Source organism: Streptomyces luomodiensis, assembly GCF_031679605.1.
In the GTDB taxonomy this organism is placed as follows: Bacteria; Actinomycetota; Actinomycetes; order Streptomycetales; family Streptomycetaceae; genus Streptomyces; species Streptomyces luomodiensis.
Window position 1 is genome coordinate 229,908 of sequence record NZ_CP117522.1, and the last position, 113,520, is coordinate 343,427.

The 113,520-nt window shown below is 70.8% G+C and carries 104 protein-coding genes and 5 pseudogenes (2 of these 109 running past the window's edge); 64 read left to right on the plus strand and 45 right to left on the minus strand.

The window, feature by feature from the left end; translation table 11 throughout:
• The 4 genes in view from PS467_RS01075 to PS467_RS01090 are tightly spaced (at most 55 nt apart) and all read left to right on the plus strand, a layout consistent with a single transcriptional unit that may run on beyond the window.
• Window positions 1-986: the 3' portion of a bifunctional 3-(3-hydroxy-phenyl)propionate/3-hydroxycinnamic acid hydroxylase gene (locus PS467_RS01075; protein WP_311033502.1), read on the plus strand. The gene continues 502 nt to the left of window position 1, outside the view; the window shows 986 of its 1,488 coding nt (coding positions 503-1,488); its start codon lies off the left edge, out of view; its stop codon occupies window positions 984-986.
• On the plus strand, window positions 983-1,825 hold the full coding sequence (locus PS467_RS01080; protein WP_311033503.1) for an SMP-30/gluconolactonase/LRE family protein: 843 nt from the start codon (window positions 983-985) through the stop codon (window positions 1,823-1,825). The genes PS467_RS01075 and PS467_RS01080 overlap by 4 nt, the downstream gene beginning before the upstream one ends.
• Window positions 1,822-3,819 carry an acetoacetate--CoA ligase gene (locus PS467_RS01085; RefSeq protein ID WP_311033504.1) on the plus strand — a complete coding sequence of 666 codons (1,998 nt, stop codon included), beginning with the start codon at window positions 1,822-1,824 and terminating at the stop codon, window positions 3,817-3,819. Before PS467_RS01080 ends, PS467_RS01085 begins: the two co-directional genes overlap by 4 nt.
• A 55-nt stretch (window positions 3,820-3,874) precedes the next feature.
• A complete protein-coding gene (locus tag PS467_RS01090; RefSeq protein ID WP_311033505.1) occupies window positions 3,875-4,834 on the plus strand; it encodes an amidohydrolase family protein in 960 nt (319 codons plus the stop codon).
• Between the two features lie 150 nt (window positions 4,835-4,984).
• On the opposite strand, the gene PS467_RS01095 is transcribed toward PS467_RS01090, so the two are convergent.
• Window positions 4,985-5,650 carry a TetR/AcrR family transcriptional regulator gene (locus PS467_RS01095; RefSeq protein WP_311033506.1) on the minus strand — a complete coding sequence of 222 codons (666 nt, stop codon included), beginning with the start codon at window positions 5,648-5,650 and terminating at the stop codon, window positions 4,985-4,987.
• 135 nt (window positions 5,651-5,785) lie between these two features.
• Between PS467_RS01095 and PS467_RS01100 the strand changes: the two genes are divergently transcribed.
• Together PS467_RS01100 and PS467_RS41990 are read left to right on the plus strand one after the other, a co-directional pair.
• Window positions 5,786-6,397 (plus strand): NAD(P)-dependent oxidoreductase, encoded by a 612-nt coding sequence (locus PS467_RS01100; RefSeq protein ID WP_311033507.1) that lies wholly within the window; start codon window positions 5,786-5,788, stop codon window positions 6,395-6,397.
• A gap of 52 nt (window positions 6,398-6,449) precedes the next feature.
• A pseudogene (locus PS467_RS41990) lies at window positions 6,450-6,527 on the plus strand (SDR family NAD(P)-dependent oxidoreductase); the annotation flags it as partial.
• Window positions 6,528-6,574: 47 nt separating this feature from the next.
• Here the strand turns inward: PS467_RS41990 and PS467_RS01105 are convergent.
• Window positions 6,575-7,222 (minus strand): class I SAM-dependent DNA methyltransferase, encoded by a 648-nt coding sequence (locus tag PS467_RS01105; RefSeq protein ID WP_311033508.1) that lies wholly within the window; start codon window positions 7,220-7,222, stop codon window positions 6,575-6,577.
• A gap of 335 nt (window positions 7,223-7,557) precedes the next feature.
• Here PS467_RS01105 and PS467_RS01110 point away from each other — a divergent pair, with 335 nt between their 5' ends.
• Complete coding sequence (locus PS467_RS01110) at window positions 7,558-8,064, plus strand: DinB family protein (protein WP_311033509.1); 507 nt, start codon at window positions 7,558-7,560, stop codon at window positions 8,062-8,064.
• A 51-nt stretch (window positions 8,065-8,115) separates the two neighbouring features.
• Here PS467_RS01110 and PS467_RS01115 read toward each other — a convergent pair.
• Window positions 8,116-8,331: pseudogene (locus tag PS467_RS01115) on the minus strand (IS5/IS1182 family transposase); the annotation flags it as partial.
• 121 nt (window positions 8,332-8,452) lie between these two features.
• Here PS467_RS01115 and PS467_RS01120 point away from each other — a divergent pair.
• Window positions 8,453-9,535, plus strand: a complete 1,083-nt coding sequence (locus PS467_RS01120) for a hypothetical protein (RefSeq protein ID WP_311033510.1) — start codon at window positions 8,453-8,455, stop codon at window positions 9,533-9,535.
• 205 nt (window positions 9,536-9,740) lie between these two features.
• On the opposite strand, the gene PS467_RS01125 is transcribed toward PS467_RS01120, so the two are convergent.
• Window positions 9,741-10,718: an alpha/beta fold hydrolase gene (locus tag PS467_RS01125; RefSeq protein ID WP_311033511.1), complete on the minus strand. Its 978-nt coding sequence runs from the start codon at window positions 10,716-10,718 to the stop codon at window positions 9,741-9,743.
• Here PS467_RS01125 and PS467_RS01130 point away from each other — a divergent pair.
• The 3 genes from PS467_RS01130 (at window position 10,717) to PS467_RS01140 (ending at window position 12,260) form a co-directional block, all read left to right on the plus strand.
• Entirely contained in the window at window positions 10,717-11,196 is a 480-nt protein-coding gene (locus PS467_RS01130) for a MarR family winged helix-turn-helix transcriptional regulator (protein WP_268969514.1), read from the plus strand. The two genes, PS467_RS01125 and PS467_RS01130, sit on opposite strands and share 2 nt — an antisense overlap.
• A 14-nt stretch (window positions 11,197-11,210) precedes the next feature.
• Window positions 11,211-11,438, plus strand: a complete 228-nt coding sequence (locus PS467_RS01135; protein ID WP_311033512.1) for a hypothetical protein — start codon at window positions 11,211-11,213, stop codon at window positions 11,436-11,438.
• A gap of 201 nt (window positions 11,439-11,639) precedes the next feature.
• Window positions 11,640-12,260: an L-threonylcarbamoyladenylate synthase gene (locus PS467_RS01140; protein WP_311033513.1), complete on the plus strand. Its 621-nt coding sequence runs from the start codon at window positions 11,640-11,642 to the stop codon at window positions 12,258-12,260.
• A 468-nt stretch (window positions 12,261-12,728) separates the two neighbouring features.
• Here the strand turns inward: PS467_RS01140 and PS467_RS01145 are convergent, their stop codons facing one another.
• Window positions 12,729-13,541, minus strand: a complete 813-nt coding sequence (locus PS467_RS01145; protein WP_311033514.1) for a transthyretin-like family protein — start codon at window positions 13,539-13,541, stop codon at window positions 12,729-12,731.
• Window positions 13,542-14,031: 490 nt separating this feature from the next.
• On the opposite strand from PS467_RS01145, the gene PS467_RS01150 reads away from it, so the two are divergent.
• From PS467_RS01150 to PS467_RS01160, 3 genes are all read left to right on the plus strand, one after another.
• Window positions 14,032-14,610 (plus strand): TetR/AcrR family transcriptional regulator, encoded by a 579-nt coding sequence (locus tag PS467_RS01150; protein WP_311033515.1) that lies wholly within the window; start codon window positions 14,032-14,034, stop codon window positions 14,608-14,610.
• Between the two features lie 79 nt (window positions 14,611-14,689).
• Window positions 14,690-15,571, plus strand: coding sequence for an alpha/beta fold hydrolase (locus tag PS467_RS01155; RefSeq protein WP_311039738.1), 882 nt, complete (start codon window positions 14,690-14,692; stop codon window positions 15,569-15,571).
• A 224-nt stretch (window positions 15,572-15,795) separates the two neighbouring features.
• Window positions 15,796-16,398: an ALF repeat-containing protein gene (locus PS467_RS01160; protein ID WP_311033516.1), complete on the plus strand. Its 603-nt coding sequence runs from the start codon at window positions 15,796-15,798 to the stop codon at window positions 16,396-16,398.
• Window positions 16,399-16,856: 458 nt separating this feature from the next.
• On the opposite strand, the gene PS467_RS01165 is transcribed toward PS467_RS01160, so the two are convergent.
• Window positions 16,857-17,288, minus strand: a complete 432-nt coding sequence (locus tag PS467_RS01165; RefSeq protein ID WP_432280523.1) for a winged helix-turn-helix transcriptional regulator — start codon at window positions 17,286-17,288, stop codon at window positions 16,857-16,859.
• Window positions 17,289-17,407: 119 nt separating this feature from the next.
• On the opposite strand from PS467_RS01165, the gene PS467_RS01170 reads away from it, so the two are divergent.
• From PS467_RS01170 to PS467_RS01205, 8 genes are all read left to right on the plus strand, one after another.
• On the plus strand, window positions 17,408-18,265 hold the full coding sequence (locus PS467_RS01170; protein WP_311033517.1) for an SDR family oxidoreductase: 858 nt from the start codon (window positions 17,408-17,410) through the stop codon (window positions 18,263-18,265).
• A gap of 78 nt (window positions 18,266-18,343) precedes the next feature.
• A complete protein-coding gene (locus tag PS467_RS01175) occupies window positions 18,344-19,330 on the plus strand; it encodes an SMP-30/gluconolactonase/LRE family protein (RefSeq protein WP_311033518.1) in 987 nt (328 codons plus the stop codon).
• Window positions 19,331-19,717: 387 nt separating this feature from the next.
• A complete protein-coding gene (locus tag PS467_RS01180; protein ID WP_311033519.1) occupies window positions 19,718-26,260 on the plus strand; it encodes a polyketide synthase in 6,543 nt (2,180 codons plus the stop codon).
• Window positions 26,253-31,622, plus strand: coding sequence for a type I polyketide synthase (locus PS467_RS01185; RefSeq protein WP_311033520.1), 5,370 nt, complete (start codon window positions 26,253-26,255; stop codon window positions 31,620-31,622). The genes PS467_RS01180 and PS467_RS01185 overlap by 8 nt, the downstream gene beginning before the upstream one ends.
• A gap of 3 nt (window positions 31,623-31,625) precedes the next feature.
• Complete coding sequence (locus PS467_RS01190; protein ID WP_311033521.1) at window positions 31,626-34,985, plus strand: type I polyketide synthase; 3,360 nt, start codon at window positions 31,626-31,628, stop codon at window positions 34,983-34,985.
• The gene (locus PS467_RS01195; protein ID WP_311033522.1) at window positions 34,982-35,644 is read left to right on the plus strand and encodes a glutathione S-transferase family protein; all 663 of its coding nucleotides are present in this window, start codon (window positions 34,982-34,984) and stop codon (window positions 35,642-35,644) included. The genes PS467_RS01190 and PS467_RS01195 overlap by 4 nt, the downstream gene beginning before the upstream one ends.
• The gene (locus tag PS467_RS01200) at window positions 35,641-36,840 is read left to right on the plus strand and encodes a cytochrome P450 family protein (RefSeq protein ID WP_311033523.1); all 1,200 of its coding nucleotides are present in this window, start codon (window positions 35,641-35,643) and stop codon (window positions 36,838-36,840) included. Before PS467_RS01195 ends, PS467_RS01200 begins: the two co-directional genes overlap by 4 nt.
• Window positions 36,841-36,952: 112 nt before the next feature.
• Window positions 36,953-37,534, plus strand: a complete 582-nt coding sequence (locus PS467_RS01205) for a hypothetical protein (protein ID WP_311033524.1) — start codon at window positions 36,953-36,955, stop codon at window positions 37,532-37,534.
• 128 nt (window positions 37,535-37,662) lie between these two features.
• Here PS467_RS01205 and PS467_RS01210 read toward each other — a convergent pair whose 3' ends face one another.
• From PS467_RS01210 to PS467_RS01225, 4 genes are all read right to left on the minus strand, one after another.
• The gene (locus PS467_RS01210) at window positions 37,663-38,010 is read right to left on the minus strand and encodes a cupin domain-containing protein (RefSeq protein WP_311033525.1); all 348 of its coding nucleotides are present in this window, start codon (window positions 38,008-38,010) and stop codon (window positions 37,663-37,665) included.
• A complete protein-coding gene (locus tag PS467_RS01215) occupies window positions 38,007-38,945 on the minus strand; it encodes an NADP-dependent oxidoreductase (protein WP_311033526.1) in 939 nt (312 codons plus the stop codon). The genes PS467_RS01210 and PS467_RS01215 overlap by 4 nt, the downstream gene beginning before the upstream one ends.
• A 25-nt stretch (window positions 38,946-38,970) precedes the next feature.
• Window positions 38,971-39,612, minus strand: a complete 642-nt coding sequence (locus PS467_RS01220; RefSeq protein ID WP_432280524.1) for a sigma factor-like helix-turn-helix DNA-binding protein — start codon at window positions 39,610-39,612, stop codon at window positions 38,971-38,973.
• A 93-nt stretch (window positions 39,613-39,705) separates the two neighbouring features.
• Window positions 39,706-40,599, minus strand: coding sequence for a LysR family transcriptional regulator (locus tag PS467_RS01225; protein ID WP_311033527.1), 894 nt, complete (start codon window positions 40,597-40,599; stop codon window positions 39,706-39,708).
• A gap of 100 nt (window positions 40,600-40,699) precedes the next feature.
• On the opposite strand from PS467_RS01225, the gene PS467_RS01230 reads away from it, so the two are divergent.
• Window positions 40,700-41,788: an alcohol dehydrogenase catalytic domain-containing protein gene (locus PS467_RS01230; protein WP_311033528.1), complete on the plus strand. Its 1,089-nt coding sequence runs from the start codon at window positions 40,700-40,702 to the stop codon at window positions 41,786-41,788.
• 217 nt (window positions 41,789-42,005) lie between these two features.
• Here the strand turns inward: PS467_RS01230 and PS467_RS01235 are convergent, their stop codons facing one another.
• Window positions 42,006-42,755 carry an IclR family transcriptional regulator gene (locus PS467_RS01235; RefSeq protein ID WP_311033529.1) on the minus strand — a complete coding sequence of 250 codons (750 nt, stop codon included), beginning with the start codon at window positions 42,753-42,755 and terminating at the stop codon, window positions 42,006-42,008.
• A gap of 173 nt (window positions 42,756-42,928) precedes the next feature.
• On the opposite strand from PS467_RS01235, the gene PS467_RS01240 reads away from it, so the two are divergent.
• The 9 genes from PS467_RS01240 to PS467_RS01280 all read left to right on the plus strand — a co-directional run bounded on the left by PS467_RS01240 (window position 42,929) and on the right by PS467_RS01280 (window position 50,840).
• Window positions 42,929-44,191, plus strand: coding sequence for an MFS transporter (locus PS467_RS01240; RefSeq protein ID WP_311033530.1), 1,263 nt, complete (start codon window positions 42,929-42,931; stop codon window positions 44,189-44,191).
• Window positions 44,188-44,934, plus strand: a complete 747-nt coding sequence (locus PS467_RS01245; protein ID WP_311033531.1) for an alpha/beta fold hydrolase — start codon at window positions 44,188-44,190, stop codon at window positions 44,932-44,934. Before PS467_RS01240 ends, PS467_RS01245 begins: the two co-directional genes overlap by 4 nt.
• Window positions 44,931-45,683 (plus strand): SDR family NAD(P)-dependent oxidoreductase, encoded by a 753-nt coding sequence (locus PS467_RS01250; RefSeq protein WP_311033532.1) that lies wholly within the window; start codon window positions 44,931-44,933, stop codon window positions 45,681-45,683. The genes PS467_RS01245 and PS467_RS01250 overlap by 4 nt, the downstream gene beginning before the upstream one ends.
• 20 nt (window positions 45,684-45,703) lie before the next feature.
• Window positions 45,704-46,327 (plus strand): nuclear transport factor 2 family protein, encoded by a 624-nt coding sequence (locus tag PS467_RS01255; RefSeq protein WP_311033533.1) that lies wholly within the window; start codon window positions 45,704-45,706, stop codon window positions 46,325-46,327.
• A 10-nt stretch (window positions 46,328-46,337) separates the two neighbouring features.
• Window positions 46,338-47,168 carry a sugar phosphate isomerase/epimerase family protein gene (locus PS467_RS01260; RefSeq protein ID WP_311033534.1) on the plus strand — a complete coding sequence of 277 codons (831 nt, stop codon included), beginning with the start codon at window positions 46,338-46,340 and terminating at the stop codon, window positions 47,166-47,168.
• Window positions 47,165-48,046: an intradiol ring-cleavage dioxygenase gene (locus PS467_RS01265; protein WP_311033535.1), complete on the plus strand. Its 882-nt coding sequence runs from the start codon at window positions 47,165-47,167 to the stop codon at window positions 48,044-48,046. Before PS467_RS01260 ends, PS467_RS01265 begins: the two co-directional genes overlap by 4 nt.
• The gene (locus PS467_RS01270; RefSeq protein ID WP_311033536.1) at window positions 48,043-49,104 is read left to right on the plus strand and encodes a maleylacetate reductase; all 1,062 of its coding nucleotides are present in this window, start codon (window positions 48,043-48,045) and stop codon (window positions 49,102-49,104) included. Before PS467_RS01265 ends, PS467_RS01270 begins: the two co-directional genes overlap by 4 nt.
• 76 nt (window positions 49,105-49,180) lie before the next feature.
• Window positions 49,181-49,933 (plus strand): SDR family NAD(P)-dependent oxidoreductase, encoded by a 753-nt coding sequence (locus PS467_RS01275; RefSeq protein ID WP_311033537.1) that lies wholly within the window; start codon window positions 49,181-49,183, stop codon window positions 49,931-49,933.
• Window positions 49,934-50,150: 217 nt separating this feature from the next.
• Window positions 50,151-50,840, plus strand: a complete 690-nt coding sequence (locus PS467_RS01280; RefSeq protein WP_311033538.1) for a rhodanese-like domain-containing protein — start codon at window positions 50,151-50,153, stop codon at window positions 50,838-50,840.
• A 126-nt stretch (window positions 50,841-50,966) separates the two neighbouring features.
• On the opposite strand, the gene PS467_RS01285 is transcribed toward PS467_RS01280, so the two are convergent.
• Together PS467_RS01285 and PS467_RS01290 are read right to left on the minus strand one after the other, a co-directional pair.
• Window positions 50,967-51,170, minus strand: a complete 204-nt coding sequence (locus tag PS467_RS01285) for a hypothetical protein (protein ID WP_311033539.1) — start codon at window positions 51,168-51,170, stop codon at window positions 50,967-50,969.
• A gap of 297 nt (window positions 51,171-51,467) precedes the next feature.
• Window positions 51,468-51,752: pseudogene (locus PS467_RS01290) on the minus strand (DUF302 domain-containing protein); the annotation flags it as partial.
• 172 nt (window positions 51,753-51,924) lie between these two features.
• Here PS467_RS01290 and PS467_RS01295 point away from each other — a divergent pair.
• From PS467_RS01295 to PS467_RS01305, 3 genes are read left to right on the plus strand one after another with little or no spacing between them, the layout of a single operon-like run.
• Complete coding sequence (locus tag PS467_RS01295) at window positions 51,925-53,289, plus strand: MBL fold metallo-hydrolase (protein ID WP_311033540.1); 1,365 nt, start codon at window positions 51,925-51,927, stop codon at window positions 53,287-53,289.
• A 32-nt stretch (window positions 53,290-53,321) separates the two neighbouring features.
• Window positions 53,322-53,687, plus strand: coding sequence for a rhodanese-like domain-containing protein (locus tag PS467_RS01300; protein WP_311033541.1), 366 nt, complete (start codon window positions 53,322-53,324; stop codon window positions 53,685-53,687).
• Window positions 53,684-54,427 carry a sulfite exporter TauE/SafE family protein gene (locus PS467_RS01305; protein ID WP_311033542.1) on the plus strand — a complete coding sequence of 248 codons (744 nt, stop codon included), beginning with the start codon at window positions 53,684-53,686 and terminating at the stop codon, window positions 54,425-54,427. Before PS467_RS01300 ends, PS467_RS01305 begins: the two co-directional genes overlap by 4 nt.
• Before the next feature lie 62 nt (window positions 54,428-54,489).
• Here PS467_RS01305 and PS467_RS01310 read toward each other — a convergent pair.
• Both PS467_RS01310 and PS467_RS01315 read right to left on the minus strand, forming a co-directional pair.
• Window positions 54,490-54,688, minus strand: a pseudogene (locus PS467_RS01310) (hypothetical protein); the annotation flags it as partial.
• 1 nt (window position 54,689) lies between these two features.
• A complete protein-coding gene (locus PS467_RS01315) occupies window positions 54,690-54,971 on the minus strand; it encodes a metal-sensitive transcriptional regulator (RefSeq protein WP_010358257.1) in 282 nt (93 codons plus the stop codon).
• A 77-nt stretch (window positions 54,972-55,048) separates the two neighbouring features.
• On the opposite strand from PS467_RS01315, the gene PS467_RS01320 reads away from it, so the two are divergent.
• Complete coding sequence (locus PS467_RS01320) at window positions 55,049-55,618, plus strand: rhodanese-like domain-containing protein (protein WP_311033543.1); 570 nt, start codon at window positions 55,049-55,051, stop codon at window positions 55,616-55,618.
• Here the strand turns inward: PS467_RS01320 and PS467_RS41995 are convergent.
• The 4 genes and pseudogenes from PS467_RS41995 to PS467_RS01335 form a co-directional block, all read right to left on the minus strand.
• Window positions 55,518-55,838: a Tn3 family transposase gene (locus PS467_RS41995; RefSeq protein WP_432280525.1), complete on the minus strand. Its 321-nt coding sequence runs from the start codon at window positions 55,836-55,838 to the stop codon at window positions 55,518-55,520. The genes PS467_RS01320 and PS467_RS41995 overlap by 101 nt on opposite strands.
• 61 nt (window positions 55,839-55,899) lie before the next feature.
• Window positions 55,900-56,061: pseudogene (locus PS467_RS42000) on the minus strand (Tn3 family transposase); the annotation flags it as partial.
• Between the two features lie 20 nt (window positions 56,062-56,081).
• Window positions 56,082-56,699 (minus strand): Tn3 family transposase, encoded by a 618-nt coding sequence (locus tag PS467_RS01330; RefSeq protein WP_432280714.1) that lies wholly within the window; start codon window positions 56,697-56,699, stop codon window positions 56,082-56,084.
• A 302-nt stretch (window positions 56,700-57,001) separates the two neighbouring features.
• On the minus strand, window positions 57,002-57,856 hold the full coding sequence (locus PS467_RS01335) for an enoyl-CoA hydratase/isomerase family protein (protein ID WP_311033545.1): 855 nt from the start codon (window positions 57,854-57,856) through the stop codon (window positions 57,002-57,004).
• Window positions 57,857-58,024: 168 nt separating this feature from the next.
• Here PS467_RS01335 and PS467_RS01340 point away from each other — a divergent pair, with 168 nt between their 5' ends.
• Window positions 58,025-58,393 (plus strand): winged helix-turn-helix transcriptional regulator, encoded by a 369-nt coding sequence (locus tag PS467_RS01340; RefSeq protein ID WP_311033546.1) that lies wholly within the window; start codon window positions 58,025-58,027, stop codon window positions 58,391-58,393.
• 22 nt (window positions 58,394-58,415) lie between these two features.
• On the opposite strand, the gene PS467_RS01345 is transcribed toward PS467_RS01340, so the two are convergent.
• From PS467_RS01345 to PS467_RS01380, 8 genes are all read right to left on the minus strand, one after another.
• On the minus strand, window positions 58,416-59,342 hold the full coding sequence (locus PS467_RS01345) for a LysR substrate-binding domain-containing protein (protein WP_311033547.1): 927 nt from the start codon (window positions 59,340-59,342) through the stop codon (window positions 58,416-58,418).
• Window positions 59,343-59,402: 60 nt separating this feature from the next.
• Window positions 59,403-60,755, minus strand: coding sequence for an MFS transporter (locus PS467_RS01350; RefSeq protein WP_311033548.1), 1,353 nt, complete (start codon window positions 60,753-60,755; stop codon window positions 59,403-59,405).
• A gap of 67 nt (window positions 60,756-60,822) precedes the next feature.
• Window positions 60,823-62,265 carry an aspartate ammonia-lyase gene (locus PS467_RS01355; protein WP_311033549.1) on the minus strand — a complete coding sequence of 481 codons (1,443 nt, stop codon included), beginning with the start codon at window positions 62,263-62,265 and terminating at the stop codon, window positions 60,823-60,825.
• Window positions 62,256-62,927, minus strand: a complete 672-nt coding sequence (locus PS467_RS01360) for a hypothetical protein (protein WP_311033550.1) — start codon at window positions 62,925-62,927, stop codon at window positions 62,256-62,258. Before PS467_RS01360 ends, PS467_RS01355 begins: the two co-directional genes overlap by 10 nt.
• Window positions 62,924-64,087, minus strand: coding sequence for a M20 family metallopeptidase (locus PS467_RS01365; RefSeq protein ID WP_311033551.1), 1,164 nt, complete (start codon window positions 64,085-64,087; stop codon window positions 62,924-62,926). Before PS467_RS01365 ends, PS467_RS01360 begins: the two co-directional genes overlap by 4 nt.
• Window positions 64,087-64,761 carry a DUF1028 domain-containing protein gene (locus PS467_RS01370; RefSeq protein ID WP_311033552.1) on the minus strand — a complete coding sequence of 225 codons (675 nt, stop codon included), beginning with the start codon at window positions 64,759-64,761 and terminating at the stop codon, window positions 64,087-64,089. Before PS467_RS01370 ends, PS467_RS01365 begins: the two co-directional genes overlap by 1 nt.
• Window positions 64,758-65,228 (minus strand): RidA family protein, encoded by a 471-nt coding sequence (locus PS467_RS01375; protein WP_311033553.1) that lies wholly within the window; start codon window positions 65,226-65,228, stop codon window positions 64,758-64,760. The genes PS467_RS01370 and PS467_RS01375 overlap by 4 nt, the downstream gene beginning before the upstream one ends.
• An 11-nt stretch (window positions 65,229-65,239) precedes the next feature.
• Window positions 65,240-66,523 carry a flavin-containing monooxygenase gene (locus PS467_RS01380; protein WP_311033554.1) on the minus strand — a complete coding sequence of 428 codons (1,284 nt, stop codon included), beginning with the start codon at window positions 66,521-66,523 and terminating at the stop codon, window positions 65,240-65,242.
• 155 nt (window positions 66,524-66,678) lie between these two features.
• On the opposite strand from PS467_RS01380, the gene PS467_RS01385 reads away from it, so the two are divergent.
• Window positions 66,679-67,242 carry a GNAT family N-acetyltransferase gene (locus tag PS467_RS01385; protein WP_311033555.1) on the plus strand — a complete coding sequence of 188 codons (564 nt, stop codon included), beginning with the start codon at window positions 66,679-66,681 and terminating at the stop codon, window positions 67,240-67,242.
• Window positions 67,243-67,362: 120 nt separating this feature from the next.
• The gene (locus tag PS467_RS01390; protein ID WP_311033556.1) at window positions 67,363-69,336 is read left to right on the plus strand and encodes an alpha-glucuronidase family glycosyl hydrolase; all 1,974 of its coding nucleotides are present in this window, start codon (window positions 67,363-67,365) and stop codon (window positions 69,334-69,336) included.
• Here the strand turns inward: PS467_RS01390 and PS467_RS01395 are convergent.
• Complete coding sequence (locus PS467_RS01395; RefSeq protein WP_311033557.1) at window positions 69,242-70,366, minus strand: M20 family metallopeptidase; 1,125 nt, start codon at window positions 70,364-70,366, stop codon at window positions 69,242-69,244. The two genes, PS467_RS01390 and PS467_RS01395, sit on opposite strands and share 95 nt — an antisense overlap.
• A 32-nt stretch (window positions 70,367-70,398) precedes the next feature.
• Entirely contained in the window at window positions 70,399-71,436 is a 1,038-nt protein-coding gene (locus tag PS467_RS01400; protein ID WP_311033558.1) for a LacI family DNA-binding transcriptional regulator, read from the minus strand.
• 155 nt (window positions 71,437-71,591) lie between these two features.
• Between PS467_RS01400 and PS467_RS01405 the strand changes: the two genes are divergently transcribed.
• Genes PS467_RS01405 through PS467_RS01440 form a run of 8 tightly spaced genes read left to right on the plus strand, consistent with a single transcriptional unit; the run spans window position 71,592 to window position 78,697 of the window.
• Window positions 71,592-72,476, plus strand: a complete 885-nt coding sequence (locus PS467_RS01405) for a BtpA/SgcQ family protein (protein WP_311033559.1) — start codon at window positions 71,592-71,594, stop codon at window positions 72,474-72,476.
• Window positions 72,473-73,408: a carbohydrate kinase family protein gene (locus PS467_RS01410; RefSeq protein WP_311033560.1), complete on the plus strand. Its 936-nt coding sequence runs from the start codon at window positions 72,473-72,475 to the stop codon at window positions 73,406-73,408. Before PS467_RS01405 ends, PS467_RS01410 begins: the two co-directional genes overlap by 4 nt.
• Window positions 73,409-73,421: 13 nt before the next feature.
• Window positions 73,422-74,432 (plus strand): substrate-binding domain-containing protein, encoded by a 1,011-nt coding sequence (locus tag PS467_RS01415; protein WP_311033561.1) that lies wholly within the window; start codon window positions 73,422-73,424, stop codon window positions 74,430-74,432.
• The gene (locus PS467_RS01420; protein ID WP_311033562.1) at window positions 74,432-75,199 is read left to right on the plus strand and encodes an ATP-binding cassette domain-containing protein; all 768 of its coding nucleotides are present in this window, start codon (window positions 74,432-74,434) and stop codon (window positions 75,197-75,199) included. Before PS467_RS01415 ends, PS467_RS01420 begins: the two co-directional genes overlap by 1 nt.
• A gap of 1 nt (window position 75,200) precedes the next feature.
• Window positions 75,201-76,220 carry an ABC transporter permease gene (locus PS467_RS01425; RefSeq protein ID WP_311033563.1) on the plus strand — a complete coding sequence of 340 codons (1,020 nt, stop codon included), beginning with the start codon at window positions 75,201-75,203 and terminating at the stop codon, window positions 76,218-76,220.
• Between the two features lie 32 nt (window positions 76,221-76,252).
• Entirely contained in the window at window positions 76,253-77,275 is a 1,023-nt protein-coding gene (locus PS467_RS01430; RefSeq protein ID WP_311033564.1) for a phosphotriesterase family protein, read from the plus strand.
• 46 nt (window positions 77,276-77,321) lie between these two features.
• Window positions 77,322-78,068 carry a glutamine amidotransferase gene (locus PS467_RS01435; protein ID WP_311033565.1) on the plus strand — a complete coding sequence of 249 codons (747 nt, stop codon included), beginning with the start codon at window positions 77,322-77,324 and terminating at the stop codon, window positions 78,066-78,068.
• Window positions 78,065-78,697 (plus strand): TenA family protein, encoded by a 633-nt coding sequence (locus tag PS467_RS01440; RefSeq protein ID WP_311033566.1) that lies wholly within the window; start codon window positions 78,065-78,067, stop codon window positions 78,695-78,697. Before PS467_RS01435 ends, PS467_RS01440 begins: the two co-directional genes overlap by 4 nt.
• Window positions 78,698-78,711: 14 nt before the next feature.
• Here PS467_RS01440 and PS467_RS01445 read toward each other — a convergent pair whose 3' ends face one another.
• A complete protein-coding gene (locus PS467_RS01445) occupies window positions 78,712-79,419 on the minus strand; it encodes a hypothetical protein (protein ID WP_311033567.1) in 708 nt (235 codons plus the stop codon).
• Between the two features lie 113 nt (window positions 79,420-79,532).
• On the opposite strand from PS467_RS01445, the gene PS467_RS01450 reads away from it, so the two are divergent.
• Window positions 79,533-80,129 (plus strand): TetR/AcrR family transcriptional regulator, encoded by a 597-nt coding sequence (locus tag PS467_RS01450; protein WP_311033568.1) that lies wholly within the window; start codon window positions 79,533-79,535, stop codon window positions 80,127-80,129.
• 264 nt (window positions 80,130-80,393) lie between these two features.
• Here the strand turns inward: PS467_RS01450 and PS467_RS01455 are convergent, their stop codons facing one another.
• Window positions 80,394-81,572, minus strand: a complete 1,179-nt coding sequence (locus PS467_RS01455) for an MFS transporter (protein WP_311033569.1) — start codon at window positions 81,570-81,572, stop codon at window positions 80,394-80,396.
• Window positions 81,573-81,658: 86 nt separating this feature from the next.
• On the opposite strand from PS467_RS01455, the gene PS467_RS01460 reads away from it, so the two are divergent.
• The gene (locus PS467_RS01460; RefSeq protein WP_311033570.1) at window positions 81,659-82,240 is read left to right on the plus strand and encodes a TetR/AcrR family transcriptional regulator; all 582 of its coding nucleotides are present in this window, start codon (window positions 81,659-81,661) and stop codon (window positions 82,238-82,240) included.
• Between the two features lie 23 nt (window positions 82,241-82,263).
• Here the strand turns inward: PS467_RS01460 and PS467_RS01465 are convergent, their stop codons facing one another.
• Window positions 82,264-83,136: a LysR family transcriptional regulator gene (locus PS467_RS01465; RefSeq protein ID WP_311033571.1), complete on the minus strand. Its 873-nt coding sequence runs from the start codon at window positions 83,134-83,136 to the stop codon at window positions 82,264-82,266.
• A gap of 117 nt (window positions 83,137-83,253) precedes the next feature.
• On the opposite strand from PS467_RS01465, the gene PS467_RS01470 reads away from it, so the two are divergent.
• The 4 genes from PS467_RS01470 (at window position 83,254) to tpg (ending at window position 88,896) form a co-directional block, all read left to right on the plus strand.
• The gene (locus tag PS467_RS01470; RefSeq protein ID WP_311033572.1) at window positions 83,254-84,456 is read left to right on the plus strand and encodes a YbfB/YjiJ family MFS transporter; all 1,203 of its coding nucleotides are present in this window, start codon (window positions 83,254-83,256) and stop codon (window positions 84,454-84,456) included.
• Window positions 84,457-84,473: 17 nt separating this feature from the next.
• Entirely contained in the window at window positions 84,474-85,505 is a 1,032-nt protein-coding gene (locus PS467_RS01475) for a nitronate monooxygenase (protein ID WP_311033573.1), read from the plus strand.
• A gap of 591 nt (window positions 85,506-86,096) precedes the next feature.
• Window positions 86,097-88,331 carry a telomere-associated protein Tap gene (gene tap / locus PS467_RS01485; protein WP_311033574.1) on the plus strand — a complete coding sequence of 745 codons (2,235 nt, stop codon included), beginning with the start codon at window positions 86,097-86,099 and terminating at the stop codon, window positions 88,329-88,331.
• A gap of 7 nt (window positions 88,332-88,338) precedes the next feature.
• Entirely contained in the window at window positions 88,339-88,896 is a 558-nt protein-coding gene (tpg, locus tag PS467_RS01490) for a telomere-protecting terminal protein Tpg (protein ID WP_311033575.1), read from the plus strand.
• Between the two features lie 147 nt (window positions 88,897-89,043).
• Here tpg and PS467_RS01495 read toward each other — a convergent pair whose 3' ends face one another.
• A complete protein-coding gene (locus tag PS467_RS01495) occupies window positions 89,044-89,991 on the minus strand; it encodes a helix-turn-helix transcriptional regulator (protein ID WP_311033576.1) in 948 nt (315 codons plus the stop codon).
• A gap of 90 nt (window positions 89,992-90,081) precedes the next feature.
• Between PS467_RS01495 and PS467_RS01500 the strand changes: the two genes are divergently transcribed.
• The gene (locus tag PS467_RS01500; RefSeq protein WP_311033577.1) at window positions 90,082-90,993 is read left to right on the plus strand and encodes an NmrA family NAD(P)-binding protein; all 912 of its coding nucleotides are present in this window, start codon (window positions 90,082-90,084) and stop codon (window positions 90,991-90,993) included.
• Window positions 90,994-91,176: 183 nt separating this feature from the next.
• Here PS467_RS01500 and PS467_RS01505 read toward each other — a convergent pair whose 3' ends face one another.
• The gene (locus tag PS467_RS01505) at window positions 91,177-91,914 is read right to left on the minus strand and encodes an SDR family NAD(P)-dependent oxidoreductase (protein WP_311033578.1); all 738 of its coding nucleotides are present in this window, start codon (window positions 91,912-91,914) and stop codon (window positions 91,177-91,179) included.
• A 150-nt stretch (window positions 91,915-92,064) separates the two neighbouring features.
• On the opposite strand from PS467_RS01505, the gene PS467_RS01510 reads away from it, so the two are divergent.
• The 3 genes from PS467_RS01510 to PS467_RS01520 all read left to right on the plus strand — a co-directional run bounded on the left by PS467_RS01510 (window position 92,065) and on the right by PS467_RS01520 (window position 95,843).
• Window positions 92,065-92,697 (plus strand): TetR/AcrR family transcriptional regulator, encoded by a 633-nt coding sequence (locus PS467_RS01510; protein ID WP_311033579.1) that lies wholly within the window; start codon window positions 92,065-92,067, stop codon window positions 92,695-92,697.
• A gap of 691 nt (window positions 92,698-93,388) precedes the next feature.
• Window positions 93,389-94,690 carry a cytochrome P450 gene (locus tag PS467_RS01515; protein WP_311033580.1) on the plus strand — a complete coding sequence of 434 codons (1,302 nt, stop codon included), beginning with the start codon at window positions 93,389-93,391 and terminating at the stop codon, window positions 94,688-94,690.
• Between the two features lie 112 nt (window positions 94,691-94,802).
• Window positions 94,803-95,843: a vWA domain-containing protein gene (locus tag PS467_RS01520; protein ID WP_311033581.1), complete on the plus strand. Its 1,041-nt coding sequence runs from the start codon at window positions 94,803-94,805 to the stop codon at window positions 95,841-95,843.
• Window positions 95,844-96,006: 163 nt separating this feature from the next.
• On the opposite strand, the gene PS467_RS01525 is transcribed toward PS467_RS01520, so the two are convergent.
• Window positions 96,007-97,653: an alpha/beta hydrolase gene (locus PS467_RS01525; protein ID WP_311033582.1), complete on the minus strand. Its 1,647-nt coding sequence runs from the start codon at window positions 97,651-97,653 to the stop codon at window positions 96,007-96,009.
• A 433-nt stretch (window positions 97,654-98,086) separates the two neighbouring features.
• Between PS467_RS01525 and PS467_RS01530 the strand changes: the two genes are divergently transcribed.
• Window positions 98,087-98,980 (plus strand): serine hydrolase, encoded by an 894-nt coding sequence (locus PS467_RS01530; RefSeq protein ID WP_311033583.1) that lies wholly within the window; start codon window positions 98,087-98,089, stop codon window positions 98,978-98,980.
• 239 nt (window positions 98,981-99,219) lie between these two features.
• Here the strand turns inward: PS467_RS01530 and PS467_RS01535 are convergent, their stop codons facing one another.
• Window positions 99,220-99,735 carry a hypothetical protein gene (locus PS467_RS01535; protein ID WP_311033584.1) on the minus strand — a complete coding sequence of 172 codons (516 nt, stop codon included), beginning with the start codon at window positions 99,733-99,735 and terminating at the stop codon, window positions 99,220-99,222.
• Window positions 99,736-99,993: 258 nt separating this feature from the next.
• On the opposite strand from PS467_RS01535, the gene PS467_RS01540 reads away from it, so the two are divergent.
• Window positions 99,994-100,365 carry an OsmC family protein gene (locus tag PS467_RS01540; protein ID WP_311033585.1) on the plus strand — a complete coding sequence of 124 codons (372 nt, stop codon included), beginning with the start codon at window positions 99,994-99,996 and terminating at the stop codon, window positions 100,363-100,365.
• A gap of 126 nt (window positions 100,366-100,491) precedes the next feature.
• On the opposite strand, the gene PS467_RS01545 is transcribed toward PS467_RS01540, so the two are convergent.
• Window positions 100,492-100,791 (minus strand): hypothetical protein, encoded by a 300-nt coding sequence (locus PS467_RS01545; protein ID WP_311033586.1) that lies wholly within the window; start codon window positions 100,789-100,791, stop codon window positions 100,492-100,494.
• Window positions 100,788-101,072 carry a hypothetical protein gene (locus tag PS467_RS01550; RefSeq protein WP_311033587.1) on the minus strand — a complete coding sequence of 95 codons (285 nt, stop codon included), beginning with the start codon at window positions 101,070-101,072 and terminating at the stop codon, window positions 100,788-100,790. The genes PS467_RS01545 and PS467_RS01550 overlap by 4 nt, the downstream gene beginning before the upstream one ends.
• A gap of 245 nt (window positions 101,073-101,317) precedes the next feature.
• Here PS467_RS01550 and panD point away from each other — a divergent pair, with 245 nt between their 5' ends.
• Complete coding sequence (panD, locus tag PS467_RS01555) at window positions 101,318-101,740, plus strand: aspartate 1-decarboxylase (protein ID WP_311033588.1); 423 nt, start codon at window positions 101,318-101,320, stop codon at window positions 101,738-101,740.
• Window positions 101,741-101,909: 169 nt separating this feature from the next.
• On the opposite strand, the gene PS467_RS01560 is transcribed toward panD, so the two are convergent.
• From PS467_RS01560 to PS467_RS01570, 3 genes are all read right to left on the minus strand, one after another.
• The gene (locus PS467_RS01560; RefSeq protein WP_311033589.1) at window positions 101,910-102,371 is read right to left on the minus strand and encodes a MarR family winged helix-turn-helix transcriptional regulator; all 462 of its coding nucleotides are present in this window, start codon (window positions 102,369-102,371) and stop codon (window positions 101,910-101,912) included.
• Between the two features lie 14 nt (window positions 102,372-102,385).
• Window positions 102,386-103,459, minus strand: a complete 1,074-nt coding sequence (locus PS467_RS01565) for an alkene reductase (RefSeq protein WP_311033590.1) — start codon at window positions 103,457-103,459, stop codon at window positions 102,386-102,388.
• 101 nt (window positions 103,460-103,560) lie between these two features.
• Window positions 103,561-104,475: an NADP-dependent oxidoreductase gene (locus PS467_RS01570; protein WP_311033591.1), complete on the minus strand. Its 915-nt coding sequence runs from the start codon at window positions 104,473-104,475 to the stop codon at window positions 103,561-103,563.
• Between the two features lie 287 nt (window positions 104,476-104,762).
• Here PS467_RS01570 and PS467_RS01575 point away from each other — a divergent pair, with 287 nt between their 5' ends.
• Complete coding sequence (locus PS467_RS01575; protein WP_311033592.1) at window positions 104,763-106,004, plus strand: PP2C family protein-serine/threonine phosphatase; 1,242 nt, start codon at window positions 104,763-104,765, stop codon at window positions 106,002-106,004.
• A gap of 103 nt (window positions 106,005-106,107) precedes the next feature.
• Here PS467_RS01575 and PS467_RS01580 read toward each other — a convergent pair whose 3' ends face one another.
• Window positions 106,108-107,148, minus strand: a complete 1,041-nt coding sequence (locus tag PS467_RS01580) for a DMT family transporter (protein WP_311033593.1) — start codon at window positions 107,146-107,148, stop codon at window positions 106,108-106,110.
• Between the two features lie 390 nt (window positions 107,149-107,538).
• On the opposite strand from PS467_RS01580, the gene PS467_RS01585 reads away from it, so the two are divergent.
• Both PS467_RS01585 and PS467_RS01590 read left to right on the plus strand, forming a co-directional pair.
• Window positions 107,539-107,895, plus strand: a complete 357-nt coding sequence (locus PS467_RS01585) for a deoxyxylulose-5-phosphate synthase (protein ID WP_311033594.1) — start codon at window positions 107,539-107,541, stop codon at window positions 107,893-107,895.
• 675 nt (window positions 107,896-108,570) lie between these two features.
• On the plus strand, window positions 108,571-110,577 hold the full coding sequence (locus PS467_RS01590) for an ABC transporter ATP-binding protein (protein ID WP_311033595.1): 2,007 nt from the start codon (window positions 108,571-108,573) through the stop codon (window positions 110,575-110,577).
• Between the two features lie 19 nt (window positions 110,578-110,596).
• On the opposite strand, the gene PS467_RS01595 is transcribed toward PS467_RS01590, so the two are convergent.
• From PS467_RS01595 to PS467_RS01605, 3 genes are all read right to left on the minus strand, one after another.
• Window positions 110,597-111,526 (minus strand): alpha/beta hydrolase fold domain-containing protein, encoded by a 930-nt coding sequence (locus PS467_RS01595; RefSeq protein WP_311033596.1) that lies wholly within the window; start codon window positions 111,524-111,526, stop codon window positions 110,597-110,599.
• Window positions 111,523-112,509, minus strand: coding sequence for an amidohydrolase family protein (locus tag PS467_RS01600; protein WP_311033597.1), 987 nt, complete (start codon window positions 112,507-112,509; stop codon window positions 111,523-111,525). The genes PS467_RS01595 and PS467_RS01600 overlap by 4 nt, the downstream gene beginning before the upstream one ends.
• Window positions 112,510-112,632: 123 nt before the next feature.
• Window positions 112,633-113,193, minus strand: coding sequence for a quercetin 2,3-dioxygenase (locus PS467_RS01605; RefSeq protein ID WP_311033598.1), 561 nt, complete (start codon window positions 113,191-113,193; stop codon window positions 112,633-112,635).
• A 106-nt stretch (window positions 113,194-113,299) separates the two neighbouring features.
• On the opposite strand from PS467_RS01605, the gene PS467_RS01610 reads away from it, so the two are divergent.
• Window positions 113,300-113,520: the 5' portion of a helix-turn-helix transcriptional regulator gene (locus PS467_RS01610; RefSeq protein ID WP_311033599.1), read on the plus strand. 685 nt of this gene lie beyond the right edge of the window; the window shows 221 of its 906 coding nt (coding positions 1-221); the start codon lies at window positions 113,300-113,302; the stop codon falls past the right edge of the window.

Genomic DNA, 113,520 nt, shown 5'->3' on the forward strand with positions numbered 1-113,520 from the left:
CCTTCGTCCGGCAGGCGATGAACGCCGAGGTCGAGGACCTCCACGGCACTCAGCGCTCCCTCATCATCGACGTCCACCCCTTCGAACACCCCGCACAGCTCCCAGCGGACAGCGGATTCATCCTGTGCCGGGGGAAGCGGCCGGTGACCTACCTGCCGATCTTCCCGCCGATGCTCCGCTTCGAGTTCATGCTGCTCGACGAGGACGACGCCGCACAGCTGGAACAACCGCGGTCGGTGTACGGCCTGCTGGGCCGCTGGCTGGAACCGGGCAGCTACCGGATCATGCGCACCGACACCTACCAGTGGCACGCCCGGCTCGTGCACGGCTGGCGGTCCGGCCGCCTGCTGCTCGCCGGCGACGCCGCCCACCAGATGCCGCCCATGCTCGGCCAGGGCATGTGCTCCGGGATGCGCGACGCCGCGAACCTGGCGTGGAAGCTCGCCGCCGTCGTGAAGGGCGAGAGCCCCTCAGCGCTGCTCGATACCTACGAAAGTGAGCGCGCCCCGCACGTGCGCCCCTACATCGAGGAATCCGCCCGGCAGTCCAATCTGATCGAAGCGCTCGGTACGGGCGCGGTTCCCGAGCCGAACGGAACGCAGACGGTCAAGAGGTTCCGGCCGCCGCTGGCACCGGGCCTGGTCGCCCAGCCCGGCGCCGCCACCGGACAGCTGAGCCCGCAGCCGCGCGGTGTGAACGGGGAGCGGCTGGACGATGTGAGCGGTTACGGCTTCACCGTTGTGGGGAGCCCGGAGGTGACCTCCGCCGTGTCCGAGGAGGTGCGGCAGATGTGGCATCGGCTCGGCGTGGTGGTCGTCCCGGAGACCGGACCGGCCGTCGACCGCTGGCTGGCCGCCCACTCGGCGGCCGCGGCGATCATCCGTCCGGACCGTTACACCTTCGCGCTGGCCGCCGACACCGCGGAACTGGAGCAGGCCACCCGCGACCTGGCGCGGACGGCATCGATACAGGAGGTGGGCGTGTGAAGACGTACGCGGCCGGGATGAGGTGGGGGGAAGGTCCCCGCTGGCAGCGCGGTGCGCTGTGGCTGTCCGACACGCAGGGCGGGAAGCTGTGGACCGACCACGACGGTCCCTGGCGGGGCATCCCGCTGGACGCGGTCCCCAACGGCCTGTGGTTCCTGCCGGACGGGCGGCTGGTCGGCGCCATGATGCATGAGCGGCGCATCGGCGTGTGGACCGGTGAGCGGTTCGCCCCCTACGCGGACCTGAGCGCGGTGGCCACCGGTCCGCTCGGCGACATGGTCGGCGACCCGCACGGCAACCTGTACGTGGACGATGTCGGCTTCGCCGCGCACGCCGGTGAGCCGCCGAGGCCGGGCCGGCTGGTGCGCGTCGCCGCGGACGGATCGGTAGGCGTGGCCGCCGAAGACGTCGAGTTCCCCAATGGCCTGGCCTTCGTCGACGACGGCCGCACCCTGCTCGTCGCCGAGACCACCCGGCAACGGCTGACCGCCTTCACCGTCGCCGACGACGGGACGCTGACCAACCGGCGCACCTACGCCGACCTCGCCCACCTGGTCGGCGGTGATGCCCGGCCGGACGGGATCTGGGCGACACGGGACGGCGTCTGGGTGGCCACCACGACCGGGCACACCCTCGCCCTGGTCCGGGAGAACGAGCTGGTCACCTCGGTGGACACCGGGAGGCTGCTGCCGATCGCGTGCTGCGGCGACGGCGGGAACCGGCTGTTCGTCACCCTCGCCGACACCCAGGGCCTCCCGCTGGGCGAGGCCATGGCCGCGAAGGCGGTGCGCACGACGGTCGCGCTGCTGGAGACCACGAAGGCGGGGAACGCCGGGTGAGCACACAGCGGCCGGACTGGACCCCGACACCACAGGCCGTCGAGCGCGCCCGGATCACCGACTTCGCGCGGTTCGCCGCGCGGCGCGCCGGATCGGACCTGAGCGGTGACTACCACGCGCTGTGGGCGTGGTCGGTCGACGACGTGAACGGCTTCTGGGCCGCGGTGTGGGACTACTTCCGCCTGCCCGAGCGCCCGGCGGGGCCCGCGCTCGCGGCCGAGGCGCTGCCGGGAAGCGTGTGGTTTCCCGGCAGCACGCTGAACTACACGGCCGAAGTCTTCCGCGACCGGACCGGCACCGACACCGCCGTCATCACGGTGACCGAGGACACCGGCCCGGTGGCCATCACCTGGGATGAACTGCGCCGTGACGTCGCCTCACTCGCGCAGGCGCTCACCGAACTCGGCGTGCGCAGGGGTGACCGGGTGGTGGGATACCTGCCCAACGGCGCGCAGGCCATCGTGGCCTTCCTCGCCACCGCGAGCCTGGGCGCGACCTGGGCGGTGTGCGGGCAGGACTACACCGCCGCCGCGGCCGAGGCGCGGTTCGCCCAGCTCCGCCCGACCGTGCTGATCGCCGCGACCGACTGCCGCCACGGCGGGAAGCACATCGACCGCCGCGCCGATGTGCAGGCCCTGCGCGACGCACTGCCGACCCTCACGGCGACCATCGTGGTGGGAGACGGGACACCGGCGGTGCCCGGTGCCCTCCCGTGGTCCGCGCTCACCGCGCACGACGCCGAACTGGCCCCCGTACCCGTCCCGTTCGACCATCCGCTGTGGGTCGTGTTCTCCTCGGGCACGACGGGACGGCCGAAGGGCATCGTGCACGGGCACGGCGGAGTCGTGCTCGAGCAGCTCAAGAACCTGGGCCTGCACCTGGGCCTGCGCGCCGGGGACCGCTTGCTGTGGCACACCACACCGAGCTGGATGATGTGGAACGTCCTGGTGGCCGGCCTGCTGCTGGGCGCCACAGCCGTCTGTTACGAGGGCAGCCCGACGTATCCCGCCACCGACGCGCTCTGGCGGCTCGCGGCCCGCCTGGAGGTGAACGTCCTGGGCACCAGCCCCGGCTACCTGGCGGCCTGCCGCACGGCCGGTGTGCGGCTCGCCGACCACCACCCGGCCTCGCTCGAGCGCCTGGGGGTCACCGGCTCGGCGTTCCCCGCCGACCTGCAGCACTGGGTCGCCGGCGAGCTCGGGCCCCGGACGCAGGTGGTGTGCACCAGCGGCGGCACCGACGTGGTCACCGCGTTCCTCGGCGCCGCACCCACCACACCGGTCCGGGCCGGTGAGCTGTCCGCCCCCTGCCTGGGCGTGGCCGTGGAAGCGTTCGGCCCGGACGGCAGGCCGGTGCGGGGCGAGGTGGGAGAGCTGGTGGTGCTCCGGCCGATGCCGTCGATGCCGCTGTACTTCTGGGACGATCCGGACGGCTCGCGCTACCGCGGCGCCTACTTCGACGTCTACCCCGGGGTATGGCGGCACGGTGACTGGATCACCATCACCGGCCACGGCTCGGTGATCATGCACGGCCGGTCCGACGCGACGCTGAACCGCCACGGCGTACGCATGGGAAGCAGCGACATCTACGGCCCGGTGGAGCGGCTCGAGGAGATCGCGGAAGCCCTCGTCGTCGGGGTCGAGCAGGACGGCGGCGGCTACTGGATGCCGCTGTTCGTCACCACCACCGACGGCACCGACCTCGATGACGCGCTGCGCGAGAAGATCCGCGACGCCATACGCCACGGCGCTTCCCCCCGCCACGTCCCCGACGAGATCATCCAGGCCCCCGGCATACCGCACACCCGCACCGGCAAGAAACTCGAAGTTCCCGTGAAACGTCTGCTGCGCGGAGACCCCCCGCACACCGTGGCCGACCCCGGCAGCGTCGACCGACCCGAGCTCATCGACTGGTACGCCCGTACCGGCGCCGCCCACCGCATGCGCAACGGCCCCGCTGCCGGCTCCGTTACGCCCCGGTCGCCGAACGGCTGACCGCGCGGCGCCGCCCCCGCCAACACACAAGGACACCTGCCGAAGGAGCCCTGCCATGACCTACATCGCGCTGGAAGAAGCGTTCATCATCCCGGAGCTGTTCGCGCGCCAGCCCTCGACACCCCAGAAGATCCGGGTCAGCGACCAGTACGCCAAGGACTGCTGGCGCCGCCTGGCCGACTTCGAGGAGCACCGTCTTCCCGAGATGGACGCGCACGGCATCGACATCCAGGTCCTGTCGCTGAGCGTCCCCGGCATCCAGGCCGACACCGACGCCGGCGCCGTCGACAACGCCCGGTTCGCCAACGACCACCTGGCCCGGACCATCGCCCGCCACCCGACCCGCTTCATGGGGTTCGCCGCCCTGCCCCTACAGGACCCCGCCGCCGCCGTGACCGAGCTCGAACGCTGCGTGGAGCAGCTCGGCTTCCGGGGAGCGCTGGTCAACGACCACACGCAGGGCCGGTACCTGGACGATCGCGCGTACGGGGAGCTGTGGAGCGCACTGGAGGAGCTGCGTGTGCCGTTGTACCTCCACCCCGGCTCACTGCCCCAGGACGACTGGCACGTGATGCGCGGGCGGCCCGAGATGTACGGGGCCAGCTGGAGTTGGCAGGCGGAAACCGGCGGCCACGCCATGCGGCTGATCTATGGCGGAGTGTTCGACCGGCACCCCGGTGCGACCCTGATCCTCGGGCACCTCGGCGAATTCCTGCCGTTCCAGCGCTCCCGCTTCGACTCGCGCTACCGCTCGCTCCAGGTCGACGCGCCGCTTGAGCGGATGCCGTCACAGTATTTCGGGAGCAACATCCTGATCACCACGAGCGGGGTACTGGCCCCGGAGGCCGTGCAGGCCGCCGTGCTGACCATCGGGGCCGACGCGGTCATGTTCGCGATCGACTACCCGTACGAGTCCACCGCCGAAGCGGTGGCCTCGATCGAGAAGTGCGACCTTTCGCCCGAGGTGAAGGAGAAGATCGCCCATCTCAACGCCCGGCGCGTGCTGGGCATCTGACCAGCGCGAAACGGTCGCGCCAGGGCCGGGTGGGACGCATGGCCGCCCCACCGGTCACCGGTGCGGCGCCAGGTCCGCCCTCAGAGGCGGAAACCGGCTGGGCAGGCCCGTGCCGCAGCCCTGCGCGCCTCGAAGACCGGCAGGCTCGCATCACCCCTGGCACTGGGTCAGCAGGGCCGCGATCTCGGCCGCCGGCCGGCCGGTGTGCACACTGATCAGATCGGTGATCAGGTCGTCCAAGGGCGGCCAGGCGATGGCGCCGTGGTCGTTGTAGAGGCTGACCAGACCGTGCAGGGCGGTCCAGAGCATGAGTCCGGCCTGCCACCGCTGATCCGCCGCGGACCGCTTCCGCTCCCCGGTGGCCGCGGCCGCCAAGGAGGCGACGACGGCGCCGAGCAGCTCGGCCCCGGCACCGTGGGCCGCGCCAGGGACGAGGTCGGCAGGCATCCGGCCGCCGAAGAGGGTGCGGTAGTGGCCGGGCTGGTCGACTCCCCAGCGCACGTAGGCCGCGCACCGGGCGACGAGGTCGGCCAGTGGGCTCGCGGTGGGCTGCGCGGCCTCGTCCATCAGCCGGGCCAGTTCCTCATAGCGCAGCCGCAGCACGTGCTGGATCAGTGCGCTCAGGTCGGGGAAGTGGCTGTAGATACTGGCCGGCGCCACGCCGACCTCACGCGCGACCTGCCGGAGCGTCAGCGTCTCCGGTTGATCGAGGGTGGCCAGCAGCTTGGCCGCGGCGTCCACGAGCTGGGCCTTGAGCACCTGTCCCTGCCCGCGCGGATTACGGCGCCGGGGAGCGGACCGCTCCTGAGGCGACACCTTCGCCCCCCTTCCGACCAGTGTGAATGGCTCAGCGACAGATGTTCACCCTACAGGTAGCTCGCCCTTTGACATTGCTAACCAACGGTTGTTTACTCAAGTCACCAACAGTTGTTCAGTTAAGGAACGATGATCATGCGCATCGCAGTACTCGGAGCCTCGGGCCGCACCGGCGGCACGCTCGTCGACCAGGCGCTGGAGCGCGGACACGAGGTCGTGGCCCTGGTCCGCACACCGGCCAAGGTCACCGTGCCCGCGCCGCGTCAGGTCGAGATCCGGCAGACCGACGTCACCGCCCCGCAGAGCTTTCCCGACCTGACCGACGTCGACGTGGCCATCTCGGCCATCGGCATCGGCAAGGGCGACGGCCCAGGCGCGCTGGTCGCCGGGGCCAGGAGGCTCGCCGCGGCGAACGTCCGCACAGTGTGGCTCGGAGCACTGGGCTCGGGCGTGTCGAGCCGGTCCGGCGGGCTGATCTACGCGGGGGTGATGCGGATGTTCGTCGGCTCGGAACTGGCCGAGAAGGCCGAGGCCGACGACATCGCCCTGAACGCCGGCGCCACGGTGTTCCACGCCCCGGACGTCACGGACGGCCCCCTCAGCCCCACCCGCCGCACCGTGCCGCTGGCGGAGCTGCGGCGACCGCTGCTGCCGCCCAGGATCTCCCGCACCACGCTGGCCGCGCTGCTGCTGGACGAGGCGGAGACGGGCAAGCACGGCAACGGCATCGTCGTACCCCTCAGCTGACCGCCGGCCGGCGGGGAGGCATGAGTTCGAGCGCGTGGTCCACGTCAACCTGGCCGGGGCCTTGCTCTGCTCGGACGCCGCGTCCTACGTCACCGGGATCGCCCTGTCGGTCGACGGCGGGCGGCGGGCATGGGGGTTGTCACGGTCGAGGAGCACCGGCGACCTCGGGACCGAGGTCTACGCCTTGCGGGCGAGGAGCTGGACCTCTTGGAACTGCCGCTGGTCGGTGGGCTTCGGCTCGATCACCGTACGGGCTGCCTCAGCCAATCCGTGCTCACGCAGGAGCGCGGCGAGACGGTCGGGGCACCAGCGGTAGGCCGTTGTCACCGCATGGTCGTAGGCCTGCGTCTCCTGGTGGGGGCCGTCGGTGGCGGGGAAGCCGATCAACAGGTGCCCGCCGGGAGCCAGGACCCGGGCGATCTCGGCCAGGACGACGGGAACGTCCTGCGGCGGGGTGTGGATGACGGACCACCGCGAGAGCACCCCGCCCAGCGTGCCGTCCTCGATGTCCAGCGCGGCCATCGAGCCGACCTCGAACCGCAGTCCGGGGTTCGCCTCGCGAGCGAGTTCGACCATCACCGGGGAGGCGTCGACGCCGAAGGCGTTCAGGCCCAGCCCGCGCAAGTGAGCTGTGACGTACCCCGGCCCGCAGCCGAGGTCCGCGACCTCGCCGTCGCCGTCCGCCCGCACCAGCTCCGCGAAGGCGCTCAGCAGGGCCCGCTCCAGGGGACGGTCGCGCAAGGAGTCGTTGAACAGCTGGGCGTAGGTGTGTGCGATGGCGTCGTAGGACTCACGGGTGGCACGCAAGGTCTGAAGTTCGGTCACCCGGAGACCGTAGCGGGTGGAGGGCGCATGCGCTTCAAGAACGTCTGCCGGAGGGCCTGCCGGCCGGTCACACCGGAGCCAGTTGGCGAGGGAAGCCGCGGTGACGGTATCGGGGACCGCGACCGCATCGCCGGGGCCACATCGGGTGCCGCCGACGCCCGAGTCCCCCCTGATCGCCGCGCCGCCAGTTCCGGCGCTCCTCCGAGGTCCGGTCAGCCAAAGGTTGTCCCGCGACCGACCTCCGGGTCTCAACAGCACCGGGGATAGCTGGGCGTTGGTACCAGGCTCTTGGCACGAGGGTGGCCTGCGGGAGGGGCCCTTGCCATCATCGTTTGGTGACCAATGACCAGCGCATACCCCCCTCGAAGGTGGCCGACGACCGTGCGTCGCTCACCTCGTTCCTCGACTACCAGCGGGCCACCCTGGCCATGAAGTGCCAGGGGCTGACCGGCGAGCAGCTGAAACAGAAGGCGATCCCGACCTCAGAGCTCACACTTTTGGGCCTGGTACGCCACGCGGCCTCCGTCGAGCGAAGCTGGTTCCGCTTCGCTCTGAACGCCGAGGACGTCAGGTCGCTTTGGCCTGGCGAGGTCGACGGCACGTTCGCCGATTTCCACGTCGAGGACGCCGACGTGGACGAGGCGTTCGGAGTCTGGCGCGAGGAGTGCGTCCGTGCCCGCGCAGTCGCTTCTTCCTTCGCTTCCCTCGACGACACCGTCAACTGCGGCGGCGTGACCATCTCGCTCCGCTACGTCCTCACCCACATGATCGAGGAGTATGCGCGGCACAACGGCCACGCCGACCTACTGCGCGAAGCGATAGACGGAGCCGTCGGCGAGTAAGCGCTGTCCAGTAAATGATCACTTGCGTGCTGGATGACCTGCGCGGTAGTTCGTTCCGCCGACGATGTCCTTCGGGCCGGACAGTTTCCACGCCTTGCAGTCGTTGCGGTTGCCGGACAGTGGCCGGCCCACAGCAACAACGAGCCGGGTGTCGGCCTCGATGACGACCCGGTGGTGGGTGGAGTACCGGTAGTTCTTCGACTGCTCGGCGACGGTGTGTTCACGGGTGGGGACCAGGGCGCCGTCCACGACCAGCACGGCAGCCTTACGAACCATTTTGCGTGCGGCCGCTCACGATCACGAGTCCCGTGGCTTCGTTAGTGGTCGCTAACCGCTCCCGATAGGCTCTGCTGTCATCACAAGCGCGGATCTCGGGGGATGGACGTTGATGAAGGCGGAGCGGCACCACATCGGCCTGTTCAAAGCCATCGAGCACCTGTTCGCGCTGTGGCTACCGCGATGGCGCCTGGCGGTCGTCTGCGGCGAAGCCCCGCCGTCCTGCGAGGAAGAGTGGACCGCCGCGCCCTCCCTGGCCAAGGTGTCGGACTACGGGGCGTTCCCGTTGACGTTCGGTGGCCCTGACGGGCGGCGCCATCCGGTGGCTGTCGAGCGGTTCGACATCGAAGACCCGGACGAGACGTCCGCCGGCCCCCTGCACGCCTCTTGGGGCCTGCCGGACGCCGGTGCGGAGCAGGCGTTCGCGTTGCTCATCGAGGCATTGGAGTCGGGATCCGACGGCCTGGACCGGCGAGGCCGGGCGCTCGCCGGATACCTGGCCGGTTGCCTGGCGGCAGACGGTACGGACCTGCTGCGGATCACGGTGGCCGCCGAGCCGTGCGGCCCCGCGCTGGACGATGAGCTGCACCTGCTGGTGCGCTCTGGCAAGAGGACAACGCGTCTGGCACTGGCCCCCGCTGCGGTCGCCCCGGCCGCGAACGATGCGTCCGAGTACCAGATCGCCTGCGTCACGGCACTGCTCAGCGAATTCCTGTGGATCAACAACACCGACGCGGTGACCTTCGAGGTGACCTTCGGAACCCATGACATCGACCTCGACGTCGTCGACCCCGACACCGCCTTCCGCGCGGGCTGGGCCGGAGACGAACACTGGCTCATCGCAGAGGAGAGCGACCAGGAAACCGATGACGTCCTGTGGGCGCTGGACGCCGCCTCCCTGAAAGCCGCGCTGACAGAGTCCGAGCTGAACATGGTCGCAGTGGCTCGGGCCCAGACCCTGGTGTGGGAGTTCGATTCCACAACGCCCGAGATCCCCGGCGATGAGCTCGTCTCCTGGCTCGCTCGCGAGCTCTTCGAGACGATCGTCACCGAGATCACCGGGTCGCCCGGAGTCCCACCCGTTCTCGCCTACGCCAAGAACTTTCCCCTGGAATCGGTCCTGGACGGCGAGGGGCATTCCTGCCTCCTCCTGGTCGGGGCACAACGCACCGCCCTCATCCACATCAGCGGCTAGTACGGCGACTGCATCGGTTTGCCGGGTTGGCCAGGCTGCGGCTGCGAGGAGGCGTCCGCCCCAGCGGAGGGCTTCCTCGCTGCGGATGCGGACGCGTTCCTTGCGCTGGGAGGTGGGGTCAGGGCCGACCGGTCCGAGACCGGCAGATCGAGCAGCTGACCGGCAGAAGCCTGCGGGACCCGCGGGGCAGCAGGGCGTCGGACGGTCAGGCTGTGTCGATGCGTCCGGTGAAGTCGAGGATGGCCTTCGCCAGTTCGGCTGGAGCCTCCATGGCGGCGTAATGGCCGACGCCGTCGAGGGTCACCGAGCTGACCTGGCTCGCCGCGGCGTTGGTCATGGTGGCGAGGGTGAAGGGGCCTCCGCCGGCTCCGACCGCGAGTACGGGCACGATCAAGCCCGGAGTGTCGGCCAGGGCTTTGATCTCGGAGCCCTCGCGCAGCATCGACTGGTAGAGGCCGATCGCTCCGCGCCAGCCATCGGGCCGCGCGTAGGCGCGGGCGAACTCGTCGATGTCGGCGTCAGTGATCGCTCCCGGGGTCGCGCTCATGGCCGGGAAGGCGAACTGTCCCAGGAATTCGCGCTCGCGGCCGGCCAGCAGCAACTCGGGGATGCCGGGCGCGGCGAGAACGCCGATGTGCCAGGTGCCGCCGTGGGTGATGTCGGCCAGCGCCTCCAGGCCGAACCCGGGCAGTCCCATCTCGATCGCGGTGAGGCTGAGCACGTCCTGCGGGTGGTTGGTCGCGAGGCGGAAGACGCTCGCCCCGCTGATGTCCTGTCCGGTGAGGTGGACCGGGCCGATGTCGAGGTGTTCGATCAGACGGTGCAGGTCTTCGGCCGAGGTGGCGCTGTCGTACGCGCCCGGTGCGTTGTCGGAGTCGCCGAAGCCGCGCAGATCGACGGCGAAGACGCGGTGGTGCTCCGCGAGCAGCGGGATGAGTTTGTGGAAAGCCCACCATGTCTCGGGGAATCCGTGGACCAGCAGGATCGGGGTTCCACTGGTTCCCGCCGCCACGTAGTGCAGCGTGGTCCCGTTGACCTCGACGTGGTGGTGGGTGATTCCCTCAAGCGTGGCCCCGGCTGGTGTGGTGCTCATCGCTACGCCCCTCAGTTCGACAACCTGGTTGTCGGAACAGTAGGCAACCTGGTTGTCGATGTCCAGCCGGTTGCCGTACCCTCCTGCCATGTCTCGCTCCGGCGCCGATCTCGCGCTGCTTCTGCTGGAAGGCTTCCGCTCACTGGTGGACGCCGCGGTCGACGAGCTGGCCCGGCGCGGCTACGAGGATGTGCGCCCCGTCCACGACTTCGCCATGCGCGCCATCGCCGCGGGCGCCGACAACGCCTCCGAGCTCGGCCGCCGCATGTCGGTCTCCAAGCAGGCGGCGGCGAAGACGATCGCGGTGCTACAGGAGCGCGGATACGTGACCCGCGACACGGATCCCCTCGACGCCCGCCGTAAGCGCATCCAGGTCACCGACCTGGGTTTCGACGTACTGCGCCAAGGTGAGGCGGTCTTCGACGAGTTGCGCGACCGATGGGAACGGCAGATCGGCGCCGCCGAGCTCGAGAGCCTGGAGGCGCACCTTTCAGCGCTGGTCGGCACTTCGGCCATCCGCTTCGACACACCCGGCTGGATGGCGCGCGACCTCGGCGAGCCGGCCTAGAAAGCACCGTCCGCATGGCCGGCCCGCATCTGGACCGGCGTCGAGCGGCGTCCGCTTCCGGCACGGTCGACAACGCAGGCTGCGGTCTCCTCACGCTCAACCAGGACCCCGCTTCCGAACCTCGCGCCAGCGCGGACGAGGGCGACGAGGTGGGCTCCGGTGATTGCGCGCCGGCGAGCCTGGGCGGGCAGGGCCGCGACCTCGACGGACTTACGGCGGTGGTCACCGTGCGGGGCCGGTGATGGCCGTTACCGACCACCAGGCGACGCCAGGCCGCGTCCGTCTCCGGCACGCCTGGTGCCCTGGCTCGGCTGATCCATCCAGCGTGTCCACCGCTCAGGGGAGCCTGCAAAGACTCTTCGCGCCACCGCCTGTGCACCGATGTACCCGTCGGCGGTCCGGACCGCCTGAGCAGTCCCGCCCTGATCACGTAAGCTCGATAGATGGCGAAGTATTTCGACGTGCACCCCGATAACCCTCAGCAGCGCATCATCAGCAATGTGACGGACAGGATCCGCTCCGGCGCGCTCGTCGCCTATCCGACGGACTCCTGCTTCGCGCTCGGGTGCCAGCTGGGCAATCGTGAGGGCATGGACCGGATCCGGTCGATCCGGAATCTTGACGAGCGGCACCACTTCACTCTGGTGTGCCAGGACTTCGCGCAGCTGGGTCAGTTCGTGCACATCGACAAAGACGTGTTCCGTGCGGTCAAAGCAGCGACGCCCGGCAGCTACACCTTCATCCTTCCCGCCACGAAGGAAGTGCCGCGCCGACTCCTGCACCCGAAGAAAAAGACAGTCGGAGTCCGCATTCCGGACCATGTCATCACCCAGGCCTTGCTCGCTGACCTCGGTGAGCCACTCCTTTCCAGCACCCTGCTCCTCCCCGGCGAGGACGAGCCGATGACGCAGGGCTGGGAGATCAAGGAACAGCTCGACCACGTGGTTGATGTCGTGGTCGACTCAGGTGACTGCGGAACCGAGCCCACCACGGTCATCGACTTCTCCGGCGGCGAAGCAGAGATCGTACGCCGAGGGGCAGGCGACACAGCACGGTTCGAATAGCCGCGCCGATGGCATCACCACGTGTCCGGAGGTAAGCGCAGGCGCCGTGGCGGGCCAGGGAGGCGCAGGTCGGCACCTGCCGGCCCTGTGTGCGCACCTGTTGGGGGCCGGCCACCGGACTTCCTCACCATCAGCAGCGACCACCTGATGCGGCCCGAGGACCGGACTCGCACCAAGCCGCCCAGATCCCCAATGAGCGCGCCAAAGCATCGAGCAGCTCTTCACCGACACCGACCGCGGCCTCCGCTGTCCAGCCAGATGAACCGCGCATGGACCGGTCACAGGCCGGATGCGCCTCCCGCGCCCAGGATGCGCATCCCAACTCGCCTCCGCCCTGACCGAGCGGCCCCGCAGCCTCGCAGGGCGCGCACCAGCGCAAGGGGCGCCCCCGCTGGCGCGGGGGAAGGTGACCCGTCGCCGGGACGCACGGGCTCCTTTCCCTCGGGCCCGAACCCCCCGTCCGGAGAGCTACGTGCGAGGGAGCAAGGTGTTGGTGATCGGGAGCGGCTGGTCCGCGCCCGCCACGTACAGGTCCGTCGGAGCCGTACGCAGCTCGAACGTGTCGTCCTCGCGCGAGACGCGCACGGACAGCACGAAGAAGCCGTCGTCCTCGGCGGTGGTCTTCACGTGGTACTCCTGCTCCCAGTAGGTCTGGAGGAAGACCTCGGTGCCCCCGGGCTCGACCCCTTTGGGGAGGGTGACCTTGCCCTGGACGGTGAGGATGTCGCCCGCCTTCACCTTGTTCTTGTTGACCCGGTAACTGACGGAGCTGGACTTGGCGTTGGCGGCCACGGTGGCGTCCGTGTAGTAGCCGTCCTGCGGGGTGTTGAGGTCGCCGTCCTCGTCGTAGAAGGCCGTGATCTGCACCCCGTGCTGGACGTTGAGCAGGCTGCTGCCGGTCACGTGGTCGATGTCGACGTCGGGGATGGTGAACTTCCCGTTGGCGTCGGTGACCGGCGTGCCCAGGTCGCGCGGCTCGTAGTAGGTGGGGTCGATCGGGTCGCCCCACGGATTCCAGGTGGTGAAGCGAACGACCTCCTGGACGGTGACGGGGATGTTGGGCGCCGGGGTGCCGTCGGCCTTGGTGACGGTGCCGGTGACGTCGACGTTGCGGTTGTCGTAGTCGGTGCTGGTCGGGTTGGTGCTCACGGTCAGCGTGTAGGCGTCGCCGGGAGAGGCGTCCGAGGACTTCGCTGAGGCAGCGGGCGCGGACAGGGCGCCTGCGGTGAGCAGGAGCGCGGCGGTGGCGGCAAGCCGCGTCGGCAGGGGCTTCCTGGGCACGGGTCAACTCCAACTTCGGTGGGCACTGGAGGAGTCGCGCCGGGCGGCACCGGTTCCGCCGCGGCGCAGGTGTGCGACGCACCAGCTTCGACCGGCGGGGCGGGGCGGGAGTTGTCCCCCGTGCGGTCGCTGTTACGCGGCTGTGGCAGGAGACGGGTTTGTCCGGGTTGCGGGTTCACCTGGACGTCGACCGAAGGCCACCCCGCATTGCGCTGCTGGCCCGGTTGGCGGCCTGGCCCCGTTTCTCCGGGATGACGCCTCACTCCCTGAGCGGCACATACTGCCGCACCTCCCAGAAACCCGCACGCGATGCCGGATCGACCGCGGCGCTCCGTACGGGTTTCCTGCTCCAGCGGCCCCGGGCATGGCCTGCGCCCGCTGCGCGACCCGGACACCGACGAGTAGGTGTGGGGCCGGCCCGCGAGTCAGCGCGTGATCAGGCCGGCGCCTCTTTCTTGAACGAGCGATCCAGTTAGGTTACGGTGGGGCCATGGCAAGGACCCGGGAGTTCGATACCGAGGCGGCCGTGAGCCGCGCCATGGAACTGTTCTGGACGCGCGGCTACGAGGCGACCTCGGTGCGCGACCTGACCCAGCACCTGGGGATCGGGCAGGGGTCCCTGTACGCCGCGTTCGGCGACAAGGATGGCCTGTACCGGGCCGCGCTGGAGCACTACCGCACCACCCTCGCGGCGGACGCCCTGCGCAGTCTGGAGGAGGGGGCGGACGCCCGCGCGGCGATCCGTGCGCTGCTGACGGGGCGGATCCGCATCGCCGTCAGCAGCGGCGGCCAGGGCTGTCTGGCCGTCAACGCCGTCTGCGAGCGGCTGCCTCGGGACGCGGCGACCCGGCGCATCGTGCGCGACATGCAGGACGCGAGCCGGGAGGCGTTGACCGAGGTGCTGCGGGTCGCGATGGAGCGGGGCGAGATCGCGGCCCGGCACGACCCGCACACGGTCGCCGCGTTCCTGGTCACCTTCCTCAACGGGCTGCTGGTCTCCTCGAAGATCACACCGGACGCGCCCGCTCTCGAACCCCTCGTGGAGGTCGCGCTGTCCGCTCTCGACTGAGTGGTCCCGCGGCCTCGGCCGGTCCTTTCTCATGCCCCGAATCTGTAACGCTCGATAAAGAAAAGGAAGCATCCACGTGATGATGTACGACCACACCACAACGCCCCTGCGCACCGGCCGTGCCGCCGTCAACGGAACGAGTCTGCACTACCGGACGGCCGGGTCCGGCCCCGCCGTGGTGCTGCTGCACGGCGTGCCCAAGACCGGCTACCACTGGCGCCACCTCGTCCCGAAGCTGACGCCCCACCACACCGTCGTCGTGCCCGACCTGCGCGGTCTCGGCGACTCCGCCCGCCCCGCGGACGGCTACGACTCCGCGACGATGAGCGACGACATCGCCGAACTGATGGCCCGCCTCGGACACGAGACCTACGCCGTGATCGGCGAGGACTGGGGAGCGGTGATCGGCTACCAGCTCGCCGCCCGCCACCGCGACCACGCCACCGCCCTGGTCTTCGCCGAGGCCCTGTTCCCCGGCTTCGGCTTCGAGGACCACACGGCCCTCACCCCCGAGAACGTCTCCAGTGGCATGCACCTGTGGCACCTGGGCTTCTACTTCCAGCCCGACGTTCCCGAGATGCTGATCGCCGGGCACGAACGCGAACTGATCACCTACATGATCAAGAACGAGCGCAGCCACCCCGACACCGCCACCCCCGACGCGATCGAGGAGTACGTGCGCTGCTACTCCATGCCCGGCGGCATCCGCGCGATGCTCGCCGTCTACCGGGCGATGCTCACCGACGCCGGACAGAACCGGCAGGCCGCACAGCAGAAGCTGGACATCCCGGTCCTGGCGCTCGGCGGCTCCGCCTTCATCGGCGAACGCAACGAGTCCCAGGCACGGCTCGTGGCCCACCACGTCACCGGACACGTCTTCGACGCGGGCCACGACCTCGCGGAGGAAGTACCCGACGAGATGGCCGACGTCGTCCTGCCGTTCCTGGCAGCGCACCGGTAGCCGACGTCCGTCCGCCGGGGCCGGAAGGCCCCGGCGCACGGAACCGGTCACCGTCGGCATGCAGATCGAATCTGCGCGGTCAGAAGTCGCTGCCGTGACCGACTACCGCACCGGGCAGGCACGCACAGGTGCGCTTTTTCGAATTACCGGATTTCTGATGCGGTTTTGGCACGCATGGGTGATCATCAGCTCATCTGAAGTCCCTTCACGGAAGGCTTTCCTTTATGAGACCGATGCGTGCCGCTCTGCTCGTCGTGGCCACCGCCCTGACACCAGCCCTCCTCTTCACCGCCCCGGCGTTTGCCAGCGATTCGGCCGCCTCGGCCACCACCACTGCCGTGGCGGCCACCTCCGGCACCCCGGTGGACGAGATGTCGGAGGACGAACTGCGTGCCGCGATCGCCGACATCCTGGCCGACGAGGACAGCGGCAAGGGGGTCATCAGAGAGGCCAATGAGGCCCTCAACGGCACCGTGGACGACATGCGGACCTTCTTGAAGACGGGCTATCGGCTGGCCCAAGCCGAGGACGACCGGGTCGCCATCGCCCACATCCTGTACGTCGCAACACAGAACAACGACAAGCGGGTCATCGAGGAGGCCAACAAGCTCCTCGACAGCAACTCTCCTGAGGAGATGCGTGCCTGGCTGGAGACGGGCTATCGGCTGGCCCAGGCCGAGGACGACGCCGTCTACATCGTTCGCATGCTCGCGGACCCGAACATCAGCGATGCCCTCCGCGCCGCCGTCAACGCGGCCCTCGACGACGGCTCCCCAGAGACCCTGCGCTACTTCCGTGAGGTAGGGCAGTACGAGGTGGACGGCTAGGCCAAGCGAGGGCCCTGCTACCCGACGCGGCCCGCGGTAATCCGGTCAATGGCTCGGTGGCGGCCGCCACCACAGACCGCGTGGACGTCCGGTCCGCCGGTCCGCTGTCCGACGTTGTCACGCTTGCAGCGGGACACGGACCTTCTCGGCGGACTGGGCCATCACGGGCGTGAGTAGTTGAGGTACAGGAAATCCCGGTGAGATCGATCTTGCCGGGGTTGCCTACTTGGGGGATCTCCGAGGTAAGCAAACGGGCCCGGTGAGCGGCTCGACTCGTGCTCATCCCGGTGCTGCGGGTCCTGCGCGTCCGGCGCCGCGGACCCGGTCGCCCACGCCGCGTGCCCGGACCGGGCGCGCGGTGACATAGCCTGCTCCAGCCGCGACAACCGCGGCCACCTCCGCCGTCGGGGCGTCAAGGCGACCATCGCCGCGATCGTCATCCGGCTCCGCGACACCGTTCAGGAGCCGTCAGACACACCCTGACGCTTTTCGGTGCGGCCGTCGTACTCCTCACGGGCGGCGAGGACTTCTTCGATGTGCCGCACCGACCACTGCGTGAGCGCCCTCAGGGGACCTCGCAGCGTCTGGCCGAGCGGGGTCAACTCGTACTCCACGCGGGCCGGCACCTCGGGGTAGACGGTCCGCAGGACCAGTCCGTCGCGTTCGAGGGTGCGCAGCGTCTGGGTGAGCATCTTCTCGCTCACTCCCGCGAGCCGCTGGCGCAGTTGGGTGAACCGGCACGCCCCGTGCCTGCCGAGTTCGCCCAGCACGAGAACCGCCCATTTGCTGCCGATCTGGTCGAGGAGGTCACGCGAGGGGCAGCCACGCGCGTACGGGTCCCATGACGGTATGGGCTCGGTCACATTCTCGGCGGTCGTCACACTGCTCACCTCGATACTTTCTTCCGGGTTGCCACCTTACCTTGAAGTGGTTCCTTACCAGAAGAGAGTGACCAGGTCATCCTGGGGTTCGTGCCGCGGGAGGTCCGCGGCAGGAAGGAAGTGTCCCCATGTCGATCGTTGTCACCGGAGCATCCGGACAGCTGGGCAGGCTCACCGTCGAAGCACTGCTGGACCGCGGGGTGCCGGCCCCGGACATCGTCGCGACCAGCCGGGACGTCGCCCGGATCAAGGAGTTCGCCGACCGCGGTGTCGTGGTACGCCGGGCCGACTTCGCGGACCCGGACAGTCTCGAGGCGGCCTTCGAGGGCGCGGACAAGCTGCTGCTGATCTCGACCACGACCGTGGACGAGCGGGTCGCCAACCACCGCCGAGCCATCGACGCCGCGGTGGCGGCAGGCGTGTCGCTGGTGGCGTACACGAGCATGGCGCACGCGGACACGGCCACCACGATCCTCGCCGCCACCCATCGCGCCACCGAGGAATACCTGCGGAGGCGCGCAGTGCCCAGCGTGCTGCTGCGCAACAGCTGGTACCTGGAGAACTACACCGGCCAGCTGCCGCTGGTGCTGAACAGCGGCTCCGTGGCCGGGGCCGCCGGCCAGGGGCGGATCAGCGCCGCGGCCCGTGCCGACTACGCCGAGGCCGCGGCGGTCGTGCTGACCACCGAAGGTCATGCCGGAAAGGTGTACGAGCTGGGCGGCGACGAGGCGTTCACCCTGGCCGGGCTTGCCACGGCGATCTCGGCTGCCACCGGGCGGCAGATCACCTACACCCACCTCCCGGCCGACGAGTTCGCCCACGCGCTGACCGGCGCCGGCCTGCCCGCCGAGCTGGCGCACGTCCTCGCCGACGCGGACCTCGGCATGAGCCGCGGCGAGCTGTTCACCGCTTCCGGTGACCTGCGTCGCCTGATCGGCCACCCGACGACGCCCCTGGCCGACGCGATCGCCGAGGCACTGCGCTGACAGGCCGACGAGGCGCCGGTTCGCCTTCCCGATTCACCCCACATCCCTCCCGCTCTCCCAGGGGAAAGGTCCTTCACGATGTCCACCCGCACCACCGCACGCGCCACATGGCCCCGCCCGCTTCTCACCCTCACTGCGGCGTCCGCCGCCCTGGCAGCCCTTACGCTCCCCGCCGCCGCCACGCCGGCCCATGACCGCGAGGACAGCGGCCACACGATCACGGTGGGCGGCAGCCAGGCCTTCCCCGAGAGCGTCGCGGCCGACCGCCACTACGTCTACACCGCCAGCATCGCCGACGGCACCGTCTACCGCGGGCGCCCCGGGGCGAAGACGCTCGACCCCTTCCTGCCCGGCGGCCAGGACGGCCGTACCCAGGCCACCGGGGTCAAGACCACCGGCGACCGCCTGCTGGTCGCCGGCGCCTTCACCGGGCGCTTCTTCGTCTACACCACCACCGGAGGGCTCGTTTCCTCCTACACCGTCCCCGATACGGGCGAGCCGACCCTCCTCAACGACGCGGCCGTCACCCCCGACGGGGACGTCTACATCACCGACTCCCTGCGCGCCGTGGTCTACCGGATACCGGCCGCCGAGGTGAACGCCCCTGCCACCGGCGCCCAGCGGACCCTGGAGGTGGCCTACCACCTGCCGGACTACGTGGCCGGCCAGTCCAACGGCAACGGCATCGTCACCTCCCCCGACGGCAAGTCGCTGATCATCGGCTACTGGTACAGCGGCGCGCTCTACCGGCTCGCCCTCGCCACCGGCGAGATCACCAAGATCGCAGCGCCGGCGCTGCCCAGCGCCGACGGGATAGCACGGCGGGGGAACACCCTGTACGTCGCCCGTTCCGTGGACAACGAGATCGACACCCTGCGGCTGTCCGGCGACAACACCCGGGCCACCGTCATCTCCGAACGCACCTATCCCGGAGCCGACACCGTCACCGGCGTCGCCGTGAGCCGGGACCGGCTGCTGGTGACCAACTCCCAGATGGACACCTTCCTCTACGGCGATCCGCAGACCAGCCCGGTGTTCACCCTCGAAAGTCTGCCGCTGCGCTGACCCCACGGTCAGGACCTCTCGAAGCGGATCTATCCCGCAACTGTTTCCCGGACAGGACTGGCTAATCCCGGAATCACAGCGGCGGTTTGCGGTCCAGAGTCGTCGACGCACGGTCATGTTCGCTTGATCAAGGGGCTGAATTCCAGCCAGTTGACTGTTGCGTAGTGATGCCTGCCGGAGAAGGCGGTCCGTGCGGTCTACATCTGCCGAGCCGCGGGCCCACGATGCAGGTCACATCCCTGATGTGGGTATCTGTGCGGACGGCGGACGCAAGGTCGCTCTTTACGCTGCACAAGCGCCGACAGTAAGATCCGGTTGGCTTGATGGGGGCGCTGGATTCCAGCCATTTGACCGTTGAGGTCTGATGACTATCGGAGGTAGCGGCTAGTGGGGTCTGAATCTGCTGAGTCGCTGCGGGGGTGGCTCATTTCACGGGTGGCCGAGCTGAGCGGCGTGGACCCGGAAGTCATCGACGGCCATGAGGTGTTCACCCGCTACGGGCTCGACTCACGCGGCCTCACCAGCCTCGCTGAGGAGCTCAGCGGGCTGCTCGGCCGGGCCGTACCGCCGCCCCTGGTCTGGCGGTATCCCAGCCCGTTCGCGCTCGCCGACCACCTCGCCGGTGCCGCCGAGCCGGCGGTGGAACCGGCCGCGGAACCGCTCCTGGCGTGGGAGGGGGGCGGGCAAGAGCCGGTCGCCGTCATCGGACTGGCCTGCCGTTTCCCCAAGGCGCCGTCGGCCGAGGCGTTCTGGCGGCTGCTCAGTGGCGAGGCGGACGCGGTCGGTGACCTGCCGGACGGCCGGTGGAGTGGTCGGGCCCGGGGCGGGTTCCTGGACCAGGTGGACCTGTTCGACCCGGAGTTCTTCGACATCTCCCCACGGGAGGCCGTCCACATGGATCCGCAGCAGCGGCTCGCCCTGGAACTGGCGTGGGAGGCGCTGGAGGACGCCGGGATCGCGCCCGGCAGCCTCGCGGGCAGCCGCACCGGGGTGTTCGCCGGGGCGATGTGGAGTGAGTACGGTGCCGGCATCTGCGCCGATCCGGAGCTGATCACCCAGCACACGCTGGCCGGCGGCGACCCGAGCGTGATACCTGCCCGCATCTCCTACGCTCTGGGTCTGCGCGGCCCCAGCCTCCAGGTGAACACCGCCTGTTCGTCGTCCCTGGTCGCCGTCCACCTCGCGGCACGCAGCCTCCGGGACGGCGAATGCGACCTGGCGCTGGCCTGCGGGGTGAGCCTGATGCTGGCCGGGGACACGATGACCGCGCTGACCCGGCTCGGCGCGCTGGCGCCGGACGGCCGGACGAAGGCTTTCGACGCCCGCGCAGACGGCTACGGCCGGGGCGAGGGCGCTGGGACGGTCGTACTGAAGCCCCTCAGCCGTGCCCTGGCCGACGGTGATCCGGTGCACTGCGTGATCCGGGGCAGCGCGGTGAACAACGACGGGGCCACCAACGGGCTGACCGCGCCGAGCCCGCAGGCGCAGGAGGCGGTGCTGCGCGAGGCCTGCGCCCGCGCGGGCGTGGCGCCCGCCGACATCCAGTACGTGGAAGCGCACGGCACGGGTACCGCGCTGGGCGACCCCATCGAGGCGGGCGCGCTGAGCGCGGTGCTGTGCGACGGCCGCCCGGCTGACCGGCCGCTGGTGATCGGCTCGGTTAAGAGCAGCATCGGCCACCTGGAGCCGGCGGCGGGGATCGCGGGGCTGATCAAGGTCATCATGGCGATGCGTCACCGCGCGCTCCCGCCGAGCGCTCAGTTCGACGAACCCAATCCACACATTCCGTTCGAGGACTGGGGGCTGCGCGTGCCCCGCCGGCTGGAGGCGTGGAGTCCCGACAGCGAGGGCCGCCTGCTCGCCGGGGTCAGCGCGTTCGGCTTCGGCGGGACGAACTGCCATGTCGTCCTCGAGGGCAGCGGCGAGGACCCCATGCACCTGGCGCGGCTGTCCGCCGAGTCGGCGGAGGCCCTGCGGGACGCGGCCCGCCGGCTGGCGTCCGCCGCCGATCCGTGGTCCGCCGCCCGCGCCTTGGCTGCCGATCCGGCATCGGGGCCGCACCGTCTCGCGCTGTCCTTCCGCGACCGAAGCGACCTCACCCGCGGGGTGGACAGTTTCCTCGCCGGCCGGGAAGCTCCCGGTGTCGCAGCCGGCCAGTGCGACGGGGACCGGCCGCGGATCGCGTTCCTCTTCGGTGGCCAGGGGTCCCAGTGGGCCGGTATGGGGGCGCGGCTGATGCGTCAGGAACCGGCGTTCCGGGCGGCGTTCACCCGCTGCGAGGCAGCGATGAGCCCGTACCTGGACTGGTCACCGAGCCGGCTGCTGACGTCGCAAGACACCCAGTGGACGACGTCGACCGAGCTCGCCCAGCCCGCGATCTTCGCCGTGCAGGTCGCTCTGGCCGAACTGTGGCGTCACTGGGGCGTCGAGCCGGACGCCGTCGCCGGGATGAGCATGGGAGAGGTCGCCGCCGCGCATGTGGCCGGCGCTCTCGGCCTTCAGGAGGCGGCCATGGTCATGTGCCATCGCAGCCGGCTCGCCCACCAGCTCACCGGCCGGGGCGGTATGGCAGTGGTCGAGCTGCCGGAGGCGGAGACGGGCGAACTGGTGCGGGAGCACGAGGGCCGGCTGTGGACGGCCGGCACGGCGGGGCCTTCCTCCACCGTGGTCTCCGGCGACCGGGACGTCCTGCGCGGCGTCCTTGACCGGCTCACCTCGCGCGGGGTCCGCTGCGGGCTGATCAACGTCAGCTATGCCTCGCACAGCCCGTACGTCGAGGAGATACTGCCCGATCTGCGCCAGGCCCTGGCCGGACTGCGCCCCGGGCCCTGCCACACGCCGTTCTACTCCTCCGTCACCGGGGGGCGGATGGACGGCGCCGCGCTGGACGCCGAGCACTGGGTGCGGACCGAACGCGAACCGTGGCGGTTCACCGACGCTGTCCGCAGCCTGCTCGCCGACGGCTACCGCGTTTTCGTCGACGCCGACCCCCACCCGATCCTCACCGACGCGGTTCAGCAGCACGGCGCCCGAGCCCTGCCGTCACTGCGCCGGGACGACCGCGGACGTTCCACGCTGATCGACTCCCTGGGGGCCCTGCATGCTCTCGGCGCGCCCTGGCGCCCCCGTGCCGCGGGGTGCGAACTTCTCGTCGTCTCGGGACGGACCCGTCAGGCGCTGCTCGCCTCGGCCGCGGCGATGGCCGGCCACCTCGATGCCCGCCCGGACGACGAACTCCACGACATCTGCCACACCGCGGGAGCACGGCGCACCCATCACGAGTACCGGCTCGCGGTCACCGCCACCACCACCCAGGAGGCGGCCGGGGCGCTGCGCGCCGCGGCCGCCGCCGCCGGCGCCGGTGGGGCGGAGGAGCCCCGCAAAGCCGACCCGGCCGGCGGTGTGGTGTTCGTCTTCCCCGGCCAGGGCTCGGAGTGGGCCGGGGTGGGCCGGACCCTGCTGCGGGACGAGCCCGTCTTCCGGGCAGCCGTCGAGGAGTGCGATCAAGCGCTGCGCCCGCTGACCGGCTGGTCGCTGACCGGGGAACTGAACGCGCCCGTGGAGGCGAGCCGTCTGGGGCGGACCGCGGTGGCGCAACCCGTGCTGTTCGCGGTCGAGGTCGCCCTGGCCAGGCTGTGGCAGTCCTGGGGCATCACTCCCGCCGCCGTGATCGGCCACAGCGTGGGAGAGATCGCGGCAGCCCATCTCGCGGGCGTGCTGCCCCTCCCCGAAGCGGCGCGCATCGTCCACCACCGGGCCCGGCTCATGGAGGGCGCGTCCGGCACGGGCCGGATGGCCGCCGTGGACCGGCCGGCCGGACAGATGCGGCCGCTGCTGGCCGGTTACGCGGGCCGGCTCGACATCGCGGCGGTCAACGACCCCGGCTCGGTCGTGCTCTCCGGCCAGGCCGATGCCCTGGCCGATGCCCTTGAGCGGCTGCGCAGCGAGGGCGCCCACTGCCGCGAGCTGCGGGTGAACCACGCCTTCCACAGCCACCAGATGGAGGCGGCGGCCGACGAGCTGGAACGCACGCTCGATCCCGTGAACGCACATCCGGCCGCCCTGCCCTTCTACAGCACCGTCACCGGCGCCCTGGTCACCGGCGAGGACCTGGACGCCGGGCACTGGGCCCGCAACATCAGGCGTCCGGTGCGGTTCGCCGACGCGGTGGACGCGGCGATATCCGGCGGGAGCCGGATCTTCCTCGAAGTGGGGGGCCACCCGGTCCTGATGGAGAACGTGCACAACTGCCTCGCGGCGCGTGAGGTGCGCGGTGCGTCCGTGGGGAGCCTCAGGCGCGGCGAGGCGGAGCGCGCCGCGCTGCTCCGGGCCGCCGGAGCCCTGCACACACGAGGCGCTCCGATCGACTTCGAGGGGCTGCTCGGGCCGGGCCGGGCCGTGCCGCTGCCTCCCTACCCGTGGCAGCGCGAGCGGTACTGGCTCACCGCGTCCTCGGCCGGTTCCGGGCATCCGCTGCTGGGTGAGGGGCTGTCCTCCTCCGTGACGCCGGGCACCCATTTCTGGCAGCGCGAGCTGAACCCGGTACGGCTGCCTGCCATCGCACATCTGCGCCTGCGCGGCAAGACCGTGGCGCCCGGTGCCGTGTTCGTCGAGATGGCCCTGGCCGCCGCGGCGGAGGCGTACCGGACCGAGGACGTCGAGCTCGCCGACATCGTCTTCGAGCAGGCGCTGTTCGTCGACGAGGCCGACGCGCCGACCGTACAGACCGTCCTGGGCGAGGGCATCGTGCAGATCTCGGGCCGCACCCAGGAGGGGTGGGTACGGCATGCGAGGGCCGTTGTGCGTACCGGCTCAGGGCCAGCGGCGGACGAGCCACAGGCGCCGCCGGGTCCGCAGTGCCTGCGGCAGGAGCGCGACGGCGCGGAGCACTACCGCCGGCTGGCCGCGGCCGGTCAGGAGATGGGTGCGGGCCTCAAGAACGTCAGGCGTCTGCGGCTCGGGCCGGGTGAGGTGCTGGCGGATGTGCGGCTCCCCGAAGAGGAACAGCGCCGCGCCGACCATTTCCACCTCCATCCCGCCCTGCTCGACGCCTGCCTCCAGGTGGCGGTCGTGCTGCGTGCGGAGACCTCGGGCGGTGCGCATCTGGTCACCGGGATCGGCCGGCTGCGGGTGGTGCGTCCGCCACTGGGTGCGGTGCGCGTGCACGGCCGGGTGTGCGGCGACGGCGTGGAGGTGTCCCTGCTGGATGAGCACGACCGGATCCTGGTGCGGGTCGAGGGTGTGCGGACCCGGCCGCTGCCCGGCGGACCCGACCGGCTGGACGAGTGCCTGTTCACGCTTGCGTGGCAGCGGCAGGATGCGCACTCGCGGCCGCTGGAGGGTGCGGGGGCGCCGGCGGCCGGCGGGCCGTGGCTGGTACTGGCCGAGGAGGACGACGGCATCGGGGCAGCGCTTGCCGGGGAACTGCGCGCCCAGGGCGCGCGGTGCACCCTGGTCACGCCCCGGCAGGCCGGGCGGGACGACCCTGGCGCCCTGCGGTCGGTGCTCGAGGACACCGTCCCTGCCGGGGTGGTCCACATCTGGAACAGCGGCACCTCCGGCGCGTTGGCGCTCGTGGACGCCGTGGTGGGACTGGGATGGCGGGACACACCGCAGATCTGGTGGGTGACCAGGGCGGCGCAGGCGGCCGGCGAGGGGCGGCACCCGGTGCGGGTGGATCAGGCTCCGCTGTGGGGAGTGGGCCGTGCCGCGGCCCTGAGCCACCCGGACCTGGGGTGCGCCAGGATCGATCTCGCGGCCGATCCCGGCGCCGGTGAGGCGGCCGCCCTCGCGGCCGAACTGCTGCACGAGGACCGGGAGACCGATATCGCCCTGCGTCCCGAGGGCCGTTACGTGGCCCGCTTGGTACCGGCGGGCCGTCTGGCCGACCGGGAGGTCGTGCTGCCGGGTACGGGAACCTACCTCGTGGTCACCGACGACGCCGAGCTGGCCGAGGCGCTGACCGGGTGGCTGACCGAGCATGGCGCCAGGGACGTCGCGGTATCCGCGCCGGCGGGCGACGACGAGGTGGCCGCTCTGGTCGCGGACTGCGCTACCGCCCGCATGCCGCTGCGCGGCGTCATCTGTGCCGATGCGCGCAGCGCATGGCAGCTCCACCAGCACACCCTGGGGTGTGAGCTGGAGCTGTTCGTGCTGTACTCCTCGACTGCCGCACTGCTCGGCCATGGTGGTGACGCGCCGGGGGACGCGCTCCTGGACGCCGTCGCACACCACCGCCGGGCCCTGGGTCTGCCCGGCGTGAGCGTGAACTGGGCCCCGGCGGGGGCGGACGGCATAGGGATCGGGCAGGTGACCCGGGCCGAGGGCTCGCGCGCGCTGAGCCGCGCCCTGGGTTCGGGCCTGGGCCAGCTGGCGGTGATGCGGCTGAACCTCAGGCACTGGTTCGAGTCCTGTCCCAGCGCTACGGGGACGCCTGTGCTGGAGGGGCTGGAGCACTCCGGTGACGAGAGCGGATCGTTCAGCGAGCGCCTCGCCGCGGCCGGCGCCGGGCAGCGGCCTGCGCTCCTCGAGGAACATCTGGTGGAGCAGCTGGCCCTGACGCTCGGTCAGGATGCCGCCCGGCTGGACCGCTCGGTGCCGTTCCGCTCCATGGGACTGGAGTCGCTGATGGCGGTGGAACTGCGCAACCGGCTGGAATCGACGCTTGGTGTGCGGCTGCCTGTGGCGCTGCTGTTCACCTGCTCCACGGTGGCCGCGCTGAGGGACCACGTGTGGGATGCCCTTGGCCTCGCCACTTCCCCAGCGCGGACCGATGGCGTGGCGGAGCGGGTGTCAGCGGCGGACAGGGACGTGGCAGGTCCCGACTGGTCCGGTTTGGAAGAGGAAATCGACCGCATGTCCGACGCAGAGGCCGAACGGCTCCTGCTGGAGAGTATCCGGCTCGCCGATGAGGAGTCGCCCCATGAGTGAGCAGCTGCCGGCGGTCAAACAGGCTCTGGTGACCATCAGGAAACTCCAGGCCCAGCTCGCCGCCGAACAGCGCGCGAAGAGCGAACCGATCGCCATCATCGGCATGGGCTGCCGCTTCCCCGGTGGTGTGACGGACCCGGAGGGGTTCTGGCGTCTGGTGGACGGTGGTGTGGACGCGGTCACCGAGGTCCCCGTGGACCGCTGGCGGGGCGGCGCCGTCCGCTGGGGCGCCTTCCTGTCGGACGTGGACGCCTTCGACGCCGCGTTCTTCGGCATCACGCCCCGTGAGGCGGCTGCCATGGACCCGCAGCAGCGGCTGCTCCTGGAAGTGGCCTGGGGCGCCCTGGAAAACGCCGGGCTGCCGCCGGACCGGCTCGCCGGCTCGCGCACCGGGGTGTTCGTCGGAGTCGTGGTGAACGACTACGACAAGCTCAGCACCGGCGCACGCGACATCTACACCGTGACAGGCAACGGCCACTCCTTCCCGGCCGGCCGGCTGTCCTACGTACTGGGCCTGGAAGGACCGTGCATGGCCGTGGACACGGCCTGCTCCTCCTCCCTGGTCGCGGTGCACCTGGCCTGCCAGTCCCTGCGCTTGGGCGAGTCCACGACGGCGCTGGCCGGCGGCGTCAACCTGATGCTCGCCCCCGACATGACCGACATGATGGCCACCGCCCAGGCGCTGTCCCCCGACGGCCGGTGCAAGACCTTCGACGCGCGGGCCAACGGCTACGTCCGCGGCGAGGGCTGCGGGGTGCTGGTGCTCAAGCGCCTGTCCGACGCCGTCGCCGACGGTGACCCGATCCACGCGGTCATCCGCGGCAGCGCGGTGAACTCCGACGGCCGCTCCTCCGGACTCACCGCCCCCAACGTCTCCGCTCAGCGGGACCTGCTGCGGCAGGCCCTGCGCACCGCGGGTGCCCAGGCTTCGGACATCGGCTACGTCGAGACGCACGGCACCGGCACGCCACTGGGCGACCCCATCGAGGTCGACGCCCTCAGCGATGTGCTCGGCGCCCCGCGTCCGGACGGCTCCCGCTGTGTGCTCGGCGCCGTCAAGACCAACATCGGGCACCTGGAGGCCGCCGCCGGAGTGGCAGGCATCATCAAGGCCGTACTGGCCCTGCGGCACGAGCGGATACCGGCCAACCTGCACCTGCGTACGCCCAACCCCCGTATCGACCTCACCTCCACCGCGCTCACCCTGGCCGGTGAACCCACCCCCTGGCCGAAGCGGGAGGGCCGGCCGCGGATGGCCGGGGTCTCTTCGTTCGGCATCAGCGGCACCAACGCACACCTCGTCCTGGCCGACCCTCCCGCCGAGGCGACGCCCGCCGCACCGCACCCCCAGCCGCCCGCCGGCCGGGCGGTCCTCGTTCCCCTCTCGGCACGCGACACCGGCGCGCTCGGCCGGCTGGCCGACACCTGGCGGGACCTGCTGGCTGGGAAGCCGGAGAACGTGGCGGACCTCGCCTACACGGCGGCCGTCCACCGCCAGCACCATCCGCACCGGGCGGCCTTCCTCCTGACCGGGCAGGCCGAGCCCCGCCTGGTCACCACCACCGCACCACAGCCGTCCAAGGTGGTGTTCGTCTTCCCCGGACAAGGCTCCCAGTGGCTCGGTATGGGCCGCGACCTGTACGCGCACGAGCCCGTCTTCCGTCAGACGTTCGTGGCGTGCGACGAGGCGGTGCGTGCGGAGACCGGCTGGTCCCTGATCGAGGAACTGCACACGGATGCGGCCGCGTCGCGGCTGGAGCGCATCGATGTCGTCCAGCCGCTGCTCTTCGCCATGCAGGTGTCGCTGGCCGCCCTGTGGCGCGCGGCGGGCGTGGAGCCGGACGCGGTCGTGGGCCACAGCATGGGTGAGGTGGCCGCCGCCCATGTCGCCGGAGCGCTCACCCTGACCGACGCGGCACGCATCATCTGCCGCCGCAGCCGGCTGATGCGGCGGCTGAGCGGGCACGGCGCCATGCTGCTGGTCGACCTGCCCGCCGAGGACGTCCAACGGGCCCTTTCCCCCTACGCCGACCGGGTCTCCGTCGCCGCCGGCAACAGCCGCCGGACAACCGTGGTGTCCGGCGACCGGGACGCGGTGGAGGAACTGCGGGCCCAGTGGGCCGACGCGGATGTCTTCTGCCGCCTGATCAAGGTCGAGGTCGCCTCGCACAGCCCGCAGGTCGAGGTGCTCGACGAGGACCTACGACAGGCGCTCGCAGAGCTTGAGCCGGCCACCGCGAAGGTGCGGATGTACTCCACCGTGGTGGCCCGGGACTGCGACGGCAGCGAACTCGGCCCCGACTACTGGGTACGGAACCTGCGCGCGCCGGTGCTGTTCTCCCAGGCGGTCGGCGCTCTCATGGCCGAGGGCGACACCGTCTTCGTGGAAATCGCCCCGCACCCGGTGCTGCTGCCGGCCATCGAGGAAGACGGGGGGAGGGTGCTGCCGTCATCGCGCCGGGACCACGACGAACGGTCGGTGTTCCTGGAGTCGCTGGCCTGCCTGTACACCGCGGGCCACACCATCGATTGGCGGGCCCTGCACCCGGGCGGCGGCCGATGTGTGGACCTGCCCCCCTACCCCTTTCAGCGTGAGCGGTACTGGGTGGACACCGCCCCGCCACCACACCCCACGACGGGCCACCCGCTGCTGGGTGAGCCAGTCAGTCCCGCGACCGCGCCCGGCACCCGTATCCGCCAGCGCACGCTGCGGCTGCCCTACCTCGCCGACCACCGGGTCGGCGGCTCGGCGATCCTGCCCGCGGCGGCCTATCTGGAAATGGCCCTCAGCGCGGCGCGGACTCCGCCCCTGCTACGGGATGTGTCCTTCGAGCAGATGGCGGTGCTGGGCCAGGACGGTACCGGGACCGTGCAACTCGTCCAGGAGCAGGACACCTTCACCATCTTCGCCCGCGCCGCGGACGGCGGGAGCTGGACGCGCTGCGCCCGCGGCACGGCCCTTGCCGCGGAGACGGACGTCGCGCCGCCGCCTTCCGCCGAGTCCCCGCACACCATCCGGTCGCGCTGCCCCACCCGCGTCACAGCGGATGAGCACTATGACGGTTACGCGCGGCGCGGCATCGACTACGGTCCCGCCTTCCGTCAGGTGGCGCAGATGTGGACCGGTGACGCCGAGGCGCTCGGGCGGATCTCCCTGTCCGGCTCCCCGGCCGGTTACCTGTGCCACCCGGCGCTGCTGGACTCCTGCTTCCAGGTGCTGGGCGCCCTCGTGCCGGACCAGGGTCCGCCCGCCCCCGTCGTACCGGTGGGCGTCGGCCGGATGCGCGTGTACCGGCGGCCCGGGGACCAGGTGTGGGTGCACGCCCGCCTCAGCGGCACCGGCGACACCGGCGATCTCCGTGTCCTCGACGACGATGGGCAGGTTCTCATCGAGGTCGACCACCTCGCGGTACGGCGGCTGGCCGCCGCGCCTTCCCTGCGGGAGGTGTGCTACGAGGTGGCCTGGCGCCCGGTGGAACGGCCCGCGCTTCCGTCCGCCGGCCGGCCCGCGAGGGGCCCGTGGCTGGTGCTGGCCGACCGGTCGGGCGTGGGGACGGCGCTGGTGTCCCTGCTGGAGGCGCGGGGCCAGGAATGCGCCGTGGTCCAGGCACACGAGATGGACCCGGCCGACGACGCGGCGTGGGAAAGCCTGCTGGACCGGGTTCTGGGCGAGCGGCGGGAGTGCGCCGGAGTGGTGCACCTGTGGAGCCTGGATACCACCCCCACCGAGCACACCACCGCACAGACGCTCATGGCGGACCAGCGCCTGACCGGCCTGAGCACGCTGAGCCTGGTCCGGGCCCTCGCGCGTCGCCGGTGGCGCGACCATCCCCGGCTGTGGCTGGTCACCGCCGGGGCGCAGGACGCCGGTGGCACACCGGTCGCGGTGTCCCAGGCTCCGCTGTGGGGACTGGCCAGGACACTCGGCCTGGAGCACCCCGAGGTGGCCTGCACCCGGGTGGACCTGGCCCCGCGACCGGAAGCCGACCAGGCAGCCGGGGACCTGGTGCTGGAGTTGACCGCCCCCGACGGCGAGGACGAGATCGCCCTGCGGCCAGCCGGACGCTACGCCGCCCGGCTCCTGCGGTCCTCACCCGACGCCGTGGCCACCCAGCCGGCGTTCGCCCCGGATGGCACCTTCCTGATCACCGGCGGTCTGGGCGGCCTGGGCCTGGGCCTGGCCGAATGGCTGGCCGCGCACGGTGTCCGGCACCTGGTGCTGACCGGCCGGAGCGCCCCCTCCCCCGAAGCCCGGCAGCGGCTCGAGTCGCTCACCGCGTCCGGCACCGAGATCGTCGTCCACTCCGCCGACGTGACCCGCCGTGAGGATCTGGCCCGCGTGCTCGCCGACATCGACACCCGGCTCCCACCGCTGCGCGGTGTCGTGCACGCGGCCATGGTGCTGGATGACCGCACCGTCATGGAACTCGACGCCGAGCGATACGACCGCGTCATGGAGCCCAAGGCGCAGGGCGCCTGGAATCTGCACGAGCTGACCTGGGGCCGGCAACTGGACCACTTCGTGCTGTACTCCTCGGCCGCGACCCTCCTCGGATCGCCCGGCCAGGCCAACTACGCCGCGGCCAACGCCTTCCTCGGCGCCCTCGCCCGGCACCGGCGGTCACTCGGCGCCCCCGCCCTGTGCATCGACTGGGGGCTGTTCTCTCAGGCGGGCATCATGGCCGGACGCGACGGGGACGGGCAACGGCTGGCACACCGCGGCATCGGCACACTCACCCCCGAGGAAGGCACCGAGATCCTCGGCCACCTGCTGCCCGGCACCACCCCGCACCTGGCGGCCCTGCGGGTGAACCTGCGGCAGTGGCTGGAGTTCTACCCGGCCGCCGCCAGAGCGTCGCTCTTCACCGAACTGCGCGGCGAGGAATGGGCCACACCGCCTGACCCGGCGGCTGACCCGGATCTTGCCGCCCGGCTGCGCGACGCGGCCCCCGCCCAGCGCAGCCGCCTGGTCCAGGAAGCGGTCACCGGACAGCTGGGGAAGATCATGCGGATCGACGCGGCACGGATCGACACGACCGCCGCGTTCACCAGCATGGGCATCGACTCGCTGATGGCGCTGGAACTCCGCAACCGTCTGGAGTCGGTCTTCGGCATCCGGCTGCCGGTAACGGCGCTGTTCGCCTCCCCGACCGTGGCCGATCTGGCCGAGCAGGTCGTCGCGCTGCTCGGCATCGCTGAAGAGACCCCAGGACCGGTCACCGGGAACGCCCCGGGACCCGTCGCGCGGGAGACCCCGGGGAAGGCCGCCGAAGCGGCCCCGGGAGACCTCGATGAGCTGGGAACCGACGCGTTGCTCGCGCTGATCGACGACGCGGTCGACCGGATAGAAGGAGGCGAATAGCCGGTGAGCGACCACCAGGACATCGAGGCCACGTACCGGTCGCGGCTGCTGAAGGCGGCCACCGCACTGCGCGAGATGGAAAAGCGCATCGAACGACTCCAGCGGCGGGACAGCGAACCGGTCGCCGTGATCGGCATGGGCTGCCGCTTCCCCGGCGGCGCCGACCGTCCCGAAAGCTACTGGCGGATGCTGTCGGAGGGAACCGATCCAGTCTCGGCACGCCCCGCCCGCTCCCCAGCGGACGGGGAGGCAGCAGGCGCTCCGCTCCCGGGGGCGGAGTGGGGCGCCTTCATCCCGGACACGGACACCTTCGACGCCGCGTTCTTCGGCATCTCCCCACGCGAAGCGGCCCAGATGGACCCCCAGCAGCGGTTGCTCCTCGAAGTCGCCTGGGAAGCACTCGAAGACGCCGGAACCGTCCCCCAACAGCTCGCCGGCAGCGACACCGGCGTGTTCATGGGCATGAGCACCAACGACTACCTTCTGCTCAGCAACGAAGCAGGTGCCCGGGACGGCTACACCGGCACCGGCACCACCCACTGCTTCGGCCCCGGCCGCCTGTCCTACGTCCTGGGACTGCGCGGACCGAGCATGGCGATCGACACCGCGTGCTCCTCCTCGCTGGTGGCCATACATCTGGCCATGCGCAGCCTGCGCAGCAAGGAAAGCTCCCTCGCCCTGGCCGGCGGGGTGAACCTCATCCTCACCGACACCACCACCGAGATGGTGGCCGACCTCCAGGCCCTCTCCCCCGACGGCCGCTGCCGCACCTTCGACGCACAGGCAGGCGGTTTCGTCCGCGGCGAGGGCTGCGGAGTGGTGGTACTCAAACGGCTCTCGGACGCCCTCGCCGCCCGGGACCGGGTACTGGCCGTCCTGCACGGCAGCGCGGTCAACTCCGACGGACGGTCGGTGGGGCTGACCGCCCCCAACCTCGCGGCACAGCGCGAGGTACTGCGCACAGCACTGGCCGACGCCCGTATCTCCGCCTGCGACATCAGCTACGTGGAAACCCACGGCACCGGAACACCGCTGGGCGATCCGATCGAGGTGCAGGCCCTCGCGGACGTCCTGGGCGCCCCGCGGCCGGACGGGTCCCGCTGCGTCCTCGGGGCGGTGAAGAGCAACATCGGACACCTGGAAGCGGCGGCGGGCATCGCCGGCCTGATCAAAGCCATCCTCGCGCTGCACCACCAGGAAATACCGGGCAACCTGCACTTCAACACGCTCAATCCCAGAATCTCCCTCACCGGCACACCGCTTGAGATCCCCACCGGCTCCGTGCCCTGGCCCGCGGGCGGGCGCCCCCGGCTCGCCGGTGTCAGCTCCTTCGGCATGAGCGGCACCAACGCACACCTCATCCTCGGCGAACCACCCGAGGCCGAGCCGGCCGAAGACGCCACGGACACCATTCCCGCCGGGCAGCGCTGGGCACCGGGCTCCCCGGTGCTGCTGCCGCTGTCCGCCCGAACCCCTGAGGCCCTGACCGATCTGACACAGGCGTACGCGGACACCCTCGCCCAGACCGCCGACAGCGACCTGCGGTCCCTCGCCTGCACCGCCGCGACCCGGCGCCAGCACCACCCGCACCGGCTCGCCGTCGTCGGCACGACCGCGACCGAACTCGCCGACGCACTGCGCACCGCCGTCACCACGGCGCCCGCCGCCGCCACCAGCCCCACACTCACCTTCGTCTTCTCCGGCCAGGGCACACAGTGGGCGGGCATGACAGCCGAACTCCGGTCCAGCGAGGCGGCCTTCGCCGCCGCACTCGCCGAGTGCGACCGGCTGATCGCCCAGCATGCCCCCATCTCCGTGCTGGAGGAACTCGATGCGCCCGCTCGCCTGCACCTGACCGACATCGCCCAACCCGCCATCTTCGCGGTGCAGGTGGCGCTGGCGGCGCTGCTCGCCTCCTGGGGAGTCGAACCCGACGCCGTGATCGGCCACAGCGTCGGCGAGATCGCGGCCGCTCACCTCTCCGGCGCACTGGACCTTCCCGAAGCCGCCCGCCTGGCCGTACTGCGCGGCCGGGCCATGGCGCAAGGGCATGGGCGCGGCGCGATGACCGCCGTCGCACTCGGGCCGGAGGAGGCAGCCGCCGAGCTGCCCGCCATGGACACCGGCGTCGTCGTGGCCGCGGTCAACGACGACCATTCCGTCGTACTGTCCGGAGACGCCGACGAGCTCGCCGCCGTCGTGGCACACCTGCAACAGCGCGGTGTGCGCTGCCGCGCACTGGACGTCGACTACGCCTTCCACTCACCCCAGATGGCCCCGATGGCCGAACAGTTCGCCCACGACCTCGGCCACGTCACCACACAGCCAGGCAGCCGGCCGCTGTACAGCGCCGTCCACGGCAAACGCTGCACGGGAGAAGAACTGACCGCCGCGTACTGGGCGGACAACATACGGCAACCGGTGCTGTTCGCGGAGGCGGTACGGGCCGCGGGCACCGACGGGCACACCGTCTTCCTCGAAGTGACACCGCACTCGGTCCTGTCCGGCCACCTCAAGAACCTCCAGCCGCAGGCCACCGTGATCCCCACCCTCAGGCGGAATCGGCCAGAGGTGCCGGCCATGCTCACCGCCCTGGGCGCCCTCCACACCAGCGGCTGCCCGGTGGACTTCGCCGCCCTGTACCCCGAACGTCCCCGCCCGGTGACCCTGCCCACCTACCCGTGGCAGCGCAGACGCCACTGGCTGCACACCCCGCCCGCATCCACCACGGCCACTGCTGCTGCCCGGCACCCGCTGCTCGGCACCCGGTTGGACATCGCGGGCACCTGGGCGGTGTTCGAGACGCGGTGGGCAGCGGTGGACGAACCCCTGATACGCAAAGCCGTGCAGGCGGCAGCGGAAGCGGCCTGGGACGCCGGGCCGGTGCGGATCGAGGACTTCACCATCCAGGGAACCCCTCCGGCGCCGGGCCGGGTCCAGCTCGTGGTCAGCGGCTCCCCCCAGGACGGTGCCGTGGTAACCGTCCACGGCCGGGGGGACGACGGCAGGTGGACACCGTGCGCCACCGCACGCGCCCAGGCGCGGCCCGCCGGCGCCTCATGGCCCCAGGAGCTGCTCGCCCTGCCCGCCGACCAGCGCGAGGACGCCATCGCCCTGGCCGTACGTACCGACACCGCGACCGTCCTGCAACTGCCCTCGCCCTCCGAGGTCGGGGACGATCAGCCGCTGATGGACCTGGGCATGGACTCGCTGATGACCGTACAGCTGCGGCACGAGCTGGCCGCGCGCACAGGGTGGGCGCTCCCCTCGACACTCGCGTTCGACCACCCCACCCCCCGGGCCATCGCCCGCTACCTGATGGACGTACTCGACGCCGGCGGAATCCAGGAGGACACACCATGAAGGTCTACGGAACGACCACCAGCGCCTGCACACACAAGGTCTTGATGGTGCTGGCCGAGAAAGGCTGCGAAGCGGAACTGGTCGAAGTCAGCGTGCTCAAAGGCGAGGACAAGTCCCCCGAGCACCGGGTCCGCCAGCCCTTCGGGGAGATCCCCGTCCTGGAGGACGACGGCTACCTGCTGTATGAGTCCCGGGCCATCATCCGCTACCTGGACCAGCGGCTCCCGGGCCCCTCGCTGACCCCCGCCGACCTCCGCTCGCGGGGACTGATGGAGCAGTGGATCAGCATCGAGCAGTCCTACGTCAGCGGCCCGGTATGGGAACTGGTCAGGTCAGGCCCCGTCTACGACGTGATCCGCAACAGCCCCGGAGCCGCACTGATGCCGCCCCCGCCGGACGCGGCGGCCATCACCGCGGCCCGAGCCGAACTCGCCCAGGCCTTCGACGTCGCCGACGCCCGTCTGGCCGAGCACCCCTACCTGGCCGGCCCCGACTTCTCCCTCGCCGAGGTCACCTGGCTGCCCTACCTCCAGTACCTGTTCGCCTCCGGCGGCGGCGACCTGGTCACCCAACGCCCTCACCTGGCCCGATGGTGGCAGCAGATCAGCAACCGCCCCACCTGGCAGGCCGTCGGCAAGGTACTGGACCGGCCCGAATGAACACGTACGACCTGTGGAGCGACCACACCAGCGCCGACCCGCTGCCCACCCTCGCCCGGATGCGTTCCGACGCACCCGCCATACGACTGTTCAACCCATACCAAGACGCACCTGAGTGGTGGGTGACCCGGTACGACGACGTGGCCGCCCTCCTCCACGACCCGCGCTTCAGCAGAGACAAACGCAAACTCTCCGAGCAGGCCCGCGCCCGCTACTTCCGGGTGACCGAACTGGACCAGCTCGACCAGCACGTGCTCTACTCCGACCCTCCCGAACACACCCGACTCCGCTCCCTGGTCGGCAAAGCCTTCACCCCACGCCGCATCGCCGACCTGACACCGCGCGTCGAAGAGGCCGTCGAAAGGCTGCTGGACCAGGCAGAACAGCACGACACCACCGACCTGCTGGAGGCCCTCGCCTTCCGGCTCCCCCTCGCCGTCCTCACCGAACTGATCGGCATCCCCGAAGAAGACCGGGAGAAGTTCCGCGAGTGGACGGGCATCCTGGTGGCCCCCGCCGACTTCACCGCCCTGGCACGGATGGCCACCGAGTTCCAGGAGTACCTGGAACGGTTCCTCGCCCAGCGCCGCACCAGCCCCCGCCCAGACCTCACCAGCGCGCTGATCGCAGCCGAGGAGAGCGGCGAGCGGCTGACCCCGGCCGAGCTGATGAGCATGGTCTTCCTCCTCATCGCGGCGGGCTTCGAAACCACCGGCAACCTCATCGGCAACAGCGTATGGGCCCTCCTGACACACCCCGACCAGCTCAGGCGCCTGCGCGCCGACCCCGCCCTGACCGGCTCCGCGGTCGAAGAAGTCCTGCGCTACTGCCCACCGGTGAAAAACACCACCGGCGCCTTCCCCCTGGAAGACACCGAATTTTGCGGAGTGACCATCCCCGCGGAAGAAATGATCGTCGGCTCTCTCCTCTCCGCACACCACGACCCCACCCACTTCCCCGATCCCGAGCGCTTCGACATCACCCGCACACCCAACCGCCACCTCGCCTTCGGCCACGGCATCCACTTCTGCCTGGGCGCCGCACTCGCCCGTCTGGAAACCACCATCACCCTCAACGCACTCCTGCGCCGCTACCCCCACCTCACCCTCGCCGCCGACCCCGACACACTGCGCTGGAAAGACGGCGTATTCATCCGAGGCATGGAAACCCTGCCCGTCACCTGGGGAGACCGGTAAAACACCACCACCACAGCGCCCCCTTCCGGGACATCAACCAGACCACAACAAACGGAGCAAGGTGAAAACGGTGCAGATACGGCAGGCAACACCGGACGACATCGATGCCATCATGGCCGTGGAACAAGACTGGGAAGAGCCACAGCGCGCAAGCCGCGAACAAATGCTCACCCGCCTGCGGGTCTTCCCCGAAGGCTTCTGGCTCTTCAACAACACCAGCGGGGAAACCGTGGGAACCCTCATGGGCTTCCCCCTCCACTACTCCCCCGCCGAAGTATCCGAACTCAGCAGCTGGGACACCGTTACCAACCACGGCCACTACCCCGACATCGACCTCACCACAGCCAACGCGCTCTACCTCGCCTCCGGATCGCTCAAGCGCTCCGCCAGAGGCGGCACGGCCTACGCAGCCATGATGGAAACCCCAGTCGACCTCGCTCAACGCCTCGGCCTCGACTACGTCCTCGCCGGCGCCAAAATCCCCGGCTACGACGCCTACTGCCGCCGATACGGCGAAATCGACGCGCGCGACTACGCCTTCAAGGAACTCAACGGCTGCCTCATCGACCCGTTCCTGGAGATGTACCGGGGCCACCACTACACCGTCCCCGACCGCAATCACATCATCCCCGACTACTACCCCGACCCGCCCAGCCGCGACTACGGGGCCCTCGTCGTACGCCACATAAAATAAACCCACCCCATCCATCTCACGTCTCACAGCCGCTCGCGGATGCGGACAGGGGCACCCCGTCCGGGCGTACCACCCGGCGACCACCGATTCGTTCGTGTGGCGCGCCGCGCCCTTCGGACGCGACGTGGTCACCGGTGGTGTCTGTTCCGGCAGGAGCCAGAGGTTACGGGCTTGCCTTCGAGCCGGCTGCGCACGGTGCCTTCGAGGACGTAGGCGTAGACGAACGCCCGGCCGTGCCGGTGCGGCATCGCGTGTGCGTTGGGCGGGAAGTCGACGACCGCCGAGGTGAACGTCTTGCCCTTCGCATTCGGAAGGGCCTGCTGGAGCAGCGGCCTGAGGGTTTCGGTGGGGCGCGTCGATGCCACGGCCGCGGTCGGCGTCTTGGCATGGGCGGGCTGGTCCGAGGACGAGCAGGCCGTGGCCGCGGTCAGCGTGGTGACGGCCAGCAGGCCACCGGCGATCCGCATGCCGATCACGATCGGTCTCCTGTTCCGTCTTGCGTGACGCGGATGATCGTCTTGCCCGGAGTGCGCTTGCCGGGGGCGAACGCGGCGGGCGCTTCGGCAAGCGGCCGCACAGCACCGACGACCGGCTTGAGCCGGCCGTCCCTCAGCCGCGCGGCGAGATCGGTGAGCCGAGCGCGGTCGGGTTCGACGACGAAGAAGATGGCCCGCCCCTCTTTGGGCTGGACCTTGGGCGGCATGGCGATGGTGACGAGCGTGCCGCCGGCCCGGACCAGGGCGGCCGAGCGGTCGAGGATGTCGCCGCCGATCACATCGAACACGACGTCGGCCTCGCCGGCGTCCTCCAGTTCCTCGGTCCGCAGGTCCAGGAAGGTGTCGACGCCCAGGGCGAGAGCCCTGTCCCGGTCGGCGGACCGGCCGGTGCCGATGACCCGGGCGCCGGCCTCGCGGGCGAGCTGTACCGCGATCGACCCGACGCCGCCCGCGGCACCGTGGACCAGGACGGTCTGGCCGGTGGTAAGGCGGCCGTGGTCGAACAGGCCCTGCCAGGCGGTCAGCCCGGAGATCGGCAGGGCGGCGGCCAGGGTGTGGTCGATGTCCGCCGGCAGCGGCGCGAGGTTGCGGGCCTCCACCGCGGCGTACTCGGCGAGCGAGCCGTTGCGGGTCCAGTCGGCGAGGCCGAACACCCGCTGGCCGACCCTCAGGCCGGTGGTGCCGTACCCCAGCTCTGCGACGACACCGGACAGGTCGTGCCCGGGTACGCTCGGCGTCCGGTCGCGGCCGGCACGATCGGTCCACGTGCCGGGCCAGTCCAGCTCTCCGGGGGTGAAGCCCGCCGCGTGCACCCGCACGATGACGTCGTTCTCGGCCGCGTGGGGGTAGGGCATGTCCGTCAGGGACATCCCGGCGAGACCGGCGTCACGGTCTCGCACAGTGATGGCTTGCATACAGGTCCTTACTGGGAGGGGCGATTCAGGCGAGCAGTCCGTTCGGCGCAGCCCGTTCACGCACAGGGCTCGTCGTCGGAAAGACGCGGGCAGGTGGATGTATGCCACTTCGTACGATCGATCTCACCTGCTCGCGCACGCCTTCGCGGTAGAACACCTGGGCGAGCTCGCCGCCGACCTCGGGGAAGTCGATGCGGTCCGGGTGCCGCTGGCGCCACACCCGCGCGCGCCGCGGAGACCTTGCCGCCCCGTCGGTGACGTAGACGGCGTCCGGGTGCAGGAGCCTGACCAGGCCGGCCAGGGCCCCGGCCTCGTAGGCAGCGCGGAAGACCGCGAGGACGCGTTCGCGTTCCGCCTTCGACGCCTGCGGCATGGACTGCTTCGCTTTGGCCACCCGCCGTCGCGCCCGCGAGGCGAGCTGCCGGGCACCCGGCACGGAGACGTCCAGCACTTCGGCGATCCGGCCGAACTCAAGACCGAAGACGTCGTGCAGGACGAAGGCCACCCGCTCCGGCGGGGACAGCTCCTCCATGATCAGGAGCATCGCCGAACCGACGGACTCATCGACGAGTACCGGTTGCGAGGCGTCCGGCCCCGTCAGCAGCGGTTCCGGCAGCCACGGTCCGCCACAGGTCTCCCGGCGGAAACGGGCACCGACCAGCGCCACGGGCCGGCTCCCCGCGGCCGTTATGCGCGGCCGCGGGGAGCGAGAAGTAGGTGCAGGGCCGTACACGCGATCGTGCGCGGCCTTGGCGGCGGTTCAGGCGGTCGAAGTGATCGCTCGGGTGACGGCCGTGATCGCCGGGGCGGGGTGGCCGGGGAGGCGTGCCACGAGCACCCGGCGGATCTCGGGGGGTGCGCCGTCGACGCACAGCAGGCTCACCCCGGGCGGCAGCACCGGTGAGAGCCGGTTCGGCACCGTCGTCACACCGAACCCGCCGGCGACCAGCTGGAGCTTCGTCAGCCAGTCGCGCGCGGAGTGGAGGATGCGCGGCCGTCCGGGCAGGCCGGGCCAGACGCCGAGCAGCGGCTCGGAGCTCGATGACGGGGTGGCGATCCACGCGGCGTCGACCAGCTCGTCGACGTGCACCGAGGTGCGTCCGGCGAACTCTCCGGTCGACGCCACCGCCACGACCAGTTCGGTGTCCGCGACGGTCTCGACGTGCAGGCGCGGCGAGTCGCCGTCGAAGGGCCGGTGGGGTGGGCGGGACGTCAGCACGGCGAGGTCGAGCGAGCCCGCGCGCAGCGCCCGGATCAGCGTGGGCGTGGTGCCCTCGCTGGTGGTGACCGTGATCTGCGGGCCGGCCGCCGCGAGGTGTGCGAGCGCGGCGGGCAGGACCACCGCGCCCGCGCTCAGGAACACCCCGAGCCGCACCAGTTCGGTCCGCGGGACGGTGCCAGTGAGTTCCCGCTCGGCCGCCGCGAGCGAGGCCAGGACCGTATGGGCGTGCCGCAGCAGGGTCAAGCCCGAGGGGGTGAGCCGTACCCCGTCCGGCCGGCGTTCGAACAGGGTGGTGCCCACACTGCGTTCGAGGGCGGCGGCCTGGCGTGAGACGGCCGACTGCGTGTAGCCGAGTCGGGCAGCTGCCGCGGTGAAGCTGCCGGACTCGGCGATCTGCCGCAGGACCCGCAGTCCCGCGCTGGAGATGTCCATGCGACATACGCATACCATGAATGCCAGATCATCGCTTCCCGCATGCCCACCCAGCTCCTAGTGTCGATCCCACAGCACGGACGAACATGGAGGTCATCACGTGCGAGCAGCAGTTCTGACGCAGTTCGGCGCCCCGCTCACCGTGCGGGAGGTGCCGGACCCCGAGGCCGGGGGCGGTGAGGTGGTGGTCGAGGTCCTCGCCGCCGGCGTGGCTCCCTACGCGGCCGAAGTCTTCAGCGGCAAGCGGAAGTACCCCCTTGTCCCTCCTGTCGTGCCCGGTGTCGGCGCGGTGGGGCGGATCGTCCACGTCGGCCCCGACGCCACCCGGCTGCGGGTCGGCGACCTGGTGTGGTGCGACTCGACGGTGCGCTCGCGGGACGATGCCCTGACGCCCGACATCACGCTCCAGGGCTGGAGTTCGCGCGGCGAGGGCGGCGCGCGGCTCGCCGAGTACCTGCACGACGGCGCGTTCGCCGAGCTCATGCGGGTCCCGACGGAGAACGTCTTTCCGCTGCCCGCCGCGGCCGGGAAGGATCCGGCCCGCTGGGCCGCGCTCACCGTGCACACCATCTCCTACGGCGGGCTGCTGGCGGGCGGGCTCGCGGCCGGCGAGACGCTGCTCGTCAGCGGGGCGACCGGCAACCTCGGCAGCAGCGCGGTCGCGGTCGCGTTCGCGATGGGAGCGGGCCGCGTGGTCGCCCCGGGCCGCAACCAGGCCGCGCTGGACCTCCTCGCCGACCGGTTCGGTCCGCGTCTGCGCCCGGTCCCGCTGACCGGGGACGAGGCCGCCGACCGCGCGGCGATGTCCGCGGCGGCCGACGGCCCGATCGACATGGTGATCGACCTGCTCCCGCCGAGCGCACCCAGCTCGGCGTCGCGCGCGGCGGCCATGACGGTGCGCGAGTACGGCCGCGTCGTCCTCATGGGCGGCGTCGGCATGCTCGGTGGCGACGACCTCGCACTCCCGTACCCATGGATCATGCGTAACTCGATCACCGTGCGTGGGCAGTGGATGTATCCGCGCACCGCCAACGTCGGCATCATCCGGCTCCTCGCCGCGGGGACTTTGGATCTCGCCCCCGAACGGGTCCGGTCGTTCGACCTCGATGCCGTCAACGACGCCATCGCGTACGCCGCCGCGCACGGCGGCCCGTTCGACCGCACCAGCCTCACCCCATCGGCCGGCTGACAAAGCCCGCTGATCCCCACCACGGGGACGGCCACGACCGCATGGTGTCCTGACCCCTGAGGTGCACCTGTCCAAGCCATGGCAGCGCCTGTCGCGGAACCGGCGTGGCGCGGTCCTGGACCGCGCCATCCGCCAGTGCGAAACGCCGTGGAGACCCACTGAGCGGTCAGAGCGCGCGGCCAGGACCGCTGCCGCCGACAGGGACAGTTCGGCCGGCTCAGTTGGCCCAGCGGGCGATGCCCAGCGCCGCCGTGCGCACGGCCGGAGTGAGCCGGTCCAGGGCGGCTCGAGAATGCGCCACGATGCCGAGCGCGGCCAGCACGCGGCCGTCCAGGCCGAGCACCGGGGCGGCGACGGACACGGCTCCCAAGGTCATCTCCTCGTGTGAGTAGGCGACTTTGGACTTGCGGACCTCCGCCAGTGCGGCCGCGAGCCGGCCGGGCTGGGTGATCGTGTGCGGGGTCATCCGGGTCAGCCCCGCTTCAGTGACGGAACTGAACAGCTCCTCGCCGGAAAAGGCCAGGATGGCCTTCCCGACCCCGGTCGCGTGCAGGGGGAGGCGGCCACCGATGTGGGTCAGTGTCGGAACGGCCTTGGTGCTGGAGATCTTCTCGATGCAGAGAGCCTGGGTGCCCTCGAGGACCGTCAGCTGAACGTTCTCCTGAGTGGCCTGGTACAGATCATGCATGAAGGGCAGGGCCGCTTCTCTCAGCCCCCGCTGCTGTGGGGCCAGCGCGCCGATCGTCCATAGGCGCATCCCGATGTGGTAGCGGCCGTCGTCAAGCCGCTCCAGGCCGCCCCAGGTGCGGAGTTCGCTGATCAGACGGCGCGCGGTGGAGACCGGCAGGCCGCTTCGCGTGGCCACTTCGGTGAGGGTCAACGCGGGGTGGGCCACGTCGAAGGTGTCCAGGACGGCGAGCAGTCGCCGGGAAACGGTCTGACCGGGGGTGTTGGTTCTGCCTGCCACACCGGCAACCTAAAGCCGACTGCCACTGGATGGCAATGAATGGTGGCGTGGGCGACGGATGGTCTGCATGATCGCTGCAGCACGGAGAGATCGGCACAGAACAAGGAGGTTCTGCACATGTCGGCGAGCGACAACGGAGCCCGCGTCCGCATTGCCACTGGGTGGGAGAACCAATGACTGGATTCTGGACACGCCAGGGCATCGTCCCGAATCTCCGCTGGGGGTTCGTGGCACTCACCTTGTTCATGATCGGGGATGGGATCGAGTCCGGCTTCCTGTCTCCCTACCTGGCCGAGCACGGCTTCGGCTCGGGCCAGATGTCCCTGCTGTGGAGCGTCTACGGGTTCGTCGTCGCCGTCGCGGCCTGGCTCTCCGGCGCCCTTGCCGAAGCCTTCGGCCCTCGGCGGGTGATGCTCGCCGGATTCGGCATCTGGGTCGTTTTCGAGATCGCGTTCCTGGCCGCGCTCGCCCAGGAGAACTTCACCTTCATGCTGATCAGCTTCGGCATACGCGGCCTGGGATACCCCCTGTTCTCGTACGGGTTCCTCGTCTGGCTGGCCATGGACACGCCGGAACAGGTGATGGGCAAGGCGGTCGGGTGGTACTGGTTCTTCTTCGTGCTCGGCCTCGGAGTGGTCAGCTCCTACTACGCGGGCGCCGTCATCCCGCTCATCGGTGAGTTCGCCACCCTCGCCTCGTCGCTGGTCTTCATCGGGATCGGCGGGATCATGCTGGCTTTCCTGGTCAAGGCCCGCCGGCCGGATCCGGGCGGCCTCCAGACCAGCCTGCGCTCGATTCTCGGCGCGTTCACCATCGTCGTCGAACGGCCGAAGGTGGGCATCGGCGGGATCGTGCGCGTGATCAACACATTGGGCTTCTACGCGTTCGTCGTCTTCCTGAGCACCTTCATGGTCCACGATGTCGGGCTGTCCACCTCCGAGTGGCAGACCGTGTGGGGGACGCTGACGCTGACCAACATCATCGCCAACGTGGTGTTCGGGTACGTCGCCGACAAGATCGGCCGCATCCGCACCGTGGCATGGTTCGGCGGACTTCTCTGCGCGGTGAGCGTTCCCGCCTTCTACTATGTGCCGAAACTGCTCGGCTCGGGCTTCTGGGCCATCCTCGTGGTGGGCATCGTGTACGGTGCCGGGCTCTCCGGTTACGTCCCGCTGTCCGCGATCATGCCCGCGCTGGCTCCGCACCGCATCGGCGGCGCGATCGCCATCCTCAACCTCGGTGCGGGTGTGAGCCAGTTCCTGGGCCCTGTGGTGGCCGGACTGGTGACGCCGCTCGGAGTCGCCGGAACGCTGTGGGTCCTTGCCGGCATCCACCTCGTCGGCATGGCACTCACCTACTGTCTGCGCGACCGCCCCTCACCCCCGAAGGAGAAGCCCGCCATGGACCGCGAACTGGCCGAGAGGACCGCGCTGTGACCACCCTTCCCACCATCGTTCTCGTCCACGGGATGTGGCACGGCTCCTGGGCCTGGGAACGGGTCGCGACGCTGCTCGAAGCGGCCGGCCATCCCTGTGTCCAGGTCACGTTGCCGGGCAAGGACCGTTCACCGGGCGATCCGACCTTCCAGGGACACTGCGACCATCTCGCCCGCGTCCTCGCCGATGTGCGCGGTGACGTCGTACTCGTCGGACATTCCTATTCCGGAGCTCTGCTGACCGAGGTCGGTGACGCCCCCCAGGTGCGGGCCATGGTCTTCGTGAGCGCGTTCTGTCTGGAACCCGGGGAGTCGGTCGCGTCCGTCAACGACGCCGAGGCGGGCTCGCAGGCGGGCAAGGACGACATCCGTCAGGTCGGTGACTACCTGGTCATCGATCCGGACATCGCGCGGAACGCCTTCTACCACGACTGCACGCCGGCCGATGCGACCAGGGCCGTCGAGCGCCTCACACCCGAACACGCCGGCACCCGGGCGGCGGTCGTCTCCAACGCGGCCTGGCGCACCGTCCCCTCGCACTTCGTGGTGTGCACCCTGGACCGGGCCTGCACACCGGAGGTCCAGCGGATGATGGCGAGCCGGGTGGAGTCGTCGAGTGAGCTGGTCTCGAGCCACTCCCCGATGTTGTCGATGCCGCAGGCCCTGGCGCGCACGATCACCGAGTTCGCGTCGCGGCACCGGGGAACGGCTCAGCGGAGCCACGCGTCGGAGCGCATCTCGTGACCGCGCCCGTCGCGATCGTGACCGGCGGCGCCGGCGGGATGGGCACGGCCATCGCCACCGTCCTGCTCGACGACGGCTTCCGGGTCGCGCTGCTCGACCGCCGCGGGGCGCAGGAAGCCGCCGGCCGGCTGGCCGGCACCGGCGAGGTGCTCGGTGTCGAGGCCGACGTCTCCGACGAGGAGTCGGTCCGGGCCGCCATCGACCACGTGGACATGGTGTGGGGCCGCGTCGACGCCCTGGTCAACAACGCCGGTATCGAGCCGCCGCACGCGGTGCGGAGCATGGAGCCGGACACCTGGCGGGCGACGCTGGACGTCAACCTGACCGGACCCGCACTCATGATCAAACATTGTGTGCCCCTGTGGCGGCGCCAGGGCGGCGGCCGGGTCGTCTCCATCGGCTCACGTGTGTGGCTCGGTGGTGGTGTGACACCCGCCTATGCCGCGTCGAAGGCGGGGATCGTCGGCCTGACCCGCACGGCGTGCCATGAGCTCGGCCCACTCGGGGTCACCGTCAACGTCGTCGCACCGAGCTTCGTGGACACCTCGTTCAACACCCAGAAGGCCGACGCCGGGGTCCTGGAGGCCCGCGTCGACCGATTCACCGAGGCCTCGCCGCTGGGCAGGCTCGTGGAGCCGGTGGACGTCGCGCACGCCGTGGCGTTCCTGGTGTCGGAGCGAGCCCGGAACATCACCGGTGAAGTGATACACGTGGCCGCCGGGACACAACTGGCGCCGACGATCCAATGAGCATCAAGGAGGTTCTGAGCGTGTCGACACGTCTCGAAGACAAACTGGCACTGCGCGAGTTGGTCGAGAACTGGGCCGTGTGGCGCGACGCCGCGGACTGGGAGCGTTTCGCCACGGTGTGGCATCCGACCGAGGGATGGATGAGCGCCACATGGTTCCAGGGACCGGCGGCCGAGTTCATCGACGTCAGCCGGGCGGGTTTCGACAGCGGCGTGAGCATTCTGCACTTCCTGGGGGGACACACCGCCGACATCAACGGCGACCGGGCCATCGCCCAGACGAAGATGACGATCAACCAGCGCGCGAGCATCGACGGGGTCGAGGTCGACGTGGTCTGCGTCGGCCGCTTCTACGATTTCTGCGGCCGGTACGACGGTCAGTGGAAGGTCGTCCGCCGGCAACCGATCTACGAGAAGGACCGGCTCGATCCGGTCGACCCGTCCGCGCGGCTGGAACTCGACCCGGAGCTGCTCGGCCGGTTCCCCATCGGCTATCGCCACCTGGGCTATCTGCAGACCAAGGCCGGGTTCACGGTCAAGACCGGACTGCCCGGTCTGACCGGGGAGGCGGTGCGGCGCCTGTACGACGAGGGCTCGAAGTGGCTGGCGGGATCAGCCACCCCGGGCCACCCCGGCGAAGAGTGAGGGCATCGAGATGACCACGGTATTCCTGAACTGCAGCGCCAACACGCTGCGTACCGCCGACCTGCCCACCCGGGTGGCCGCGGCGGCCAGGGCCGGGTTCGCCGGCATCGGCCTGCGGGTGAGCGACTATCTCCACGCGAACATGCCCGACGGGCAGATCCGCGATCTGCTCGACCAACACGGCCTGCGGGTCCTTGAGATGGAGCACAACTGGGACTGGGGCAAGGGCGAGGATCCGGTGGAGGAAGCCATGTTCTCCTTCGCCGACCGGATCGGCATCCGCCACCTCAACGTCCCGATGTTCGCCGAGCATCCGCTGCCGGAGCTCGTGGAGCCGTTCGGGGCGTTGTGCGACCGCGCCGCCGAGCACGGCGTTCTGGTCGGGTTCGAGTTCCTCCCCTACAGCCATGTCCGCACGCTGGACGAGGCGTGGCGGGTGGTCTCGGCGGCCAACCGGCCGAACGGCGGAATCACCCTGGACCTGTGGCACTGGTTCCGTTCCGGCGCCAGGACCCAGGATCTCGCCGGCATTCCCCCCTCCGCGATCACCACCCTTCAGCTGTGCGACGTACTCCCCCAGCCCGGTCCCGATCTGACCGATGAGGCCCGGCACCGGCGGCTGCTCCCCGGCCAGGGAGCCGGGGACACACTCGGCGTGCTCCGCGCTCTGCGGGAACACGGTGTCAACGCGCCGGTCTCGGTGGAGGTCTTCTCCGACGATCTCGACGCCCGGCCCGCCGCGGAAGCGGCCCGGCTCGCCTTCGACGCGGGCGCCCTCACACTCGGCCGCGCCGGTGTCACCGCACCGTCCTGGACCACCACGCTCGAGGAGGGTCGATGACCACCCCGACCACCGGCTTCTCCGAGGAAGCTTCGGTCGAGATCGTCACGGAGAGCTTCGCCGGCACTCCGGACGCACGGCTGAAGCAAATCATGACGAGGCTGGTCGAGCACCTGCACGCTTTCGTGAAGGACATCGAGCCCACCGAGGCGGAATGGCAACAAGCGATCGACTTCCTCACCGCGATCGGGCACATGTGCGACGACACCCGCCAGGAGTTCGTCCTGCTGTCCGATGTGCTGGGGGTGTCGATGCTGGTCGACGCGATCAACAACCGTAGATCGGCGGCCGCCACCGACACCACCGTCCTCGGCCCGTTCCACATGGTCGACTCACCGCCCCGCGAGCTGGGCGCGAACATCTCGCTCGACGGCGAGGGCGAGCCCTGTGTGTTCGCCGGACAGGTCCGGTCGTCCGACGGTACGCCGCTGCCCGGAGCCCGGGTGGACGTGTGGCAGGCCAATGGGGCCGGCTTCTACGACGTCCAGCAACCCGAGACACAGCCCGAGCGCAACCTCCGGGGGCTGTTCACCGCTGACGACGACGGCCGTTTCTGGTTGCGGACCGTGGTCCCCCGCTACTATCCGATCCCGGACGACGGACCGGTCGGCCGACTGCTCACCGCCACCAAGCGCCACCCCAACCGGCCCGCGCACATCCACGTCATCGCCGAAGCCGACGGGCACGCCCCCATCACCACCCACGTCTTCGTCGAAGGCAGCCCGTATCTGGACTCCGACACGGTGTTCGGGGTGAAGGAGTCTCTGATCAGGCCGGTCACGACCGTTGACGATCCGCTCCGCGCCGAGCGGTACGGTGTCGCCAACCCCTTCCGGCTGCTCACGTTCGACGTCGTCCTGGACCGGGTACGGCCATGAGCCACCACTTCATCCACGAGAACCGTCCAGGCCGGGTCGTCTTCGCGGCGGGCGCGAGAGCACGGCTGCCCGAGGAAATCGACCGACTCGGCCTGCACCGGCTCATCGTGGTGTGCACACCCGGACACGCGGACCTCGCCGCCGAACTGGCGGCCCCGCTCGGCGACCGGATCGCCGATCTGCACCCGCACGCCACGATGCACGTGCCGGCAGCCGTCGCGGCGGAAACCGTGGCGCGAGCGCGGGAGATCGGCGCGGACGGTTGCCTCGCGATCGGCGGTGGCTCCGCGATCGGTCTGGCGAAGGCCGTCGCGAAGGACACCGGCCTGCCGATCGTCGCTGTGCCGACCACCTACGCCGGATCGGAGATGACGCCGATCTGGGGCCTGACCACCGATGGCCGGAAGACCACCGGACGGGACCCCCGCGTCCTGCCGTCCGTTGTGGTCTACGACCCGGAACTGACCACGACGCTCCCGTCCGCGCTGTCGGTGACCAGTGGCGTGAACGCCCTCGCACACGCCGCGGAGGCCCTGTACGCGCCCGACAGTTCACCGATCCACACGCTGATGGCGGCGGAAGCGGCGCGGGCCCTGGCCGACGCCCTGCCTCGTGTGGTCGCCGATCCTGACGACATCGACGCCCGCTCCGACGCCCTGTACGGGGCCTGGCTCGCCGGCAGCGTACTGGGTGCTACCACGATGTCCTTGCACCACAAGCTCTGCCACATTCTCGGCGGCACCTTCAACCTGCCGCACGCCGAGACCCACACCGCGGTCCTCCCCCACGTTCTCGCCTTCAACCTCCCGGCGGCACCGGCGGCGCGGACCGCACTGGAGACGGCACTCGACACCACCGAGCCGGCTTCCCAGCTGTTCCACCTTGCGCGGAGCCTCGGCGCCGACATGTCACTCACGGCGCTGGGCATGCCCGAGGACGGTGTGGAGACCGTGGTCTCCCAAGCACTCGCCCATCCCTACGCCAATCCCAGGCTTGTCACGGAGGCCGACGTCCGCCGCATCCTCGGCCGCGCGCTCACCGGCGCCGCACCCGCATAGCAGCGCACTCACCCGGTCCATGGTTTCCGCCCCCGCCACACAAGAGCCGGCTCCGGCCGGCCAAGAAAGGACACTCATGCGCCTGCACGACAAGGTAGCCCTGATCACCGGTGCCTCCAGCGGTATGGGGCGTGCCACCGCCGAAACGTTCAGTCGTGAGGGCGCGACCGTTGTCATCGCCGACATCGCCGACGAGGACGGCGCCTTGGTCGTCGACGGGATCCGGACCGCCGGCGGGCAGGCCCGTTACCTGCACCTCGATGTCACGGACGAGAGCTCATGGACCGCCGCGATCGAGGTGATCCTCGCGGAGTTCGGACGGCTCGACATCCTGGTCAACAACGCGGGGATCAGCGGCACCTTCGACCCCGACCTGACCAGCACCCGGTTCTTCGACCAGCTCATGCAGGTCAACGCGAAGGGTGTGTTCCTCGGCATCAAGCACGGCGCCGCCGCCATGGCCCGCTCCGGCGGCGGCTCGATCGTCAACCTGTCCTCCATCTCGGCCTCCATCGGCCAGCTCGGCGTGCACCTGGGCTACGGCGCGTCAAAGGCCGCCGTGAAGTCGATGACGACCACCGCGGCGGTGCACTACGCCGATGCCGGGATCCGCGTCAACGCGGTCGCACCGGGCATGCTGCCGGCGATGCGCACCTCCCGCGGCTCCGCCGACCCGGTGTGGCGGGCCAAGCAGATCGACGGGGTGCCGATGAAGCGGGCCGGGGAGGTACGGGAGGTCGCCGACACCGTCCTCTTCCTCGCCAGCGAAGAGGCCTCGTATATCACCGGGGTTGAGATTCTGGTCGACGGCGGACTGACCGCCGTCTGACGCTCGCCGTCCAGGCCGACCACACCGGACGCCCTGCCGAGGCGGTCCGCATCACCGCGCCGACCGACCGATTTGCCGGTTCAGCAAAGTACGTTGCCGCCATGGACGCATGCGCGCAGGCTGCATTCAGAAAGTGCCGGCTCATCACCCGGAACCCCTCCGGCTCGAGCGGCACGTCAGAAGCGGCAATTGCGTCACAGAACAGAGGATGCGGCAGATGGAAAACCGCCACGTCGTGATCATTCCGATCGAGATCGACGAAGAGAAGGAAAGCGCTTATCTCGACGCCTGGCAGGGCGCCGCAGACGTGATGGCGGCTCAACCCGGTTTCATCCGGACGTATATGTTCCGCACGATCGTTCCGGGGAGCACATTCCATCTCGTCAATGTGGCGGAATGGGAGTCCACCGCTCACTGGGAAGAGGCGATGAACGTCTGCCCGATGATGGGACAGCAGATAGCCATCGCCCATGCCTCGAATTACGAGGCGATCAGGACGGTCCTGCCCGCCACGAAGCAGAGCTTGGACTCCGGCGACGGTCACACGCCCGCTGAGCTGTCTCCTGCCGAGGCGTATCGCCGCCTCGCGGACGGGAAACTCACGCTGGTCGATGTCCGCGAGGACGATGAATGGGCAGCGCGTCACCCGACCGGCGCCGTGCACGCCGCGCTCAGCACGTTGCCGGCCGCGCTGTCGGATCTGCCCGACGGTCCACTGGCCTTCGTATGCCGCACGGGCGCACGCAGCGTGCAGGGCGGCGCGCAGGCGATCCGCGCGGGCCGGTCCTCCGTCCACAGCGTGACGGGCGGCCTTGAGGCATGGGAAGCGGCAGGGCTGCCGGTCACCACCCCCGACCGCGCGGACGCGGTGAACAACGGCCTTGGGGAACATCGGTACAGCGGTTAACGCCAAGCCGTTGATCTTGCGGGCTCCGTGCCCCGAGGCGTCCGCCGATGGCGGGCGTGAGCCGCGTCGTCGTGGTCACGCCTCCTTCAGCGCTGTCTGCGCCGTCCGGGTTACTTGGGGCCCTCATCAGCGGCGGGGCGCCAGCGGGTGAAGGCGCACTGGTCGTCGCCCCGTGGCGGAGAGCACACCGATGGTTCGGTCCTGCTCTTCGGTGGCGACCAGCGTCAGGGAGGCGGTGGTCAGGGCCTCGTTCATGGGCCGGTCGGTGAAGGTGTGGGCGGCGGCGTCGTGGTACGCCTTCGTGCCGGTTCCGCCGAACCCGGTGAGCATGGCGGAGGATGCCGAGCCGGCCTCGATGGCGGCCTACGGGACCGGGATGATCCTGACGCCGTCGCCGGTGGTGGCCATCAGCGCGTTCACCGCCTCGACGTCCTGGCCGCGGGCCAGGCGGATGTGGGTGGGCCCTGCCAGCCCGCTCGGAGGCGGTCGGCGGACAGCGGCGGCGTGTGCCGGGTCTTCTTGGTCGTCTTGTCCATGGTTTTCGTTCCCCCTGGTGCTGGTGCCGGGCGGCCCGCCGCGCTGAGATGGATCTTGTCCCGGTGGCCGGGTGGCCTACCGCCGGTTTCCGGCCTGAACGAGCGTGGTGTCGCCGTCGCGGCGGACGACGTTGCAGGGCAGGAGCAGGCCGATGCTGCGGTCGGCTTCCAGGGCCTGGTGGGCGAGCGGCGGGTTGCACGCACCGAGGATCAGGTAGTCCTCCATGCCGTGGCCGAGTTTCGCCTTGAGGGTGGCTTTCACGTCGATCTCGGTGTGGATGCCGAAGCCTTGGTCGGCCAGGGCCTTGCGTACGGCGGTGACGGCTGTGTCGGAGTCGGCGTCGAGGCGGACGGTGCGGTCGTAGGAGACGGACACTCCCGGATAGCACGGAACGCCTCATTCCGCTATGCCCCGCCGGGTACCCGCAAGGCGCCAGGCGACGCCTTGAGCGGGTGGTTTCCGCCCGTTGGAATACCCCCCGGGGTATAGCTGTTAGAGTGAGCGTCCGATACCCCCCGGGGTACATGTTCGAGAGGAGTCATGAGCCGTGTTCTTCGTCGACACCATGGAATTCGAGGGCCTGGGCAACCGCAGCTACCTGGCCGGCGGCCCCAGCGCCGCGGTGGCCATCGACCCGCCGCGCGACATCGACCAGGTCATCGCCGCAGCGGCCCGCCGCGGGGTGCGCATCGCTTTCGTGGCCGAGACCCATGTCCACAACGACTACGTCACCGGCGGCCTGGAGCTGGCCCGCGTCACCGGCGCCCAGTACCTGGTGCCGGCCGGGGCGCACGTGTCGTTCGCCCGCACCCCCGTTGCAGACGGCGACACGGTGACGGTGGACGAGGGCCTGGTGCTGCGCGCTATCGCCACTCCTGGGCACACCCCGCACCACACCTCCTACGCCTTGACCGAAGACGGGCGCGGTGTGGCGGCGTTCACCGGCGGGTCACTGCTCATCGGTACCGTGGGCCGCCCGGACCTGGTCGAACCAAGGCTGACCGAACAGCTGGCCCGCGCCCAGCACGCCTCCGCCCACCGTCTGGCCGACGAGCTGGACGACGAGGTGCCGGTGCTGCCCACCCACGGGTTCGGCAGCTTCTGCTCCTCCTCCCAGGCCGAGGGGGACGCGACCACGATCGGCAAGGAGCGCGAGACCAACGACGCGCTGACCCTGGACGTGGACACCTTCGTCGCCCAGATGCTCGCCGGGCTGGACGACGTACCCGCCTACTACGCCCACATGGGCCCGGCCAACGCCGCAGGCCCCGCGCCGGTCGACCTCACCCCGCCGCGGCGTGCGGACGCCGAGGAGCTCGCCTCCCGGCTGGCCGCGGGTGAGTGGGTGGTGGACCTGCGCAGCCGCATGGCCTTCGCCGAAGGGCACGTGGCCGGGTCGTTCAACTTCGAGGGCGAGGGCAAGCTCGCCACCTACCTGGCCTGGCTGATCCCGTGGGGCAAGCCCGTCACCCTGCTGGCCGACACCCCGGAGCAGATCACCGACGCGCAGCGGGAGCTGGCGCGGGTGGGCATCGACCGCCCGGCCGCCGCCGCCACCGGTGATCCGGCCGCCTGGGTCCGTGAGGGCGAGCAGCTCGCCTCCTTCCCCCGTGCCCGCTTCGCCGACCTCGCCGATGTCCGCAAGCGCGGCGACGGCGTGGTCGTCCTGGACGTGCGCCGGGGCTCGGAGCGTTCGGTCGGCTACATCGACGGCTCGGTCCACATCCCGATCCACGAGTTGCACGGCCGAATCGGCGAAGTACCGGACGGGACGGTGTGGGTGCACTGCGCCGGCGGGATGCGCGCAGCGATCGCCGCCTCCCTGCTGGATGCGGTCGGCCGCGACGTGGTCGCCGTGGACGACGACTTCGACGCCGCAGTGGATGCCGGGCTGTCCCTGACCTCCGGCTGATTTCGGCCGTTCCGTAAGGAAGGAAGCGTGTGATGTTCCTCTTTCGCCGAAATGGGCCCCGGGTCACGGTCGACGAGGCACGCAGCCGTACCATCGGCGATCAGCCCGACGCGGTCCTGCTGGACGTCCGTGAGAAGCCCGAGTGGACCGCGGGCCACGCCCCGGGCGCCGTCCACGTACCGCTGACGAAACTGGTTGCCGGCGGCACCCTACCGACCGAGGCGGAGGGCCCGCCGCTGGTGGTGATCTGCCGCAGCGGACACCGCTCCCAGCAGGCGGCGAATCTCCTCGCTGAGCGCGGAGTGCAGGCGGTGGACGTCGAGGGCGGTATGAACGCGTGGGCCGCCGCCGGGTACCCGGTGGTCGACGAGCGCGGGAACAGTGGCCGGATAGCGTGACTGTACTCGTTCTCGCTCTCATCGCCGGGGCCGTCATCGGTCTCGCGCTTGGAGCCCTCGGCGGCGGTGGCAGCGTCCTTGCCGTGCCGGCACTGATCTACCTGCTCGGCTTCACTCCGGCCGCCGCCACCACGGCCAGCCTGATCATCGTCACCGCCACCTCCGCCACCGCCCTGTACGCCCACACCCGCGACGGGAACGTGGCATGGAGGACGGGGACGCTGTTCGCTGCGGCGGGCATCGTGCCCGCCTTCCTCGCCGGGGCCGTCGCCGGGCGCCTTCCCGAAGCGGTGCTGACGGCGGCGTTCGCAGTCATCGCCGCGCTGGCGGCCGTGCGTATGCTGCGTCCGTCCGCGTCAGAGCCGCCGGACCGAATCCGGCCCGGCAAGGCGGCCGGTGCCGGTGCCGGACTCGGCGCCGTGACGGGCTTTCTAGGGGTCGGTGGGGGATTCCTCGCCGTGCCCGCCCTGGTGAGCGTCCTGGGACTGGCCATGCGGCGGGCGGTGGGCACCAGCCTGCTCGTCATCACGGTGAACTCACTCGCCGCGCTCGCCGCTCGCACCGGCACCAGTGGCGGGCTCCGCTGGGAGATCATCGGCCCCTTCACCGGCGCCGCGATCCTCGGCGCCTGGGACGGCAAACGGCTCGCGGCGCAGATCTCCGGCACCACCCTTCAGAAAATCTTCGCCGGCGTGCTGCTGGCGGTGGCGGCCTTCATGCTCGTTGACGTGATCGTCTGAACACGAGGACCAGCAACGGCTCAGGCGAGGGACAGGGAGAACCTCTCCAGCCGTCTGCGCATCAGGACGATGCCGGTCAGTGCGGCCGTGACGGCGAGGGCCGGGTAGTTCCACCACTGCACGGGTACCGACCGGCCGGACAGGCGGATTGGGCACCACGTCGGTGGGGGCGCCGACCAGGATCGCTGTGGCCAGGGCACCGAGGCCCGCCACAGTCCACTGCCGGGTCCGCCAAGCACGCAGTGTGCCGCGGCACCACAGCTCAGGCCAGAGAAAGAAACAGCTTCTCCAGCCGGGTACGCATCTGCTCCCGGTCGCCGGAGGCGGCCATGTCCGCATCGGTCAGGCAGTGCTGCAGGCCGGTGGCGATGATCGCGAAACCGGCCTTGTCCAGAGCCCGGGACGCCGCGGCGAGCTGGGTGACGACGTCCTCGCAGTCCCGCCCCTCCTCGATCATCTTGATCACGCCGGCAATCTGTCCCTGTGCCCGGCGCAGCCGGTTGACCACCGTCTTCAGTTCCTCAGCCGCCATCGCCAGTTCCACGACCCACGCTCCTTAGAGATACCCCCTTGGGTATCCTACCGAAGGGGTAACCCGAACCAAGCAAAGGAAAATCCCCCGTGCCACCCACCACCATCGCCCTCACCGCCGATCAGGCCAACGCCCGCCTGCACGAGCTGACCGTCATCGACGTGCGCACCCCCGGCGAATACGCCTCCGGCCACCTGCCCGGCGCCCACAGCATTCCCCTCGACCGCCTCGATGCCGCCCTGCCCGCCCTGAAGACCGCGGCAGACCGCGGCGACCTCCTCATCGTGTGCGCCTCCGGCGCCCGCTCCGCCCGAGCCTGCCGGCGCCTGGCCGACCAGGGCATCACCGCCGCCACCCTCACCGGCGGCACCACCGCCTGGACACAGCGCGGCCACGACACCCACCGACCCGCCGGCACCCGCACTCCCTGGGCCATGGACCGCCAGGTCCGCCTCGCCGCCGGAACGCTGGTCCTGACCGGCCTCATAGCCGGACGACGTAGGAATGCGGCCCGCTGGCTCTCCGCGGGCGTCGCCGGCGGTCTGGTTGTCTCCGCCCTCACCAATACCTGCGGCATGGCCAAGATCCTCGCCAAGCTCCCCCACAACCAGCCCAAGGCCACCGACCTGGACGCCACCCTCGCCGCCCTGACCGGTTGACCCCCTGGCCGCAGGGCGACTGCCCCAGGTACCAGGTCAAGCCTCCAGCGAAGACAGCGGCGGCGTTCTTGTGCTTGAGCGGGGACAGCCGCGCGACGTCCTCGTCGCGGATGTCGTGACCCTCGGCGCGGAGCTGGGCCACGGCGATGTCGGTGTGCTTCGTCGTCCACAGCACCACGGCGTTCAGGACCAGGCCGAGCACGCCGAGCTGGTCCTCCATGCCCGTCCCGGTACGCCTGGTGGATGGTGCCGCGCTTGCCGTGGCACACGTCCCTCGCGAGCATGTGCCGGGACTCCTCCACGGTGAGCTGCCGGTTCATCTGGCGGCGGTAGGTGTCGTCCACCGGGTCGACCACGGCCAGCAGATGCAGGGGCTTGGCGATCCGCCCGTACTCGGCGAACGCCTGCCCCAGCGGCGTGGGACGCCCCTCACACCCGAACATCCGCAGCAGGTCATAGGCCCTCACCTGGTTGGTGACCCGGCCACCCGCGGCATGTCCGGCCAGTGCACGATCACCTTGTTCAGGTTCGCCCGGTCCCGCGCGATGTCCTCCAGCGGCCCGTACGTCCCCGTCTCCACCCCGGGCAAGCTCGTCCGCCAGAACCGCTGGCCGTCCAGGTCACGGAACCGCGGGCTGAAGGTGTAGCCGAGGATCTTGAACAGGCCGAACACCACGTCGGAACAGGAGGCGTTGTCGATCGCCACAGTCTCCGGCTTCACCCCGCCGTCCAGGTTCACCAGCGCGTCCAGGATGTGCAGCGAGTCGCGCGGCGTGCCCGGCACCACCATCTGCCCGATCCCGGCGACCTGGTCGTTGACGGCGTTCAGCCAGGTGATGCCGCGCCGTCGCCGAAGTACTTCGGCGACGGCGCGGCGTTGATCGTACGGACGGGGACGACGAACCGCAGCCCGCGCGACGGTGGCGTGCAGCCCGTCGCCCCAGTACGCCACGATCGGTACCTCGGCCTGGGCGTTGATCAGCTTCGGGTTGGCCACGGCGGTGGTGTCGGCGCGCAGGTAGTACTGGTCGATGTGGACCAGCCGGGAGCAGGCCAGGGCCTCGATGACCGGGTTGACCACCGACTCGTCGTCGAGGAAGAAGAACCGCTCCAGCTCGGGCCGGGTCGGCTCCTCGTTGAACTTCCCGTGCGACGCGGCCTGCTCATCAGTTGAGAATTCCACCGGCACCCGGCGGACAGTAGCCGCCCCTTAGCGTTAGCCGTTGTACCGATGGTCCCCAGGGCCGAACAACGGCGACCGTGCCCACGCCGCGGTACGTGAGGACTGACGAAAGCGGAACCAGCGGACAGCCGCCGTGTACGTCCGTCGGCATGAGGCCGGTCTCAGCGGCTTGCGGCCAGGCGGCCGCCTCTCCGCGTGCGTCAGCCGTTCGGCTGCCCCTTCAGCTCTTCCCACAGGTCACGGAGCAGGTCCTCGAGTCGGAGCTCACCCTCTCGGGTGTGGGCGCCACGTTCGAGACCGCCCCGGATGAGTTTCTCGGCGGCGGGCAGGGCGAACAGGCCGGCCCACGCCTGGTGCTCGCAAGTGAATCCCCCGTCCAGGTCCACCGCCGGCACGGCCGCCTTGGCTGCCCCGATGACGCCATCAGGCAGCGCCGCGATGTTCCGAGCGAGCCGGTCGACGAAGGCGTCGAGCTCGTCGGCGGGCAGTGCGCGGTTGATCCAGCCATAGCGCTCGGCGGTCTCCGCGTCGACCGGGTCGCCGCCGAGCAGGATCTCGAGTGCGCGATTGCGGCCCAGACGCTGCCCGAGGTACTGGGTGGCGCCGCCGCCGGGTGTGATGCCCATCAGCACTTCGACCTGAGCGAGCCTCGCTTTTTCCTTGCTGGCGAACGTCATGTCGGCAGCTGTCACGAACTCGGCCCCACCGCCGCGTGCGATACCCGCCAGCTTGACGATCGTGACCTGTGGCTGGTGCCGCACGGCCTCGCCGAACGCCTGGAATACGTTCAGTCCCTCCGGCGCCTCCAAAGCCAGTTCGTCAAAGGCCGTGGGTTCGTCGATCAGCGTCATGTCGACATGGGGTATGAAGAATTCCGGATCGGCGCTGCTGAAGACGATGACCCTGACAGAAGAATCCTGGCGAACCTTCTTGAGGAATTTCAGCACGTCTGTCATGAGCTGAACGTCGAGTACGTTCACCGGCGGGTTGTCGATGACGACGTTCGCCACTCCCCGATCCAGCGACACTCGCAGGGTCGGATACTCCTCTGTCATAGGGAATTCTCCGGACACGCCAACTCTCCCATTCCACACCCGGGTCGCCGAAGACCACGCGAGCGCTTGAATACCTGTAGGTTCCCGATGTATACCTAGGTTGAGTTGGCTGCCAGGGAACGTCAACTACGCACTTTCACCATCCTAGGGATGCTCAGGGATACCGACATGACGCACGACGTCGTCTACAGAGCCGACTGTCCGAGCCGCACCATCCTCGACCAGATCGCGGACAAGTGGTCGATGCTGGTTCTGGCAGTGCTCAGCGAACCGCGACGGTTCAACGAGATCAAGCGACGCCTTGAAGGCATAACGCAGCGCGTTCTCACTCAGACGCTACGCCGCCTTGAGCGCAATGGGATGATCACCCGGCGAGTGCTGCCCGGCCGGCCGCTCGGAGTGGAGTACTCGCTCACGCCGCTCGGCCGGTCCCTCCAGGGTCCGTTCGGCGAGCTGTACAACTGGACGGTGGAGAACATGGATGTGATCCAGTCGTTTCAGCGCGCTTACGACCATCGTGGCGAGCAGTCGACCTGATGGCGTTTGGGGGCACGAGGGCTCAGGCCCTGGCAGGGCGGGTGGCGATCTGCCGCAGCAGTTCCATCACCGCTCGGGCACGGGCGGTCTGGGTCATACCTTTCACAGAGGAGATCTTGACTTCGAGCGGGGGGCTTCCGTCCCGCAGCTCCAGTTCCGCGATCTCGCCACCGCCGTAGGTCTGGCTGGTCGCCGGCCGCTGGTTCAGCACGGAGTATCCGAGTCCCCGGGCCACCAGGGAACGTACGGTTTCGTAGCTCTGGGTGCGGTAGCGGACATCGGGCGCGGTGCCGGTGGCGGCCACCAGCGAGCGGAAGTAGTCGCGGCTGTGCGGCAGGTCGAGCAGGACGAGGGGTTCCGCGGACAGTTCGGCCAGCTCCACGGTGCCCTGCCGGGCCAGCGGGTGATCGGCCGGGACGATGACGTAGGCCGGGGCGTGCGCGATCGTCTCGCTGCGCAGGTCAAGTTCGGCCGACAGGCCGAGGTCGTAGGTGAGGGCGAAGTCGATGTGCCCCGCGCCCAGGGCTTGGACGAGCTGATCCGTCTCCGCTTCCACCACGTCGATCTCGATGTCCGGGTAGCGGCTGGTGCATTCGCTGAACAGGGGCGGCAGGTAGTACGGGGCCAGCGTCACGAAGCAGCCGACGGCCACCGGCCCGGAGATGGTCTCGCCGTCTCCCCGGGCCTCCCGCTCGACCTCGCGCGCGCGGGCCAGCAGCTCGCGCGCATGCTGCTGAAGCCTCTCCCCCGCCGGCGTCAGGGTCAGTCCCCGGCCCCTGCGGCGGATGAACAGCTGGACCCGTAGGTCGCGCTCCAGGTTGTGGATGGCCGCGGACACGGCGGACTGCGCGATGTGGAGCTCCCCGGACGCCTCCGTCATCGAACCGCGCTCGGCGGCGACGAGGAAGTAGCGGAGTTGCAAGAGGGTGAAACCCACCGGTGACGTCATGCGTGACCCTTGCGCCTGGTGATCCGTGTCCATGCCGACGCCGACCCTACGCGGAAGTGCCTAGCGGCGCTCAGGAGGAGTGTCGGACACGTCCTCGGGGCGCAGCAGGGCGGAACCGGCGGTCTCCTTCAGGGACAGCGCGGCGATGAGGCCGCCGATGGCGAACACCATCAGGTAGGGGCCGGGCAGCAGGGTGCTGCCGGTCGCGGAGATGAGCACGGTCATCAGGTACGGCACCGTGCCGGCGAACAGGGCGGCGGTGAGGTTGTAGGCGATGGACAGGCCGCTCTGGCGGGTGCGGGTGGGGAAGATCTCCGCCGACCACACGGCGTAGGTGCCGAGGATCGCGGCGAGGATCACGCCGAGCAGCAGACCGGCGATCCACGTTCCGGCGAGCCCGGTCCGCATGAGGAGGAACGCGGGGGTGGAGACCACCAGGAGGGCTGTGGTGGCTCCGACGAAGACCGGTTTGCGTCCCACGCGGTCGGACAGGAGCCCGAACACCGGGACCAGCACCAGGCCCAGCAGCGAGATCACCGTGGACAGCAGGGCGGCGCCGCCGGCCGAGTGCCCCAGGTGGTCGGTCTCGTAGGTGACCAGGTAGGTCAGCACCATGTAGAAGGGCACGTGCATGGCCGCCATCAGGCCCGCCGCCTGGAGCAGCTGCCGCTTGTGGGAGCGGAGCAGCTCCCGCACGGGGCTCCGCGGCACGGTGTCGTTGGCTTCGAGTGCCCGGTACTCGGGGGTGTCCTCGATCTTGTTGCGGATGATGAAACCGATGATGCCCAGTGGCGCGGAGACGAGGAAGGGGATGCGCCAGCCCCAGGACGACAGCTGGCCCTCCTCGAGCCCCGTGGACAACAGCAGGTAGACGAACGAACCGGCGAGAAAGCCCAGCAGGGAGCCGACCTCCAGCCAGCTCACACCGAATCCGCGACGGCGCCGGGGGGCGCTCTCGGCGAGGAAGCTCGCCGCGCTGCCGAACTCACCGCCCGCCGCGAATCCCTGTATCAGGCGGAGAACCACCAGGAGCACCGGGGCGGCGACCCCGATCGACGCGTAGCCGGGAAGCAGACCGATCGTCAGCGTCGCACCGGACATCATGAAGATGACCAGCGACAGCGTGCGCTTGCGGCCGATCCTGTCACCGAGCGGCCCGAACACCATGGCACCGATCGGCCGGATGCCGAACGACACGGCGAACACTCCGAACACGGCGAGCAGTCCGGTGGTGCCGTTCTCCGACGGGAAGAACACGTCCGCGACGGTGCCGGCGAGATAGGCGTAGGCCGCCCAGTCGAACCAGTGCACGAACACGCCGACGGCACCCGCGGCAACGCTCCTGCGCAGTGCGACGACGTCGGTGGCCACCTCGACCTCGGCCGTCCTGACGTCGGTGTGAGAAGTAGGCATGCGCGCCTCCTTGGGAAATGGGGTGGAACAAGCCGGAGCTGTGCGGGTGCCGCCGAGTGCCGTGCCCTCAGTGCGCGGGCCGGCCGGTCAGGGAGGCGGGGCTGGTGAGCACGCGGAGTTCCGCCTCGGTCAGCAGCTCGCGCTCTCGTACCAGGTCGAGCGCGGGCCGGCCGGAGTGGTGCGCCTCCAGTGCGATGGCGCAAGCGGTCTCATAGCCGAGTGCGGGGCTGAGCGCGGTGACCAGGCCGGTGGAGGCGGCGACGGCCTGTGCGAGTCGGTGCCGGTTGGCGGTGATGCCGCGGACACAGTGCTCGGTGAGGACGGCGATCCCCGCGGTGAGGTGGTCGAGGCCGGCGCTCAGGCTCCGGTAGATGACCGGCTCGAAGGCGTTGAGCTGGAGCTGGCCGCCCTCGGCGGCGAGAGTGACGGTCACGTCGTTGCCGATGATCTCGAACGCGATCTGGTTGACCGCCTCGGGGATCACCGGGTTGACCTTGCCGGGCATGATGGACGATCCGGCCTGGCGTGCGGGGAGATTGATCTCGCCGAGCCCAAACTGCGGTCCCGAGGACAGCAGGCGCAGATCGTTGCAGATCTTGGAGAGTTTCACCGCGATCCGCTTGAGCACGCCGGAGAGCTGGACGAAGACGCCGACGTCCTGGGTGGCCTCGATGAGGTCGGGCGAGGACTGAAGCGTCGGTATGCCCGTCAGCCGGCGCAGGTGCTCCACCGCGCGCTCCCGGTAGCCCGAGCGGGCGTTGAGGCCGGTGCCGATCGCCGTGCCGCCGAGGTTGAGCTCATGAAGCAGCAGCCTGGCCTCCGCGAGCCGCTGCTCGTCCTCGGCGAGCGTGGCGGCGAACGCCCCGAACTCCTGGCCCAGCGTCATGGGCACGGCGTCCTGCAACTGGGTGCGGCCCATCTTGAGTACGTCGGCGAACTCTGCGGCCTTGGCTTCGAAGGCTCCGCGCAGGCGGGCCAGTACGGCGAGCAGTTCGGCGATGTGCGCGTCCAGCGCCAGTTTCACCGCGGTCGGATAGACGTCGTTGGTGCTCTGCCCGAGGTTGACGTGGTCGAGGGGGTGCAGGGCGGAGTATTCCCCGCGGCGCCGCCCGAGGAGTTCCAGGGCGCGGTTGGCGATCACCTCGTTGGCGTTCATGTTCGTCGACGTGCCGGCGCCGCCCTGGATGAGGTCGACCACGAACTGCTCGTGCAGCGCGCCGTCGCGGATCTCGGCACAGGCGTCGGCGATCGCCGACGCGAGGACGCCGTCCAGCGCGCCGACTTCGGCGTTCGCCAAGGCCGCTGCGTGCTTCACCGTCGCCAGGGCGCCGATCAGGTGCGGCCGGGCGGCGAGCGTTTCCCCGGTGAGGGGGAAGTTGGCCACCGCGCGGGCGGTGTGCGCCCCGTAGTAGGCGTCCACGGGCACCTCGACGTCACCGAGCATGTCGTGTTCCGTCCGGTGCCCGTCGCTCGCCGGGGCGGTGTGCTGGGGGCCGGGAGTCAGGGGCATCGGTGTCCTTGGGGTCGTCGGGGATCGGGGGGGCCGGCGAACGGCGGGCTCGGACGGGGTCCGGGAGCGGTGAGGCTCCGCGGCAGGCGCGTCCCGGACGCGGTGGTCGTCGGGCTCGTGGTGGTTTCCGCCCGCCCGGGTGCGTCGGCCGTCACCGCGTACCGGCCGGGGCACGGCCGGGCGAGGCCGGCGTCCGGCACCACGGCGGTGTCCGCGCACGCGGTCACCGGCACCCCGCGCGGGCGGCCGGGCGGCCACGCCGCGTGCCAGGGGTGTCCCTCGGCGGCCCCGGAGCGGATCCGCGGGGCGGACACGCGCTCGCCACCCGGAACCACGGCGGGAAGGACGGTCGCCTCCCCGCCGTACGTACCGCGACGGTCCGCGCGGCGCGCCTCGTCCCGCGGCCGGGTCAGCGCCCTCGGCAGGCGGTCCGGTGCGGGCAGGCCGAGCGGGTGGCGCGCGAGGGTGACCGCAGCGGCCGGTACGCCGGGGGCGCCGGCGCGCCGCCGGGTGGCCGTGAGCGGCCGCTGGCGGCCGCGGCGCACCCCGGCGAACCGGCCGGTGGTGACCGCCACCGCGCCGGATCCGGACGGGACACCGCCCAGATCCGTCCACCGCATACGGCCGGCTCGCGGGACCACGGCGGCGATCGCCCCTGTCATGCCGCCGCTCCCCCGGCCGGCGCGCTCCGGTCCACACCGGTCCAGGCCAGCGCCATCGCCCCGTCGAGCAGGGCCCGCTGGGCCTTCCCGCCCACGCAGTACGCGGCGAATTCGTGCTGGTGGTTGGTGGCGGGCAGCGAGCCGATGCCGATGTAGGGGTGGATGGCGGGCACCACCTGCGAGACGTTGCCCATGTCGGTGGAGGCCCGGTTCATCCGGGCGGCCTGGCCGGGCGGCGCGAACTCCCGTCCCAGGGCGAGGGCGTTCGCACGGTAGTGCCCGAGCGCGGTCTCGTCCGTGCGGAACTCCGCGTACGGCTTGCTCTCCGGTTCGATCTCCAGCGCGCACCCGGTCGCCAGCGCCCCCGCCTCGAAGGCCCGCATCACCCGTGGCTCCAGCTCGGCCAGTTCGGCCAGGCTCTCCGCCCTGACGTACCAGCGGCCGGTGGCCCGCTCCGGGATGGCGTTCGGCGCGTCCCCGGCGTGGGTCACCACACCGTGCACCCGGGCCGAGGCCGGCAGCTGCTGACGCAGCAGCCCGATCGCGACCTGGGCCACGGTGAACGCGTCGGCCGCGTTGACCCCGGCCTCCGGGTAGGCCGCGGCGTGCGCGGACTTACCCGTGTAGGAGATCTTGGAGTGGCTGACCGCGAACGGCCGTGCCTCGGCGACGTCGACCGGCGCCGGGTGCACCATCATCGCGAGGTCCACCCCGGCGAAGGCGCCGCGGTCGAGCATCTCGATCTTTCCGCCGCCGCCCTCCTCCGCCGGGGTGCCGTAGACCTCGACGGTGAGGCCGGCGTCGTCGGCGACGGCGGCCAGGCCCAGCGCGGCGCCGACCGAGCCGGCCGCGATGAGGTTGTGTCCGCACGCGTGACCCAGGCCCGGCAGCGCGTCGTACTCGGCGCACAGCGCGATCCGGACGGGCCCGCCGCCGAACCGGGCGAGGAAGGCGGTTTCCAGACCCAGATAGGAGGAGGTGACCTCGAACCCGGCGCGGTCCAGCAGCTCCGGTACGGCGGCCGCTGCCCGGTGTTCCTCCCAGGCGGTCTCCGGGTCGGCGTGCAGCCGCTCGGAGAGGCCGATCAGCTCCTCGGCGTGCCGGTCGATCTCATGCCGGGCGGCCTCTTTCAGCGCCCCCGTCACAGACAGCGCCCCCATCACAGATCGCCGGGAACGCCGTAGGAGGGCGCGGAGCCGGGGTCGAGCCCACGGCGCACGTAGTCGTCCCGCTGCGGCAGCCAGACCGCGAGGAGCTCGGCGAGCCGGTCGACCGGGTCGTCGGCCCAGTCCACGCGCAGGTCGGTCACCCGCCAGTCCACGTCCGCGACGACCGCCAGGCCCGCGGAGTGCACCGGCCCCTCCTCACCGCCGGCCGCGACGGCGGCCTTCAGGGCGGTGATCAGCCGCTCTTCCAGCTCCCCCGTGGCGGCGGAGTACGCGTCGATCAGGACGCCGGGGATGTGCTCGCCGCACAGCATGTTGCCGGCCGCCACCGCCCCCTCCGCGGTGGCCGAGGCGTGCTTGCCCAGGGTGCGTGAGCCGCTGTAGGCGAACCCGGGCCCGGAGCGGCCCAGCACGGTCAGCTGACGGTAGGCGATGGACGTCGCGTTCCGCGCCGCGCCGGTGACGTCGGCCAGCGCGCGCCGTGCGTCGCCGTGCTCCGCCAGCCCCTCCAGCAGCCTCGTGCCGAGCGTGGGGTCGGTGACGTTCTGCGAAGCCGCCGCGCCGACCCCGGGTCGCAGATGGGCGACCCGGGCGGCGACCGCCGGACTCGACGAACTGGCCGCGATGCCGAACCGCTCGCCGTCGCGGACCACCAGGGAGAACGTCATGCCTGGCCCTCCTCGGGGATCACGGCGACGGCGTCGATCTCGCACAGCCACTCCGGACGGGCCAGGGCCGACACCACCAGGCCGGTGGAGATCGGGTGGACGCCCTTGGTCCAACGGCCCACGGTGCGGTACACGGCCTCGCGGTAGCGCGGGTCGACCAGATAGATCGTCAGCTTGACGAGGTGCTCCAGGCGGCTGCCCGCCTCTTCGAGCAACATCTTGATGTTCGCCATCGCCTGCTCGGCCTGGGCCCCGGCGTCGCCGATGCCGACCGACTCGCTGGTGTCGAGGTTCTGGCCGATCTGGCCCCGGACGTACACCGTGTTGCCGGCCACGACGGCCTGGCAGAGGTCGTTGTCGAGGTTCTGCTCGGGATAGGTGTCGCGGGTGTTGAACGGGCGGATCCGGGTGTGCCCGCCGGCGACGATCGGGGCCTTCACCTGGCGGCCCTCGTTCGTGGAGGTCATCGCTTCGCTCCTCAGTTCTGCCGGGTCGCCGGCGCGGCGCCGGGCCGGTCGGTGGTGCCGTACGCGAGATAGCCCCGCTGGGTCGTGATGTGGTCGGCGACGTAGCGCGCGTCGTGCCAGACCCCCCAGATGAAGCTCGACCCGCGGCGGGACAGCCAGGGCAGGCCCAGGAAGTAGACGCCGGGCTCGGACGACACGCCGCGCCGGTGGTCCGGCCGGCCGTTCTCGTCGAACGCGTCGACCTCGAGCCAGCTGTAGTCGGTGGCGAAGCCCGTCGCCCAGACGATCGAGGTGACTCCGGTCCCGGCCAGGTCGAGCTCCAGCCGGGGGTCGGCCAGGCATTCCGGGTCCGGCCCGAGGATGTGGGCCTGTGGCTCCTCGGGGAGGTCGAGCCCATTGCGCTCGACGTACTCATCGGCCGCCCGGAGGAGCTCGAGGTACTTGGCGTCGCCGAGCGCGATGTTCGTGGCGAGATCCGGTGCGAAACGCAGCACGCCGTCGTCGTAGGACGCGGTCAGACCGACCAGCTCGATACCGTCGGCGGCCAGGGCGCGGAAGTCCACGGTGTGACCGCCGTGGGCACCGCTGACCGCGATGGTGACGTGTTCGGCACCTTGCGGGGGCGTCTCCGCGTCCCAGCGCCCGAGCACACCGAGCCACCAGCAGAAGTCACGTCCGCGGTACTGGCGGGGAGGACGGTCGTGCGGACCGACGGAGAGGAAGACCCGGCGACCGGACCGGCGCAGCTCGTCGGCGATCTGAACCCCTGAGGAGCCGGCCCCGACCACGAGGACCGCGCCCTCGGGCAGCTGCTCCGGGTTGCGGTAACCGCTGGAGTGGATCTGCACGGGGACGGCACCGTCCGGGACGATGGGCGGGATCACGGGCCGCTGGAACGGTCCGGTCGCCGCCACGACGAAGCGCGCGTCGATGGCGCCCTCCGACGTCTCGACCCGGAAGCCGGGCCGGCCGGTGTGCCTCCGCACGGAGGTCACCTCGACACCGCACCGGATCGGGGCACCTATCTTCTCGGCGTACGCGACGAAGTAGTCCGCGACCTGCTCCTTCGAGGCGAAGGCATCGGGATCGACGTCGGAGAACTCCAGCCCCGGGAACCGGTCGTGCCACGCGGGCCCATTCGCCACCAGGGAATCCCACCGCCCCGAGCGCCACCGCTCGGCGATCCGGTGCCGCTCCAGGACGATGTGCGGTACGCCGTGGGCTCCCAGGTGCTCGCTCACCGCCACGCCCGCCTGGCCCGCCCCGACGACGACTACCTCAGTCTCTTCACTCAACGTTCAGCCTCCACTCAGGCGGTAGTCCATCCCGGTGTCGCGTTGACCGTGCTACCGCATGAGGAATCCTTGGACACGGCCGTAACTCTGTCCAACAGATGTTTCCGCTGTATGCGATCTGTTTTACAGATTCAGACGCCCTCGTGAATTGGGGCATGATCAGCGGTATGACCACTGAGCCAGCCATCCTCGACGCCATGGAACTGACCTCCGACCCGGAGCTGGGGGTCCGGTTCGCGGAGTCGGCCCACCAGATCCTGGCGGACCTGGTCAGGGGAGGTGCCGCGCTGGGCTGGGTCGAACCACCGGCGCGGGATGAGGTGGCGGAACTTCTTGGCCACGTCGTCTCCGCGGTGCAGGCCGGGGATGCGGCCTTGCGGGCCGCCTACCTCGACCGTCGGCTTGTCGGGTTGGGGTACTGGCTCCGCTACGCCCGCCCGACCCATCGGCCACACGCCGACCTTGAGAAGATCGCGGTGGATGCCGCTGCCCATGGCCGGGGTATCGGTCGGGCGCTGACCGCAGCCTTGATCGCTGACGCCCGCGAGACGGGTATCGAGGTCCTCACTCTGGACGCCCGTGGCGACAACACCACTGCCCTGCGCCTCTACCGGTCGCTGGGCTTCACCGAATACGGCCGCCTGCCCGGCTTCGTCGCCGTCGGCGAACACCGCTACGACAAGGTCTTCTACATGCTGGACTTCCGTCGGCAAAGCTGACCAGACCTGTGTCCTTTTGTGGTTTGTTGTGTTGACATGTGTCGCCCTGCGTGTGACGGTTGCGGAGCCTGCTCCTGGCCTGGATGTGCACTGTTCGTTCAGCAACGGAAAGTGAGAGTCATGAGCTCAGGAATACGGCGCCGCAGCGTCCTGTCCGCGGCCGCTTTAGGAAGCGCGGTCGGTTCGCTCGGTCTCTCCGCGCCGGCGTCGGCACAGCCGGTCCTCGGCGCCGGACCGTCGACGGCCGCGCCGCCCGCCGAGGACGGGTACGACCTGTGGCTGCGGTACCGGCAGGTGGAGGATTCCGGTCAGCTCGAGCGGTACCGGGCCGCCCTGGGGACCCTGGTCCGGCAAGGCGGCGGCCCGCTCCAGCAGTCGGCGGAGGACGAGTTGGCCCGCGGGCTCACCGGGCTGCTCGGTACACCGGTGGTGCCCCGCGCCACCGCCCCTTCCGGCGCGGCGCTCGTGGTGGGCACTCCGACGAGTTCCGCCCTGATCCGAGAGCTCGTCCCCGCGGCCGACCTGGCCGAGCTGGGTGACGAGGGCTACGTCATCCGCCGGGTCACCAAGCGCGGCAGGGACCGCACCGGGGTGGCGGCCCACGCCGACCGCGGTGTGCTCTACGGTGCGTTCCACCTGCTGCGGCTCGTACAGACCCGACAGCCGCTGGAGCACCTCGACCTCACGGAGCGCCCGGCCGCCCCGCTGCGCGTGGCCGACCACTGGGACAACGCGGACGGTTCGATCGAGCGCGGCTACGCGGGCCGGTCCTTCTTCGACTGGGAGAAGCTGCCGCGGCTCGACGACCGGTACACGGACTACGCGCGTGTCCTGGCCTCGATCGGCATCAATGGCGCCGTGATCAACAATGTCAACACGCCCGCGGACTACCTCGCCGAGCCGTTCCTCACCAAGCTGGCCGCACTCGCCGGTGTGCTGCGCCGCTACGGCGTCACGCTGTATGTCACGGCGAACTTCGCCGCCCCCATCGACCTGGACGGGCTGGACACCGCCGACCCCTTCGACCCGGGGGTGCGCGGCTGGTGGACGAAGAAGGCCGAGGAGATCTACGGCAAGATCGAGGACTTCGGCGGCTTCCTGGTGAAGGCCAACTCCGAAGGCCGCCCCGGGCCGTTGGACTACGGACGCACCCACGCCGACGGGGCCAACCTGCTGGCGGGCGCGCTGAGACCGTACGGCGGGATCGTGATGTGGCGGGCGTTCGTGCACGACGGTGACGAGAAGTGGGACCGGCAGGCCTACCTCGACTTCACGCCGCTGGACGGGAAGTTCGCGGACAACGCCGTGGTGCAGATCAAGAACGGGCCGATCGACTTCCAGGTCCGCGAGCCCGCCCACCCCCTCTTCGGCTCGCTGCCGCGTACCAACTCGATGATCGAACTCCAGGTGACGCAGGAGTACACGGGGCACGCCACCCATCTGTGCTATCTGGTTCCGCAGTGGAAGGAAGTCCTGGACTTCGACACGCTCAAGGCCGGCGAGGGCAGCACCGTGGCCCGTGTCGTGACCGGCCGGGTGCACTCCTACCCGCACTCCGGATTCGCCGGCGTGATGAACTTCGGCGATGCCAGGAACTGGACCGGCTCACACCTGGCCGCCGCCAACACCCACGGCTACGGACGGCTCTCCTGGAACCCGGAGCTGTCCGCGCAGGACCTGGCCGCCGAGTGGACCCGGATGACCTTCGGCAACGACCCCCACGTCGTCACGACGGTCTCCGCCCTGCTTCTGGACTCCTGGCGCACCTACGAGGACTACACCTCGCCGCTGGGCACGGGATACCTCACCCATCCGCCGGACGGCTCGGTGACGGAGCACTTCGACCCCAGCCCGACGACGACTGTCCGCGAAGGAGGGCCAGACCTGGCATCTCAGCGCCTGCGTCGTCCTGGCGGAGGACCAGGAACGGGCCTGACGGGATTCCGTCGGGCCCGAACCGTGGGCGACACACCGGCGATCACCAGGCGCATGGCGCCGGTCAGGCCACGCGGTATCGCCCGAGCCTGCGCAGCAGCCGGTGCATCGCCTCCGCGGACTCGGTCATGGCGGCCAACGAGCAGGATTCATCGGTGACATGGGCCTGATCCGGGTCGCCCGGTCCGTACACCACCACCGCGGGATCGCCGAGCCGGCCGGTCAGCACCGAGGCATCGGTGAAGTAGGTCGCGTACTCGGCCGGGCGGGCCGAGGAACCGGGGGCCAGGATCTCCTGCGCTTCGGCGGCCGCTGACGGGTCGGTGGCGACACCGGGCAGGTCCAGCAGCCGGTCGAGGCTGATGCCGTCGCCGCACAGCCGGGAGATCTCCGCGACCGCCTCATCTCGTCCGAAACCGGGAACGGTACGCACATCCAGCCGCATCTCGGCGCGGTCCGGAACCAGGTTGGGCTGCTCGCCCGCGTGGAACGTGCCGATGTTGACCGTTGCCGGGCCGTGTGTCGGGCTCACCGGCCAGTCTTCGTGCCCGTGGATCCTGACCGCCGCGGCGGCGAGCGCGGCGATCGCGTTGCTGCCCAGCTCCGGACGGGAACCGTGCGCGGAGATCCCCCTGGCCGTCGCGGCGAGCCACAGGACGCCCTTGTGCCCGAGGACGGTCCGGTTGCCGGTCGGCTCGGCCACGATGAGCAGGTCGGTGGGGGTGAGCGAGGCCGCGGCGATCTCTTCGGCCCCCTCGCAGCCGGTCTCCTCACCGAAGGTGAAGATCAGCTGCACCGCGGTGTCCCGCGGGTTTTCCCGGGCGGCCCGTATCGCCGCCTCGACCTGGCAGGCGACGCCGGCTTTCATGTCGCTGCTGCCGCGGCCGAGCAGCCGGCCGTCGCGCAGCTCCCCGCTCATCGGGTCGAACGACCAGCCCGACGGGTCGGCGGGCACGGTGTCCAGGTGTCCGGTGAAGGTGACCGGCACCCGCGGTACCGCGGGCCCGAACCGGGCGACGACATTGGCCCGGCCGGGTACCGGCTCCTCGACCCGGACCTCGAACCCCGCGCCGTCCAGCCGGTCCGCGACCAATGCGGCGGCCGGTGCCTCCCGGCCGCCCCGGGTGTCGATCCGCACCAGTCGCCGCGCGAGGTCCGTCACACCGCGCCATGCGTCCGCGTCGCCCATCGGGGCCCTCCTCGGGTTGGGGTGAGTTGCCGTCATGTGCGGTCCCGGGGCGCTTGTGTGGCCCGGGTGCTGTCGCGCACCACCAGGGTCGGCACGAGGGAGATGTGCGCGTGCGGGCCGCGCTCGGTGTCCTTGGCCAGGCCCGCCGCGGCCAGCAACCGTACCGCCTCCGCGGCGATCCGGTCACGGGGCTGATGGACCGTGGTCAGGGCCGGCTCGGCCAGCCGGGAGAACTCGATGTCGTCGTAGCCGGTCACCTGCACCTGCCGGGGCACCGCGAAACCGTGTGCCCGGCAGGCGCGCGTGGCCCCGAGCGCGATCAGGTCATCGGCGCATACGATCGCGTCCGGCAGGCCACCCTCCGCGATCAGCCGGGCGACGGCGGCCTCGCCCCACTCCACGCTGTAGTCGCCGAGCAGCACCTGATCCGGTTTCACCTCGATGCCCAGTTCCTCGGCGCGCCGCCGGAACCCGGCGAACCGCTGCTCGGTGGAGGAGTGCGTCATCAGCGAGCCGATGAAGGCCGCCGACCGCGCCCCGCCGTCGTGGAGGTGGTCCATGACCTGCCGCATCGCGGCGACGTCATCGACGCCCACCCAGTCGGTGGTGGTGCCGTCGACGAATCGGTCGAGCTGGACGAGCGGCAGCCGGTCCGCGGTCTGCTGCACGGCGGGCCGGCTGTCGGTGCCGTGGCTCGGGCTGACGATGATGCCGTCGACGTTGCGCGCGGCGAGCGAGGCCAGCCGGCGTGCCTCGATGCGCGGGTCGGAGCGCGCGTCGCACAGGAACAGCTCCTTGCCCTCTTTGCCCAGGGCGTGTTCCACGCTCTCCACCAGGGAGGTGAAGAACGGGTTGGTGATGCTGGGCACGACCATCCCCACGGTGTCGGTACGGCTGTTGCGCAGTGCCCTGGCGATCACATTGACCTGGTAGCCCAGCTCATCGGCGGCGCGGCGGACCTTGCGTTCGACCGCGGCGGAGACCTGGCCCCGGCGGGAGAGCACCCGCGACACGGTGGCGGTCGAGACACCGGCCCGTTCGGCGACCTGAGCGATCGTGACCCGTTGCAATCGATTACCTTCCTGCCGGGAAACCTGGCCGTCACATGGCTCCAACACCGATGTGACCTGGCGCGTTGATTAAGCATAGAGCCTTGACACGGCCCCCGACCCCTGCCTACGGTCCACCGCAACTCAGCTGTAATCGATTGCACCGAGGTGGCGCGATGAAGACATCCGGGAGCACAAACGACCTAGGGGTGTTCCCGCCCCGGCCGAACGCGATTGAGGAACTGTTCGGCACCTCGAAGGTCGTCATCGGCGTGGTACATCTGCCACCGCTGCCCGGCAGCCCGCATTACCAGGGCGCCCCGCTGGACGAGATCTGCGCCTTCGCGGTCGAGGAGGCGCGGGCCTATCTGGAGGGCGGCTGCCACGGGCTGATCGTGGAGAACCACTGGGACATCCCGTTCCTCAAACCGGGCGAACACGGCTATGAGACATCGGCGGCGATGGCCGTGGTGACCGACCGGGTGCGGCACTCCCTGCTGGAGGATGCCGGCGGCAGGCTGGGGGTCAGCGTGCTGTCCAACGCCGCCGAATGCGCGATCGCCTCCGCCTGGTCCGGCGGCGGCGGGTTCGTACGGGTCAACCAGTGGGCCAATGCCTATGTCGCCAACGAGGGCATCATCGAGGGCCAGTCGGCACACGCCACCCGCTATCGCAGCCGGATCGGCGCCGGCCCGGTCAAGGTCTTCGCCGATGTGCACGTCAAGCACGGTTCGCACGCCATCGTCGCCGACCGCACGCTGGCCGAACAGACGGAGGACGCCGAGTTCTTCGGCGCCGATGTGCTGATCGCCACCGGCTCCCGGACCGGGGACGCCGCCTCACTGGAGGAGGTCGAGGGCATCGCCGCCCACACCACCCTGCCGGTGGTGATCGGCTCCGGTATCACCGCGGGCAACATCGGCGGCCTGCTGCCCGCCTGCGACGGTGTGATCGTCGCGTCCTCGGTGAAGGACAACGGCCGCTGGTGGGGCCGGGTCGACCAGGCCAAGGTCCGCGAGCTGACCGCCGCGGCGGCCAAGGCCGGAGTGGTGCTCCCGTGATCGTCTTCTGCGGGTACGCCAACATCGACCTGACCGTCGGTGTTCCGGAGCTGCCCGCTCCCGGTGCCCGCGTGCAGGCGACCGCCATCCGCCATGGCCACGGCGGGATGGCTGCCAACGCCTCGGCGGCCGCGGCCCGGACGGGGGCCGATGCGTGGTTCGCCGGCGTGGTCGGACCGGATCCGCAGAGTACGGCGTTCCTCGCCGCACTCGCCGCCGACGGGGTCCGCACCGACTGGACGGCCCGCACCGGCACCCTCACCACCGCTGTCGTGCTGCTCACCCCGGACGGTGAGCGCGCCGTCATCAGCCAGGACGACGAGCTGGACGCCCAGCACATCGTCCGCACGGCGCGGGCGGCGCGCGAGGCCGGGGCGGACTGGCTCTACCTCGACGGCTACCGCTTCCCCGAGGCCGCCGCCGCGCTGGCCGAGGCCGCCGCCGGCGCCCCGGCCGGGGAGCCCGGACCCGGCCTGGTGGTGGACCTCGACGGCTGCGACCGGGTCGAGGCCCTGCGCACCGCGCTGGCCACGGCCGATCACGTGGTCATCGGCCGGCCGCTGGCCGTCGCGCTGCTCGGCGGAGAGCCGGCCCTGGCTCGGGCCGCCGCCGAGATGGACGTCCATCTGGTCGTGACCGACGGTTCGCGCGGCTGGACACTGCTGACCCCGGCCGGCGAACGCCACGACGGCCCGGCGATCGAAGTGGACACGGTCGACGCCACCGGGGCCGGGGACTGCTTCACCGGCGCGTACTGCGCCGAACTGGACCGGGGCCGGCCCCCGCTGGAGGCGGCGCGCTTCGCCGCCGTCGCCGCCGGCCTGTCCTGCACCCGGCCCGGCGCCCGGGAGGGGCTGCCCGACCGGCGGGCCATCGACTCCTGGCTCGAAGCCCACGCCACTTTTGCCCCGGAGCGGGCCCGCTCCCAGTAGACAAGGAGAGCAGATGCGCCAGACAGTGACGGCCGTGGTCGCGCTGGGCCTGCTGCTGACGACCGTCGGCTGCGACACCCAGGCCCGCCGCGAGATGGCGGCCGAGAAGAAGAACACCGAACAGGGCCCACCGCCGCCCGCGGAGGTCGCCGACTCCTGTACCGTCCGCGGCCACACTCCGAAGATCGGTATCGTCCCCATCAACCTCCAGGCGCTGTTCTTCAACCAGATCAACACCGGCGCCCGGACCGTGGCCCGCAAGGCCGGTGTCAAAACCCAGATCGTCAACGGCAACGACGACTCCGCCACCCAGGCCAACGCCATCGACGACCTGGTCGCCAACCACTACGACGCCATCATCGTGGACGCGGTCGACACCGAGGGCATCAAGCCCGCCATCCGCCGGGCCAAGGCGGCAGGCGTGCCGGTCGTCGCCGTGGACGCCACCGTGGATGACCCCGCGGTCTCCGTCCAGGTCGGCACCGGCAACGTGGAAGGCGGCCGGCGGATCGGCGAGGCCCTGCTCAAGACCGCCGGCAACCGCGGTGGTGTCGGCGTCGTCGGCGCGCTCAACAGCACCATCCAGAACGAGCGGCAGAAAGGATTCACCGACACCGTCACCGCCAAGGGCATGAAGATCCAGAACGTGGTCGACGGCCGCAACATCCAGGAGAACGCCCAGACCGCCGCCGAGAACCTGCTCACCCGCGACCCCGGCCTGAAGTACGCCTACGCCACCGGGGAGCCCGCGCTGATCGGCCTGGCCGCCGCCGTGGTCAGCCAGCACCGCACCGAGGACCTCAAGGTCGTCGGGTGGGATCTGTCCAGCCAGGCCGTCGACGGGCTGCGGGACGGCTGGATCACCGGCGTCCTGCAGCAGAACACCTTCCGGTTCGGCTACGAGGCCATGAATTCCGCGATCGACCTGGCCTGCGGCCGCGCCACCCGCAAAAACGTGCCCGTTCCCACCCAGCTGGTGACCCCGGACAACGTCAAGAACTACCTCTACTACCTGGAGAAGTGATGGGCGAGAGCGCGCTGGTCTCCCTGAGAGGAATCACCAAATCGTTCGGCGCCGTCCGCTCGCTGCGCGGCGTCGACCTGACCCTGGCCCCGGGCGAGGTGCTCGGCCTGGTCGGCGACAACGGCGCCGGGAAGTCGACCCTGATGAAGGTCCTGGCCGGTGCGGTGCAGCACGATGGCGGGCAGATCTCCATCGACGGCCGCGACGTCCGCTTCACCAGCCCCGCCGACGCCCGCCGCGAGCGGGTCGGCATCGTCTACCAGGACCTCGCCCTGTGCGACACGCTCGATGTGGCCAGCAACCTGTTCCTCGGCCGTGAACCGCGCAAAGGCCCCTTCATCGACCGCGCGACGATGCACGCCCGAGCGGCCGAAACCCTCTCCGAACTGCACGTCCGGGTGAAGTCCACCTACCAGGAGATCGGCGAGCTGTCCGGAGGACAGCGGCAGGCCGTGGCGATCGCCCGAGCGGTGTCCTTCCGCCCGCGCGTGCTGATCCTGGACGAGCCCACCGCCGCGCTCGCCGTCGCCGAGGTGCGGCAGGTGCTGAAGATGATCCGCGACGTCGCCGCCCAGGGCGTCGGCGTCATCCTGATCACCCACCGATTGCAGGACCTGTTCGAGGTCTGCGACCGGATCACCGTGATGTACGAGGGGCGCAGCGTCGAGGACGCCCCGATCTCCGAACTCGACATCGAACGGCTCGTCGCCATGATCACTCGATCCGACGTCACGACCGGCGGGCCCGGCACCACGGAGGTGGCCTGAGATGAGCGCCGACACCGCGATGCGCACCACCGCCGTACTGGGCCGGCCCCCGGGCCGCTGGCAGCGCGCCAACAAGGCCACCGTGGCCATGCTCGGCGTGGGCGTCGCACTCTTCCTCGGCTTCGGTATCGCCGCCCCCAACTTCCTGACCTTCACCAACCTGTCCAACCTGGCCACACAGGTGGCGATCACCCTGATCGTGGCGGTCGCCATGACCTTCGTGATCAGCACCGGGCAGATCGACCTGTCCGTGGGATCGATCCTCGCGTTCACCGCCACCTGCACCGCCGAGATGCTCCAGGCCGGCTGGGACTCCTCCGTGGTGATCGTCGTGGCGCTGCTCGCCGGGCTCTTCTGGGGCGCGGTCAACGGATGGCTGTCGGCCTATCAGAAGATCCCCCCGTTCATCGTCACCCTGGCCACCATGTCGGTCGTCCGCGGCCTGGCACAGCTGTGGACGAAGGGGTTCTCCGTCCCCATCGACGCCCGGCTCTTCGTCGCCAAGCTCGGCGACGCCTCCTTCCTCGGACTGTCCGCGCTGGCCTGGATCGCCCTGGTCGCGGTCGCCATCGGAGCGGTCCTGCTGTCGAAGCTGCCGTTCGGCTCCTATGTCAACGGCATCGGCTCCCAGGAGGAGTCGGTGCGGCGAGCCGGGGTGAACACTGCCCGGATCAAGATGCTCACCCTGATGCTGACCGGTGTGGCCGCCGGCGTCGCCGGGCTGCTCACCGCGGCCCGGCTGGGCTCCGGCTCCGCCAACTCCGGGCAGGGCTTCGAACTCACCGTGATCGCCGCGGTCGTGCTCGGTGGCACCAACCTGTTCGGCGGCCGGGGCACCGTGCTCGGCACCGTCATCGGCGCCCTCATCACCGGAGTCATCGCCAACGGCCTCAACCTGCTCGGGGTGAGCCCGTTCCTCACCCCCATCGTCACCGGACTGGTGCTGCTCGCCGCGATCTGGCTGAACCTGCGCGGCCGGGCGATGGCCGATCTGTTCGCCCATCTGACGGGCCGCTCATGAGCGGCGGCCCCCTCCCCCGTACGGTGACCACGGTGACCGGCCCCGTGCCCAGCACCGGGCTCGGTCTCACCCTCACCCATGAGCATCTGCGCAACGACGTCCGCAAGGCCGCCACCACCCCGGCCGACCCCGGGCTCGGCCATCTGCGCGACGCCCGCACCACACCCGAACTGGCCTGGCTGCTGCGCGAGCAGCCCTACGCCTGCCTGGACCACTGTGTGCTCGACGACACCGAAGGGATGCTGGCCGACCTGCGCGCGTTCGCCGCCGGCGGGGGCGGCACGATCGTCGATGTCACCCCGGGCGGACTGGGCCGCGACCCGGAGGTGCTGCGCGCGCTGTCCGAAGACAGCGGAGTACGGGTCGTCATGGGCTGCGGCTGGTACCTGGAGCCCTACCACCCCCGCCCGCTGTCGCCGGCGGACGAGCGCCGGCTCGCCGTCGCCTTGCTGGCCGAGTTCACCGAGGGCGCCGACGGCACCGGGATCCGGCCGGGCGTCATCGGCGAGATCGGAGTCTCCCCACGGTTCACCGAGGGCGAGCGCACCGCGCTGCGCGCCGCCGCGCGTACCCAGCGCGAGACCGGTGTCCCCCTCTATGTCCACCTGCCCGGCTGGCAGCGCCGCGCCCACGAGGTCCTCGACCTGGTGCTGGGAGAGTACGGGGTGGCGCCGGCCGCCGTGGTGCTGTGCCACATGGACCCCTCGCACGCCGACCCGGACTATCAGCGGTCGGTCGCCGACCGCGGCGTCTGGCTCGAGTTCGACATGATCGGCATGCCGTTCCGCTACCCCGGCGAGGGGCAGTCCCCGGCACCCCACGAGACCGCGCACGCGATCGCCGGGCTCATCGCCCGCGGCCACGGTGACCGCCTGCTGCTCAGCCACGACGTGTTCCTCAAGAGCATGCTCACCGCCTACGGCGGCAACGGCTTCCGCTATGTGCCGGAGCTGTTCCTCTCCCGGCTCGTCGAGCACGGCGTTCCCCAGCGAACCGCGGCGGACCTGCTGCGCGCCAACCCGGCCCGGCTGTTCGAACACGCCGCCTCGTCCTGACCACCGTCCCAGCGTTTCCCCCGATCCCCGCACCAAGGAGCACCCCGTGAGCCGTGTCCTGATAGCCGGTGAGAGCTGGATCTCCCAGTCCACGCACATCAAGGGAGTCGACTCGTTCACCACCAGTACCTATGTGACCGGCGTCGAACCGTTGCGCCGGGCGCTGGAGGGCCGCGGGCACCAGGTCGCGCACCTGCCCGCGCACCTGGTACCCGGGCAGTTCCCGGGCGATGCCGAGGCACTCGCCGCCTACGACGTCGTCATACTCTCCGACATCGGGGCGAACTCCCTCCAGCTCGCCCCCGAGGTGTTCGAGCAGGGCACGCCGGGTGCCGACCGGATCGACGCACTGCGCGGGTGGGTCGGCGACGGCGGCGGGCTGCTGATGGTCGGCGGCTACCTCTCCTTCACCGGTTTCGAGGGCAAGGCCGCCTACCGCAACACCGCGCTGCACGAGGTGCTGCCGGTCGAGCTGCTGCCCGAGGACGACCGCGTCGAACTCCCCGCGGGCGGCCGCCCGTCGGCCGTCGGCACCGGCCATCCCGCCCTCGGCGGTGTGACCGGCGAGTGGCCGCTGCTGCTCGGCTACAACCGCGTCCGGCCGCGTCCCGGCGCCGAGGTCCTGGCCACCCTGGGCGGCGATCCCCTGGTGGCGGTGGCCGAGTACGGCTCGGGACGGTCGGCGGTCTTCACCTCCGACTGCTCCCCGCACTGGGCGCCCGCATCGTTCTGCGAGCAGTGGGACGGCTACGCCCAGGTGTTCGGCGGCCTCGTCGAATGGCTGTCCCGATGAGCCGGAGCCGGTCCGAGCAGCTCCTCGAGGCCGCTGCCCCGACCATGGACCGGGCGCTGCGCATGCGTTTCGTCACGGAGGTCACGGCCGGCACGATCAGCGACGCCGACTACGCCGACTACCTGGAGATCGAGGCCGCGTTCGTGGAGACGGCCACCCGACTGCACGGACTGGCCGTGTGGGGCGCGCCCAACCGGACGGCGCTGGAGCGCAACGCACGGGCGGTCCACGCGCTGACCACCACCCAGGCGGACTACTTCCGCGAAGCCCGCGCCGCCTGGCCCGTCCCCGCCCGGCCGGACGCCGCCCGGCGGGCCGAGGTGTTGTCGCGGTACGCGCTCGACGTGGCACGGGAAGGCGGCTACCCGGCGGTGATGACGATGCTGTTCGCCGCGGAGAGCCTGTACCTCACCTGGTGCACCCGGGCACATGAGCGCGGCACCGTCCCCGAGGGCGCGATGAGCGCATGGGTGTCGCTCCATGCCGACCAGACGTTCCGGGACGGGGTACGGGCACTGGCAGCGGAGGTCGACGCCCTGCCGGACGACCTACCCCAGGAGCGGCTGACCCGCTGGTTCACCGGCATGCTCGAGGCCGAAATCGCCTTCCATGACGCCGTGTTCGGGTAGCCGAAAGGTCGTGCTCACCGGGTCGCGGCCGCCGCGTTGCGGATCCAGCTGCGGAATTCGATCGCCAGGTGTTCGCAGTGCCCCTCGATCATCGAATCCGGGGCGGCGGACGGATAGATGACGCGTACGACGACGTCCGCGCCGGTATCGGTGTCCCGCGCTTGGTGCAGGCAGTACGCGAAGGGGGTGCCGTCATCCAAGCTGAGGAGAGCGTTCATCAGCGTCACCGGGTAGGACGCGTCGAGGTACGCGCCGACCGGAGCAGGCAGTTCGTGGGCCACCGAGACCTTGAACCGGGTGAGGTGGCCGCCGATCGTCTCCACCATCCCTCCGGTGTAGTTCGGCGGCTCCACGTAGTGCTCGGGGTGCGCGTTGACGAGCGACATCTTGTCCTGGAAGCGGCCGGTGCCGGCCTGGGCGTGGAACCAGCCGGCCAGGTCGGTGCCGCTGAGTCCGCGAACGTGGAATTCTGTGCGTGACTCACGGTAGGTGCCGCCCGAAGCCGAGATGAGCTCCTTCTGGTAACGGTCTCCGGCGTCTATCTGCTCGGCAAGGAGGTCCATCATCACCTGACCACTGGCTACCGTCTTCAGGTTCTTCAGGGCTCGCCGTGCGGCCTTCAGCTCCCACTGGTCGATTGCGGACTCGTCGAAGGTGCGGCCCATGGTGTGCACTTCGACTGTCACCGAGGTGGACGATTGCACGTCGGCACTGGCGCTCACTGCGTTTCCTTTCGTGACGCGACGCATCGCGCCGGTGCCGTGGCGAAGTGACCGGCGCGCGAGATGCGTTGACCTGCTTGTCGCAGGTCTGACAGCGACCCTAAGATGCATTCATGCATCTTGCAAGGTCGGAATCCACTCCCCGGCGTCGCCGGCATGGCGCAGAGCTCAGGGCCGCGCTGCTCGACGCCGCATGGGAGGAGCTGATGGAACGCGGATACGCGGGGCTCACCTTCGCCGCGGTCGCGGAACGCGCCGGCACCAGTCGGCCGGTCGTCAACCGCCACTGGGCGACCAAGGACATGCTCGTTCGTGATGCCATCGGCCGTGCCAGCGATCAGTTCTCGCTCGTCGACCCTGACACCGGGTCCCTGCGCGATGACACGATCGCGCTGCTCGAACAGCTCAACGGGGCGTTCACCATGTTCGCCGTGGCCATGACCGCACAGTTGGCCGCCTACTTCGAGGAGACGGGAACAACGCCTGCCGAGCTGCGTGCGTCCTTGATCGATCAGAGGTGGGCGCTGATCGAGTCCGTCACGCACCGCGCCGTCGAACGAGGGGAGATCGATGGTGCGAAGCTGACCTCACGCATCGCGCGGTTGCCCTACGACTTGCTCAGACACGAAGTACTCATGGACCTGAGGCCGATGTCTTCCCAAGCCATCCAGGAGATCGTCGATACCATCTTCATCCCCGTGGTCACCTGAGGTGAAGCGCAACGAGCCCACTCCGCATGCGGAGTGGGCTCGTCCCCTGAGCGCTGGGCAGGCCTTGCACCTGCATCTCCCCGCAGGAAGCGGGGTGTCTTTCCTTGGACCACCAACGCGCGGCCGGCTGCCCGGAGTTCGGGCGGCCGCGACAAGATCAAGCATAGCGCACGGTACCGACCAGCCGCCTCCGCCGTGATCCCCTTGCCGGCTGCTTCGACGAGCGCTACGACCTCCGCGACGCCGACCGTTCGCCGACGCCGTTCACGGGGTACGTGCGGGGCGGGCGGCAGGCGTGGCGAAGGATGCCGCCACCACGAGTATCAGGACCAGGAACAGCGCGTTGCGGAGTCCGAAGCGTTCGCCGAGATGGCCGAGTGAGGGCGGTCCCACGAGGAAGGCGACGTAGCCGAGGGTGGCGGCGAGGGAGACCCTCGCCGCGGAGTCGTCGCCGGAGCCGCCGGCCGCGGAGAGCGCCACGGGGAAGCCCAGCGACGCGCCGATGCCCCACAGCACGGCGGCTGTCGCCGCGACGGCCTGGTTGTCGACCAGGATCACGAGTGCGATGCCGACGGCGCCGATGACCGCGCTGGCGCACAGGGCGGCCGCGTGTCCGTAGCGGTCGACGAACCGGCCGCCCGCGAAGCGGCCCACGGTCATCGAGGCCGCGAAGACCGCGAACACGGCCGATCCGAGCGCGGGGTCGAAGCCATGACCGTCGACCATGACCAGCGGCAGCCAGTCGTTCGCCGTTCCCTCGGCCATGGCAAGGGCGAGGATGATGCCGCCGATGAGCAGCAGTTTCGGCTCCCTCCACACCGGGGGGCGCGCGGCGTCCCGCGGGTGCGTTCCGCTGTCCTGGCCGGTTCGTCGGCCCACCCCGGCAGGAACGTAGCGGATCATCGGCACCAGGACGGCCAGTACCACGGCGGCGACGACGGCGAGATGCCACAGGACGGGGAACGAGAGGGCGGTGAGCAGCATGCCGACGACCGCGCCGGCCACCGTGCCGAGACTGTAGAAGCCGTGCATCGCGGGGAGGGTGGACCGGCCGAGCAGCCGTTCCACCTCCGCCCCTTCGACGTTGAGGGCCACCTCACCGCCGCCCATCCCGAGGCCGATGAGTCCGAGCCCGAGGGCCACGACCGGATCCGCGCCCGCCGCGGCCCCCACACCGATGACGCCGGATCCCGCGGCGGTCGCCAGCGTTCCGGCCGCGATGACGGGCCGGGCGCCCCAGCGGGACACCAGCGGCCCCGAGCACAGGATGCCCACCATGGACCCCACCGAGAGCCCGAACAGGACCAGGCCCATGCGTCCGGTGGAGGCCCCGAGCAGGTCGCGCACGTCGGGGGTGCGTGTCACCCAGGACGCCATGGCCACGCCGGGCAGGAAGAACAGGGCGAACACGGCGATCCGACGCCGACCGAGACTGACCGTCACAGGGATGCCTCCAGCAGATGGCCGAACACACGAGTCTGTACGAGCGTACACACTTGGCCGGAGTTCCGTTGTGACACATTGGAGGCGTGAGCGGCACACGGCGTGAGATCCCCAACGATCCCGGGCGCAGGGACCGGATCCTCGACGCCGCCCTCGACGTCATCGCCGAGGGCGGCGTTCACAAGACGACCCATCGCAAGATCGCCTCACGGGCCGGCGTCCCGCTGGGCTCGCTGACGTACTACTTCGACGGCATGGACGATCTGCTGGCGCTGGCGTTCGCCCGCCTCGCCGACACGATGTCCCAGCTCTACCGCCGCACCCTGCACAGCGCCGGGTCGACCGCCGAGGCCGAGGCAGCCGTGGTCGAGCTGATCTGCGGACCGGCCTACGCCACCGACCGCGACATGACGCTCATCTTCGAGATGTACGCGTACGCCAACCACAACACCGCGGTAGCCGCGACCACCCGCTCCTGGCTGGCGCGCAGCCGCGAGAGCCTCGCCCTGCACTTCACTCCCGGAGTGGCCCGAGCCCTCGACGCCCTGATCGAGGGCTGGCCCATGCACCGCCGCTTCGACGCCGCCCCCCTCAACCGGCAACTCGTCGCCGGGGTCGTGCACGCCGTCGTGACCGCCGGGCCCCACCTCCCCGACGAACAGCTCTGATCTCTTCGCCTTCCTACCGGCGGTCAGCTGCCTGCCGCGGCCGTGAGAGCCGCGTCGAGGAAGCGTCGCAGCATGGCGGAGTGGGTGTTGGGGTGGTAGGCGAGGCGGACGGGGATGGGCGGTGCGTCGTCCAGTGGGACGAAGCGCAGCGCCGGGTGGTGGATGCGGCGCTGGGCGGTGTCGGGAACGACGCCGATACCGCGGCCCGCGGCCACTGACTCGAGCCACTCGTCGAAGTTCGCGGTTTCCACGATGTGTCGGGGACCGTCTCCGGCGGGCCAGGACCAGGGGCCGGTGGTACCGCTGGCGGTGTTGACCACCAGCGTCCACTGGTGGGCGTCTTTCCAGCTCAGGTGGTCGGCGATGGCCGGTTCGCCGCCGCGAGCGCATACGGCGGTGCGCCTCTCGTCGTACAGGTGCACCGTGCACACGGGCGGGGGCACGGGCTGGGTACCGCGCAGGAGGGCGACATCGACACCGAGGCGGTCCAGGTCGTCGAGCGGGTCGTCGCTGCGGACCAGGGTGATGCGGGCGCCGGTGTCCCGCTCGAAACGGGCGATCGCGTGCTGGGCCCAGGGATCGGGCAGCAGCCAGCTGAAGCCGAGCCGCAGCACCGACTCGCCTTGGGCGGCGGCCAGAGCCTGGTCGAAGGCGGCCAGGGTGCGCTCGACGTGGGGGAGGAACCTGGCGCCCGCGTCGGTCAGGTCCACGTGGCGGGTGGAACGGTCCAGCAGCCGTACGTCGAGGGCGGTCTCCAGTTGCGCGACGGTACGGCTCAACGCCGGCTGGGCGATCAGCAGGTGTTCGGCGGCCCGGGTGAAGGAGCGATGCCGGGCCACCGCGGCGAATGCCCGCAGATGTCTCAGCTCGATGCCGCTGTCGGACGCCGCCGTCATCGCTGCCCCCATTCATGCCGCTGCCGCATATGTGCAGCGTAACCGGTATTTCTCAGCGCCGTGCGGGCGGCCTAGCGTCAATGGCACCTCATCGTCAACGAAAAGGTGATCCCAACTATGGTGCTCGCGCCCGCCGGCTCGTCGGCGGCCTCACCCTGGCCGACCGTCGCACGCGCCGCGGCGGCCCTGGCCGCCGCGATGGGAGTGGGCCGGTTCGCGTACACGCCGATCATGCCGCTCATGCACACGCAGGCCGGACTGTCGGACGGGTCGGGGGCATCCCTGGCCACGGCCAACTACATCGGCTACCTGATCGGCGCACTGCTCGGCATCGCCCTGCCCGCCCTCGTCCGGTCGGCGACCGCGCTGCGCTGTGGGCTGCTCCTCCTTGCGGCCACCATGGCCGCGATGCCCCTCACCCATGACCCCGACGTCTGGTGGGCGCTGCGGCTGGTGGCGGGCGCCGCCAGCGCCCTGGTGTTCATGATCGCCGTGAGCGCCCTGCTGACGGGGCTCGCCGCGCACGCGCAGCACATGGCCGGCTGGGCGTTCGGCGGCGTCGGCGCGGGCATCGCCCTGTCCGGTCTGCTGGTGGCCGTACTCCAGCAGATCGGCTCCTGGCAGGCCGCCTGGCTGGCATGCGCGGCACTGACGGCAGTCCTGGCCGCCGGCACCTGGCGTCTCGCGACGCCACCGACTCCGGCCCCGGCTCCGGCCACGCCCGCCGCGGATGGGGTACCGGCCCGACCGCGCACCCGCCGCTGGTTCCTCGCCCTGATGGCCAGCTACACCCTGGAGGGCATCGGTTACATCATCGCCGGAACCTTCCTGGTCGCCGCCATCCAGCAGGGCGCGCCCGGCTGGATCGGCAACAGCGCCTGGATCGTGGTGGGCCTGGCCGCGCTGCCCTCCTGCGCCCTGTGGATGCGCCTGGCCCGCCGCTTCTCCCGCCCGGCCCTGCTGATGGTGTCGCTGTCGCTCCAGGCCGCCGGCATCGCCCTGCCCGCCCTCTTCGCCGGCAGCACCCCCGCCCTCGGCGCGGCCGTGCTGTTCGGCGCCACCTTCATGGGCGTGAGCACCATGGCCCTGGCCATCGGCACCCACCTGCGCATCCCGCGCGCCGTCGCCCTTCTCACCGCCGGCTACAGCATCGGACAGGTCCTCGGTCCGCCCCTGGCCGCACCGCTGCTGCGCCACGGCTACCACCAGGCGCTCCTCCTCGCCGCCGCCCTGGTCCTGGCAGCTGCCTGCGGCGCCGCCGCCTGCTGCATCCGTTTCCCCCACCACCTCGCCCACGCCACGTCACCATCCGCCGCCTGACCCCCGGGAGCCTCCGCATGCCCCGCGACCTGTCGTCGCTGAAGACGCCCCTGCCCGTCTGGGCCGCCCCGATGGCCGGCGGCCCCAGTACCCCCGCCCTCGTCAAGGCCGCCGCCCGCGCCGGAGGTATCGGCTTCCTCGCCGGGGGCTACAAAACCCCGCACGACCTCGCCGCCCAGATCGCCCAAGTCCGCGACGACGGCCTGCCCTTCGGCGTCAACCTCTTCGCCCCCAACCCCGTGCCCATCGCCGCGGAGCACTACCGCGCCTACGCCCGCGCCCTACAGAAAGAAGCCGACCGTTACGGTCTCACCCTCCCCACGGAGCCGCCCGCGGAAGACGACGACGCCTGGACCGGGAAACTCGACCTCCTGCTCGCCAACCCCGTGCCCTTGGTCTCCTTCACCTTCGGACTGCCCGCTCCCGACACCGTCCGTGCCCTCCAGGAGGCGGGCACCCTCGTCGCCCAGACCGTCACCTCGCCTGCAGAAGCCCTCGCCGCGGCGAACACCGGCGCCGATCTGCTGATCGTCCAAGCCCCCGCCGCCGGCGGCCACTCCGCGACCCTCACCCCCGACCGTCTCCCCCGTCCCATCCCCCTGCCCGACCTGGTCAGCGACGTACGCCACACCACCCACCTCCCGGTCATCGCCGCAGGAGGCATCGCCACCGCGGCCGACACCGCGGCCGCCCTGAAAGCCGGCGCCCACGCCGCCATGGCCGGCACCGCACTGCTGCGCACCCACGAAAGCGGCGCCTCAGCCGCCCACAAAGCCGCCCTCGGCGACCCCGCCTTCACCACCACCGTCACCACCCGCGCCTTTACCGGCCGCCCCGCCCGCGCCCTGCGCAACCGCTTCATCGACGACTACGAATCCATCGCCCCACTGGGCTATCCCGCCCTCCACCACCTCACCAGCGCCCTGCGCAAGGCCGCCACCGCGGCCCATGACACCGCCCTGATCCACCTGTGGGCAGGCACCGGCCACCGCCACGCCCGAAGCGAACCCGCCACCCAAACCCTCACCCGCCTCGCGGCCGGCCTGTGATCGGTCCTCAGGATCGTGCCCGCCAACGCTGGGCGGCGGCACCGGCCGGTGCCGCCGCCCCTCGTACGTCTGGCCCTTACCCGCCGTCGGCCGTGGCGGTACGGTCGTGAACAGACCCCCGGGAAGCGAGGCCGGTGCGCGCCAGCGGCGCCGTTGGTCGGCCCGTAGCTCGAAGTCGCCGTAGCTGTTGTCGGCGGGGTTGACCGTCACGCCGGGAGCCGCGATCTCGTCGATGCGGTCGAGTACATCGGTCGAGAGTGTGACGTCGGCAGCGGGCAGGAACGCCTTGAGCTGCTCCATGGTGCGCGGTCCGATGATCGCCGAGGGGGAGCACGTGCTCCTCGATGCCACGGACCAGGATCGAGTACGGCGGCTGCTCGGTCACGAACCGCTCCACCGGCCACCTCACGGCGTGTGCGGCATCGACCCGCACCCCTACCACTCGAGGTCTGCATCCGACGGTCCAGTACGCATGGGCTGTCGCCGAGACGGGCCGGCGTTGCACTCGGACACCCTTCGCGTGCCGTCCGTACGGCAAAAGTACGCTCTCCGTACGGTTGTTGCGGTAGGGTGCCGACCCGGAGGTGTCCCATGTCCGAGTTGTTCGACGCGGTCGACGCACTGGTCGCGTCCCGCTCGCCGCTGCCGCCGGCAGGGGAGCGCAAGCGGCTGCGCCAGGCGCACGGCCTGACGCTGGACGAAGTGGCCGCCGCCCTGAAGGTGCGCCGGGCGACGGTGTCCGGCTGGGAGTCCAGCAAGAAACCCACCGAGCCGCGCGGGCCGGAGCGTGAGGCATACGCACGGCTGCTGAACAAGCTCGCGGAACTCTACCCCGCGCCGGCGACGCCGCGGGAGCCGACGGCCGCGCCGGCGCCGGCCGCGTCCCCCCGCACGCCTGCCCCGGCGGAGCGGGCCGTGTCCACCGGCCCGGCCCCGGAGGCCGCGGCCATGACGGCAGCCCATGGAAACGCCCAGCCCGCCCCCGCTCCGCCCGCTGCCGCTGCGCCGCGTCCGGCGCGCACCGCCAGGACGTCGTCGACGTCGCGCCACCCGGATGTGAAGAAGGCGGCCCCGGCCGGCCCCCCGGCGCCGGTCGCCGCGCGGTTCGAGAACGGACCGCTCGCGGTCGTCGACGTCGAGGACGGCCAGGTGCTGGCGTACTGCCCCGGCGGCCTGATCCTGGACGTACCCGCCAAGTCTCTCCCGGCCCTGGTGGACTGGACGCTGCGCGAGGCGAGGCTCGGGCAGCCGAAGCTGTCCGGGCCGGGCAAGGACGCCGACCCGCTGCTCGTGCTCACCGAGGCCGCGCTGGAGCGCTACGGGCTGCCGGTCACCCTCACGGAGGAGGAGCGGCTCGCCGGGCGGATCCCGGAGGGGCACAAGGTCATCAAGCAGCTGAGCCGCGCCGAGTGGAAGCTCACGAAGCGCGGGTTCGGGCCGTGGGCGCGGGTCTACCGCCCCGCGCAGGGCGCGGAACGGACCTGCGTGCAGCTGTGCATCCCGTCCTGGCACGCGCTCGACTCCCGGCACTGGGGCCGCGCCGGCCAGCTTCCGCCGCCGGAACTCGCCCGGCTCCTGGGGGTGTACGCGTCCCGGGTGATGACGCCGCGCGGCTCCACCGCCGTCACCGGCCTGGAACTGATGACCGCGCTCCACCCGGCCACCCGCGCCTCCGAACCGGACGCCGACGGCAAGCGGCACTCCGAGCACAACCCCGGCTCGCTGGGCAAGGACCCGGTGGACTGCGCTCCGTGCGAGGCACCCGACGGGCATCCCCTGCTGGCGGACCTGCCGCGCTTCCACGTGCGCGGCCCGGCCGAGAAGCTGTTCGAGGAGGCGTACGACTGGGCACGGCCCATGACCGACGCCGAATGCACCAGACGGCACCTGGTGGGCATCGACGTGAACATGGCCTTCGCCGCCGGAGCGAACGGCCTGATCGTGGGCCTCGGCGCGCCGACGCACGTCAAGGCGCCGGTGTTCGACGCGAAGCTGCCCGGATCGTGGCTGGTCGACCTGTCCCATGTCGACCTGTCCCGGGTGAAGATCGCCAAGGACACGTGGGCGGATCTGGACGGCAGCCTGCTGCCGAGCCCGTTCACGCCGAAGGGCGAGCGCCCCGACGGCCCTGCCTGGTACGCGACACCCACCGTCGCCTACGCCCAGGAGCTGGGGTACCAGGTGCGCCCGATCGAGGCGTGGGTGCGCCACGACAACGGCCGCTACCTGGACGCCTGGTACAACCGGTTGCGCGATGCCTACCTGGCCACGATGGCCGACCTCGGCGTCGACGCGAACCTGGCGCCGGCGGACTTCCTGACGGCCATGGACGGCTACCAGCAGCGCGACCCGCAACTGGCGATGGTGGTCTCCGCGATCAAGGCGACGGTCAAGGGCGGCCTGGGCAAGCTGCGCGAGCGGCCCCGCGGCGAAGGCTGGCGGCCGGGCCGGCCGTGGCGGGCCCTCGCCCGTCCCACGTGGCGGCCGGACATCCGCGCGGCGGTCATCTCCCGCACCCGGATCAACCTGCATCGCAAGATCGTCAAGCATGCGGCGTTCACCGGTCAGTACCCGGTCGCGATCCTCTCCGACTGCGTCGTGTACGCGACCGACGGCACCACACCGCTGGACTTCCTGCCCTACCGGGACGGCAAGCCACTGCCGGGCGGCTTCAAGCTCGGGGTCAACCCCGGCCTGGTGAAGTGGGAGGGCACCCAGACCGTCCTGTGGGGCGAAGAAGTCCGCGACCGGTTCGACGCCCCCGAGCTCAACCTGGCCCGGTACATCAAGGACGGCACCGTCACCGACGCCGACAACGGGGAGTAGGTAGCCGATGACCATGTTCGGGGACGGCCTGGACGCCGCGGTGCACAAGGCGTTCACCCGCCCTGCGCCCAAGAGCGCGGGCGCGCGGATGCGGTACCTCGTCAGGCAGCTCAAGGGCACCATGCCGGTTGCCGAGCTGCTGGGGGTCTCCCAACGCACCGTCGAGCGGTACGTGAAGGACCAGATCAAAAAGCCCCGCCCGCAGCTCGCCGCGCGCCTGGAGCGGGAGGTGAAGAACAGGTGGCAGCCGCAGATCCGGGCCAAGGCCCGGCAGAAGGCAGCCACGACCGGCGGCATCGTCATCGACACCCGCGCCCGTCTCGGCTACACCGCACCCATCGGCTCCACGGACCAGGACCGCATCCGGCACCTGACCCTCGCCCTGCCACCCCGCTACGCCGCCCGCCTCTTCGAGGCCCAGGAGGCCGGCGCCGGCGACCAGCAGCTGCGGGAGATCGCCGCCGAAGCGCTCAAGGAGGTGTACTTCCAGGACAACGGCCGCCGCGCCGGCCAGCTGGAAGAGGTGCGCTTCACCGATATCGAGCACCTGGAATTCGAGCTGTAGCAGTCACCTCCGGACACTCGCGAGCACGGATGTGCCTGAGCGCTTCAGTCGGCCGGTGAGCCTGTGAGCCGGACGGCGCCGCAGGACCGGCAGGCTGAAGGCGCCGAGGCGGCGTTCGGCCCACTGCGAGATCGGCGCTCACCGGGGTCAGGTACGGTCCTGGGGTGTGGCCGCGGCGGCCCGCGCGGCCAGAGCCCGGGTGGCACGCACCAGTTCCGGAGGGCCTTCGACGCGGTAGGGCAGGCCCACCGAGGCGAGGGCGCCCGCCAGCCAGTCCCAGTCGTCCGCGCCGGTGAGATACCGGCAGCGGTCCGGGCCGGTCGGCTCCAGCGTGCCCGCCCGAGCGGACAGCCGCCGCGCGACCGCGCCGGCCGGCGCCAGGAACAGCACCGCGCCCTTCGGCTCCCCCGGGCGGGGGAAGAGCCCGGCGGACTCCTCGGGGACCGGGCGCGGCGAGAACGTCGTGCCCGGCACCCGCAGACCGGCGACCCGGTCCGCCCGGAAGGTGCGCCAGTCCGCGCGGTCCTCGTCCCACGCCAGCAGGTACCAGCGGTGCGCCCAGAGCACCAAGCGGTGCGGCTCCGCGCGGCGCTCGCCGGCGCCGCCGTCACGGGCGGCGTAACGGAAACGCACGTGGAAGCGCAGGTGTGTGGCGGTGGCCAGTCGTTCCACAGTGCCGAGATCGTCTGCCCGGCCCGGTCCGGGCGGCACCTCCGTGGCCGCCAGTAGCCCTTCGATCCGGCCGCGCAGCCGGGCCGGCAGCGCCTCCTCGAGCTTGCGCAGGGCGGTGTCGACCGGACCGGGCCCGTCGCCTCCGTACGCCGCGGCGGCGTGCCGCAGCCCCACCGCCGTGGCCACCGCCTCCTCCTCGGACAACAGCAGTGGCGGCACTCCCTGCCCGGCGGGCAGCCGGTAGCTGCCTCCGGTGCCGCGCGCCGACTCCACCCGGTAGCCCAGGCGCCGAAGCCGCTCCACGTCCCTGCGCAGCGTGCGCGGTGAGACGCCGAGCCGGGCCGCGAGGTCCGCCCCGGGGCGCGGTACCCCGGCGGCCAGCAACGACAGCAACTCCAGCATCCGGGCGCTCGGGTGATTCATGCGCCCAGCCTCGCACCCTTGCGGTCAGGTTCCGGCCGCAAGGGCGGTTACGGTGCCGCGCACACAGGTCCACGACACCGAGGAGATCCGATGACCGTCGTCGTCACCACGCCTACCGGCCAGGTCGGCTCGCGGGTGGTCCGGCTGCTGCTCCAGGCCGGCGCGCGGCCCCGCGTCCTGCTGCGCGACCCGGCGCGGCTGAAGCCGGACGTCCGGGCGCGGGTGGACGCCCGCCGTGGCGACCTCACCGATGCCGGCTTCGTCCGCGAAGCGATGGCGGGTGCCACTGCCGCCTTCCTGGTGGACCCGACACCGCACACCGTCCAGGACCCGGTGGACACATCCCGCCGCACCGGAGCCGTGATGGCCGCGGCCGTGCGGGAAGGCGGTGTGCGACGCGTGGTGTTCATCAGCAGTGTCGGCGCGGAAATGCGGCACGGCGCCGGCCACATCGACGGGCTGGCCGCCATCGAGGAACAACTCGACGCCACCGGCGCCGACGTGCTGCATCTGCGCTGCGGCTACTTCTTCACCAACCTGCTCGCCGCTCTCGACGACCTCGCCGCCGGCCGGCTGACCACCTCCGACGGCCCCGACCGGACCCTGCCATGGGTCGACCCCCGCGACATCGGCGACATCGCCGCGGCCCGGCTGCTGAACGACACCTGGCACGGCCGCACCGTCCAGGGTGTCCACGGCCCCGAGCACCTGTCGTGGCGGCGGGTCGCGGAGATCCTCACGGTGGCGCTCGACCGCGACATCCGGCTGCGGGTGGTGTCCGACGACGACATCCGTCACACGCTCACCGCGGCCGGCCTGCCACCGCGTGCGGTCGCCGGCATCGTCGGCATGACCGCGGGCACCCGTACCCTGACCCCCGAGCAGCCACGGGACGAGGACACCACCACGCCCACCACCTTGGCCAGTTGGGCCCACGCGCACCTGCGCCCCCTGCTCGCCGCGCACCGGATCGAGTCCGCGCCGAGGCCCAGCACGCGCTGACGGCCGCCCGGCCAAGGCTCAACCGGCCGGCCGGAGCACTCAGGCAACAGCCAGTCGGTCCGGGCCCGGCGGTGTGTCGATCACCGTGTCGGTGGAGGTGCTGGTCATCGACACGGTGTCGCTGCGGCACGCCCGGCTCGGCAAGCGGCCGGTTCGCCGCGCTCCGGGCATGCGCTCCACGCGCTACGCAGCGGCCCGTGGAGTCAGTGACGCGGGGTGGAACTGCTCGACGCGGTCGCGCTCGGTGTACATGTTCCAGTAGTGCTCGGCAAGGTCGTCCGGGTCGACGACCGGGAAGTGCGGGCCGTCGGCCGCCGATTCGAAGGCGGCCTGGGCCGCGGCGGTCGCCTCACTGCGGGCGATCAGGGACGCGATGGTCAGCACGCCGACGTAGACACCCGCGCCGGCCAGCTCGGCGTGGAGGGAGTGCAGGTAGTTACGGGTGGCGGCCATCACCGGTCCCAGGCCGCTGAGGTGGGGCATCGGCTGCGCCGCCGAGTAACCCTCGGCCAGCAGGAAGGCGCCGTCGCCACGCTCGGTCCACTCCGGCAGCACGGCCCGGACCACCTCGACCGGGGTGAGCAGCAGCAGCGGTAGCAGGCCCTCCAGGGTGACCGCGTCCAGCGCGGCGGCCGGGGTGAAGCTCTGGCTGGTGCTGATCGGCCCGTACTCGATCACGTCGATCCTGTCGAAGCGGTCACGGATCGCCTCGACGAGGGCGGGCACCCCGGCGGGTTGGGACAAGTCGGCGGGGAAGGCGGTCGCCTCGATGCCTTCGTCGGCGAGCTTCTCGGCGAGGGCGTCCAGCCGGTCCTTGCGACGGGCCACCAGGGCGACCCGGAAGCCCTCACGCCCGAAGCGGCGGGCCACCGACACGCCCAGACCGGTACCGGCACCGAAGACGGCGATCACTTTGGACATCGGACTGCTCCTTACCGCAACAGCATACTTGACCCGTGGGTCAACTTACGTCCGAAACCATAGCAGCTAACTTGACCAAGGGGTCAGGTTTTCTCGGTCCGGAGATGCGACCATGGAGACCTCAACGCCAGGACCAGGAGGCACGACCCGATGCGGGCCGACGCTCAACGCAACGCGGAGAAACTGAGAGCAGCCGCCGCTGAGCTCTTCAAGGAGCGCGGCCTCAAGGTGCCCCTCAAAGAGATCGCCCGTCGGGCCGGCGTGAGCCACGGCACCCTCTACAACCTCTTCGGCACCCGCGAGGCGCTCATCGACGAGGTGGTCACCGACCTGGCCGCGGACCGCCTCGGCGAAGCCGCCAAGCACGCCCTGTCCCTCGAGGACGCCTGGGAGGGGTTCGCGTACTACGTCGAGAAGGTCTGCGAGCTCCAGGCCACCGACCCCGCGGTCGCCGACGTGGTCAGCGGACGCTACCCGCGCGCCGAGCGGCTCATGACACTCTGCGACCGGGCGCGGGAAGCCGGCTCACAAGTCATCGAGCGCGCCCAGCAGGCCGGTAGCCTCCGCCCCGACTTCACCAGCGAGGACCTCCTGCTCATCTTCGCCACCAACGCTCCGCTCGCCCGAGCGGCCGCGGACGCCGCGCCCGACGCCTGGCGCCGCGGACTCGCCTTCGTGCTCGACGGACTGCGCACGGAGGCCACGCGAGGACCGCTTCCCGTCGCCCCGCTGACCACGGCTCAGGTATACGACGTGATGGAAAACCTCACCGGTACGCCGTAGCGAGCGAAAACCGCCGCCCTCGACCGGGCGCAGCATGCCTCTTTGGCGTGTCTCCCCACGTCGGCCTGGTCGGTCGCCGTCTCCGGAGCGCGCGGCGCTCACCCGCCGCCGGGCGGAGGCCGCCAGTTGCTTGCAGGCCGCAGCTCGGCCCGAGTGTGCTCGCGCTGGCCCGGCGCTGAGATCCGATACGGGGCCCGCCGGGACCAAGCAGGCCGCCTTCCCGCACATCACTCGATCGTCGATCTGCGTGTCGGTGGGCCGATACCCAGCGGGCACGGATCGAGCCGTTGCTCCCCCACATGGCCTACATGGCCCACCGCCCCAGATCATCACCACCCGCACGGCACGGACCGATGCCGACCGGCGGGGAAGACTCAGGGGTTCTCCGTGGCGATGCCGGAGTCCCGGCTGAGCAGGCCGGCCAGGCCGTATGCCCGGACAGCCTTACCCGTCGGGGATGACCCACGGCGGCCAGGGCGGACAGCGGACTGCTTCGCTGGTCTTGATAGCTGTCGGCGCGTCAACCACGCCGCAGGCGCTCCGCGCCGGCCGACCGCGTGGCATCATGCGGTGGTCTGTTCCTGGAGCCCGGCGCAGCCATGGCGTAGCGCACGCAGTCACCGAGCAGGAGAGCCCATTGGCCACCACAGCCCCGCAAGACGTCCCCGTCCCGCCACCCGGGTCCGGTGCCATGCCGCTGCCTCCGGAGCTCGATCCGGAGGCCGTCGAGCGGTGGCGCGCTTCCTCGGGAGCGGTGGTCGACTTGCTCGTCCAAGCGCGCGAGCTCGGCGGGGTCAGCGCGGTGCGCCTCGGCCCGCGCCCCACGGTGCTGGTCACCGACCCAGGGGCGGTGCAGCACGTCCTCGCCCTTCATCCGGACCGCTACGTCAAGCGCTCGCACCGGGCCCGGCTGCTGGTCGGAGGCGGCGTGCTCTCGGCCACCGGCGAACCGTGGAAGCGTCAGCGCCGCCTTCTCCAGGCCCAGTTCACCGGCGCCGGGATCCGCCGCTACGAACAGCGGATCGGCGGCGCCGCGCGCCGCGCCGCCGGCCACTGGGCGGAGTGCGCCCGTACCGGCACACCGACCGACGTCGGCGAGGACATGCGCTTCTTCGCCCTGGACACCATCTGGCGCTCCCTGACCGGCCACCCCCTCGACGAGACCACGAACCGCGAACTCGCCGCCGTCGAGGCGGTAGGAGCCGCCCTTCCGGCCACCCCCTCCGCGTCGGCCGACGCGGCCGGGCTGCGCGCCGCCGTGGCCGCGGACCTCGCGAGGATCGACGCCGTCGCCGGACAGGCGATCGCCGCCGCCCGCCGAGGAGAGGCAGGACCGGAAGGCCCCGGCCTGCTGCACGTCCTGGTGGACGCCGGGAGGACCCATCCCGAATACACCGACCAGCTGATCCGCGATGAGCTGGTCACCCTGCTCGCCGCTGGTCACGAAACCACTGCCAAGACGCTGACCTGGCTGTATCTGCTGCTCGACCGCCATCCCGAAGCCCGCCGCTGGGCCCTGGGCGCGGGAGCCGCGGGGTCGCCCGAGCGCGAGAAGGCCCTCCGGGCCCTCGTCTCGGAGACCCTGCGGCTCTATCCTGCGGCGTGGCTGATCCCCCGTCACGCCACCGAGGACGACACCATCGCCGGCTACCGCGTGGTGGACGGCACTGACATCTTCGTGTGCCCGTACCTCACCCATCGCGATCCGGCACTGTGGCCCGAGCCGGAGCGGTTCGACCCCGAACGGTTCACCGCCGCGGGCGAGGACCGCCGCCCCTCCCGGCACGGCGCGTACTACCCCTTCGGCACCGGTCCCCGGGCCTGCCTGGGCGCGCAGTTCGCCATGCGCGAGATGACCGTGCTCCTGGAGCACCTGCTCCCTGCCTTCACCCCTTCCTTCCACACCACCCCGGCCTCAGCCGTCTTCGGGCTCACCGTCCGCCCCGACGGCCCGACGCCCGCCACCATCACGCCCACTCCGGACGGCTCATAGAACACCCCCGCCGGCGGCGGGCTGGTGGCGTGCGACCAGAGCCCGGTCCGAGATCGATTGTCAGTGGTGGGTGAGAAGGTAGGAGCATCGAGAGAGAAAAGGGGGAGCGGCCATGTCCGGAAACCAGAACTACATCAATCACGTTGCTCTTGTACTGGATGCCAGTTCGTCCATGTCGCACTTGAGCCGCAAGGTCGTCGAAGTCGCCGACCAGCAGATTGCGTATCTGGCCCGCCGGTCGAAGGAACTGGACCAGGAAACCCGCGTCACGGTGTACGTCTTCGCGGACAAGGTGGAGTGCGTCATCTACGACAAGGACGTGCTGCGGATGCCGTCCTTGAAGCAGCTTTACCGGGTCGGTGGAATGACGGCTCTGCTGGCGGCCACACTCAAGTCGCAGCGCGAACTGGCGCAGACGGCCCAGCTGTACGGCGACCACAGCTTCCTGACGTTCGTGCTGACCGACGGACAGGAGAACGCAAGTCATCGCTGCCCGGATGCCCCTACCAAGAACCAGCGTGACCTGGTGCAGGCCGTGGCCAAGATGATCGAGACGCAGGAGGACAACTGGACACTGGCCGTCCTGGTGCCGGACCAGATGGGCAAGCGCGAAGCCATGCAGTGCGGTTTCCCGAAGGACAACGTCGCCATCTGGGACGCCACGAGCACACAGGGTCTGGAGGAGGCAGGGCAGGTCATCCAGCAGGCCACCGAGAACTTCATGGTGGGCCGGGCCCGGGGCATCCGGGGATCGCGGGCGGTGTTCTCCACGAGCGCGGAAGCGGTCAACAAGGACACCATCGAAGCGGCCGGCCTCACCCCGGTGGATCCCTCGGAATACCAGCTGATTCCGGTGGCTCGCGAAGCGGCGATACGGGACTGGGTCATCGAATGCGGACACACTTACCGCACCGGTTGTGCCTTCTATCAGCTGAGCAAATCGGAAAAGATCCAGGCGCGAAAGCAGATAGCAGTGCTGGAGAAGAAGACGGACCGGGTATACACGGGACCGGAAGCCCGATCCCTGCTCGGCCTGCCGGACCAGGAAGTCCGCGTCAGCCCGGACCGCAACGACGACTTCACCATCTTCGTGCAGAGCACCAGCGTTAACCGGAAACTGGTCCCCCACACCCGGCTCTTGCTCATGATCTGAGAGACCGGAATCCCCACCGGACCGACTGGCAATGTGCTCTTAAGGCGGCGCGAGCCGGGACACGAGCCCGGCCCGCCGAGGTGAGCGAGGGGCCGCGACTCCGTTGTTCGGAGACGCGGCCCCAACGCTTCCACCCCGACTCCCGCGCATCACGCCTCAGCGTTCAGAAGCGGTCCGGGGAACGCTGCGGGAGCGGGCTCCCGGAAGGTACGTCCTGCTTCCGGTCCTCCCCGGCGTCGGCGTTCGAGTCGGCCGTCGCCTGGCAGGTCATGTCCTTCGCGGGAAGCTTGCCGGTGGTCAGGTAGCCCGCCACCGTACCGTCCGTGCACGCGTTGCCGCTCGGGTAGACGCCGTGGCCCTCGCCGCCGCGGACCGTCAGCATCTTCGAGCCCTTCAGGTCGGCGTGCAGGGCCTGACCGCTGGGCAGCGGGGTCTGGGAGTCCCACTGGTTCTGCACGACCAGCGAGCCGACCTTGTTGTTCACGACGGTGGCCGGTTCAGCGGACTTGTCCCAGAACGCGCAGGGCTTGATGCTGGACGCGAAGTCGCCGAAGAGGGGATAGCGGTTCTTGTCCTCGATGGCGTCCCGCCGATAGCTCTCGGGGTCGCGGGACCAGGCGGCGGAGTTGTCGTTGCACACCACGGTCCAGAAGCTCGCGGTGCCGTTGTCGGCCGGTGTGTCGGAGTCAGCGGCCAGGCGCGCCGTTCCGGCCGGGGCCGGGAGCTTCTTCGCGGAGGCGGGCTCGCCGGCCGCGGCCTTCTTCAGCTCCACGACCAGTTCGGTGCCGTCCTGCACGCTGAAGACCGCGCCGCGCATCATGCTCCGGATGTCATCGCCGGTGTAGGTCTGCCCGTCCATCTCGATGGGCGTCTCGTCCGCCTGCTGGACCAGGTCCCAGAACGTCCGGTCGACCTTCTTCGGGGTGTCACCGAGGCCGTACTTCTCCGAACGCTCGGCGGCCCACTCGGTCCACCGGTCGAACGCGGGCTCGGCACCCTCCGCCCACCACTGGATCATCCCCCGCCAGGCGCGCGCCGGATCGACCGCGCTGTCCAGCACGAACCGGTCGGCCCGTTGCGGGAACAGCTGCGTGTAGACGGCGCCGAGGTAGGTCCCGTACGAGTAGCCGAGGTATGAGATCTTCTTCTCGCCGAGGATCGTCCGGAGCAGATCCATGTCACGCGCGGTGTTGCGCGTGGTGATGTGCTTGAGCGTGTCGCCCGACTTCTGGCGGCACTTGGCGGCCACGTCACGCGCCCAGGCGACGTCCTTGTCGAACGTCGCTTCCTGGTACGGCCGCAACCAGTTCTCCTCCTCCGGTTCCAGACCGCAGGTGACGGGCGTGCTCCGGCCCACTCCACGCGGGTCGAAGCCGATGAGGTCGTACTTCTGCCGGGTGGACTCGGGCAGCGCGTCCTTCATGTGCAACGGCATGTCGAGCCCCGGACCGCCGGGTCCGCCGGGGTTGGAGAGCAGGACACCGTGCCGCTGGTTGGGTGTGGTGCTCTTGATCCGGGATATGGCCATGTCGATCCGCTTGCCACCGGGAACCCGGTAGTCAAGCGGCACCTTGATCGTCGCGCACTGATACTCCGCCGGCAGGTCGTCCTGGCACCGCTGCCACTTCGGCTTCTGCTTGACGTACCGGTCCAGGGCGCTCGCGGTGGCGGACGAGGAGGCGGCGGACGTCGGGGCGGCCGCCTCAACCGTGTCGGCCGGGGCGGCGCTGGCCGTCGAGGTGGCGAGCACGGGCGCCAGCGTTGCCGTGACGCTGACGGCCAGCAGGGGCGCGAGACCTCGTCTACGCACGAAATCGTTCCTTCCGGTCACGTGTTGCGAACAGGAACGATCATTCAGGTGGCGTGCGTCGGGGAACATCGGCCGTGCGGCCCCAACTCCCCTCCGCCTTGAGAGTGATGGGGCGGCTCGTGCATGGTCCCCTGGTTGTAGCGGACGGGTGCGGGGCGCCCGGTACGCCGTCCCTCGTCAGCCACGGGAAACGGTCGGACGGTCGGCGGAGCCATGACCGACGTCAACTCCCTGGCCGCAGACCGGCTTTGTCCACCCCGGCGTGTCCGGACGTTGTGCGGATTGTGGAACCATCTTGTGAGACTCGGACACGTATCCGAACATCACTCGCCACTGGCTTGATATCCAGAGCCGGAGCACCGGGATGTCTTCGAGGCACAGCCAAAGCCCCCGCGTGACAAACCGCCCCCACGAACGAACGGACAAGCACACCATGGGCCGACACCGCCGAATATCCCCGTCTCCCCGTACCACCCTGGCGTCACGTGCGGCGCTGGCCGCGGGAGCGCTCGTGCCGACGATCGTCGCGGTGGGGTCGGCTCACGCAGCCACCCCGCAGGCGGCGATCTGCACCTCGGACGATCCGGAACTCGCCGACAAGCTCTCCCAAGACATCAACTCGGCACTGGACGGCTCCCCCGCCACGACCGCGATCAGCCTCCATGACCGCACCACGAACACCACCTGCACTCTGGATGCGGACCGCACGTTCGACTCCGCGAGCACGGTCAAGGTGACCGTGCTCGCCACACTGCTGTGGGACGCGCAGAAGGAGGATCGCGCCCTGACGCAGGAGGAGAAGGACCGCGCCACCGCCATGATCACACAGTCCGACAACGATGCCACCACCGCACTGTGGAAGCAGCTCGGGGCGGACAAGATCAGCGGGTTCCTGCAAGCCGCGGGAATGACCAACACCACCCTGGACAGCGAAGGTCACTGGGGACTCACCCAGATCACCGCGAACGACGAGGAGAAACTCCTCCACCTGGTCACCCACGCCAACCCGGTGCTCAGCGAGGACTCCCGCGCCTACATCCTGAAGCTGACGAGCGAGGTCATCCCCTCACAGCGTTGGGGAACCCCGGCCGGCGCGCCGAGCGACGCACAGGTGCATGTGAAGAACGGCTGGCTGGAGCGGGCCACGAACGGCTGGCGTGTGCACAGCCTCGGCGCTTTCACCGGCGGCGACCACGACTACACCATCACGGTGCTCTCGCAGGACAACGCCACGATGGACGACGGCATCGCCACCATCGAAGGCATCGCCCGCGCCGTCCACAAGAACCTCAACGCCCCCGCGTCCAGCGCTCACTCACCGGGATGAGCTGGGGCCTTGCCTTACGACCTGGAGCCCCGGCCACCGTCCCCGGTGGCGGAGAAGACAGACAGAGCGCTGGCCGTACTGATCATCATCGGCCCGTGCTCAGGCTGTACCACGGGGGTTCGGAGGGGCGGGACGGAGCGGAGCCGGCCAGCCGCGTTCGGCGGTGATGTCACGCAGGCAGGCCGCCCGGCACCGTGAGACCGGGCAACCCGGCCGGCGCGACGTTCGCCGTCGGCCGTTCACAGCCTGAAAACCACTCCACGCCAGATCCATCCCGCGCCGAGGACCGTGTCACGCAAAGGGTTCTTCATCTCCCGCGAGTCGAAGCCGAACGCCTGAATTCTTCGCCGACGGCCGTCGGGCCCCTGTTCACTGGTCCACCGCTTGGAGACCGTGGTCATCGGCCCACGGCCGTACGCGCCCGAGGTGGCGACTTTGGGCGTGGTCCCGACCCATGTCACCTCCCACTGCTCGTCGAGCGTGCGCACCTCGCGCTTCTGCGGGACCAGGCGCATCCGGATCCGAAACTGCCGGTCCAGCCCGTTTCGGACGAAGAAGGTCTGCCAGGTGGGCTCCCGGATCCGCCACTCCGCCACCAGGTCGGCCTTCTCCGCAGAGCGGGCGTCGCGCACGACGAACGGTACGTCCGGACCGTTGAGCGCGAGCAGCGCGGTCCGCAGATGCGTACTGGGCAGCGGCATGACCTCACTCCCGGGGTATCGGGTGCCGGTGTACTTGTCCCAGAAGCGGCCCATCGCTACGCCTCCACACCGGTAGCGGGGCGAACCGTGCGCGAGCACTTACGGACACCATCCACGACGAAGCCGAACTCGGTCGGCACAGGCAGTGTTGCAGGCATCTCACGCCCTCCTTCCACGGCAAGTACATCAGTATCAGGCAACGTTGCCCCTGTCCGTTCGGGTGTCGTTCCAGGATCTGGACCATGCTTCTCATGATGCGAGCTGCTCGTTACGATCCTGACGGTTCGGTTTCCGGTGAGGGAGGCACATGCGATGGTCGAAGCTGTGGCGCTTCCGGCGCCCTGGCAGGTCAGATTCCAGGCGGGCGGCAACGAAGGTCTCGCCGACACGCACAAAGGCGGCATCGGCGGTTCGGCGGGGATGCGACCGCACGAGCTGCTGGAGGCTTCCCTGGCCACGTGCATGACCATCTCGGCCCGGATGGCGCTGGCCGACCTCGGTGTCACCGTCGCCGAGGTGCGTGTGGAGGTACACCTGGAGCGTGAGGAGTCTGCAACGCGGTTCCGGTACAGGCTCCTGCTCGACCCGGAGCTTGAGGTTCACCGGCCCGCGGTCATGGAGCGCATCGCCTGTTCGCCAGTGCGCTCCACGCTGAGCAAGCCACTGGTCTTCGAGCCTGCCTGACAGCCGCCGGCATCGACTCCTGGTCAGGTGCGGGGAGGCCACGGTTTTATCGATCGCCACACGGTGTCCACGGGCAGTTGCCGGCGAGCCATGAAGCTCGGCGACCCCGAGGCGCCCAGGGCTCGGTCAGCGGAACCAGACCAGCACCGGGATACGGATCTCGCGTATGTCGCGGAGAGCGACGTACTCGAACACGACGGGCTCGCCGGGGATCTGGAGGCTGTACCGGGTACCGAGGTCGTCCATGTCGTCCATCGGGTCACCGGGCGGCCGCCGGTCACGGTCGATCGCGCCACCGACCTCCAGGGCCAACGCGCGCAGGAAGTTGACCACCTTCTTCGACAGGTCCGGTGGCATGTCAAGCACCGTCTGAGCCGGGATCTCCTCCGTCCAGACGGTCCAGCCGCGGCGCGGAGCGTCGCTCACCGAGCGGCCCCTTCGAGCTGGTCGGCGAGCTCGTCCACAGACACCAGGCGGCGGCCGGCAGCGGCGTTCGCACGGCTGTCCCCGGCACCAGGGGCGCGATCGAGCATCGCGGCCTTCCACCAGCTGCGCATGACGCCGGGAACGTCCTCCTCCTCGGCGGCCAGAACCTCGCTGTAGAAGCGGGCACGCTGCGCACCGCGCAAGGCGTCACCAATGGCATTGATCGTGTGCGGGATCGCCGTGACCTGGCGGTCAGTCGGGTGGTCCGGCTGTGCGCTCATCCCTCGTTCCCTTCGTTCCCTCGTCGCTCCGAGTCTGACGACCGGCGGCCGAACCGTCCAGACCCGCTCGGCACCTCCGATTCTCCCGTACCACACAGCCGGTCCCCGGCTGGTCCCCGGAGCGACGGCCGGGATGCCGCGGAACGCCCCGCCCACCCTCGGCAGCTCCGCCGGGCCGCGTCTACTCTGGATACGTCGGCGCGCACCCTGACAGGGACGCGACCTCTTCACCGAAGGGCAGTACCGTGCTGCGCACCATGTTCAAGTCCAAGATCCACCGGGCCACCGTGACCCAGGCCGATCTGCACTATGTGGGCTCCGTGACCGTTGACCGCGACCTGATGGACGCCGCCGACCTACTGCCCGGCGAACTGGTACATATCGTCGACATCACCAATGGCGCCCGGCTGGAGACGTATGTGATCGAGGGCGAGCGAGGCACTGGCGTGCTCGGCATCAACGGCGCCGCCGCCCATCTGGTGCACCCCGGTGACCTGGTCATCCTCATCAGCTACGCCCAGGTCGACGACGCGGAGGCCCGTACCCTGCGGCCTGCCGTCGTCCATGTCGACGCCGCCAACCGGATCACCGCGCTGGGCGACGACGCTGCCGAGCCCGCCCCCGGCACAGACACCGTCCGGCCTCCGCACGCGGCCGCGCACGCCTGAGCCATCGCCGCATCCGCCATCGCCGCATCCGCCGTCGGCATCCACAGCCGTGTCGCTCACACCCGGCCTGCGGTGCCACGGCCCTGCCGCCGTCGCCGACGATGTCGGCGACGGCCCGTTCGGCGTCGGACGTGGCGCTGCACCCGGGGGGCGCGCGATCAGTGAACCTTCAGTCCCTGACCGCGCCCTCGATCTTGTACGCGATGGCGATGAACGCCTCGACCTCGTCCGGTGTCAGGTTCGCCACCGAGTCCCGCTCCAAGGTCCGCCACATGGCCGCGATCGGCTGCCGCATGGCGCGGCCCTTGTCGGTGAGGTGGACGACCATCACCCGCCGGTCGTGCTCGGCCGGCTCGCGGGTGAGCAGGCCCGCTTCCTGCATGCGGCGCAGCGACTTGGAAACGGTGGAGTGGTCCAGCCCGACGCTTTCGAGGAGTTCGGACTGGGTCTGGCCGTCCTTGTCGAACAGCTGCATCAGCAGCAGTTCCTGTCCCGGGTGCAGACGCATCTCCCGGAGCATGGCGGCGGCCCTGCCGCGGTGCGCTCGGGAGAGCTGGAAGACCGCGTAGCTCAGCCGCCCCTCGCCGACCGCGCCTGGGGACTGCGGGATGGGGGAAGCGGAGTCGGTCACGGGTGGGTCCTCCTTCAGGACGCGAGCGTGGGGTAGTCGGTGTATCCGGCCGCGCCGCCGCCGTAGAACGTCGTCGGGTCGGGGGTGTTGAGGGGTGCCCCTGAGCGTATCCGCTCGACCAGGTCGGGGTTGGCCAGGGCCTGCGCGCCGACGGTGACGACGTCGGCACGGCCCTCGGCGATGTCCGCCGCGCGGGCGGCCAGGTCGGCACCGGCCCGGTTGACCAGCAGGGCGGTCGGCCACAGTGTCCGCAGGGTGTCCAGCAGTTCCTCGTCCCCGGCGTGGACGACGTGCAGGTAGGCGAGGTTGAGCGGGGCGAGCGCGCGGACCAGGGCGGGGTACAGCTCGTGGGTGTCGTCCTCCTCGATGTCGTTGTACGGGTTGGCGGGCGAGATCCTGATGCCGGTGCGGCCGGCGCCGATCTCCTCCGCCACCGCCGTGGCGACCTCCAGCGCGAAGCGGATGCGGCCCTCGACGGAGCCACCGTAGCGGTCGGTGCGGCGGTTGGCGTTGGTGGACAGGAACTGGTGCACGAGGTAGCCGCTGGCGCCGTGGATCTCGACACCGTCGGCGCCGGCCTCGACGGCGGCCGCGGCGGCGCGCCGGAAGTCCTCGACCGTCGCGGCGACCTCCCCGGTGGTCAGCTCGCGCGGCTGTGGCATCGACTGGGGTCCGGAGGCGGTGAACATGGTGCCCGCGGGGCGGATCGCGGACGGGGCCACCGGCTGCCGCCCGTGGGGGGTGTTGTCGGGGTGGGCGATCCGCCCGGTGTGCATGAGCTGGATGACGATCCGTCCGCCGGCCGCGTGCACGGCGTCGGTGACCTTGCGCCAGCCCGCGATCTGCTCCTCGGTGTGGATTCCGGGGGTCAGCAGATAGCCCTGTCCGTCGGCGGAGGGCTGGGTTCCTTCGGTGACGATGAGGGCGTGCGAGGCCCGCTGGGCGTAGTACTCGGCGTTCAGCCCGGTCGGGACGCCTTCCGGGGTGGAGCGGTCCCTGGTCATCGGGGCCATGGCCAGCCGGTGCGGCAGGGCGATGTCGCCGATGGCGGTCGGTGTCCACAGGGCGTCCAGTGGGGTGTCGGGCATGAGGATTCTCCTTGAGGGGCTGGTCGGGCGGGCAAGGCCACCCCTGCACGCAAGGTCTGGGTCCTGTCCGGCGGGCAAGGGCGGGGCGGCCGGGGCGGGTTTCAGGCGACAGTGAGGACGAGCTTGCCGCGGCCGTGGCCGGCGTCGCTGGTCCGCTGGGCCTCGGCGGCCTCGGCGAGCGGGTAGGTGGCACCGACCGTGGTCACCAGCCGGCCGGTGGCGGCCTGGCGGGCGAGTTCGGCCAGCCGGGTGGCCGACTTGCGCTGGGGGCCCTCGGCGAAGACGACGCCCAGTTCTCCGGCGCGGAAGTCGGCGGTGGTGACGATCCGGTCGGTGCCGCCGCGCAGGGTGATGGAGTCCTCCAGGGCACCCTTGCCGGCGGCGTCGAGGACGGCGTCCACACCGTCGGGGGCGAGGGCGCGGACCCGCTCGACCAGGCCCTCGCCGTAGGTCGTGGCAGTGGCGCCGAGAGAGGTGAGGTACTCCTGGTTGCCGGGGCCGGCGGTGCCGATGACGCGTGCGCCGCGGGCGGTGGCCAGCTGGACGGCGATGGTGCCGAGGGCCCCGGCCGCGCCGTGGATCAGCAGGGTCTCCCCGGCCTTGACGTCCAAGAGGTCCAGGACGCGGTCGGCGGCGTCGCTCGCGACCGGCAGCGCGACCGCGTGCGTCCAGTCCAGCCCGGCGGGCTTGGGCGCTATGGCGGCGGGGGTGGTCAGGGCGTACTCGGCGTAGGCGCCGGTGTCGGACCAGCCGAGCACCTCGTCCCCCACCTTCACCTGGTCGACGCCCTCACCCAGGGCGTCGACGACGCCGGCGATCTCACTGCCGGGGGTCGCGGGCAGCGGGACGGGGAAGATGGCCGCCATGCTCCCGGAGCGGATCTTGCCGTCCACCGGGTTGACCCCGACCGCCTTGATCCGGACGCGGACCTGGCCGGGACCGGGCTCGGGGATCCCGGTCTCGGCCTCATGCAGGACCTCGGTGCCGCCGAAGCGGTCGAAAACAATGGCCTTCATGGCAACTCCTTGAGTGGAACCTGGGTCGACGCGCCACTTATGTGGCCGACCACGTAAACGTAGCACCGGATTGCGTGGCTAGCCAAGTAATTGGATGTGATCCGCTGCGGAGCGGGCCGACCGGGGGTTTCCCGCGCTGCTGTACGGCTTCGGCACACCGGTCGAGAACGCCGCCAGTCGGTCGTTCGAGTACGCGGCGCCTCCGGCGGGCCGACAGGCCACCGCTCAAGGCCGGTCACATGGTCGAGAATCGGTAAGGAGACAGGGGGACCGGACAGGAGCCCATCGTGACCACACCGCGGATCGACTACCAGGCAGTGTTCGCCGTGACGCCCAGCCCCTACCTGCTGCTGACCCCCGACCTGATGATCGTCGCGGCCAATGAGGCGTATCTGCGGGCCACGGGCCGGACCAGGGAGGAGCTGATCGGCCAGTACCTCTTCGCTGTCCACCCCGACAATCCGGCAGACCCGCATGCCGACGGGGTGCGCAATCTGGACGCCTCCCTGCAGCGCGTTCTGCAATCGAAGAGACCGGACACGATGGCGGTGCAGAAGTACGACATCCCTGTCTCCGGCCGCCCGGGAGTGTTCCGGGCGAAGTGGTGGTCGCCCATCAACACCCCCGTCCTCGGACCTGACGGAGAGGTGCGGTGGATCATCCACCGGGTTGAGGACATGACCGAGTTCGTACTGACCCGCCCTTCTCGCCCACGGCCGGAGGGCCCAGCCGGGGAGCGCGAGGCGATGGAGGCCGAACTGTATACGCGGATGCGGGAACTCCAGCGCCTCAACGAGGAACTCCGCGAAGCCCACGACCGGGAGCGCCGCACGGCCCTCACCCTCCAAGAGGCCATGCTGCACTCCCCCGACCTGGCCGAACACCGAGAGATCGCCGTGCGCTACATGCCCGCCGCCCGATCACTCAACATCTGCGGCGACTGGTACGACGTGGTGGACCTCTCCAAGGACACCTACACCGTCGCGGTCGGCGACGTGGTCGGCCACGGACTGGAGGCCGCCACCATCATGGGCATGCTCCGCAGCGCCCTGTCCGCCGCCGTCCGCGCCATTTACGAGCCCGGCAGAGCGATGGACGTCCTCAGCCGCTACGCCAGCGCCTTCGAGGGGGCACTGGCCACGACCGCGGTCAAGGCCGTGATCGACACCCGTCATCAGCACATCACCTACACCAGCGCCGGCCATCCGCCGCCCGTCCTGTCCCGGTCGGACGGCACCGTCGTCCTGCTCGACCAGGCCACCGACCCTCCGCTGGGCGTTTTCACCGGCCACGACCAGCGTCCTCAGGCCACGGTGTCCTACACCCCGGGCGACACGCTGGTGCTCTACACCGACGGACTCATCGAACGCCGCGGCGAGGACATCGACGCCGGTCTGCACCGCCTCACCGACGCCCTCGCCCGCCACACCTGCCTCAGCCCCGACCAACTGGCCGACACCCTGCTCACCCGCCTCGGCGTGGCCAACGGCGGACGCGACGACATCGCCTTGATCATCGTCCGGCTGTGACCCCGCGGACGCGCACGCCGGCGTTTCGCTGTCCGGTCCGCCGTCGCGCGGCCCCGTGCCGTCGGACACGCGGCGATGGCGACGCACGGCGGATCACCGTCAGCTACCTGCCGGTCGGTCCGCCGCTCGCCGACGGCACCCCGTGATGGTCGCCGGACCTTCCGGCCTCGCTCAGGCGGGGTCCGCGGCCGGTGTCCGGATGGAGAGCGAGACCTTCGGGCGGCTGGACCTGTTCAGCCGTACCCCGCCCGGAACGGCCGCGAGGTGCCTGGGGCAGGCAGGTGGTGATCACTCCGGCGGAGATCAGTGCGCAACCGGCCCACGCCGAGGGCGAGAGGTGCTCGTGGAGGAGGAGCACACCGATCAGGGCCGCGGCCAGGGGTTCGGCGAGGCTGAGCGTCCCGGCCGTGGTCGCCCGCACCCGGCTGAGACCTGCGGTGAACAGCCAGTACGCGGCGGCGGTGGTGGCTATACCCAGCCAGGCGATCAAGGCGAGGGTGGCCTCGTCGCGCAGCGGGGCGGCATCCTCGACCAGCCAGGGCAGCAGGGGCAGGGAGCCCACCAGCAAAGAGAGCGCGGAGAGCGTGGGCAGGTGGGTGGCGGGAGCGACGACGGCCAGCTTCTTGGCGAACACGGTGTACAGGCCGTAGCAGGTACCGGCGGCCACGGCCAGGAACAGGCCGAGCGGATCCACGTGGGCGCTTCCCGGTGCCAGCAGGAGAGCGCAGCCGGCGACGGCCGCGACCGTGCTGACCAGCCAGGCGGTGCCCATCCGTTCACCGGTGACCCACCGGGCACACAGGCCGGTCGCCGCAGGGGCAGTGCCCAGGGCGATCACCGTGGCCAGAGCCGCGCCGGTCCGCGCCACCGAGGACAGGAAAGCCGCTTGATAGATGCCCGTCGAGAACGCGCAGATCAGCAGCGGGCTCAAGACCGTACGCGCGGCGAGAGCCCGCACCATTTTCGGGCGCACGGTGAACGCCCCCAGGACCAGCCCACCCGTGAGCAGCCGCCACCCGCCGAGGGCCGCCGGCGTCATGGAGCTGGACGCCAGCACTTGGGCGGGGCCGACAGTGCCCCACAGCACCGCCGCCGCCAGCACCAGACTCGCGCCGAATGCGGGGGCGTTCGTTCGTGTACTCATGACGAGCGAGACTAAGCAGAAGTCCGAGACAGCACACTGCTGGGCGCATGTCGTTCGGCGAAAGGCGAATTTCATAGAACGTGATGCGCCGGGCCGGGTCCTTCTGCGCGAACCGCGGAACGATGCACGGCAGACGACGCGGCCGTCATGGGGTTCGGTGAGCGGGGGCAGCGTCTGGAGCCGGGCGAGTGCCCGACGGTGGACGGCCACGGCGGCGCTCAGGACCGTCCGCTGCCCTCGGCAGTGCGGCGCCGGCTGTTACCGCGACCGGCCTCGAGCCACCCGGCGTTCTCGGCGCAGGCCGGAGGCCAGGGCCGCGGCACAACGCGGCACGCCGCGCCTGCGGAAATCCTGTCGCTCCCCGGTGCGCGTGGCATTTGGCCTGAGCGCATGCCTCCCGCGAAGACCTCGTACGTGTGCCTGCCGTGCCGGGCCTCGTACAAGCAGCCCTACCTCGGTGACCACGCCCGGCTCTGCCCGCGCTGCGCGAAGCCGATGATCCACGTGGGGTCCGCCTTCGCCGCCCCGCGCCGACGGGACACGCAGGGATGGAGGGTACTTTCCGTGCTGCTCCACGCAGGCGTGCGATTCCACAAGAGCTGCTGTGGAGGTCCCGGCTACCGCCCACGCACCCTGCACGAGGTACGCGAACGGATGAGGTACGCCCGGACTACCGGGGAGCCGTTCGCCCAGGCGCTCGTCCGCCGTGAGCTTCATATGCGGCGAGACCGGTCACCGCGGAGTTGAGCACGGTGCGAACGGGGCCGCGCCCGCCCGCCGTCCGCACCTCCCCTCCAGGGCCGTCGACGGCTTCGCTCTGTCCCAGCGTGGCCTCAGCGCGGTATCTCTTCCCGCAGGTCATGGGGTGGGACATCCCATTTTTGCCCCGGACCGGCCGTCTTCCGGTGCGGTAGGGGGCCCAACCAGCGAAACTCATTGCTGCGAGCGGGGCCGGCACCACCGGCCTCGCTCCTGACGGGGCCCGGGAGGGCCTGGCCGACGCCCCACGGGGGTGGGTATCGGCCGGGCCCGACCGCCCGGTAAGCCGCCTGCGCGATGAGCGAGTCGAGGGCGGCCTGTTCGCACGACGCCGCGCTGGCGGCTCCGCCTCCGTCGGTCAGGGCCACCTTGCCCGAAGACGGCGCCCGATGACCGCGCATCGCCGCCAGAACCTCGGCGAGAGGTGCCAAGCCACGTATTCGATGCCGAACGATGTGCTCCGGCCTCCTCCGGGCGGGCCATCGGCGTTTCGGCCAACCAGTCCGCGCGGTGCGCTCTTGCGGGACAAGGGTCCATGCATCCGACACCTTCCGCCATCCGCACAGCGCCGGGTTTCACAGACCGGCCGAAAGACAGGTGTTCGAAAGGTGGGCGGCGTCGTTGAACCCGGCGACACCGCCACACCGTCGGGAGGGAGCCACGTTGACAACGGCCGGACCACGCCGCGATACGCCGCAGAACGCGAAAACCACCACAGTCGAGGACGGGATCTCCAACGCGGAGCGCGAGCTCTACGGGGGCAGACTCCGCTACGACCAGTCCTATGTGCGCCACGAGGGCCCGCTGACCCGGCTCTCGTTCGGGCACATGGCCGCCGCGCTGCCGCGCATGGCGGGCATGGTGCTGCGCACCGGCTGGCGGACGGACCCACGGGCCCTGGCCGGCGTCGTCGCGGCCCAGATCGGGCAGGGGGTGACGGCCGCGTGGGGGCTGGTCGCGGTGAACTCCATGCTCACCCGGCTGTTCGCGAACGGTCCGACCGCGGACAAGCTCCGCGACGCCCTGCCGGCGCTGACGGTGCTGGCCGTCACCGCGGTGGGCGCGGCGCTGCTGGCGGCGTGGTCGACGGCGATGTCGGGCCGGCTGGAGCCCCAGGTGGAACGGGCCGTCTCCGCGCGGTACTACGAGGCCGTCACCCGTGTCGAGGTGGAGGCGACCGAGCGGCCGGAGATCCAGCGCGTCCTGGAGGCGGGCAGGTTCGGCACCGACTCCGCCCGCAGCATGCTCCGCCTGTCGGTGGGAGTGGGCAATGTGCTCATCGGCATGGTGGCGGCCGCGGTCGTCCTGGCGTCGCTGCACTGGACCCTCCTGCCGATGCTGCTGGCGATCGCGCTGCCCAAGGGGTGGGGCGCGGTGCGTTCCGCGCGCCGCGAGTACGTGTCACGGCTGGCCTGGGTCGACCACCGGCGGGCGATCGTCTCGCTGCTGTCGTATCTGACCCGCCCGCATGCGGCCGGAGAGATCCGCGTGCACGCGGCCGGGAGCAAGCTGCTGTCGAGCTACCAGGAGATGTCCAGGCAGACGGAGGCCGAGCAGCGGCGGCTGGCCCGTGCGCAGGCCTCCACGGACCTGGTCGCCGGTGGCTTCGCGGGTCTGGCGTCGCTGGCCTGCTACGGGGTCCTGTGGTGGCTGCTGGCGAGCGGTGGGCTGCCGCTCGCCGTCGGCGGCACCGCGGTCATCGCCATCCGTAACTCGACCGCACGGCTCACCTCCCTCGTCCAGCAGGTCAACCGCCTCTACGAGGAACTGCTGTTCCTCACGGACACGGAGACCGCCATCGAGCTGGCCACCGAGCACGCCATCCCGTCCGCCGGGGCCCCGCTGCCCTCGTCCGTGCGCGCGGTGCGGGTGGCGGACGTGTCGTTCACCTACCCGGGGGCGGCCTCCCCGTCGCTGACGGGGGTGAGCCTGTCGGTCCACCGGGGCGAGGTGACGGCCCTGGTGGGCGCGAACGGTTCCGGGAAGACCACCCTGACCAAGGTGCTCGCCGGGCTGCTGGTCCCCGGCGAGGGGGAGGTGTGGTGGGAGGGTGAGGACGGCAACCGGGTCGAGCTGCGGGAGGCCGACCGGGCCCAGGTCTTCCACGCGGTCGGGATGCTGGCGCAGGACTTCCCGCGCTGGGAGATGACGGCCGCCGCGAACGTGGCCATCGGCGCCGGCGACCGTCCCCGGGACATGGACCGCGTCAAGGACGCCGCACGGGCCGCCGATGTGCTGGGGCTGCTCGAAGGACTGCCGCACGGCTTCGACTCGATCGTCTTCAAGGGCTATGAGCGCGGTGTCCAGCTTTCGGGCGGGCAGTGGCAGAAGCTCGGCACCGCGCGCAGCCTGTATCGTGGCGCGCCGTTCCTGTTCGTCGACGAGCCGACGTCGGCGCTCGATCCGCATGCGGAGATCGCGGCGTTCGAAGGACTGCGGTCGCTCGCCCGGGAGGGGTGTGCGGTCGTGCTGGTCACCCACAGGCTCGCGGCGACCGCGACGGCCGACCGCATCTACGTCCTCGAGCAGGGGCGTGTCGTCGAAGAGGGCACCCATGAAGAGCTGATGGCGCGCGAGGACGGACTCTACCGGGGGATGTTCACCGCCCAGGCCGCGCAGTACGGGCACACCGTCCCGTCGGCGGGCACACTGCCGGCCCCACGGGGATGACCGGCACACGCTGCTCGGCTCAGGCTTCCGCCACGTCCGTACGGCGCCGGGCGAAGTCCACGGTGCGGGCGTAGCAGCCCGTCACCTCCTCGTCGGCCAGGCCCGCCCAGAGGTGGTTGCCGCCGGTGACCAGGTGCAGGTCCGGGTGGTGCCCGGCCGCCCGCAGGGCCTCGGCGAGACGGACGGACTGCCGGGCGGGCACCAGGGCGTCGTCGGTGCCGTGCTGGATGAGGAACGGCGGCGCGTGCGTGCTCACATGGGTGACCGGGCTGGCGTCGCGCGCCGCCTCGGGTCTGTCCGCCGGGGCCCCGCCGAGCAGCATGGCCTCGAAGGAGGCCGGGTCGTGCGGGTCGTAGGCGCCCGGCGGCCGGTCCTCGGCGAGTCCCGGCAGGTCGGTGGGGGCGTACCAGGTGACGCAGCCGGTGATGGTGGCGGTGTCGGTACGGGTGTGCCCGGTCAGTGCGGTCAGAGCGGCGAGGTGTCCCCCGGCGGACTCGCCCCACAGTACGGTCCGCGCGGTGTCGAGGCCGAGGCCGGCGGCGCGGGTGTGGAGCCAGGCCAGTGCGGCGGCCAGGTCGTCGGCCTGGGCGGGGTACGGCGCCTCGCCGCTGAGGCGGTAGTCGGGGCAGGCCACGGCGAACCCGGCCTGGGCCAACCGGGCGAAGGGGCCCGGCCGCCAGTGGCGGAAGCGCGGGCCGAGATCGTCCCGCAGGCCCGTGCGCCAGGCACCGCCGTGGACGAACACGACGACGGGCACGCATCCGGTGGCGTCCTCGGGCAGCCACAGGTCGACGGTCAGCGGGCGGCTGCCGTCCGGTATCGCGTAGACGGCGCCGCGCAGGAGCCGCACGCCCGCGGCGGGGGCAGCCGGCGGGGGCAGGGGCAGGGCCGCCGGGTCGGGCGGTGCCAGCAGGTGCGGTGGGAGCGGCGTGGGACCGCGGTCGGTCACGAGGGGGACTCCGTGGATCGGCGGGGAGTGCGGGGCAGGACGCGGCGGGCGTTGGCGGTGGTCAGCGCCCGCCAGCTCACGGCGCCTTCGGGTGCCGGAGCGGAGTCCAGGCCCGCGATGTGGGCCTGGACCGCGGCGGCTGGGGTCCAGCAGTGGTCGCTGCCGTACAGGAGCCGGTCGGTGCCCGCCAGTCCCAGCAGGGCGGGGAGCTGGCGGGGCAGGGCGGGTCCGGCGAGGTCGTAGTAGAGCCGGCCGAGCTGTTCGACGGCGGTGGGCGACTCCGGGCGCGGCGGCATGAACATGTTCATGAATCCGTCGATGCGGTCGGCCAGGACCGGCAGGGCGCCACCGCAGTGCGGCACGATCACGGTGAGGTCGCGGTGGCGCTCCAGGGTGCCCGCCATGAGCAGGTCGGTGACGCTGCGGGCGGTGTCGAAGATGAACTCGATCATCGGCCGGGGGCGCCCGAGGGCGGACCGCTCCCAGCACACCGGGGACGTCGGGTGCAGGAAAACCACCGCGCCGCGCCGGTCGAGCTCGGCCCACACCGGCTCCAGGTCCCCGTTGCCGAGGTAGTTGCCGTGGGTGTTGGTCTCCAGGATCACGCCGTCGGCGTTCAGGTCGTCGTAGGCGTAGGCGATCTCCTCCAGGGCGCCGTCGACGTCCGGCAGGGGCAACGAGGCGAACAGGCCGAAACGGCCCGGGTGCTCGCGTACGGTCTCGGCGCCTGCCTCGTTGACCTCACGGGCCAGGCGGCGGGCGGCGGTGTCGTCGCCGAAGTGGATGCCCGGGGAGGAGATCGAGAGCATCGCGGTCTCGATGGCGCAGCGGTCCATCAGCTCCAGGTGGGCGGTGGCCGACCAGGTGGGCCAGGCGGGGACGCCGTCGGGAAGTTCGTGCCCGGCGGCGCGCGCCTGGCGGACGTAGGAGTCGGTGACGAAGTGGGCGTGGACGTCGAGGTATCCAGGGGTGTCGCAGGACATGGGCCCTTCCGGTGTCTTCGGCGGACGGTGCGGGGGGGCGGTGCGGGCGACTCGGCACGTGCCACCGGGGTGTCCGTACCGACCAGTGGCCGGCGAACGGCGCCTTCGGACAGGCGTGGTCGCTCAGCCGCCGGTGCGCCACTGGTGGTCGGGCAGGAAGCGCACGTCGTACTGGCGCGGCACGGTGGCGAACGTATGCGGTTCCGGCACGAACGGCTCCTGGGGGAGGCCGAGTTCGGCCGTGGGCGTGCCGAGGTTCTCGAAGAACCGCTCGAAGGTTCCGCCGGGGCCCGCGGCCACGCCCACGATGCGGCTGTGATGGCGCTCGATGCGGTAGGCGTGCGGGCAGTTCTTGGGGACGAACCCGAAGTCACCACTGGTGAGCAGCTTCTCGTACTGCTCGCCCGCCAGGTCCTCGACGAACAGGCGCACCGCGCCGTCGGTGATGTAGAAGACCTCGTAGGTGTCCGGGTGGGAGTGAGCGGGGATGGTGTCTCCCTTGGGGCCCTCGCAGGTGAAGAAGTTGAAGGTGTTCTCGGTCTGCTCACCACCGGCGTAGATGGTGAACAGGTCCGTGAAGAGGTGGGCGCGGTCCCCCATGCCCTTCTCGATGAAGTAGGGCCGGCCCGGCTCGGGCGGGATGCGGGAGCTCTGGCGGTAACGGGTGGCGAACTCGATCGTCATGGCGATCCTTCCTGAGGGCGGGTCACGGCTCGTGGCTCGGTGGCGCTTCCCGTCGGCCAATCTAGGACGGGCGGGCGGGAGCGGCCGACGTAGACTCGGGCAGGCGATGAAGAAAAACGGACAGATCGCGGCCGATCGAGCGGCGACCGGCATCCCGGCCGTGTCGTACCGCCCGACACCCGGTCGGCCGCCCGGTCTGGAAGTCCTCGACCTTCCCGGGCTCGCCGCCCGCGCCGACGCGCGGGGGCTGCCCCTCACCATGCCCGCGCGTCCAGCCTTCCACCTGATCGTCGCGGTGCGCGGCGGGCGTCTGGAGTGCTCGGTGGA

Coding starts and splice junctions, on each gene's coding strand:
- PS467_RS01130 (WP_268969514.1), top strand. CDS start 10,717: ATGTCTCGCTCCGGCGCCGATCTCGCGCTGCTTCTGCTGGAAGGCTTC.
- PS467_RS01580 (WP_311033593.1), bottom strand. CDS start 107,148: ATGAGTACACGAACGAACGCCCCCGCATTCGGCGCGAGTCTGGTGCTG.
- PS467_RS01135 (WP_311033512.1), top strand. CDS start 11,211: ATGGCCGGCCCGCATCTGGACCGGCGTCGAGCGGCGTCCGCTTCCGGC.
- PS467_RS01125 (WP_311033511.1), bottom strand. CDS start 10,718: ATGGCAGGAGGGTACGGCAACCGGCTGGACATCGACAACCAGGTTGCC.
- PS467_RS01405 (WP_311033559.1), top strand. CDS start 71,592: ATGAAGACATCCGGGAGCACAAACGACCTAGGGGTGTTCCCGCCCCGG.
- PS467_RS01535 (WP_311033584.1), bottom strand. CDS start 99,735: ATGGGCCGCTTCTGGGACAAGTACACCGGCACCCGATACCCCGGGAGT.
- PS467_RS01170 (WP_311033517.1), top strand. CDS start 17,408: ATGTCGATCGTTGTCACCGGAGCATCCGGACAGCTGGGCAGGCTCACC.
- PS467_RS01185 (WP_311033520.1), top strand. CDS start 26,253: ATGAGTGAGCAGCTGCCGGCGGTCAAACAGGCTCTGGTGACCATCAGG.
- PS467_RS01465 (WP_311033571.1), bottom strand. CDS start 83,136: ATGACGGCGGCGTCCGACAGCGGCATCGAGCTGAGACATCTGCGGGCA.
- PS467_RS01475 (WP_311033573.1), top strand. CDS start 84,474: ATGCCCCGCGACCTGTCGTCGCTGAAGACGCCCCTGCCCGTCTGGGCC.
- PS467_RS01415 (WP_311033561.1), top strand. CDS start 73,422: ATGCGCCAGACAGTGACGGCCGTGGTCGCGCTGGGCCTGCTGCTGACG.
- PS467_RS01100 (WP_311033507.1), top strand. CDS start 5,786: ATGCGCATCGCAGTACTCGGAGCCTCGGGCCGCACCGGCGGCACGCTC.
- PS467_RS01205 (WP_311033524.1), top strand. CDS start 36,953: ATGGCCGTGGAACAAGACTGGGAAGAGCCACAGCGCGCAAGCCGCGAA.
- PS467_RS01365 (WP_311033551.1), bottom strand. CDS start 64,087: ATGGGGGCGCTGTCTGTGACGGGGGCGCTGAAAGAGGCCGCCCGGCAT.
- PS467_RS01370 (WP_311033552.1), bottom strand. CDS start 64,761: ATGACGTTCTCCCTGGTGGTCCGCGACGGCGAGCGGTTCGGCATCGCG.
- PS467_RS01225 (WP_311033527.1), bottom strand. CDS start 40,599: ATGGACATCTCCAGCGCGGGACTGCGGGTCCTGCGGCAGATCGCCGAG.
- PS467_RS01550 (WP_311033587.1), bottom strand. CDS start 101,072: ATGAGCGCACAGCCGGACCACCCGACTGACCGCCAGGTCACGGCGATC.
- PS467_RS01360 (WP_311033550.1), bottom strand. CDS start 62,927: ATGACAGGGGCGATCGCCGCCGTGGTCCCGCGAGCCGGCCGTATGCGG.
- PS467_RS01160 (WP_311033516.1), top strand. CDS start 15,796: ATGAGACCGATGCGTGCCGCTCTGCTCGTCGTGGCCACCGCCCTGACA.
- PS467_RS01395 (WP_311033557.1), bottom strand. CDS start 70,366: ATGGGCGACGCGGACGCATGGCGCGGTGTGACGGACCTCGCGCGGCGA.
- PS467_RS01275 (WP_311033537.1), top strand. CDS start 49,181: ATGCGCCTGCACGACAAGGTAGCCCTGATCACCGGTGCCTCCAGCGGT.
- PS467_RS01470 (WP_311033572.1), top strand. CDS start 83,254: ATGGTGCTCGCGCCCGCCGGCTCGTCGGCGGCCTCACCCTGGCCGACC.
- PS467_RS01385 (WP_311033555.1), top strand. CDS start 66,679: ATGATCAGCGGTATGACCACTGAGCCAGCCATCCTCGACGCCATGGAA.
- tpg (WP_311033575.1), top strand. CDS start 88,339: ATGACCATGTTCGGGGACGGCCTGGACGCCGCGGTGCACAAGGCGTTC.
- PS467_RS01540 (WP_311033585.1), top strand. CDS start 99,994: ATGGTCGAAGCTGTGGCGCTTCCGGCGCCCTGGCAGGTCAGATTCCAG.
- PS467_RS01585 (WP_311033594.1), top strand. CDS start 107,539: ATGCCTCCCGCGAAGACCTCGTACGTGTGCCTGCCGTGCCGGGCCTCG.
- PS467_RS01450 (WP_311033568.1), top strand. CDS start 79,533: ATGCATCTTGCAAGGTCGGAATCCACTCCCCGGCGTCGCCGGCATGGC.
- PS467_RS01215 (WP_311033526.1), bottom strand. CDS start 38,945: ATGCAAGCCATCACTGTGCGAGACCGTGACGCCGGTCTCGCCGGGATG.
- PS467_RS01600 (WP_311033597.1), bottom strand. CDS start 112,509: ATGTCCTGCGACACCCCTGGATACCTCGACGTCCACGCCCACTTCGTC.
- PS467_RS01530 (WP_311033583.1), top strand. CDS start 98,087: ATGGGCCGACACCGCCGAATATCCCCGTCTCCCCGTACCACCCTGGCG.
- PS467_RS01350 (WP_311033548.1), bottom strand. CDS start 60,755: ATGCCTACTTCTCACACCGACGTCAGGACGGCCGAGGTCGAGGTGGCC.
- PS467_RS01265 (WP_311033535.1), top strand. CDS start 47,165: ATGACCACCCCGACCACCGGCTTCTCCGAGGAAGCTTCGGTCGAGATC.
- PS467_RS01195 (WP_311033522.1), top strand. CDS start 34,982: ATGAAGGTCTACGGAACGACCACCAGCGCCTGCACACACAAGGTCTTG.
- PS467_RS41995 (WP_432280525.1), bottom strand. CDS start 55,838: ATGGAGGACCAGCTCGGCGTGCTCGGCCTGGTCCTGAACGCCGTGGTG.
- PS467_RS01425 (WP_311033563.1), top strand. CDS start 75,201: ATGAGCGCCGACACCGCGATGCGCACCACCGCCGTACTGGGCCGGCCC.
- PS467_RS01515 (WP_311033580.1), top strand. CDS start 93,389: ATGCCGCTGCCTCCGGAGCTCGATCCGGAGGCCGTCGAGCGGTGGCGC.
- PS467_RS01500 (WP_311033577.1), top strand. CDS start 90,082: ATGACCGTCGTCGTCACCACGCCTACCGGCCAGGTCGGCTCGCGGGTG.
- PS467_RS01300 (WP_311033541.1), top strand. CDS start 53,322: ATGTTCCTCTTTCGCCGAAATGGGCCCCGGGTCACGGTCGACGAGGCA.
- PS467_RS01605 (WP_311033598.1), bottom strand. CDS start 113,193: ATGACGATCGAGTTCGCCACCCGTTACCGCCAGAGCTCCCGCATCCCG.
- PS467_RS01280 (WP_311033538.1), top strand. CDS start 50,151: ATGGAAAACCGCCACGTCGTGATCATTCCGATCGAGATCGACGAAGAG.
- PS467_RS01440 (WP_311033566.1), top strand. CDS start 78,065: ATGAGCCGGAGCCGGTCCGAGCAGCTCCTCGAGGCCGCTGCCCCGACC.
- PS467_RS01150 (WP_311033515.1), top strand. CDS start 14,032: ATGGCAAGGACCCGGGAGTTCGATACCGAGGCGGCCGTGAGCCGCGCC.
- PS467_RS01285 (WP_311033539.1), bottom strand. CDS start 51,170: ATGCTCACCGGGTTCGGCGGAACCGGCACGAAGGCGTACCACGACGCC.
- PS467_RS01175 (WP_311033518.1), top strand. CDS start 18,344: ATGTCCACCCGCACCACCGCACGCGCCACATGGCCCCGCCCGCTTCTC.
- PS467_RS01345 (WP_311033547.1), bottom strand. CDS start 59,342: ATGACGTCACCGGTGGGTTTCACCCTCTTGCAACTCCGCTACTTCCTC.
- PS467_RS01570 (WP_311033591.1), bottom strand. CDS start 104,475: ATGAAGGCCATTGTTTTCGACCGCTTCGGCGGCACCGAGGTCCTGCAT.
- PS467_RS01510 (WP_311033579.1), top strand. CDS start 92,065: ATGCGGGCCGACGCTCAACGCAACGCGGAGAAACTGAGAGCAGCCGCC.
- PS467_RS01390 (WP_311033556.1), top strand. CDS start 67,363: ATGAGCTCAGGAATACGGCGCCGCAGCGTCCTGTCCGCGGCCGCTTTA.
- PS467_RS01240 (WP_311033530.1), top strand. CDS start 42,929: ATGACTGGATTCTGGACACGCCAGGGCATCGTCCCGAATCTCCGCTGG.
- PS467_RS01420 (WP_311033562.1), top strand. CDS start 74,432: ATGGGCGAGAGCGCGCTGGTCTCCCTGAGAGGAATCACCAAATCGTTC.
- PS467_RS01270 (WP_311033536.1), top strand. CDS start 48,043: ATGAGCCACCACTTCATCCACGAGAACCGTCCAGGCCGGGTCGTCTTC.
- PS467_RS01355 (WP_311033549.1), bottom strand. CDS start 62,265: ATGCCCCTGACTCCCGGCCCCCAGCACACCGCCCCGGCGAGCGACGGG.
- PS467_RS01505 (WP_311033578.1), bottom strand. CDS start 91,914: ATGTCCAAAGTGATCGCCGTCTTCGGTGCCGGTACCGGTCTGGGCGTG.
- PS467_RS01260 (WP_311033534.1), top strand. CDS start 46,338: ATGACCACGGTATTCCTGAACTGCAGCGCCAACACGCTGCGTACCGCC.
- tap (WP_311033574.1), top strand. CDS start 86,097: ATGTCCGAGTTGTTCGACGCGGTCGACGCACTGGTCGCGTCCCGCTCG.
- PS467_RS01140 (WP_311033513.1), top strand. CDS start 11,640: ATGGCGAAGTATTTCGACGTGCACCCCGATAACCCTCAGCAGCGCATC.
- PS467_RS01565 (WP_311033590.1), bottom strand. CDS start 103,459: ATGCCCGACACCCCACTGGACGCCCTGTGGACACCGACCGCCATCGGC.
- PS467_RS01200 (WP_311033523.1), top strand. CDS start 35,641: ATGAACACGTACGACCTGTGGAGCGACCACACCAGCGCCGACCCGCTG.
- PS467_RS01375 (WP_311033553.1), bottom strand. CDS start 65,228: ATGACCTCCACGAACGAGGGCCGCCAGGTGAAGGCCCCGATCGTCGCC.
- PS467_RS01120 (WP_311033510.1), top strand. CDS start 8,453: ATGAAGGCGGAGCGGCACCACATCGGCCTGTTCAAAGCCATCGAGCAC.
- PS467_RS01335 (WP_311033545.1), bottom strand. CDS start 57,856: ATGACAGAGGAGTATCCGACCCTGCGAGTGTCGCTGGATCGGGGAGTG.
- PS467_RS01495 (WP_311033576.1), bottom strand. CDS start 89,991: ATGAATCACCCGAGCGCCCGGATGCTGGAGTTGCTGTCGTTGCTGGCC.
- PS467_RS01155 (WP_311039738.1), top strand. CDS start 14,690: ATGATGTACGACCACACCACAACGCCCCTGCGCACCGGCCGTGCCGCC.
- PS467_RS01520 (WP_311033581.1), top strand. CDS start 94,803: ATGTCCGGAAACCAGAACTACATCAATCACGTTGCTCTTGTACTGGAT.
- PS467_RS01090 (WP_311033505.1), top strand. CDS start 3,875: ATGACCTACATCGCGCTGGAAGAAGCGTTCATCATCCCGGAGCTGTTC.
- PS467_RS01340 (WP_311033546.1), top strand. CDS start 58,025: ATGACGCACGACGTCGTCTACAGAGCCGACTGTCCGAGCCGCACCATC.